This window comes from Xylocopilactobacillus apis, from assembly GCF_033095965.1.
Lineage (GTDB): Bacteria > Bacillota > Bacilli > Lactobacillales > Lactobacillaceae > Xylocopilactobacillus > Xylocopilactobacillus apis.
The window spans coordinates 850,001-947,500 of sequence record NZ_AP026801.1 but is presented as its reverse complement, the minus strand read 5'-3'; the positions used below and the strand labels follow the sequence as shown (position 1 = coordinate 947,500).

At 32.4% G+C, this 97,500-nt stretch carries 92 protein-coding genes, 6 tRNA genes, 2 rRNA genes and 2 pseudogenes (1 of these 102 running past the window's edge); 24 read left to right on the top strand and 78 right to left on the bottom strand.

The window, feature by feature from the left end; translation table 11 throughout:
• Positions 1-386 precede the first annotated feature (386 nt).
• Positions 387-806: a CvfD/Ygs/GSP13 family RNA-binding post-transcriptional regulator gene (locus R8749_RS04485; protein WP_317698257.1), complete on the bottom strand. Its 420-nt coding sequence runs from the start codon at positions 804-806 to the stop codon at positions 387-389.
• 261 nt (positions 807-1,067) lie between these two features.
• On the opposite strand from R8749_RS04485, the gene R8749_RS04480 reads away from it, so the two are divergent.
• On the top strand, positions 1,068-2,066 hold the full coding sequence (locus tag R8749_RS04480; protein ID WP_317698256.1) for an NAD(P)/FAD-dependent oxidoreductase: 999 nt from the start codon (positions 1,068-1,070) through the stop codon (positions 2,064-2,066).
• On the opposite strand, the gene R8749_RS10795 is transcribed toward R8749_RS04480, so the two are convergent.
• From R8749_RS10795 to R8749_RS04445, 8 genes are all read right to left on the bottom strand, one after another.
• Positions 2,025-2,672 (bottom strand): TIGR01906 family membrane protein, encoded by a 648-nt coding sequence (locus R8749_RS10795; protein WP_425613220.1) that lies wholly within the window; start codon positions 2,670-2,672, stop codon positions 2,025-2,027. The genes R8749_RS04480 and R8749_RS10795 overlap by 42 nt on opposite strands.
• A 25-nt stretch (positions 2,673-2,697) precedes the next feature.
• Positions 2,698-3,480, bottom strand: a complete 783-nt coding sequence (locus tag R8749_RS04475) for a TIGR01457 family HAD-type hydrolase (RefSeq protein WP_317698255.1) — start codon at positions 3,478-3,480, stop codon at positions 2,698-2,700.
• Positions 3,473-3,829: a YutD-like domain-containing protein gene (locus R8749_RS04470; RefSeq protein ID WP_317698254.1), complete on the bottom strand. Its 357-nt coding sequence runs from the start codon at positions 3,827-3,829 to the stop codon at positions 3,473-3,475. Before R8749_RS04470 ends, R8749_RS04475 begins: the two co-directional genes overlap by 8 nt.
• Before the next feature lie 40 nt (positions 3,830-3,869).
• Positions 3,870-4,193 (bottom strand): hypothetical protein, encoded by a 324-nt coding sequence (locus R8749_RS04465; protein ID WP_317698252.1) that lies wholly within the window; start codon positions 4,191-4,193, stop codon positions 3,870-3,872.
• A 7-nt stretch (positions 4,194-4,200) separates the two neighbouring features.
• A complete protein-coding gene (locus R8749_RS04460) occupies positions 4,201-4,734 on the bottom strand; it encodes a hypothetical protein (protein ID WP_317698251.1) in 534 nt (177 codons plus the stop codon).
• Positions 4,735-5,613, bottom strand: coding sequence for a UTP--glucose-1-phosphate uridylyltransferase GalU (gene galU, locus R8749_RS04455; RefSeq protein WP_317698250.1), 879 nt, complete (start codon positions 5,611-5,613; stop codon positions 4,735-4,737).
• Positions 5,610-6,101: a hypothetical protein gene (locus tag R8749_RS04450; RefSeq protein WP_317698249.1), complete on the bottom strand. Its 492-nt coding sequence runs from the start codon at positions 6,099-6,101 to the stop codon at positions 5,610-5,612. The genes galU and R8749_RS04450 overlap by 4 nt, the downstream gene beginning before the upstream one ends.
• Positions 6,102-6,209: 108 nt before the next feature.
• Positions 6,210-7,769 carry a hypothetical protein gene (locus R8749_RS04445; RefSeq protein ID WP_317698248.1) on the bottom strand — a complete coding sequence of 520 codons (1,560 nt, stop codon included), beginning with the start codon at positions 7,767-7,769 and terminating at the stop codon, positions 6,210-6,212.
• 92 nt (positions 7,770-7,861) lie between these two features.
• On the opposite strand from R8749_RS04445, the gene R8749_RS04440 reads away from it, so the two are divergent.
• On the top strand, positions 7,862-8,953 hold the full coding sequence (locus R8749_RS04440; protein WP_317698247.1) for a hypothetical protein: 1,092 nt from the start codon (positions 7,862-7,864) through the stop codon (positions 8,951-8,953).
• Here the strand turns inward: R8749_RS04440 and R8749_RS04435 are convergent.
• A complete protein-coding gene (locus R8749_RS04435) occupies positions 8,942-9,796 on the bottom strand; it encodes a YihY/virulence factor BrkB family protein (RefSeq protein WP_317698245.1) in 855 nt (284 codons plus the stop codon). The two genes, R8749_RS04440 and R8749_RS04435, sit on opposite strands and share 12 nt — an antisense overlap.
• Positions 9,797-9,803: 7 nt before the next feature.
• Positions 9,804-10,601 (bottom strand): type I methionyl aminopeptidase, encoded by a 798-nt coding sequence (gene map, locus R8749_RS04430; RefSeq protein ID WP_317698244.1) that lies wholly within the window; start codon positions 10,599-10,601, stop codon positions 9,804-9,806.
• Positions 10,602-10,772: 171 nt separating this feature from the next.
• Between map and R8749_RS04425 the strand changes: the two genes are divergently transcribed.
• Together R8749_RS04425 and R8749_RS04420 are read left to right on the top strand one after the other, a co-directional pair.
• Complete coding sequence (locus tag R8749_RS04425) at positions 10,773-11,225, top strand: flavodoxin (RefSeq protein WP_317698242.1); 453 nt, start codon at positions 10,773-10,775, stop codon at positions 11,223-11,225.
• Entirely contained in the window at positions 11,209-11,682 is a 474-nt protein-coding gene (locus R8749_RS04420; protein ID WP_317698241.1) for a GtrA family protein, read from the top strand. Before R8749_RS04425 ends, R8749_RS04420 begins: the two co-directional genes overlap by 17 nt.
• On the opposite strand, the gene wecB is transcribed toward R8749_RS04420, so the two are convergent.
• From wecB to parE, 4 genes and pseudogenes are all read right to left on the bottom strand, one after another.
• Entirely contained in the window at positions 11,654-12,799 is a 1,146-nt protein-coding gene (wecB, locus tag R8749_RS04415) for a non-hydrolyzing UDP-N-acetylglucosamine 2-epimerase (RefSeq protein ID WP_317698240.1), read from the bottom strand. The genes R8749_RS04420 and wecB overlap by 29 nt on opposite strands.
• Before the next feature lie 44 nt (positions 12,800-12,843).
• Positions 12,844-14,400, bottom strand: a complete 1,557-nt coding sequence (locus tag R8749_RS04410; protein WP_317698239.1) for a polysaccharide deacetylase family protein — start codon at positions 14,398-14,400, stop codon at positions 12,844-12,846.
• A 15-nt stretch (positions 14,401-14,415) separates the two neighbouring features.
• The gene (gene parC, locus R8749_RS04405) at positions 14,416-16,836 is read right to left on the bottom strand and encodes a DNA topoisomerase IV subunit A (RefSeq protein ID WP_317698238.1); all 2,421 of its coding nucleotides are present in this window, start codon (positions 16,834-16,836) and stop codon (positions 14,416-14,418) included.
• A 12-nt stretch (positions 16,837-16,848) separates the two neighbouring features.
• Positions 16,849-18,788, bottom strand: a pseudogene (parE, locus tag R8749_RS04400) (DNA topoisomerase IV subunit B).
• Between the two features lie 138 nt (positions 18,789-18,926).
• Between parE and plsY the strand changes: the two are divergent.
• On the top strand, positions 18,927-19,556 hold the full coding sequence (plsY, locus tag R8749_RS04395) for a glycerol-3-phosphate 1-O-acyltransferase PlsY (RefSeq protein WP_317698236.1): 630 nt from the start codon (positions 18,927-18,929) through the stop codon (positions 19,554-19,556).
• A gap of 3 nt (positions 19,557-19,559) precedes the next feature.
• On the opposite strand, the gene glnA is transcribed toward plsY, so the two are convergent.
• The 3 genes from glnA to miaA all read right to left on the bottom strand — a co-directional run bounded on the left by glnA (position 19,560) and on the right by miaA (position 22,240).
• A complete protein-coding gene (gene glnA, locus R8749_RS04390; RefSeq protein WP_317698234.1) occupies positions 19,560-20,900 on the bottom strand; it encodes a type I glutamate--ammonia ligase in 1,341 nt (446 codons plus the stop codon).
• 7 nt (positions 20,901-20,907) lie between these two features.
• On the bottom strand, positions 20,908-21,261 hold the full coding sequence (locus R8749_RS04385; RefSeq protein ID WP_317698233.1) for a MerR family transcriptional regulator: 354 nt from the start codon (positions 21,259-21,261) through the stop codon (positions 20,908-20,910).
• Positions 21,262-21,337: 76 nt separating this feature from the next.
• Positions 21,338-22,240 (bottom strand): tRNA (adenosine(37)-N6)-dimethylallyltransferase MiaA, encoded by a 903-nt coding sequence (gene miaA, locus R8749_RS04380; protein WP_317698232.1) that lies wholly within the window; start codon positions 22,238-22,240, stop codon positions 21,338-21,340.
• A gap of 82 nt (positions 22,241-22,322) precedes the next feature.
• Here miaA and R8749_RS04375 point away from each other — a divergent pair, with 82 nt between their 5' ends.
• Positions 22,323-22,502, top strand: a complete 180-nt coding sequence (locus tag R8749_RS04375) for a DUF3042 family protein (protein WP_317698231.1) — start codon at positions 22,323-22,325, stop codon at positions 22,500-22,502.
• Positions 22,503-22,591: 89 nt separating this feature from the next.
• Here the strand turns inward: R8749_RS04375 and R8749_RS04370 are convergent, their stop codons facing one another.
• The 15 genes and pseudogenes from R8749_RS04370 to rpsB form a co-directional block, all read right to left on the bottom strand.
• The gene (locus R8749_RS04370; protein WP_317698230.1) at positions 22,592-22,999 is read right to left on the bottom strand and encodes a GNAT family N-acetyltransferase; all 408 of its coding nucleotides are present in this window, start codon (positions 22,997-22,999) and stop codon (positions 22,592-22,594) included.
• Positions 23,000-23,318: 319 nt separating this feature from the next.
• Positions 23,319-24,419 carry an alanine dehydrogenase gene (ald, locus tag R8749_RS04365; RefSeq protein ID WP_317698229.1) on the bottom strand — a complete coding sequence of 367 codons (1,101 nt, stop codon included), beginning with the start codon at positions 24,417-24,419 and terminating at the stop codon, positions 23,319-23,321.
• 106 nt (positions 24,420-24,525) lie between these two features.
• Positions 24,526-24,933: a rhodanese-like domain-containing protein gene (locus R8749_RS04360; RefSeq protein ID WP_317698227.1), complete on the bottom strand. Its 408-nt coding sequence runs from the start codon at positions 24,931-24,933 to the stop codon at positions 24,526-24,528.
• 14 nt (positions 24,934-24,947) lie between these two features.
• Positions 24,948-25,913, bottom strand: a complete 966-nt coding sequence (locus R8749_RS04355; RefSeq protein ID WP_317698225.1) for an ROK family glucokinase — start codon at positions 25,911-25,913, stop codon at positions 24,948-24,950.
• A complete protein-coding gene (locus tag R8749_RS04350; RefSeq protein ID WP_317698224.1) occupies positions 25,906-26,124 on the bottom strand; it encodes a YqgQ family protein in 219 nt (72 codons plus the stop codon). Before R8749_RS04350 ends, R8749_RS04355 begins: the two co-directional genes overlap by 8 nt.
• The gene (locus tag R8749_RS04345) at positions 26,117-26,809 is read right to left on the bottom strand and encodes a rhomboid family intramembrane serine protease (RefSeq protein ID WP_317698223.1); all 693 of its coding nucleotides are present in this window, start codon (positions 26,807-26,809) and stop codon (positions 26,117-26,119) included. Before R8749_RS04345 ends, R8749_RS04350 begins: the two co-directional genes overlap by 8 nt.
• A 67-nt stretch (positions 26,810-26,876) precedes the next feature.
• Entirely contained in the window at positions 26,877-31,163 is a 4,287-nt protein-coding gene (locus tag R8749_RS04340) for a PolC-type DNA polymerase III (protein WP_317698222.1), read from the bottom strand.
• Between the two features lie 12 nt (positions 31,164-31,175).
• On the bottom strand, positions 31,176-32,885 hold the full coding sequence (locus R8749_RS04335) for a proline--tRNA ligase (protein WP_317698221.1): 1,710 nt from the start codon (positions 32,883-32,885) through the stop codon (positions 31,176-31,178).
• 9 nt (positions 32,886-32,894) lie between these two features.
• The gene (rseP, locus tag R8749_RS04330) at positions 32,895-34,166 is read right to left on the bottom strand and encodes an RIP metalloprotease RseP (RefSeq protein ID WP_317698220.1); all 1,272 of its coding nucleotides are present in this window, start codon (positions 34,164-34,166) and stop codon (positions 32,895-32,897) included.
• Positions 34,167-34,175: 9 nt separating this feature from the next.
• Positions 34,176-34,955 carry a phosphatidate cytidylyltransferase gene (locus tag R8749_RS04325; protein ID WP_317698219.1) on the bottom strand — a complete coding sequence of 260 codons (780 nt, stop codon included), beginning with the start codon at positions 34,953-34,955 and terminating at the stop codon, positions 34,176-34,178.
• 18 nt (positions 34,956-34,973) lie between these two features.
• Entirely contained in the window at positions 34,974-35,696 is a 723-nt protein-coding gene (uppS, locus tag R8749_RS04320) for an undecaprenyl pyrophosphate synthase (protein ID WP_317698218.1), read from the bottom strand.
• A 3-nt stretch (positions 35,697-35,699) separates the two neighbouring features.
• Positions 35,700-36,257 carry a ribosome recycling factor gene (gene frr, locus R8749_RS04315; RefSeq protein WP_317698217.1) on the bottom strand — a complete coding sequence of 186 codons (558 nt, stop codon included), beginning with the start codon at positions 36,255-36,257 and terminating at the stop codon, positions 35,700-35,702.
• The gene (gene pyrH / locus R8749_RS04310) at positions 36,257-36,982 is read right to left on the bottom strand and encodes a UMP kinase (protein WP_317698216.1); all 726 of its coding nucleotides are present in this window, start codon (positions 36,980-36,982) and stop codon (positions 36,257-36,259) included. The genes frr and pyrH overlap by 1 nt, the downstream gene beginning before the upstream one ends.
• Before the next feature lie 159 nt (positions 36,983-37,141).
• Positions 37,142-38,017 (bottom strand): translation elongation factor Ts, encoded by an 876-nt coding sequence (gene tsf / locus R8749_RS04305; protein WP_317698215.1) that lies wholly within the window; start codon positions 38,015-38,017, stop codon positions 37,142-37,144.
• A gap of 146 nt (positions 38,018-38,163) precedes the next feature.
• Positions 38,164-38,848, bottom strand: a pseudogene (gene rpsB / locus R8749_RS04300) (30S ribosomal protein S2); the annotation flags it as partial.
• Positions 38,849-39,051: 203 nt separating this feature from the next.
• Here rpsB and recU point away from each other — a divergent pair.
• Both recU and R8749_RS04290 read left to right on the top strand, forming a co-directional pair.
• The gene (gene recU, locus R8749_RS04295; RefSeq protein ID WP_317698213.1) at positions 39,052-39,648 is read left to right on the top strand and encodes a Holliday junction resolvase RecU; all 597 of its coding nucleotides are present in this window, start codon (positions 39,052-39,054) and stop codon (positions 39,646-39,648) included.
• A 1-nt stretch (position 39,649) separates the two neighbouring features.
• Entirely contained in the window at positions 39,650-41,917 is a 2,268-nt protein-coding gene (locus R8749_RS04290) for a transglycosylase domain-containing protein (protein ID WP_317698212.1), read from the top strand.
• Here the strand turns inward: R8749_RS04290 and nth are convergent.
• The 5 genes from nth to R8749_RS04265 all read right to left on the bottom strand — a co-directional run bounded on the left by nth (position 41,898) and on the right by R8749_RS04265 (position 50,792).
• Positions 41,898-42,557 carry an endonuclease III gene (gene nth, locus R8749_RS04285; RefSeq protein ID WP_317698211.1) on the bottom strand — a complete coding sequence of 220 codons (660 nt, stop codon included), beginning with the start codon at positions 42,555-42,557 and terminating at the stop codon, positions 41,898-41,900. The two genes, R8749_RS04290 and nth, sit on opposite strands and share 20 nt — an antisense overlap.
• Positions 42,554-43,177 (bottom strand): DnaD domain protein, encoded by a 624-nt coding sequence (locus R8749_RS04280; protein WP_317698210.1) that lies wholly within the window; start codon positions 43,175-43,177, stop codon positions 42,554-42,556. The genes nth and R8749_RS04280 overlap by 4 nt, the downstream gene beginning before the upstream one ends.
• A 150-nt stretch (positions 43,178-43,327) precedes the next feature.
• Complete coding sequence (locus tag R8749_RS04275; RefSeq protein ID WP_317698209.1) at positions 43,328-43,813, bottom strand: cell wall elongation regulator TseB-like domain-containing protein; 486 nt, start codon at positions 43,811-43,813, stop codon at positions 43,328-43,330.
• A gap of 38 nt (positions 43,814-43,851) precedes the next feature.
• Complete coding sequence (gene addA / locus R8749_RS04270; protein ID WP_317698208.1) at positions 43,852-47,469, bottom strand: helicase-exonuclease AddAB subunit AddA; 3,618 nt, start codon at positions 47,467-47,469, stop codon at positions 43,852-43,854.
• On the bottom strand, positions 47,466-50,792 hold the full coding sequence (locus R8749_RS04265) for a PD-(D/E)XK nuclease family protein (protein WP_317698207.1): 3,327 nt from the start codon (positions 50,790-50,792) through the stop codon (positions 47,466-47,468). Before R8749_RS04265 ends, addA begins: the two co-directional genes overlap by 4 nt.
• 95 nt (positions 50,793-50,887) lie before the next feature.
• Here R8749_RS04265 and mvk point away from each other — a divergent pair, with 95 nt between their 5' ends.
• From mvk to fni, 4 genes are read left to right on the top strand one after another with little or no spacing between them, the layout of a single operon-like run.
• Entirely contained in the window at positions 50,888-51,871 is a 984-nt protein-coding gene (gene mvk, locus R8749_RS04260; protein ID WP_317698511.1) for a mevalonate kinase, read from the top strand.
• 1 nt (position 51,872) lies between these two features.
• Positions 51,873-52,820: a diphosphomevalonate decarboxylase gene (gene mvaD / locus R8749_RS04255; RefSeq protein WP_317698206.1), complete on the top strand. Its 948-nt coding sequence runs from the start codon at positions 51,873-51,875 to the stop codon at positions 52,818-52,820.
• A complete protein-coding gene (locus R8749_RS04250; RefSeq protein WP_317698205.1) occupies positions 52,813-53,799 on the top strand; it encodes a mevalonate kinase family protein in 987 nt (328 codons plus the stop codon). The genes mvaD and R8749_RS04250 overlap by 8 nt, the downstream gene beginning before the upstream one ends.
• Complete coding sequence (gene fni, locus R8749_RS04245; RefSeq protein ID WP_317698204.1) at positions 53,796-54,824, top strand: type 2 isopentenyl-diphosphate Delta-isomerase; 1,029 nt, start codon at positions 53,796-53,798, stop codon at positions 54,822-54,824. Before R8749_RS04250 ends, fni begins: the two co-directional genes overlap by 4 nt.
• Here the strand turns inward: fni and R8749_RS04240 are convergent.
• The 7 genes from R8749_RS04240 to R8749_RS04210 all read right to left on the bottom strand — a co-directional run bounded on the left by R8749_RS04240 (position 54,790) and on the right by R8749_RS04210 (position 59,508).
• Entirely contained in the window at positions 54,790-56,118 is a 1,329-nt protein-coding gene (locus R8749_RS04240; protein WP_317698203.1) for an NOL1/NOP2/sun family putative RNA methylase, read from the bottom strand. The genes fni and R8749_RS04240 overlap by 35 nt on opposite strands.
• Positions 56,115-57,032, bottom strand: a complete 918-nt coding sequence (locus R8749_RS04235) for a hypothetical protein (RefSeq protein WP_317698202.1) — start codon at positions 57,030-57,032, stop codon at positions 56,115-56,117. The genes R8749_RS04240 and R8749_RS04235 overlap by 4 nt, the downstream gene beginning before the upstream one ends.
• 2 nt (positions 57,033-57,034) lie before the next feature.
• On the bottom strand, positions 57,035-57,784 hold the full coding sequence (locus R8749_RS04230) for a class I SAM-dependent methyltransferase (protein ID WP_317698201.1): 750 nt from the start codon (positions 57,782-57,784) through the stop codon (positions 57,035-57,037).
• Between the two features lie 61 nt (positions 57,785-57,845).
• Positions 57,846-58,199: a 50S ribosomal protein L20 gene (gene rplT / locus R8749_RS04225; protein ID WP_317698199.1), complete on the bottom strand. Its 354-nt coding sequence runs from the start codon at positions 58,197-58,199 to the stop codon at positions 57,846-57,848.
• Between the two features lie 18 nt (positions 58,200-58,217).
• The gene (rpmI, locus tag R8749_RS04220; RefSeq protein WP_317698197.1) at positions 58,218-58,418 is read right to left on the bottom strand and encodes a 50S ribosomal protein L35; all 201 of its coding nucleotides are present in this window, start codon (positions 58,416-58,418) and stop codon (positions 58,218-58,220) included.
• 11 nt (positions 58,419-58,429) lie between these two features.
• Complete coding sequence (gene infC / locus R8749_RS04215) at positions 58,430-58,942, bottom strand: translation initiation factor IF-3 (protein WP_317698510.1); 513 nt, start codon at positions 58,940-58,942, stop codon at positions 58,430-58,432.
• 179 nt (positions 58,943-59,121) lie between these two features.
• Entirely contained in the window at positions 59,122-59,508 is a 387-nt protein-coding gene (locus tag R8749_RS04210) for a hypothetical protein (protein WP_317698195.1), read from the bottom strand.
• A 100-nt stretch (positions 59,509-59,608) separates the two neighbouring features.
• Here R8749_RS04210 and R8749_RS04205 point away from each other — a divergent pair.
• The 5 genes from R8749_RS04205 to R8749_RS04190 all read left to right on the top strand — a co-directional run bounded on the left by R8749_RS04205 (position 59,609) and on the right by R8749_RS04190 (position 62,646).
• Positions 59,609-59,696: transfer RNA gene (locus R8749_RS04205), tRNA-Ser, on the top strand.
• A 427-nt stretch (positions 59,697-60,123) separates the two neighbouring features.
• On the top strand, positions 60,124-60,318 hold the full coding sequence (locus tag R8749_RS10790; RefSeq protein ID WP_425613211.1) for a PLD nuclease N-terminal domain-containing protein: 195 nt from the start codon (positions 60,124-60,126) through the stop codon (positions 60,316-60,318).
• Between the two features lie 2 nt (positions 60,319-60,320).
• Positions 60,321-61,214 carry an ABC transporter ATP-binding protein gene (locus tag R8749_RS04200; protein ID WP_317698192.1) on the top strand — a complete coding sequence of 298 codons (894 nt, stop codon included), beginning with the start codon at positions 60,321-60,323 and terminating at the stop codon, positions 61,212-61,214.
• Between the two features lie 3 nt (positions 61,215-61,217).
• A complete protein-coding gene (locus R8749_RS04195) occupies positions 61,218-61,991 on the top strand; it encodes an ABC transporter permease (protein ID WP_317698190.1) in 774 nt (257 codons plus the stop codon).
• 565 nt (positions 61,992-62,556) lie between these two features.
• Positions 62,557-62,646, top strand: coding sequence for a type I toxin-antitoxin system Fst family toxin (locus tag R8749_RS04190; RefSeq protein WP_317698189.1), 90 nt, complete (start codon positions 62,557-62,559; stop codon positions 62,644-62,646).
• A 252-nt stretch (positions 62,647-62,898) separates the two neighbouring features.
• Here the strand turns inward: R8749_RS04190 and R8749_RS04185 are convergent, their stop codons facing one another.
• From R8749_RS04185 to R8749_RS04150, 8 genes are all read right to left on the bottom strand, one after another.
• Complete coding sequence (locus R8749_RS04185; RefSeq protein WP_317698187.1) at positions 62,899-63,426, bottom strand: PadR family transcriptional regulator; 528 nt, start codon at positions 63,424-63,426, stop codon at positions 62,899-62,901.
• 138 nt (positions 63,427-63,564) lie between these two features.
• On the bottom strand, positions 63,565-65,118 hold the full coding sequence (locus R8749_RS04180; RefSeq protein WP_317698185.1) for an MFS transporter: 1,554 nt from the start codon (positions 65,116-65,118) through the stop codon (positions 63,565-63,567).
• A 397-nt stretch (positions 65,119-65,515) separates the two neighbouring features.
• On the bottom strand, positions 65,516-66,418 hold the full coding sequence (locus R8749_RS04175; protein ID WP_317698184.1) for an ATP-binding cassette domain-containing protein: 903 nt from the start codon (positions 66,416-66,418) through the stop codon (positions 65,516-65,518).
• A gap of 18 nt (positions 66,419-66,436) precedes the next feature.
• Positions 66,437-67,054, bottom strand: coding sequence for an ABC transporter transmembrane domain-containing protein (locus R8749_RS04170; protein ID WP_317698509.1), 618 nt, complete (start codon positions 67,052-67,054; stop codon positions 66,437-66,439).
• Positions 67,055-67,280: 226 nt separating this feature from the next.
• Positions 67,281-68,096 carry an SLAP domain-containing protein gene (locus tag R8749_RS04165; protein ID WP_317698183.1) on the bottom strand — a complete coding sequence of 272 codons (816 nt, stop codon included), beginning with the start codon at positions 68,094-68,096 and terminating at the stop codon, positions 67,281-67,283.
• A 76-nt stretch (positions 68,097-68,172) separates the two neighbouring features.
• Complete coding sequence (locus R8749_RS04160) at positions 68,173-68,946, bottom strand: ABC-2 family transporter protein (protein WP_317698181.1); 774 nt, start codon at positions 68,944-68,946, stop codon at positions 68,173-68,175.
• Positions 68,943-69,704 (bottom strand): ABC transporter permease, encoded by a 762-nt coding sequence (locus R8749_RS04155; protein ID WP_317698180.1) that lies wholly within the window; start codon positions 69,702-69,704, stop codon positions 68,943-68,945. The genes R8749_RS04160 and R8749_RS04155 overlap by 4 nt, the downstream gene beginning before the upstream one ends.
• Positions 69,701-70,630 (bottom strand): ABC transporter ATP-binding protein, encoded by a 930-nt coding sequence (locus R8749_RS04150; protein ID WP_317698179.1) that lies wholly within the window; start codon positions 70,628-70,630, stop codon positions 69,701-69,703. The genes R8749_RS04155 and R8749_RS04150 overlap by 4 nt, the downstream gene beginning before the upstream one ends.
• A gap of 311 nt (positions 70,631-70,941) precedes the next feature.
• Here R8749_RS04150 and R8749_RS04145 point away from each other — a divergent pair, with 311 nt between their 5' ends.
• Together R8749_RS04145 and R8749_RS04140 are read left to right on the top strand one after the other, a co-directional pair.
• On the top strand, positions 70,942-71,823 hold the full coding sequence (locus R8749_RS04145) for a helix-turn-helix domain-containing protein (protein ID WP_317698177.1): 882 nt from the start codon (positions 70,942-70,944) through the stop codon (positions 71,821-71,823).
• 135 nt (positions 71,824-71,958) lie between these two features.
• Positions 71,959-72,705, top strand: a complete 747-nt coding sequence (locus tag R8749_RS04140; RefSeq protein ID WP_317698175.1) for a hypothetical protein — start codon at positions 71,959-71,961, stop codon at positions 72,703-72,705.
• A 27-nt stretch (positions 72,706-72,732) separates the two neighbouring features.
• Here the strand turns inward: R8749_RS04140 and R8749_RS04135 are convergent, their stop codons facing one another.
• Positions 72,733-73,590 carry a fructosamine kinase family protein gene (locus R8749_RS04135; protein ID WP_317698173.1) on the bottom strand — a complete coding sequence of 286 codons (858 nt, stop codon included), beginning with the start codon at positions 73,588-73,590 and terminating at the stop codon, positions 72,733-72,735.
• Between the two features lie 97 nt (positions 73,591-73,687).
• Between R8749_RS04135 and dhaK the strand changes: the two genes are divergently transcribed.
• The 5 genes from dhaK (at position 73,688) to R8749_RS04110 (ending at position 77,788) form a co-directional block, all read left to right on the top strand.
• The gene (dhaK, locus tag R8749_RS04130) at positions 73,688-74,686 is read left to right on the top strand and encodes a dihydroxyacetone kinase subunit DhaK (RefSeq protein ID WP_317698172.1); all 999 of its coding nucleotides are present in this window, start codon (positions 73,688-73,690) and stop codon (positions 74,684-74,686) included.
• Between the two features lie 16 nt (positions 74,687-74,702).
• On the top strand, positions 74,703-75,284 hold the full coding sequence (gene dhaL / locus R8749_RS04125; protein WP_317698171.1) for a dihydroxyacetone kinase subunit DhaL: 582 nt from the start codon (positions 74,703-74,705) through the stop codon (positions 75,282-75,284).
• Positions 75,284-75,652, top strand: a complete 369-nt coding sequence (dhaM, locus tag R8749_RS04120; protein ID WP_317698170.1) for a dihydroxyacetone kinase phosphoryl donor subunit DhaM — start codon at positions 75,284-75,286, stop codon at positions 75,650-75,652. The genes dhaL and dhaM overlap by 1 nt, the downstream gene beginning before the upstream one ends.
• A gap of 15 nt (positions 75,653-75,667) precedes the next feature.
• Positions 75,668-76,363: an SIR2 family NAD-dependent protein deacylase gene (locus tag R8749_RS04115; protein WP_317698168.1), complete on the top strand. Its 696-nt coding sequence runs from the start codon at positions 75,668-75,670 to the stop codon at positions 76,361-76,363.
• A gap of 147 nt (positions 76,364-76,510) precedes the next feature.
• The gene (locus R8749_RS04110) at positions 76,511-77,788 is read left to right on the top strand and encodes a nucleobase:cation symporter-2 family protein (protein WP_317698167.1); all 1,278 of its coding nucleotides are present in this window, start codon (positions 76,511-76,513) and stop codon (positions 77,786-77,788) included.
• Positions 77,789-77,850: 62 nt separating this feature from the next.
• On the opposite strand, the gene R8749_RS04105 is transcribed toward R8749_RS04110, so the two are convergent.
• The 24 genes from R8749_RS04105 to R8749_RS03990 all read right to left on the bottom strand — a co-directional run.
• Positions 77,851-78,162, bottom strand: a complete 312-nt coding sequence (locus R8749_RS04105; protein ID WP_317698166.1) for a DUF960 domain-containing protein — start codon at positions 78,160-78,162, stop codon at positions 77,851-77,853.
• Positions 78,155-78,658 carry a YbaK/EbsC family protein gene (locus tag R8749_RS04100; protein WP_317698165.1) on the bottom strand — a complete coding sequence of 168 codons (504 nt, stop codon included), beginning with the start codon at positions 78,656-78,658 and terminating at the stop codon, positions 78,155-78,157. The genes R8749_RS04105 and R8749_RS04100 overlap by 8 nt, the downstream gene beginning before the upstream one ends.
• A complete protein-coding gene (locus R8749_RS04095; RefSeq protein WP_317698164.1) occupies positions 78,658-79,170 on the bottom strand; it encodes an adenine phosphoribosyltransferase in 513 nt (170 codons plus the stop codon). Before R8749_RS04095 ends, R8749_RS04100 begins: the two co-directional genes overlap by 1 nt.
• Positions 79,171-81,462, bottom strand: a complete 2,292-nt coding sequence (recJ, locus tag R8749_RS04090; RefSeq protein WP_317698163.1) for a single-stranded-DNA-specific exonuclease RecJ — start codon at positions 81,460-81,462, stop codon at positions 79,171-79,173.
• Positions 81,459-83,300: a translation elongation factor 4 gene (gene lepA, locus R8749_RS04085; RefSeq protein ID WP_317698162.1), complete on the bottom strand. Its 1,842-nt coding sequence runs from the start codon at positions 83,298-83,300 to the stop codon at positions 81,459-81,461. Before lepA ends, recJ begins: the two co-directional genes overlap by 4 nt.
• A gap of 113 nt (positions 83,301-83,413) precedes the next feature.
• Positions 83,414-84,577, bottom strand: coding sequence for a molecular chaperone DnaJ (gene dnaJ / locus R8749_RS04080; RefSeq protein WP_317698160.1), 1,164 nt, complete (start codon positions 84,575-84,577; stop codon positions 83,414-83,416).
• Positions 84,578-84,601: 24 nt separating this feature from the next.
• Positions 84,602-86,440 carry a molecular chaperone DnaK gene (gene dnaK / locus R8749_RS04075; RefSeq protein ID WP_317698158.1) on the bottom strand — a complete coding sequence of 613 codons (1,839 nt, stop codon included), beginning with the start codon at positions 86,438-86,440 and terminating at the stop codon, positions 84,602-84,604.
• Positions 86,441-86,459: 19 nt separating this feature from the next.
• Positions 86,460-87,053: a nucleotide exchange factor GrpE gene (gene grpE / locus R8749_RS04070; protein ID WP_317698157.1), complete on the bottom strand. Its 594-nt coding sequence runs from the start codon at positions 87,051-87,053 to the stop codon at positions 86,460-86,462.
• A gap of 17 nt (positions 87,054-87,070) precedes the next feature.
• Positions 87,071-88,111, bottom strand: coding sequence for a heat-inducible transcriptional repressor HrcA (gene hrcA / locus R8749_RS04065; RefSeq protein WP_317698156.1), 1,041 nt, complete (start codon positions 88,109-88,111; stop codon positions 87,071-87,073).
• 64 nt (positions 88,112-88,175) lie between these two features.
• Positions 88,176-89,339, bottom strand: coding sequence for a radical SAM family heme chaperone HemW (hemW, locus tag R8749_RS04060; RefSeq protein ID WP_317698155.1), 1,164 nt, complete (start codon positions 89,337-89,339; stop codon positions 88,176-88,178).
• The gene (locus tag R8749_RS04055) at positions 89,336-90,271 is read right to left on the bottom strand and encodes a bifunctional riboflavin kinase/FAD synthetase (RefSeq protein ID WP_317698154.1); all 936 of its coding nucleotides are present in this window, start codon (positions 90,269-90,271) and stop codon (positions 89,336-89,338) included. Before R8749_RS04055 ends, hemW begins: the two co-directional genes overlap by 4 nt.
• Positions 90,268-91,149, bottom strand: coding sequence for a tRNA pseudouridine(55) synthase TruB (gene truB / locus R8749_RS04050; protein ID WP_317698153.1), 882 nt, complete (start codon positions 91,147-91,149; stop codon positions 90,268-90,270). The genes R8749_RS04055 and truB overlap by 4 nt, the downstream gene beginning before the upstream one ends.
• Positions 91,146-91,505 (bottom strand): 30S ribosome-binding factor RbfA, encoded by a 360-nt coding sequence (rbfA, locus tag R8749_RS04045; RefSeq protein ID WP_317698152.1) that lies wholly within the window; start codon positions 91,503-91,505, stop codon positions 91,146-91,148. The genes truB and rbfA overlap by 4 nt, the downstream gene beginning before the upstream one ends.
• Positions 91,506-91,520: 15 nt before the next feature.
• A complete protein-coding gene (gene infB / locus R8749_RS04040) occupies positions 91,521-94,157 on the bottom strand; it encodes a translation initiation factor IF-2 (RefSeq protein ID WP_317698150.1) in 2,637 nt (878 codons plus the stop codon).
• Positions 94,158-94,201: 44 nt separating this feature from the next.
• Positions 94,202-94,495 (bottom strand): RNase P modulator RnpM, encoded by a 294-nt coding sequence (gene rnpM, locus R8749_RS04035; RefSeq protein WP_317698148.1) that lies wholly within the window; start codon positions 94,493-94,495, stop codon positions 94,202-94,204.
• Positions 94,496-94,517: 22 nt separating this feature from the next.
• A complete protein-coding gene (gene nusA / locus R8749_RS04030) occupies positions 94,518-95,588 on the bottom strand; it encodes a transcription termination factor NusA (RefSeq protein ID WP_317698146.1) in 1,071 nt (356 codons plus the stop codon).
• A 13-nt stretch (positions 95,589-95,601) separates the two neighbouring features.
• Positions 95,602-96,051, bottom strand: coding sequence for a ribosome maturation factor RimP (locus tag R8749_RS04025; protein WP_317698145.1), 450 nt, complete (start codon positions 96,049-96,051; stop codon positions 95,602-95,604).
• Positions 96,052-96,129: 78 nt separating this feature from the next.
• Positions 96,130-96,215: transfer RNA gene (locus tag R8749_RS04020), tRNA-Leu, on the bottom strand.
• Positions 96,216-96,225: 10 nt separating this feature from the next.
• Positions 96,226-96,297, bottom strand: a tRNA-Gly gene (locus R8749_RS04015).
• A gap of 3 nt (positions 96,298-96,300) precedes the next feature.
• Positions 96,301-96,373: transfer RNA gene (locus tag R8749_RS04010), tRNA-Thr, on the bottom strand.
• Positions 96,374-96,384: 11 nt separating this feature from the next.
• A tRNA-Leu gene (locus R8749_RS04005) sits at positions 96,385-96,467 on the bottom strand.
• Positions 96,468-96,501: 34 nt separating this feature from the next.
• Positions 96,502-96,574 (bottom strand) — tRNA-Val (locus tag R8749_RS04000).
• 4 nt (positions 96,575-96,578) lie between these two features.
• A 5S ribosomal RNA gene (rrf, locus tag R8749_RS03995) occupies positions 96,579-96,695 on the bottom strand.
• A gap of 56 nt (positions 96,696-96,751) precedes the next feature.
• A 23S ribosomal RNA gene (locus R8749_RS03990) occupies positions 96,752-97,500 on the bottom strand (it continues 2,153 nt past the right edge of the window).

The window sequence follows — 97,500 nt, the reverse complement described above, 5'->3', positions numbered from 1 at the left end:
CTTCTCTCTTTCCTTCCGGTTTTTAAGAATTTTCATCTCACTTATCTGAGCTTGACTTGTTCAGTTTCCAAAGAGCAAATGTCCCGCCGCTTTCAGTTTTCTACACCTTCGTTTCCTGTGCTTCTCGACCTCAGCGACAACTTTTATATATTACCGCGTTCAGCTCCCTCTGTCAACTACTTTTTTGCCCCTTTTCTTTCGCTTCCTTAATTTTGACCCTTTTTGCCAAAACTCTCTCCACTCTTTACTCTGGTTCCCTTTTTTCGTTCACTCTCGCACTTACTCCTGCTTCAGCCTCAGCGACGTACATCATTATATACCCTCTCCCGTAATCTTGTAAATAAAAATTTTATCTTTTTTAAAAAAATAAATTTAAAATATACCTATTATTTTTTGAAACTATGTTTCATTAGGGATTTGCCGTCTTCTATCCATCTTGGTAAACTTTTTTTTATTGTTGAAAATCCTATATTTAATCGATGATCGGTAAAAAAATGTTTTTTATTATCTAAAGTATTATTACTTCTTCTTTTTTTATTTAGCGAGGCAAAGTTTTTACTTTTTTGCTCTAATACTCTCAAAGATAATGAAATTTTTTGATTGTACTCATTAATATCAATGATCATAACCCGAACACGATCACCGATATTTGCTATTTTATGAAGATTTTTTACATAACCATTTTTTGATTCTGAAATATGAATTAAACCTTGTTTACCATAGTCCAAGTCGACAAAAATTCCATATTTTTGAATACCTGAAACGGTTCCATAAACAATATCGCCAACTTTTAATTTTCTATTCATTATCTAGACCTTACTTATTTAAATTATATAATTATTATAGCAACTATTATTAAGGAATTTTAAAACTGATTTTCAGGTTTAAGTCTTTTTAAATTTTCAAACATTTGTATATAGAATATTAAGTATAATGATAGTATTATTTTTAAAATTAAATTTGATCGTATTTTGATCCTATAAATTCAGTTACAATCTACGTTATATAATCCAAAAGAAAGGATACTAATTATCTCTATTAAGATAAATTAATCAGGTAACCCAAATATGAAAGATAGTAGTGAAAATATTTATGACATTGTTGTAATTGGGGGCGGACCAATTGGTATGTTTGCAGCATATTACGCAGGTCTTAGAACTCTAAAGGTACAATTAATTGAATCTTTAGGTGAGCTTGGAGGACAACTAGAGACTCTATATCCCGAAAAAGAAATGATTAACGTTCCTGGTTTCAGTCAGATTAAAGCAACAGATTTTATTAATCGGTTAGTAAAACAATTAAATGAGTTTCCTGTTAATCTACTATTAAATAACACTGTGGAAACCATCACAAATCATGATGGATTATTTGAAATTCAGACAGATAAGGTTACCTCATATGCAAAAACTATCATCATCGCTACTGGTATTGGGCCTTTTGAACCTAAGAAATTACCATTATCAGTAGATCAAGATATTGAAAAAAGATTTATTTCATACTACGTTAAAAACCCTAGAGCATATCAAGGACTTAATATTGCAATAACTGGTGGTGGCGATGGGGCAATTGATACTGCTTTAGAGTTAATGAATTATGCTAAACAAATTACGATTATCCATCGTCGAAATGCTTTTAGAGCTTTAGAATCCAATATGGTTAAAATAGAAAATTCTGAAGTTAAGCTTCTGACCCCATATACTATTTCAGGACTTGAAGAAAATCTAAAAAATAAAGATGGACGTTTAAAAATTTATTTAGATAAAGTCCGCGATTCAGAGGAAAGACTCAATATTAATGTTGATCGACTAATTGTTAGTTTCGGATTTAAAGCCAATAATCGCATTCAACAATCTTGGGGATTAAATTTAGAAAGAAACTTAATTGTTGTTAACTCAAAAATGGAGTCTAATCGAAAGGGAATTTTTGCAATTGGGGATGCTGCCATTTATCCCAATAAACAAAAAATCCTCGCCAATGGTTTTGGCGAGGTCCCAATTGCCGTTAATAGTGCAATTGAAGATTTTTCACTTACTAGCAACAGGAATATTCATGGAATTGTTCAATAACAATTCTTTTTTTATTTGTCTACTTATTAGGAGGTTTATCAAAAATAAAATCAACATTAATAAAACAAAAAAAATTATAAATTCAATTTGAAAAAACTCCTCTGGCAAAACATTAATGATTGGGTCTTTTGCAGGATCAAAAATCCAATTGGAATTTCGAAACAAAATATGGTGGAATTCTATAAAAAATTGATCAAAGTTTGTTATTAAAAAAATAAATACAAAAATAACTGGAAGGAAAGAAAAAAAACGAACTGATTTTTTTAAAGTTAACCATCTTTTTTTACTATACGCATTTTTAAAAACAAAAGCAGAAGTTACAAGACTAATAAAAAAAACAATGTTATTAACAATAAATAAATTCTTAACCTCAATAAAATGTTCTAATCCATTAGAAGATTGAACAAAGTTAGGAAAATACAGATTTTTAATAAACGGATTCAAAAGATAATTCAATAAAACCAGATAATTTTTTTGTAAGATCTTTTGAGAAAGACCACTAATATTTATCAAATTAAAAGGTTTAATTATGAGATTAAACACAAACGGCGAAATTAATAAAGCCAATAGAATTGAGCTTGTTAAGGCAAATAAAAAAATAATCAACCCTTTCCCATATGAATAAGCCTGATTAAACAAAATTCCATTCTCCTAAATTATTTAAAACATATGTCGGCTGTCGCTCAACGTTAGCTAATTCTCTTTTATCAGAAACACCTGTCAAAACTAATGCTGTATCTATATCTGAATTCAATCCACCTTTAATATCAGTATTATAATTATCCCCAAATAAAATTAGATTATCTTTTTTAATTCCTAATTCTTCGGCAATTAGATTAAGCATAATAACATTTGGTTTTCCGATAATTATTGGTTTAATATTAACCGCAAATTCAACAAGCTTAATTAATGCTCCTGCACTAGGAACTAGCCCCTTTTCATTAGGAATTACTCGATCGGGATTGGTGCCAATAAAAGCAGCTCCATTTTCAATCGCTAAAGTAGCAATTTCAAATTTACGATAGGTTACATCTTGATCAAGTCCAATAACAACATAATCAGGATTAACTTCATCGTAAACAAAACCACGACTATATAGTTCAGTCTTCAATCCATTTTCTCCAATAATATAGATATGAGGATTTTTTTTAATCTTATTTTTTTCAATATAATCAGCCGTAGCTTTGGCAGCTGTATATATAGAAGAAATTGGAACATCAATATTATGATATTTATTAAGCATCTCCAAAATTGCTGCTGGGGTTCTAGTTGTGTTGTTGGTTACTAATCGAAAGTTTATTTTCTCTTTAAGCAGCCTGTTAATAAAACCTGCAGCCTCCGGTATCTTATTTTTTCCTAAATATATTGTTCCATCTAGGTCAATAATATATCCTAAATATTTTTGTTCATTCATATTTGTCTAAATCCTTTATTTTTTTAAGTAAGAAGAATGGGCAATTAAATGAGCAAAACTCATTTAAAAAATCTTGACAGGTAGTAATAACTTTATATTTGTTCTTACCCTTGTCTTCATAAAAACCGGTTAGTCTTAATTGATCATAACTAAGATCTCCAAAAATATAATCGAACTTAGCAAATAATCTGGTATAACGGTGTTTTAACATTTCTGGATCTAAACAATTTTTATAATTATCAATCACTTTATACAAATATTTGCCAATTTTAATGTTTTTATCTCTAACTAACTTGATATTTTCTTCTTTATAGTCGTACTTATTATTTATGTCTTCACTTATATTCATAATTGTCATTTTTAGTTAATGTTTAATGATAACCAAATCATTATCTCATGTTAATTCCGTTTGATTCTAGAATTCTTTCATAAACTGGTTTTATTGAGGGATCAGTCTTATCCCATACTTCCCAATTATTTAAATCATAATCAGGAATTTCATATCGATCATTAATATATTTTTCATACAATTCAACATCTTTAGAATGGAAAACATTCAATTTTGCAATTCGAACAGCTTTGATTAAATTCTTACCCATTGCATATTCTGCAATTCCATTCAAAAAAATATTAGCAATCTCAAAATAACTTTCACCGTCTAGTAAAGTAATTTCTTCAATTAAATCAAAAATCTGATACCCTCGTTCTGTCATTTTTCTCCTAAATTAAATAATCATTTAGTAATTGGATAAACTTATCATGATCAATAAGTTTCCATTTACTGCCATCTAACTGGTCTAACTCATATGGTTCTAAAACGTAATCTGAAATCAAAACTACTTCTTCATCTTTAAGTATTTGAACTCGATCAAGTCTTTTCTTATGGTAACAAAAAATAAAAAATTTATTTCCATTATATTCATAAGAAATATCAAAAACAGAATTGTTTAATACCTTTATCTTATCGTATCCCATTTTACTACATAGGTGATAAACCAAATTCACAAACTGTAAATGATCCATATTTTTAATTTTAGTTTCAGATAAATTCAAATATTTAAAAAACTTACGGTAAATGACTCGAATAATTAAAAAAAAGCCAAGAAGTAAAGCAAGATAGAAAAAAAAATCCACAAATCTTTGCCAACTAACTGCCAAGAGATCGTGAATAAATAATCCATAAACTACTGTCAAAAAAATCAAAAATACGGCTAGTAAAACTACTTTTCTTTCTTTATTTTGAAAATTCAACATTTATTTTAATTTTTTACTCAATTCTTTTAAGTATTTTTTAAGATCATCTTTAACTTCTGGGTGATTCAAACCATACTCAATATTTGTCTTTAAAAATCCAAATTTATTTCCAACGTCATGACGTTCCCCACGAAATACATGAGCAAAAACCCTTTGTGTTTGATTCAAACTATCTATTGCATCTGTCAGTTGAATCTCTCCGCCCTTTCCCGGCTTAGTCTTTTCAAGATAATCAAATATTTCAGGAGTCAATAGATATCTTCCAATAATTGCAAAATCTGATGGAGCTTTATCAGCTTCTGGCTTTTCGACAAACCTTTTAACACTATAAAGATCTTTTTTAATTTCGCTAATTGGATCAATTACTCCATATTTTGAAACTTCTGAATGAGGCACTTGCATCACCGCAATCGTCGAGGCATGAGTTTCGTCATATGCATTAATCAACTGTTTTGTTAAAGGAATCCGATCATTCATTAAATCGTCACCGAGCATGACAACAAAAGGTTCATTAGCAATAAATGATTTAGCCAAAGAAACTGCATCTCCCAATCCATTTGGATAAGGCTGACGAACAAAAAACATGTTAACCCCGATTTCAGTAATTGATTGAACAAGTCTTAAGAGATCGTCTTTATGATCCTCTTTCAGCTTCATCTCCAACTCTGGAGCTGAATCAAAATGATCCTCAATTGATCTTTTTTGCTTCCCTTCAACAATTAAAATATCTTCAATCCCTGAAGCTTTTGCTTCCTCAACAATAAACTGAATTGTCGGTTTATCGACAATCGGCAGCATCTCCTTTGCTTGAGCCTTAGTTACAGGTAAAAAGCGAGTGGCTAAACCTGCAGCAGGAATTACAGCTTTCCTAACTTTCATTTGTTTTCTCCTTTTGTTTTTTGGGAATGATTTATAACATTAGCATAGCGATAATATCTTGTTAAATCTAGTCTTGTTTTTACGTTTTTACGTAAATCAACACTCTCTATGACGGCATGGGTTGAAACATAATCTTTAACTGTTAGAATTGCACCTTTTTGTTGAGAATAATATTTAAAGTTCAAAACATACGTTCCGCTACAACAAACTTTTACATGACTACCAGAAATAGAAATTACTTTCTGATCAATTAATCGCTGAATCTGATGGGTATTCAATTTTAATCCAACAGGTGATACGACCTCTTCGATTAGATCAATAGCGTGAAAAATTTCACCTAAGTATATTTCTTTATTTCTAACTTTAATTGAACTTCGATTAGCTTTACTTTTGTCCTTATCAAGATTTATTCTTAGAAAATTACTTTTAACATTTTTTACTAAGTCAAGATTATCGCCAAAAGGTATAAATTGAACTTCTGCACACATATCTTAAATACCTTTTCTTTAAAAATCTGTAACAATGAAATGTTACCACGATTATTTTTTAAAAGAAAACAAATATTAATAAAGATCAATTCATAAAACTAAAAAAAATCATGAATCAACTGTCATGTACTGACCATCAACCCATAAATCTGAGCCTAAATTAAACCAATATGTATTCCCTACAATTGCCTTCTTAAAAACTTTCCACTGAGTTTGATCATTGATTCGCCGACCAGAAAAAGTTTTTTTATTACCATAACCTCGCCACAAATTAATGCCATAACCTTTTATATATTTAACTGTTCCAATTGGCGTTCGTCCCGTATTTTGGCCTGACAGATAATCATTTAATATCCATTGATTTTGACCTAATTGACTCCAAATTTTTCCATTGTTATCAGTAAATTGTTTTATAATCGTCCAAGATGTTCCATGAAACACAAATGTATCTGTTGGCATCCCTCCAGGAGTCTGATAAATTCGAACCCCATAATTTGGCCGATAATTTACATACACTTTTCTCCCTGCATTTGAATAATCGTAACTACCCTGGCTATTAGTTTTTAAATTATAAAAACTAACACTGTAGGTATAATTATTAATTAAAGAATTATTTTTTGAAGATTTTAAATTCAAGTTTGAAAAAGAAATTTCATATTTTTGATCACTAGATAAGTTTAAGCCACGGGGAATAAAAGAATATACAGTGTTATAACCGCCGTACTGGCTCTCATAATAAATATCATTAGAATTTACAGTTATACTTTTACCATTATTCAAATTCTTAATAGTAATTTTAGGCTTATTGTTTTTATTAATAACTGAAGCTTGATTAAAACCAATGCTCCAGCAAACTGGTTTCAAAGGATTAGTACTATTCATTAATTCTAATGGAAAAAGATCCGTTGCTGGATAGGTCAGTGGTTCGACCAAATTCTTATCATAATTTCCATCGTATCCTCCACCCCAATAAAATACTTGATACCCTAAAGCATAGTAATCTTGTCCATTAGTAATCAAAGTGTTTTTATTTGCTGGATCTGTGTAAATTGTTCCGGTACCATAACTTTTCATTGATTGAGACAACATCCAATCACGATGACCAACACTATTAACATCATAATTGTTACTATCAATAACAAAGCCCATTATATCGTCCCAAACACTTTGCTTAGAATAATTAAAAAAATTAGTAGGAACGATATTTGCAATATTTCCCTCTCTAGTTGCATCAGAACCCTGTTTCCAAACTTCATTAGAAAGATAAGGTGGTTTAGTCAGTCCCTGTAAACCATGCTGAACATTAGAGCCGTCATTTTTGGGAACAGCTGCCATATCATAAGCACCAGTGATTGCTATACTATTGTCATTTTTATTTTGAACAATGGGTGCTAAGCCAAATAAAGATCGAACAAAATTATAAGTTTGATCATAACTTTTTAAATACTTATCAGAATTAATTCCCGTAAATGATGATGATGAAAAAGCTGGGACTTTAGAGTATACATTTTTATAGTAGTAATTTGTTTGATCTAAATTACGATACTCATTTTGAAAAGCACTAATTTTTGTTTTTTGTTCTTCGGTAAAAGCACCTACCAAGCTATAAGAACTAAAAAAAACAAAAACCCCTAAAAATAAACCAATAAACCTACGGCCTGCTTTCATAATTTGCCTCCTGATCATAATTATATAAAAATTCACATAACTTTTAAAGAATCATGAAATTAGATTAAGATATCTTTTGATAAAATTGTTTTATGCAGCGAAAAACAAATAAACAAAAATTAAGTTCTAAAGAATTAATCAACTTAATTGAAATATTAACAATAATTTTAATCTTAATTTTTATTTCTTTTTTTCTTGGACATCTTAGTGGAAACAAGCAAAAAGTAATAAAAAATATTGAGCCTAAAGGTTTACACTCATCAACTTTTTTTATGGGCAAAACTTATTCTGCTGTATATAAAAGTACCGACATCAATTCAAAAAGTTCTGACATAACACACAATATAACGATCTATTTTAAAAGTGACGGCACGATGATTGAAAAAGATGAACAAATAAATCCTAAACAATCAAATACAAATGATCTGCCTAATAAAATTACAGTCTATTCAGCAACTACTGAAATAAATAGTAATATTATTCAGAGCAAAACTAGTTCTCTAGTAGAATCTAAATACAATTCTCACAAAAAGTTAAAGGCTAAACTACCGTATGATGTTCGAGCCAGAGGACAAGCTTTTAACTATCCGCTTAAGGATACTGATCCAAAACAATTTCTCTTTTCAATTAATAACGATTCTCTTTTAGCAATTACTAACGATGGTCACATTGTCAAATTGGTCAAGTCAACTGAAAGACTCAACTCTTTAAAAGAATACGCACAAATCTTCGGAAAACAAAGGGACCGTAACGATCAGGCAAAAAGCGAAGAAAAAGATGATGCTGATAACAATAAAAATCAATTAGTTCAAACTCAAGAAAATAGTGATGGAGTATATTTTATATTTGGCTACTTTGAAAATGGTAAAGATAATCAATACACAGTAGATTTAAAAATTTCAAATCCAACCAATAAAACTCAGTATGTTACGCTAAATCAAGTAATTTTTCAAAGTACATCTAACAAGTATATTCCTAATTCTAACTATAAAGGACAGATCGAGATTCCTTCATTTAGCTCCAAGTACTTACCTGCTTTTTTCGATAATATTACATATAACGATATATTTGGTCAGTTTATGATTTATTATTCTACCGAAACTAATCCAATTATAAAACATGATTTTAGAGGCAAATTCCCATCCAATTTTAACGAAGGACAACTAGAAAATTCAGGTATTTGATTTTTTTAATTCAAGAATAGTACCGTTTATAATTCCTCCAATAATTATAATTTCTCCCAACGCGTTAAGCCAAAGTAAAAATACAATCACTGCACCTATAGTCCCATAGCTATCCCAATTTCGACCAAAATATTTTAAATAAATTCTAAACGCCTGTGAAAGAATGATCCAACCAGCTGAAGTAAAAATGGTTCCAGGCATTGCGTCACGAATTCTAATTTTTCTATATGGCATGAAAAAATAAAGAAAAAATAATACTGCAAAAAGCACAATTAAAACTACCGGCCATTTTAATGTATTGTATAAATCGATATATTCTTTAGCTATTTTAAAAATCGGCTCAATCATCTTAATGATCATCTCGCCAAAAATCATAGTAATTGCAATTAAAACCACAACAATAAATAAAAGAAATGTGTAAAAAATAGACACTATCCTTTTAATAATAAAGTTCTGGTTAACCTTTGTGTTGTACAGCTCATTGATTCCTTGATTTAAGATATTTAAAACTCGACTCATTGCCCACATAAAAACTAAGAATGAGCCGATCAGCAGAAAAGTATTTGAAGAATATTTTAATGATTCCGTAATTTCTTTTAAAAATTTAACCGTCGGACGCGGTATTACATAAACCAAATACTCATATAGGGAATTTAAATTAAAATTTAAAAATGAAAATAGATTTCCAATAAAAATTAAAAGCGGGAAAAAAGAGATCAATAAATAATAGGCAAATGCCTTAGAAAGAACCGCAACATTTGCCTTTTGAAATAACTCTGAAAATTTCTTGATAAATAATCTTGACCGATTAAAAAATCTATTTTCTTTTAATTTTAATATCATGTAATTATTACTTAATTAAATATGGTTCGTCTTCAGGATCTCCCTGGGAAGTAAGAATTTTAGGTCCATCTTTAGTAATTGCAATAGTGTGTTCAAACTGAGCTGAATAAGATCCATCTTGACTGACATAGTAGGTCCAATCATCGGCTTGAACTTCCTTAGATTTAATTTGCCATGTACCTGTATTGATCATTGGCTCAATCGTAATGGTCATTCCTTCTCTTAGCCTAATTCCTTGACCTGGTTCACCATAATGTGGAACCGCAGGCTCTTCATGAATAGAAGGTTGAATTCCATGACCAATTAAATCTCTCACATCTCCAAAATGGTGCTCTTTTTCTGTAAAACGTTGAATTACTGAACCAATGTCTCCAATCCGATTTCCAATCACAGATTTCTCAATTCCCATATAAAGAGATTTCTTCGTAACTTCTAATAATTCTTGATGCAAAGAAGAAATCTCCCCCACACCATAAGACCAGCAAGAATCACTTTGATAGCCTTCATATTCTACGCACATATCAACCTTAACAATATCACCATTTTTTAAAAAAAGATGCCGACGCGGAATTCCATGAGCCACTTCGTCATTAACACTAATACAAGTTGCGTATTTATAACCGTCAAATCCGATTTGAGACGGAATTGCTCCATGATCTTCAATATATTTCTTGGCAAACTCTTCAATTTCCCAGGTTGAAATTCCTGGTTTTATAATATTTCTAAGATGGCGATGAACTCCAGCTAAAATATGACCAGATTTTGCCATGCCTTCTATTTCACGCGGTGATTTAATTGTTATCAATGTTTCATCCTATCTAAATTTATTGTATTTTCTAATCTCCATTGTAATTGTTGTTTACTTTTTTACAAATTAGAAAAAATATTTTTAAAAGTTTTGCTATCAAATTTTATCCGTTATATTATGTTATGGTATGCTTTAAAAAATTGAAAAAATTAATTAAAGGAGTTCTAAATGACTAATGCATTAGTTGTATATGCTAGTATTACTGGCAATAACGAAGAAGTGGCAGAAATTGTTAATGAAGAATTAAAAAGACTAGATGTTAACTCTACACTCAAAGAAATTTCAATTACCAATGCCGATGAGTTTGAAGACGTCGATATTTGCGTTGTCTGTCCTTATACATACGGTGAGGGAGATTTACCTGAAGAAGGAATGGACTTTTATGAAGATTTACCAACTTTAGACCTTAAAGGAAAAGTGTTTGGCTGCGCTGGATCAGGTGATACCTACTACGAGGAATTTGCCACAGCAGTTGATGATTTTGCAGACCAATTTATCAAAGCTGGTGCAACTAAAGGCGCAGAAAATTTAAAAATCGACCTTGCTGTGGATGAAGATGATTTAAAAAATATTATCGAATTTACCAAGAGTCTAGTAGCTGCCGTTGAAAAAAATAAGTAATTCTAACTTTAAATTTAAAACCTTTATTGTCTATACCTTTTTCGGCTTTTTAGCATCAGTTGTTAATATTTTAATTTTCCAATTACTCTATCATAATTTAAGGCTGATCAATTTAGTTGCTAATTCTATTGCCTTTGTATTTGCTAATATTCTAAGTTATTATTTGAATCGTAAGTTTGTTTTTAAACTACCAAAAGGAAATCTTCATGAAATGTTTGTTGAGTTTTCCACTTTTATTTCTTCAAGAACTCTTACCTACTTTTTAGATATAACTTTTATGTTTATCTTTGCCACATTACTTAAAATGAATAATCCTATTCAAACTCTGATTTTAAAAGCCGTCGACCAAATAATTCTCGGATTAGTAAATTATTTCTTTTCTCGAGCAATTTTTGTTAGTAGTGAACAAAGAATTCAAAATCGAACAACTAGACAAAATCAATTGGACGATCCTTAAGAATTCCAAAGTGGTATTTTATAGCTTCACTAATCCGTACTGATGCATTGCCATCTCCGTACGGATTTTTTGCTTTCGCCATTTTTTGATACTCATCGCTATTAGAAATTAAAGAAGATAAATTTTCTTTGATAACTAATGGATTGGTTCCTACCAACTTAATTGCACCTGTTTGAACTGCTTCAGGTCTTTCAGTTGTATCTCTCAATACTAAAACTGGCTTATTTAAAGCAGGTGCTTCTTCTTGTACCCCACCAGAATCAGATAGGACTATAAAGCTCCTTTTTATCAAATTATGAAAATGAACTACATCAAGAGGATTAATTAATTTAACTTGTTTAGAACCGGCAAATACATCATTTGCAGCTTTTTGAACAGCAGGAGATCGATGAACTGGATACACTAATTCTAAATTATTATCAGTTTGAATTACATCAAGAATGGCTTTAAACATATCTTCCATTTTTTGTCCTTGATTCTCTCTTCGATGAGCAGTTAATAAAATGATCTTTTTTGAAAAATCAATTTCTTTAAATTCCGATGAATCAAAATTATCATTAACCGTATATTTTAAAGCATCAATACCAGTATTACCGGTGATAAAAATCTTTTTTTCATCTTTATTTTCTTTTAATAAATTTTCAAAATTCTTTTTAGTTGGGGCAAAATATAGATCCGTTAAATCATCAACCATCTCTCGATTCATTTCTTCGGGATAAGGAGAATATTTATTCCAAGTTCTTAAACCTGCTTCAACATGACCAATTGAAATTTGATTGTAAAAAGCGCTTATTGCAGCAGCAAAAGTTGTTGTTGTATCGCCATGAACCAATACTAGATCAGGCTTTTCATCAATAAAAATTTGATCTAATTCAGTGATCACTTTTGTCGTAATACTGGAAAGTGTTTGACTCTTTTTCATTATATCTAAATCATAATCAGGCTTTATATCAAAAGTCTGTAGAACTTGATCAAGCATTTCACGATGTTGGGCAGTAATAATATTTTTTGTAATAAAATTATCTGACTCTCTTTCAAGCTCCTTAATTAAAGGAGCCATTTTAATTCCTTCCGGTCTTGTACCGAAAACAGTCATAATTTTAATTTTTTTATCCATTTAATTCCTCTTATTCTTAGATTATTTATTACGACTAATATACATTATTTGCTGTTAAGACCATCGTTTAAAAGTTTATTGAACGAAGTATACGTCTGACCCGGAAAAACCGCAATTCGAGGAAGACTATATAAATTATCATTAGAAGTTGCTATATTTCCTCCCATTTTAAGCCCTAACCAGTAACCAGCTTCTTTTGTCTGATTAATTACACTAGAATTATAACTTCCGAGTGGATACGAAAGGGAAATTATTTGATTGCCAAAACTTTCATTAAGAATATTAAATGAGTTTTTAGCTTCATCAAACTGAAGCTGCGGAGTCATTTGATCGAGTGCTTTATGACTAACCGTATGTGACTGAATACTCATTCCCGCTTTTTGAAGCTCTTTTAATTGAGATGTTGTCAAATTCCAACTCTGATTAATAGCATTAGTAATTTGAAAACCAGTAACATTAATATGGGTTTCTTTAATCAAATTCAATACATTAGTATTCCAAGATTTATAACCATCATCCATAGTTACCCACACCAAATTATCAGCAGGCTTTCGCTTAAGAGTCAAAACGTAATATGCCTCTTCAGGATTTAAGAAATAATAGTTTCCTTGCTTAAGCCAAGTCATCTGTTCTTTAAATTCACCAAATGGAACTTCCCATTTATTATCGGGCTGATCATTTTGAAAATCATGGTACATTAAAATTGGAAACTTAACTTGATATTGAATTGGTCCCCAATTTCCTGCAATATCATATGCTGGACTAATCCAACTGTTTCTTGCGATTTGATACCATGTAAAACCGTCAATTACCTTTGTAGCTAAATAACTTTGAGCAGTTGACAGTGATGTTTTATTTTTTAATTTTTCATCTTGAGCATGATAGTAAATAGGAGATTGATGAATCAAACGAATCTTAGCATCAGTTAAATTTGGAATCGAATTACTTTCTTGATCAAGAGTAACCCACTGGTCATATCCGACTTGATACCAATAGACATCATTAACTTTTTTAACGGACAAAACTTTCCATTTAGAATTTGTTGATAGATCCTGATAAGTATATTGTCGATTATTGCCGAAGTTTTTAAAAATCATTACTGGATGAGACTTTACTGTTATCACTTTACGATCAAAATTATTAAACTGATCTGCAGTAGAAACCCACTGATGGTTGCCCAGCTGATACCAAATGTTATCTCCATCGTATGTAACAGATTTGACTTTCCAAGATGAATTCTTTGGTAAAATTCGTCCAGTTTTCAAAGTATCAGAACTATCTTCTGGATATAAATTACTATCTTTATTTAGTTTTATCACGCTTGGTAATTTTTCTGAAATCCATTGATCATTTCCTAAATTATACCAAGCGTGATTATTTTCTTCTTGAACATCAAATACCTTCCAAGAAGAATTCTTTTTTAGTTTCCGATGTAAATCTGTACCCCAAACACCATAACTCTTATAAATTTTTTTGTCTTCATTTAACTTAATTTTACCAACAGCTTCAACTTTATTAGCCGAAACAGATACGAAAACAAACACAAAAGATAGCATAATACCCATTTTTATATTTATTTTATTTAAAGATTTGATTTTCAATTTCTCTCACTTACACTAATCTTGAATTTTTTTATTAAATTTAATAACTAAACCGTACTCTTTTGAATTATAAACTGGTTTTCCAAGTGCCTGCCGATTACTCAAAGGATAATCTAATGGTTTCAATTCAAATTGATCACCATTTTCAGTTACAATTATAAAATTTTCATTTCTTTCACTAGTCAATAAACTAAAACCAGAGATATTCATTTTATGGCTTGAATTTTGTCTTAAAACTCGTACTCCTTTTTTAGCTCTAGTAGTCAAAGGAATATCTTCTATTTTAATGTTCTTATATTTTCCGTCAGCTTGTAATATACCTATGTATTTATCATTTTCATTTATTATTGAGACTCCTAGTACCAGATCATCATCTTGTAATGAAATTAGTTTAACCCCGGCAGAACGTCCCTTTTGTAAAGGAATTTCCGAAATATTAAATTTCAAGGCAAATCCATGTTGAGTAAGAGTTACTACTTCCTGGTATTCATTAATAATTTCAATTACATTTGTTATCCTGCTTTGATCTGTTTTAAAGTTTACAAATCGAATTGACCGATTTAAATAGCGGCTATGGGGACGTAATTCACTTAAAGAAACCTGTTTAACATATCCATCGTTAGTTGCAGCAACAACTCTTTTGTCTTTTTCACCACTAACTAAAGGTAAGACACAAAGAATTTTTTCAGTTGGCTCTAGTCCAGCCGATTGAGACAAATGAGTTCCTAAGTCTTTCCAACGTGCTTCTTCAATTTCAAAAACTTTGCGATAAATTAAATTGCCATGATCAGTAAAAATAAATATTTCGTCATGAGTATTTAAATCTTTTTCAAGTAAAAATTGATCTCCTTCTTTTAATTCTGCAACGCTTGATTGAGCACTTTTCAGAGATGCACGTTTCAAGTAACCATCTTTGGTCACACCGACATGAACTTCTTCATCCGGCACAGTAATAGTTTTTGCTACTTTTAAAGGAGTAATTTCATCTTCAATTGTTGTTAAACGAGGACTTCCAAATTCTTTACTGATTTGTTTAAAACCATCAATAATGACTTTACCTAAATACTGTGAATCAGAAAGAATTTTTTGATATTCTTCAATTTGTCCCTTTAATTCTTTTAACTCCTCTTCAAGTGTGACAATATCTGTATTAGTTAAACGATATAACTGCAAGTTAACGATTGCTTCACTCTGAGCTTGAGTAAAATCATATGAATCCATTAAGTTCTGAATCGCAGCAAGTCTATTTTCACTGCCGCGAATAGTTTTAATAACATCATCAAGAATCGAAATTGCTTTAATTAACCCATCAACAATATGAGTCCTTTTTTGTGCTTTATTAAGGAAAAATTTCGTTTGTTTTAAAATTACACTTCTTCGATGATTAAGGTAAGCATTTAAAATTTCTTTGAGACCTAGTAATTTTGGTTTGCCATCATCAATTGCAATAACATTGAAGTTATAAGAAACTTGAAGATCTGTATTTTTATATAAGAAATTTAAAATATCTTCAGGATTAACATTTTTCTTTAAATCAATTGAGATTGAAAGTCCAAACCGATCACTTTCATCTCTAATATCTCCGATTCCTTCTACTCTTTTTTCAGCTTTTAAATCTTCAATTCTTTTAATTAAGAGTGCCTTATTAACCTCATAAGGAATTTCGGTCACAATAATTTTTTTCTTACCCTTTTGATCATCAATATGAGTCTTACTGCGCACGATTACTCTACCACGACCCGTTTCATAAGCAGACACTAGGCCTTCTTTACCTTGAACAATTGCACCGGTTGGAAAATCAGGACCTTTGACATATTTCATCAATTGCTCAGTGTTAGCATTTGGATTCTTAATTAAGTAGATTAAAGCTTCAATAACTTCAGTCAGATTATGAGGTGGAATTTGAGTTGCATAACCGGCCGAGATTCCTGTTGCTCCGTTTACTAATAAATTAGGAAATGCTGCTGGCAAGACCACAGGCTCATAAATCGTGTCATCAAAGTTAAGCATCATATCAACGGTCTCATTGTTGATACCCTCTAAAAGATGATGAGAGATTTTACTTAAACGTGCCTCAGTGTAACGCATTGCGGCCGGCGGGTCACCGTCAATAGACCCATTATTTCCATGCATTTCAATCAACGGTGCTCTTAATTTCCAGTCCTGGCTCATTCTAACCATTGCTTCGTAAATTGAAGAATCACCATGAGGATGGAAGTTACCCATTATATTTCCGACAGATTTAGCTGATTTTCTAAAAGCCTTATCTGCAGTATTACCATCTTGATACATTGCATAAAGGATTCGACGCTGAACTGGTTTTAATCCGTCTCTAACATCCGGCAAAGCTCGCTCTTGAATAATGTATTTTGAATAACGTCCAAATCGATCGCTAATAACGTTTTCAAGTGGTAATTCTTTGATCCGATCTACCAAATTTATTTACTCCTATCTTGATACTTCTAAAATATTATCGTTTTCATCATGATCCGAAAAATCAACATTATTTTCAATCCATTTTCGTCTAGGGCTAACCTTATCTCCCATCAATGTTTCAACTTCTCGGCTGGCATATTCTAAATCTTCAATCTTAACTCTAAGTAATGTTCTTGTATCAGGATTCATAGTTGTTTCCCACAACTCGTCAGCATTCATTTCACCTAATCCCTTGAATCGCTGTAAAGCATACTTGGTTTTGATTTTTTTAGTTTTTCCTTCTAGTTCATCCTCTGTCCAGGCATACTCAATTTTAGGCTTTTTAATTCCAACTTGAATCTTATAAAGCGGCGGCATTGCAATATAAACCTTTCCAGCTTTTACTAGATCTAACATATAACGATAGAAAAAAGTTAGTAATAAAATCTGAATATGTGCTCCATCGGTATCCGCATCAGTCATTATAATAACTTTATCGTAATTGCTGTCTTTAACTTTAAAGTCCTTACCAGCTCCAGCGCCAATTGCATAAATAATTGTATTTATTTCTTGGTTTTTAAAAATTTCTTCAAGTGATGCTTTTTGAGTATTAAGGACTTTTCCACGTAAAGGTAAAATTGCTTGAAACTTTCGATTTCTGCCCTGTTTTGCTGAACCTCCAGCAGAATCTCCCTCTACCAGGAATAATTCATTGTGCTTAGAATCATGCTTTTGAGCTGGTGTTAATTTACCTGAAATAAGTCCATCATTTTTTTTACCTTTTTTACCTTTACGAACAGTGTCTCTTGCTTTTCGAGCAGCAATGCGGGCAGCTTGAGCTTCCTTAGCCTTAGTAAATATTTTCTGCCCAAAGTCCCCGCTTTCAAGAAGGTAATACTTGGTCTGCTCATAAATAATATTTTCAGTTATTCCTTTAACTGTTGGACTGCCAAGCTTTTCTTTTGTCTGTCCTTCAAACTGAAGCATTTCTTCTGGAACATGGACTGAAAGAACCCCGATCAAACCTTCACGTAAGTCACTGCCATCAATATTTTTTTCTTTATCTTTTAACAGATCACTGCTGCGGAAGTATTCATTAAAAGCTCTTGTTAAACCAGAACGCACGCCAACTTCATGAGTTCCGCCTTCTGGAGTCCGAACATTATTAACAAATGAGTGAAGTTCTTCTGAATAACCTGTATTAAAGGCTCCAGCAAATTCAACCTCTACACCCTGTTCTTTGCCTGAAAAATCAAAAATTTGACCAATTAGTTCTTTATCTTTACTTAAATCCTCAACAAAAGTTTTAATTCCCTCAGGAAAGAAAAATTCATCTTCTTTACCACTTCTCTTGTCTTTGAGAACAAATTTAACATTTTTTAAGAGATAAGCAGATTCTCTAACTCTTTCCTTAATAACGTCAAAGTTAAAATCCGTGTCGCTAAAAATTGTTTCGTCCGGCAAAAAATTAACTGTAGTCCCATTTGGTAATTTTGTTTTTCCTAATTTTTTTAATGTTCCAACTGGATGACCGCCATTTTCAAATTCTTCAATGAAATACTCGCCATCTCGATTGACCTTTACAGTCATTGACTTAGAAAGTGCATTAACCACACTGGAACCAACCCCGTGAAGTCCCCAGAAGTCTTATAAGATGCGTTATCAAACTTGCCTCCTGCATGAAGAACAGTAAAAATAACTTCAATTGTCGGTTTTCCAGATTTATGCATTCCGGTTGGAACTCCGCGGCCAAAATCTTGTACCGTTATTGAACCATTTTTTTCAATTGTTACATCGATTTCTTTTCCGTAACCAGCTAAAGCTTCATCAACCGCATTATCAATTATTTCATAAACTAAATGATGTAGACCATGGGTATCTGTTGAACCAATGTACATTCCTGGTCTTTTGCGAACTGCTTCAAGTCCTTCTAGAATTTTAATATTACTATCGTCATAATTATTTGTTGTCATTTTAATTCCATTTTCATTTAATTATTACTATTCGATTATCAAATATAACGCAAACTTACCCAATCCATCAATAAATTTCTTTTTTTAGCTGTTTTCAAGTTATAATTTATATAGATTTTACTTAAAAGGAAGATTACGATGAGCAAATCATTAATTTTTATTATTCTATGTCTTATTGCCTACTTAATAGGTTCGATCCCTTTTGGAGTTTTAGTCGGTAAAATATTTAAACATACTGACATTCGTAACTATGGCAGTCACAGCATTGGAACCACTAATGCTTATCGTGTACTCGGATTTAAATTAGGATCTCTTGTTTTAATTTTTGATATGTTAAAAGGTACTTTAGGTGCATCGTTACCAATATTTTTCGGTAATTATCCTCATTACTATATAATTATCTGCGGTTTTTTTGCCGTCTTAGGCCATACTTTTTCAATTTTTTTAAAATTCAAAGGCGGAAAGGCTGTGGCCACTGGCGCAGGAATATTACTGGCTTATGAACCATTGCTTTTTGTTTTAACCTGGATAGTTTTTTTAACCACAGTATTTATAACAAGTGCCGTATCAGTAGCAAGTATTCTTGGTTTTATTTTCGTAAACATTATGTCATTTTTTATATATAAGGATCCAATTCTTTCAACTATTGCGTTTATTCTCTTGATTATTGTAATTTATCGCCACCGTGAAAACATTAAACGCATAAAAAAAGGGCAAGAAAATCTTGTCCCCTTTGGCTTAATATATTGGAATAAAAACAAAAAATAACTTTTAGTATACTTCCAGATATTGTTCTTTTTCCCAATCAGAAATATTTTGTGAATAAGCAATCCATTCCAATTTCTTTAAGTTGACAAAACTCTTATAAATATGGTCACCTAAAGATTTTATCACAATATCATCCTTACCCAGCCAATCTAACGCTTCATAAAGATTTTGAGGGAGATCCTGAATTTGATGTTCTTTTCGTTCGTCTTTATTCATTCGATAAATATTTCGATCAATTGGTGCAACCGGATCTAGATCAGATTTTAATCCGTCTAAACCAGATGCCAAAATTGCACTAAATGCCATATATGGATTAGTCGTAGGATCAACGCTTCTTAGTTCTAATCGGGTAGAATTTCCACGATCTACTGGTACTCTCACCATCGGAGAACGATTTCTTCCGCTCCAAGCTATATAAACTGGTGCTTCAAAACCGGGAACTAAACGTTTATATGAATTAACAATCGGATTCGTAATCGCTGTAAAACTTGCAGCATGTTTTAATAGTCCTGCTAAAAATTTTTGACAAATATTTGAAAGCTGCAGATCACTTTTGGGATCATAAAAAGCATTCCCTTGATCATTAAATAATGACATATTAGTATGCATTCCAGATCCATTAACTCCCTGAACTGGCTTTGGCATAAAAGTTGCGTGGAGGTGATATTGCCGGGCAACAGTTCTAACAACTAGTTTAAACGTTTCAATATTATCAGCTGCCTCAACCGCATTTTCATATTTAAAATCAATTTCATGCTGTCCAGGCGACACTTCGTGATGTGCTGCTTCAACTTCAAAGCCCATTTTTTCCAAAACTAATACAATATCTCTACGGCAGTTTTCTCCCATATCAAGCGGAGCAAAATCAAAATAACTCCCTTTATCGTTTAAAATATTAGTCGGATGATCAACATCATCTAATTTAAAAAGGAAAAATTCAGGTTCAGAACCAATGTTAAAGGACGAAAATCCCATTTTTTGCATTTCTTGAATATTACGCTTCAAGTTTACTCTTGGATCTCCCAAAAAAGGAGTTTTATCTGGATTATGTACATCACAAATTAATCGAGCAACCTTGCCATGTTCTGTTCCCCAAGGAAAAATCAAAAATGTATCTAAATCGGGAAACAAATACATGTCTCCCTCCTCAATTCTCACAAATCCATCAATTGAAGATCCATCAAACATAATTTCATTTCTTAAAACTTTATCCAACTGAGATACCGGGACTTCCAAATTTTTTAAAATCCCATTAATATCAGTAAACATTAATCGAATAAAACTAACGTTTTCTTTTTTAACAATTTCTTTAATATCTTCTTTTGAATAATTTTTCCTTGTCATTTTCTCCTCAATCTAACGGATTATTACCAATTTCCAGATAACGCATCATTTCATTACGAAAGATATCACGCGCTTCCTCATCACTAACCGTTTTAAAAGTTGTGTTTTGATAACTAGAAGTTTTTTTCTGGCGATAAGCTTGAATATCTTTAATATTCTCACCACTATCTATCATTTCTTTAATGATTAATAACTCATCGATATCATTTAAAGAAAACATTCTCTGATTTCCCTCACTTCGATGATAGGAAATTAATTTTTTTTCTTCGTAATACCTAATTTGACGAGCAGTTAAATCTGTTAAGGCCATCACAATCTTTAAAGAAAGAATGGGCAAATCTCGTTTGATTTCTTTACTCATTACCATGACCTCCTGTATAAATTATCTTTATTTTAGCTCAGAAACAAGAACTTATGTTAGATTTTCTAACACGGAATTAATGACTAAACCAATTTAATAAATCAGATTCAATTTTGTTATAAACACTGGGATCCTCGATATCATACCAATTTACCTGCATTTTATTACGAAACCACGTTAATTGACGTTTAGCATAATTTCTGGTCTTTTGTTTAAGGAGAGTCACCGAATCGGATAATTCCAATTTATCTTCAAAAAAAGGAAAAAATTCTTTGTAACCAATTGCCGTCGACAACAAAGGATAACTAAATCTATTTTCGTAAACTTTTTCTGCTTCACTCAATAACCCTTGTTCCATCATCAAGTCCACCCTCTTCTCGATACGTTCATAAAGAATTGGTCGTTTGGTGTTCAGTCCGATTAAAAAGGGATCAAATTCTGTCTCATTAGAATCTTGTTCAACAATGGATTTTCCAGTAATTGTTTTTATTGCTAATGCTCTTAAAACTCTTCTTTTGTTCGCAATATCGACTTTATTAAAAGCCTGCTGATCATTTTTTTCTAAGAGAGCTGCTAATTCTGCTAAGTTATATTCTCCGTATTCACTTAGAAACTGTTGGTATTGTTTACCATCTAAAAAGCCCAAAGTATCATTACGTAAAAAAGAGTTGATATAAAATCCTGTCCCTCCCGCAATAATTGGGATTTGCTGCTTTTTTTCGATGATTTCATTTGCTTTTTCTTTAAAATCATAAGCTGAAAATTTTTTCTCTGGTTCAAGGATGTTCACTAAAAAATATGGAACTTTTATTTGCTCAAGATTTGGCTGAGCAGTTCCAATGTGAAAATGTTTATAAATCTGCATCGAATCACCAGAAATAATATATGTATTTAGTTTTTCTGCCAGACTTACTGCTAATTCTGTTTTTCCGGTAGCAGTTGGACCGACAATTACAATTACTTTTTTAATTTTTTTCATAAGTTGTATAATTGAGGTTGTAAATAATTTAGATTGAAGATAATATTCATTTAAACATTAACACAATTTAAGGAGACATTTAATGGCTAAAAAATTTTTAACAGGTTTTGTTACTGGCAGTGTTGCTGCAATTGGTGCAGTTGCTGCTTCTGCTTATGCTTTCAAAAAAACAGTGATTGAACCTACAGAAGAAAGAGCACAGCAAATCGAAGAAAACCGTCGTCGTGCTAATCGTAAAAGTCATCAAGCTCATATGGGATAGTTGTACTTTTACTAGGAATAGAAATGTTCTTTTTTATTTTAATTCAACAAAAAAACACGTGATCTCGTTTATCACGTGTTTTTTCTATATTAAAATTCTCGATAAAATGCTACTTCGTTTCCCTGATCACAAGAAGTAAAACCTAATTTTTCATAAAAGTTCCTAACCGTTGGTGCTTCTTCGGTTAACAAAACTTTTTGCCGCACAGACTTATACTTTATACAAACTCTCTTTAATAATTCTGAACCAATTCCTTGTCTTTGATATTTGGGATTAACTAAAAGATCCTGAATATAAATAATGCTAACTCCATCACCAACAACTCTAATCAAACCTAATAATTGTTCATGTTCAAATGCGCTAACTGTTACGAGTGATTTACTCACTGCTTTTTGTAATAGGTCATAATTATTACAATATGCAAACCATCCAACGCTTTTATATAGATTAATTAGCTGATCTTTTTCAAAACTGTTTAATGTTAAATATTTAATCATTATAATCTCCTTAATTTTAAATTATTGAAATTAAGGATTGAAACGTAATTTTTCCATTTTGTTCTCCCGAACTTTTAAATTAAATAAATGGTATATTATTCGATATAAATTATCAATATATCATTTAAACGTGGATAATATCCGACCTAAGACCGATGAACCTATTCGATTAATTTAAGATAATATTTAAGAACATTAAATAGTAAATTCTGTTTTAACTGTTCACATTTTCTCTCCTTATAAATAATTAATAGATTGTAATGAACAAAAACCACTTGATTCCCCCAAATCAAGTGGTTTTTTTATATTAATGAATTTATTACTCAAATTTGACGTATTTAAGATTCAAACTTCTCGCAACTGATTCTTCGGTTAAATTACCATTATAAGTGTTGATTCCATTTAAAATTATCGAATTTTCCTGAGAAGCTTTAGTGATGCCCTTATTTGCAATTTCAATTGCAAATGAAAGAGTCGCACTTGATAAAGCATCAGTTGCAACTCTAGGTACAGCTCCAGGAATATTTGCAACTGCATAATGAACGACCCCGTGAGTTATATAAATCGGATCATCATGTGTTGTTGCTTTCGTACTTGTCTCGAAAATTCCTCCCTGATCAATAGGAATATCAACAATCACGGAACCTTTTTCCATACTTGCAACCATTTCTTCGGTTACCAATTTAGGGGCAACTGCTCCCGGAATTAAAACAGCACCAATCACCAAATCAGCATTTTTAACAGCATTGGCAATATTATGAGAATTAGATATCAGGGTCTGAACCCTACCGTTAAATAAATCATCAATTTGAGCTAATTTTTGTGCATTAATATCTAGGATTGTAACATTTGCTCCCATTCCGATCGCTATTTTTGCTGCATTAAATCCGACTGTTCCTCCACCAATAATTACAACATTTCCTTTTTTAACTCCCGTAACTCCTGAAAGAATAATTCCTTTACCATGAGCTGGCTGTTCTAAATAATGGGCTCCAATTTGTACAGACATTCGACCAGCAATTTCACTCATCGGAAAAAGCAAAGGTAAAGAGCCGTTTTTATCTTGCATCGTTTCATATGCAACTCCTGTAACTTTCCTATTTAAAAGTTCTTCTACTAATTGTCGATTAGCTGCAAGATGCAGATATGTATAAATGATTTGACCTTCATAAAAATATTTATATTCACTTGGCAATGGTTCCTTTACTTTTATAATCATCTCAGACTGCCATACTTCATCGACAGTCCCAATTTTAGCTCCAACTGATGTATATTCTTCGTCAGGATATCCAGACATCAATCCCGCATGTTTCTCAACGATAACTTTATGACCAGCTTTAATCAAATCACTCACTCCGCTAGGAGTCATTCCAACTCGATGTTCTTCTACTTTTACTTCAGTAGGAATTCCAATAATCATATAGCTCACCTCTTTCCTTTAAAGCGCTTTCATGATTACGCCACTATCATAACACTTTTATTTTTTTTTAAAAGTCAATTAATTTTCAGTAAAATAAAAAAACACTTCAAAGTGTTTTTGATTTCTTCTTAACGTTTCCTTCCCATTTCGCGAAACCGCCCTTAAGCCAATAAACTTCTTTATAATCTTGCTTTTTAAGCTTGGCAGCAACTCTAATTGGAATTTGATCTGATCGTTCATACAATAATACTGGCAAATCTTTTCTAAGTGAACTCTGATATTGTTTAAACATTGCATACGGAATATTTCTTGCTCCCATAATGTGAGCAGTATCAAAATCTCCTTTACTTCTTAAATCAATAATCTGTCCAGTATGAATTTTCTTTTCAAATTCTTGTGGAGTTAATCCTCCCTTTACAATCATTCCTTTGACATAATAATAAAACCAATTGCCAAAAATCCATAATAATATTGCAATTAATACTGCATCAATAACTAAAAGCCAACTTGGCATTTAATTTATCCCTCCTATAATTCTTTCAAATTTTCTCTTACAAGAGAAGCAGCTCCTAAAATTCCAGCATCGTTACCCAGCTGAGCTAATCTAAGTGATGTACTTTTTTTAACATTTGGAAAAACAAAATTTGGAAAAAAATTATTAATATAATCTAATAAAAAGTTACCAGCAGCAGATACTCCGCCGCCTATTACAATATATTGCGGATTTAAAATATCAGCTACTTGTCCTAAGCCCCATGCTAAATAGTATGTAACATCTTCAACTGCTTCAATTGCTGCCTGATCTCCGCTTTTAGCAAGATCAAATACTATTTTTGCATCAAAATTATCTTCTTTGGAAGCTTTATAAAGTTCAGAATCCAGATGTTTCTTAGCAATTACTTTTCCAACTTTAGCAATGCCAGAAGCAGATGCAATAGTTTCTAAACATCCTCTGCTGCCACAGGTACAAGCATCTCCATCAGGTTTAACAACAATGTGTCCGATCTCGCCGCCAGATCCCGCGACTCCGCGAACCAACTTACCATTAGCTATAATTCCTCCACCGATTCCGGTCCCAATGGTCACAAAAACAACGTCATTTTCATTTTCTCCCGCTCCAACCCATCTTTCGCCAAGTGCAGCGACGTTTGCATCATTTTCAATAAAAAACGGTATTTTAAAGTTAGTTTCAAATTCTTCCTTAAGTAATTGCTCTTCGGTCCAATTTAAATTGTACGCACCAGTTACTGTGCCTTTATAAGGATCAACAGAACCTGGAGTACCCATTCCAATTCCAAGAATTTGATCACCTTGTTCTTTGTACTTTGGCAGCCTATTTTTAATGGAATTTATCATGTCAGGTAAAATATGACTACCATGATCTTCGATATTTGTTGGAATATTCCACTGTTCTTTTATATTTCCAGTATTATCTACCACGCCAAATTTAACCGTAGTACCGCCTAAATCGATTCCTAAATATAAATTATTCATTACCTTTTTCTTTCCTAACTTCCCCTTCAACAATAGTCATTGCTCTGACATATATTTTTTTATCAATTAATTTTGCTCGATAGAGTCGATTTAATTCTACTTCAGTAAGCTCTAGATCATCTAATCTGCTGCCAAGATGAATATAAATATTAAATTCTTTAAGCAAATCTAACACATTGTAATAATGTTTAATTTTATCAACATCAAACAACACTTTTACCCATTCCGTATGAATATAAAGCAACTGCTGTTAAAACAAAGAAAACTGCTGCCAAAATTCGCTGCCAGGTTTGGTAATTTTTAGCCTGGGGTGAGCCTAAAACGACTGATAAAAAATAGCCGCCGACAAATCCACCTAAATGAGCCAAAATACTAATTGTCCCGCCTGCTAAATTATCAATGATATCAATAACGATATTAATTACCGCCAAACTGACAATTTGACCAGATAAATACTGGTATTGATTACTATTAATCAGAGCTCTTCTCATTAATACAAAAACCCCAAAAAGTGCAAAAATTGATGAACTTGCACCTGCTGAAATTGTTTGGTTACTTTGAAAAGCAAAACTAACTAAATTTCCGTAAATTCCACCCAACAAGTAAACGGTAAGGAATCTCCAGCTTCCTAAAAAAGGTTCAATGTAAATTCCAAATACTAAAAGAGTCAACATATTGAATAAAATATGCTGAAATCCAATGTGGAGAAAAATTGGAACTATCAATCTCCACCACTGACCTAACTGAACATCTGCCCTAGTTAAACCACCCAAATTATAAAGGACTTCAATATGTGTACTTCCACCCATTACAATTTCGACGATATACATTATTAATGTAACAATTAATAACAACGCAGTAACTGGATACTGGCGTAAATAATATTTATATTTCAATCAATACCCCATTCTAGTAATAAAACTGACTTTAATTTTATCATTTTCTATACTTTGCTGCGAATAATTAGAAAAGCGTTAACTGATCATCATCAGGTAATTCACTGGTAACCCCATTTTCATCCAAATACTCCAAAATAGTATGAGAAACTTTACCTCGTTGAACTAAATCTTTTTTTGAGGTAAAAGGATGTTCACTCCGAGCTAAAACGATCTGCTTTGCTACATTAGCGCCTAAGCCTGGAATTGCAATAAATGGTGCTAACAGTGTATGATCATCTAAAATTTTAAAATTAAATGCATCAGATTCATAAAGATCAACGATTTTATAATTAATTCCTCGATATAAGCTTTCATTAGCAACTTCAATTGCACTTCGGCTACTTTTATCATTCATTGTTGCTTCACCGTTTTTAATTTTTTCATCTAATTCATCTAATTTACTTTTTACTGCTTCTTTCCCTTTACACATAATTCCAATATCGTAATCATTCGTTCGAATTGTAAAATATACATCGTAATAAAAAATCGGAAAATAAACTTTAAAATAAGCTATTCTTAAAGCCATTAAAACATAAGCTGCCGCGTGGGCCTTTGGAAACATGTATTTTATTTTCTTACAAGATTCCAAATACCAAGAGGGAACTGAAGTATTTTTCTTTAAAACTTCTTCATCATCAGGCTTTACTCCCCGACCTTTACGAACATCTTCCATCACTCTAAAAGCCGTACTCGATTCAACACCCCAATGGATAAGATCGAGCATAATATTATCACGACAACCGATAACTTTATCTAAAGATACATTTTGCTTAGTAATTAACTCTTCAGCGTTTCCCCGCCAAACGTCAGTTCCGTGAGATAATCCTGAAATCTGTAATAATTCTGAAAAGTTTTTTGGATGCGTTTCTTCAAGCATTCCACGGACAAAAGCTGTCCCAAATTCAGGGATTCCTAAAGTTCCTGTTTTTGATCCAATATCTTTAGAATTTACTCCTAATGCTTTTGGTGAAGAAAAAAGAGACAAAACATTTGGATCGTCAATCGGAATAGTTACAGGATCGATGCCAGATAAATCTTGGAGCATTCTTATTACTGTCGGGTCATCATGACCAAGACAATCAACTTTTAAAATGTTGTCATGGATCGAACTAAATTCAAAGTGAGTAGTTTTCCAAGCAGATTCTGCCTTATCAGCAGGATATTGAATAGGTGTAAAATCATAAATATCCATATCCTGAGGAACAATCAAAATTCCGGCCGGATGCTGACCAGTTGTTCTTTTAACTCCAGTAATTCCTTCTGCCATCCGGTCGATTTCAGTTTGTTTAAAAGATACATCTCTTTCTCTCTCAAAAGCTTTAACAAATCCAAAAGCAGTTTTTTCAGCAACCGTACCAATGGTTCCAGCCCGATATGCATGGTCTTCACCAAAAAGGACTTTAATGTAGTTATGCGCTACTGGTTGATAATCTCCTGAGAAATTTAAATCAATATCGGGAACTTTCTCTCCATTAAAGCCTAAAAATGTTGCAAAAGGGATATCTTGACCCTCTCTAACTAAAGGTGCTCCACATTGAGGACAATTTTCTTCGGGCAAATCAAAACCAGATGCATATTCTCCTTTTTCAAAAAACTTAGAATACTGACAATTGGGACACAAATAGTGTGGAGGTAATGGATTAACCTCTGTAATCCCTAGCATTGTTGCTGCAAAACTTGACCCTACTGATCCTCGTGATCCAACCAAATAACCATCTTTATTACTTTTTTTAACTAATTCTCTAGATATATAATAAATAACTGCAAAACCATTTCCAATTACACTGTCAAGCTCAGTGGTTAACCTATTTTCCACTAGCTTAGGAGGCTGATTGCCATAAAGTTCATGCATTCGATCAAAAGCAGCGTTGCGTAACTTTTCATCTACTCCTTCAATTTTAGGTGTATAAAGCTTATTTTTTAATGGCTCGACATCACTAATTTCATCAAAAATCTGGTTCGTATTTTGAATAACTATTTTTTTTGCAAGATCGTCATCTAAAAAAGAAAACTCATTTAACATTTCTTGGGTCGTTCTTAAATATTCGTCAGGTAAATGATAACTTTTTTTTGCGGTCATTGATTGAGATCCCAGCAAGACTTCTCTAAACTTATCGTCGTTAGGATCAAGATAATGAACGTCACCTGTAGCAACAACTGGTTTCTTTAATTCATTCCCGATTTTAATAATTTTTTCAATGACTAATTTTAATTCTTCTTCAGTTAGTCTTTGCTGCCTGACTAAATGTTCATAATTACCTAGTGGCTGTACTTCCAAATAATCATAAAATTTAGCTGCGGTTAAAGTATCTTCATAATCCTTCAAAGACGCTGAATCAAAAACTTCTCCTTGATCACAAGCGCTGCCGACCAGGATACCTTCTCGATACTTCTCTAATATAGAACGTGGCACTCTGGGAACTCTATAAAAATAATCAGTGTGGGATTTTGAAACAATTTTGAATAGATTTTTTAATCCGCTCTGATTTTTAGCCAATAAAACTGCATGACTAGGTCTAGTTTGGCGATAAGCTTTGCTTAATTCTAACCGTTGGTCTAAATCATCAAGAGTATTAAGATCATAAGTCTTTTTATAAGTATTCAACATTCTAAAGAAAATATCGTAAGTACCCTCGGCATCATCAATAGCACGATGATGATGGGTTAACGAAATTCCAACTCTTTTTGCCAAGGTTTCTAATCTGACGTTGGATAGTTCTGGATATAAAAACCTACCTAATCCCATCGTATCGATAACTGGTCGATCAACTTTACTTAAGCCTAACCGTTCAAAATTTTTATTAATAAAACCCCAGTCAAATTTAACATTATGTCCAACAAGTACCGATCCATCGATAAATTTATGAAAATCAGTAATAACCTCTTGGTTTAGTTTTCCACTCTTAATATTTTCATCGGTGATACTTGTCAATTCTTTCGTAAATTCTTTTAACGGCTTTCCAATATTAATAAATTCTTGAAATTCTCCGACTTTTCTGCCGTTTGAAAACTTAACAGCTCCTATTTCAATTATTTCACTATATTCAACGGAAAGACCTGTTGTTTCAATATCAAAAACCACAAAACTTACATCAGAAATAGATTCATTTGTCGTTTGATAGATAATGGGAGTATAGTCATCTATTAAATTAATTTCAGCGCCATAGATAACTTTTAAATCTGTATTCTGAGAGGAATGGTAAGCTTCTGGAAATGCTTGTAAATCTGCATGATCTGTTAAAGCAAAGCCTCTCTGTCCAAATTCCTGAACTCGATTTACAAATTTACTGACTGAAGTAATTGCATCCATTTGACTCATATTGGTGTGTAAGTGAAGTTCAACTCTTTTTTGTCCATCATAATCATCTTTTCGACCAGCAGGAGAAGAAATCTTATTCATGCTGTAAATAGTCATTGTCAAGTCATTGCTATATTGATCAGTTTGAATTTTACCTTTAACTCGAACCCAATTACCGACTTTAAAATCACTAAAATCACTAACTTCTTTTTCGTTAGCAAATTTCTTTAATAATAGAGAATCAGTCCCATCATAGATTTCATACGTTAAAATAAAATTTTTGTTTTTAATTGGACGGATGTCCTTTTTAAAAATTTCACCTTCAAGAACAGCTGAATTAAGAGGAACATCAATATCTTTAATTTGAATGGCTTTACCAGAAACTTTTTTATTTTCACGATGATCTGAAAAATTCCGATTGGAACTTTGAACTTCAGATAATTGTTTTTGTAATGACTTAAATGCTTGATCATTCTCAATCTTTTTTTGTTCTTGAAACTCTTCATCTTTTTGTTTTGCTGAATGTTCATCAATTAAAAAATCAATGTTCAATTTCGGAAATCCCATTTTTTGGTAAATTTCAGAGATAGAAGATTTTATTTCCTGATCCATCATTTTATAAATGAAATTTTGATTAAAGTAAATCTTTAATTCATGATCAGAGTAATCAATTTTTTGATTAAGTAAAATCTTACTATAGCGAGGCAAAAAATTAACAATGACTTCATAGTAATCTAGGTATAGAGAATCTAATGGCGTTGAATTCTCATATTCCATATTTAAATTTATATTATTACTGCCAGCAAGAATTTCTAATAAATTTCGAAGATCAATGTACTCATTTGGTTTTAAAAACTCTTCACCCATAATAAAAAAATCCCACAAATTTGAGATTCGATGAATCGACATCTTTTGTAACCAAAGACGATCCAGATCAAAACCCGCTTCACTGGTAGGATTTAATGATATTTTTGAAAATAACTCTGTTAAACTAATAACCTTTTTATTGCTCAACTTAAAAAGTCCCTATTTGCTGTAATAGTCGCGAACAAAATCTACTACCTCTGACACTTTTAGTTCTTCGACTTGACCCGTACGACGTTCTTTTATTTCAACTATTCCGTCTTGAGCCTTTTTACCAACAACTACTCTTAACGGAAATCCAATTAAATCAGATTCTGCAAATTTCACACCAGGACGAGCTTTACGATCATCTAATAAAACCGAATAACCAGCGCTCTCCAGCTCTTTTTCTAATTTTTCTGATAGTTTTACAATTTCATCATCTTTATTATTAATTTCAATAATATGAACATCAAAAGGAGTAACTGTCTTAGGCCAGATGATTCCATTTTGATCATTATTTTGTTCAACAATAGCAGAAAGTAACCGGCTTACCCCAATTCCGTAACTACCCATAATAATTGGCTTCTCATTGCCATCCTGGTCAAGGAATGTTGCTCCTAAACCTTCAGAGTAAAAGGTGCCTAATTTAAAAATATGTCCTATCTCAATACTTTGTTCAATTTTGTACGGCTGATTTGATTTAGGATCAAGATCGCCCTCATTAATTTGAATTAAATCAAACTGTTCATCTGCAACAAAATCACGATCACAATTAACATTTTGATAATGAAATCCGTCGGTATTTGCACCTACATAAAAATTATGAAGATAATTAACAGTAAGATCCATCACTATTTTAATTTTACCTTTAACATCGACTGGACCAACACTACCAATTGAAACTCCCAATATATCTTTCACTTCCTCAGGAGTTGCTAAACGGATACTTTTTGCACTTAATCCATTTTGAAGTTTATTTTCATTAATTTCGTGATCTCCAGGCGCAACGACAAGAACTGGTTGGTCGTCAGAAAAATAGACAATACTTTTAACGATTTTATAAGCTGGTACTTTAAAGAAATTAGCTACATCTGAAACAGTTTTCACATCTGGGGTTGCGACTTTTTCCATTTCTTTGCGATCTTCTTTTTGTTCTTCAATTTGAAATGGAGGAATTCCAACAGCAACTTCAATATTTGCCCCGACACCATTTTCACCAACATATGCAACATCGTCTTCACCAATCGCAGCAACGGCTTGAAATTCTGTAGATTCCCTTCCGCCCATTGCTCCATTATCCGCTACTACACTAATGTAATTCAAACCAGTTCGGTCAAAAATTTTTCTAAAAGCACTATCAAATTGATCATACGAATAATCAAGATCACTATCAGTTGCCCCAAAAGAATAACCATCAAGCATGATAAATTCTTTATTTCTTAACAAGCCAAAACGTGGTCTTAATTCGTCACGAAACTTTGTCTGAATTTGATAAAGCGTTTTGGGGAAATCTTTATAAGAATTCCAAATTCCTCTAATCAAATCTGCAAATGATTCTTCATGAGTTGGTCCTAAAATTAAATCTCTCTTTGCACGATCTTGTAATTTAAATAATTCAGGGCCGTAATTTTCGTATCGACCGGATTTTTGCCACAAAGATGCCGGTAAAATAACGGGCATTAACATCTCCGGGCAAGAAATTTTGTCCATTTCCTCTTCAATAATTTTTTCAATTCGTTGAAGGCTTCGGTAAGCCAATGGAAGATACATAAAAACTCCACCAATTTCTTGTCTTATAAAACCACCACGAATCAATAATTGATGACTGATTGCCTCAGCATCGTTTGGTATTTCTTTTGTTGTTGGAATAAAATATAAACTTTGTTTCACAATTTTCCCTCAAAATAATTTCATAATATCATGAACAGTTACTACAATAATTAACATTAGCAAGAAAGCCGCCCCAATTAATGTAACTACAACTTCATGTTCTTGCTTAATTGGCTTTCTTCTAATAGCTTCAATTAAATTTAATAAAATTTTACCACCATCAAGTCCCGGTATTGGTAAAAGATTAGCAATTGCCAAACTAATTGATAGAGATGCGCATAAAGCCACTAGAACACCTACGCCGCTATTAGCAGCTTGGGATGAAATACTATAAATTCCGACCGGTCCCGCTATTTTATCAAGTGAAAAACCACCAGTAAAAAAAGAACCTAAAGTCTGTAGTATTGCAACTGAATTAGCATAAGTTTCAGTAAAACCGTATAAAATCTGCGATTGAAAACTCTTACGGTACCAAACTGATATTCCAATATAATATCTTCCAGTACCATCTGTTTTACTATATTTTGGTTTAATAATAAAAGTCTTGTAATGACTAGATCTTTTAACTTTTACTTTAACCGGTCTCCCTTTTTGGTCTTTGTCTAATTCTTTTTTTATTTCTTTATAGTCATGAGTTTGTACATCATCGACTGAAACAATTGAATCACCACTTTTTATTCCTGCCTTTGCAGCAGGCATATTCCGATCATAAATGGTAATCTTGTTTGTGTTAAGGTCTTGAACCCCACCCATCATAAAAGCCGAAATTGAGAAAGCTACAATAGCTAAAATTATATTATTAAAAGGACCTGCAAAATTCGTTATCAGCTTTTTCCACCAGACGGCAGAATTATATTGAACATCTTTTGGTGCAATTCTAACTTCAGTTCCATCATTTTCAACAATATATGCATCATGATCCACGTTAAAAGTCTTAGTTACAAGGTCGTCAGCTTCATTATCAAATACATCGCCTTCAATAAATAAATCACTGCTTAGGTCACTTTTTCGAACAGTAAGGGGCAGACCATCTATATTTTGATCTGATCTCGTATCAATTTGGATTATTGAACCTTGATCATTTAATGTAACGTAAACTGTTTGTCCGGCTTCTAACTCAGATTCTTCAACGCCAGCAAGTCTGACATAACCACCTAAAGGTAAAATCCTAATTGTAAAAGTGGTACCATTTTGAGCATGGTGCTGGAATATCTTTGGACCCATTCCAATTGCAAACTCTCTTACTAAAATTCCCATCTTTTTAGCAAAAAAGTAGTGTCCAAACTCATGGAAAACAACAAGAATTGTAAAAAGAATTAAAAAAACAATAATTCCCTTCATTAAACCTCCTTAAAAGAACCCTAACAAATGAAGACACGGAAAAACAAAGAGAAAACTATCAAATCGATCTAAAATTCCTCCATGACCTGGTAAAATCTTGCCAGAATCTTTTACATTATAATGTCTTTTAATCGCAGACTCCGCTAAGTCTCCAATTTGTCCAAAAATTGATAGAACAATTGTTGCTATAATTAAAATTAATAAATTTCTATGAAGAGGCACAAAAATATTATAAATTATTACAACTACTACAGCAGCTAAAGTTCCGCCAATTGACCCTTCCCAGGTTTTATGGGGACTAATTACTGGATCTAATTTATGCTTTCCAAATTTTCGGCCAAAAAAATAAGCAAAAATATCCGTTGACCACACTAGAAGTAGTGCATAAAACAGATAAGAAAGTCCTTTATCACGAGCCAAAGTTAAATAGAAAAAACCATGACCTACGTAAAAAGTTGTAATTGCAATTATTCCAGCGTCCTCAATGTTAAAAGTTCGATAGAAGAAAACGATTGAAACTAACAAAATTAAAATAAAAGCATAAAACATCGCATCTTTATTGAGCCACAAACCCTTAAAAAATGAATTAGGTAAAGTAAGGGCTGCTCCCATCAACATAGATAAAATTGCGATTGGATGTAAAACCATCATTTTCTTCATTATGAAGATCTCTGACACTCCAATAAAAGCCAAAACTGCACTGGCTATTTCAATCCAAATTCCGCCCAAAAGAAGAATGGGAATAAAAATAGCAAGGGCAATTATTGCAGTAATTATTCTTGTTCTCAAAATTTTAATCTTTCTTTTTTACAAAGCGCCATAACGACGATTTCTATTTTCAAAATTCTCAATAGCTTTTAATAATTCTTCCTCTGAAAAATCAGGCCAAAAAGTATCAGTAAAATACAATTCCGCATAAGCAAGCTGCCAAAGCAAAAAATTAGAAATTCTTTGTTCCCCTGAAGTCCGAATTAAAAGATCAACATCATCAAGATTCCCTAATTTAGTCAATAAATGCTTAGAAAAAACTGATTCATCGATTTCCTCCGGAGTAATAAAACCATTTTTAACATCCAAAGCAATTTCTCTTGCTGCATTTACAATTTCAGCCTTCCCGCCATAATTAAAAGCAAAATTTAAAATGAGTCCGGTATTATTTTTTGTTTTTTCTTCTGCTTCACGTACCGCTTTTAAAGTATCAGTAGGAATTTGATCAATGAAACCAGTGATTTTAACAACAACATTTTGATCAATTAGTTCAGGAACAAACTTATTAAAAAAAACAACCGGAAGCTTCATTAAAAAACTAACCTCATCACGAGGTCGGTTCCAATTTTCAGTAGAAAACGAATAAAGCGTAAGAACCTTAATTCCCAATTTGTTTGCAGCAATTGCGATTCGTCTAACGTTTTCCATTCCCTCGCGATGACCAGCAATTCGGGGTAAATGTCTTCTTTGAGCCCATCTACCATTTCCATCCATAATAATTGCTACATGTTTTGGTACTTGGGGAGTAATTTCTTTCGTCATTAATTAAATCTTAGAAATTTCTTTTTCTTTATTTGATGAAATATCATCGATAATTTTAATGAATTCATCATGTATTTTTTGAACATCTTTTTCTTTTTTATGCATGATATCTTCACTAATTTCACCGTCTTTTTCACTTTTCTTGAGAGTATCCATTGCATCACGGCGAGCATTTCTAATTGCAATTTTCGCTTCTTCAGCAGTTTTTTTAACTTCTTTAACAATATCTTTACGTGATTCACCTGTTAATTGTGGAACCACAAGTCTAATCACATTTCCATCAATCGTCGGATTAATTCCAAGATCAGACATATTAATAGCCGTTTCAATTGATTTTAATGCGGTCTTGTCAAAAGGTGTAATCTGAATCAAACGTGCTTCAGGAATTGATACAGACGCTATTTGTTGAAGTGGAGTTGGTGCCCCGTAGTAATCAACCATAATATCATTAACCAGACTAGCATTTGCTCTTCCTGCTCTGATCTTGCCTAATTCAACCTTAAGATTATCGGATGATTTTTGCATCTGTTTTTTTAATTTACTAATTACTTCATCTGCCATTATCTATCTCCTTCAATAATTGTTCCAATATTTTCTCCTTTAACCAGTCGATTAATATTTTCTGGATCATTAAGATCAAAAACAATTAATGGAATGTTATTTTCCAGTGCTAATGAGCTAGCTGTCTTATCCATAACATTGAGTCCTTTTTGAATAATATCCATATGAGTTAATTGTTCATACTTAATTGCTTCTGGATTTATTCTAGGATCGTCTGAATAAACTCCGTCAACTCCATTTTTTCCCATTAAAATTACGTCAGCATTAATTTCTAATGCTCTTAAAGCAGCAGTAGTATCAGTAGAGAAATAAGGATTACCGGTCCCTCCAGCAAATATAACCACTCGCCCTTTTTCTAAATGTCTAATTGCCTTTCTTCTAACATACTGTTCAGCAACTTGTCTCATTTCAATTGAAGTTTGGACACGTGTGGCAACATTAACTTTTTCCAATGCATCCTGTAGTGCCAAAGCATTCATGATGGTCCCTAACATTCCAATGTAATCAGCCTGGGGTCTTTCCATTCCCAGTTGTTCCCCGGCTTCGCCACGCCAAAGATTGCCTCCACCGACAACAATAGCAATCTCAACTCCAGTTTTATGAACATCTGCAATATTTTTGGCAACACTAGAAATAACTATTGGATTGATTCCTTTACCAGTTTCTCCGCCAAGCGCTTCGCCGCTTATTTTTATTAAAACTCGTTGATATTTGACTTTACTCAAGATTTACTCCTCAAAATATTATCACTGAATAATATATCACAGATGTCCGATCACTCCCTATTTCGAACCCATATTAATTAAAAATTTTATTTTGGCTAAAAAAAAGCCTGTAAAAAGCTAGAAAAATTCTAGTTGTTACAGACTTTCCCATAAGAAAAATTATTGGATTTGATCCATAACTTCTTTTACAAAGTCATCATTCTTTTTCTCAATTCCTTCGCCCACTTCATAACGAACAAAGTTCTTAATTTTACTATTCTTCGAGCTTACGTATTCAGAAACTTTCATTGAAGAATCTTTTACAAATTCTTGATCATCCAAAGTAATCTCTGCTAATTTTTTATTAACTCGTCCTTGAACAATTTTTTCAATAATGTTCTCAGGTTTACCTTCATTTCGGGTTTCAGTGGTTGCAATATCAGTTTCATTGTCAACTATTTCCTTTGGAATTTGATCCCTTGAAACATATAATGGATGAATTGCTGCAACGTGCATTGCAACATCCTTTGCTACAGATTCGTCGCTGCCTTCCAAAGTGACCAAAACTGCAATTTGACCCCCATTATGGAGATAAGTGCCAAATACTTCACTATCGCTTTTTTCAATTACAACAAAACGACGAAGAGTGATTTTTTCACCGATAACTGCAGTAGCATTTGTAATCTCATCATTAACTGTACTTCCATTTAATGGTAAAGATAATGCTTCTTCAAGGCTTTTTGGCTTTTTATCAGCAATAACTTTAACAACATCAGAAACCAACGTTTTAAATTTGTCATTAGAAGCAACAAAATCAGTTTCAGCATTGATTTCTACGACGGCACCAGTGTTTTCTTCAACCAAAACACTTGCTAAACCTTCCGCAGCAATTCGGCCGCTTTTCTTAGCAGCTTTAACAACACCTTTTTCTCTTAATTCTTTAATTGCAGCTTCAATATCACCTTCTGTAGCAACTAAAGCCTTTTTCGCATCCATCATACCGGCACCAGTCTTATCACGTAATTCTTTGACTTGTGCAGCTGTAATATTTGCCATCAAAATCTCCTTTCAAAAATGTTATTTGCTATTATCGCCTTCAACAACATCAACGATTTCTTCCATATCTTTTTTATCGTCAACATTATCAGACTTTTCTTCGATTTCTTCTATCACAACTTCTGATTTTTGATCATCAGAATGTTCTTCACCTTCTCGGCCTTCAATTATTGCATCAGCCATTTTAGAAGTTACCAGACGAATTGCTCTAATCGCATCATCATTCGATGGAATAATAACGTCAACTACATCAGGATTTGCATTAGTATCTACCATCCCAACAATTGGAATGTTTAATTTGTTTGCTTCTTGAACTGCGATATGTTCTTTGTGAGTATCAACAATATAAATAATGTCGGGTAAACGACTCATATCTTTAATTCCGCCCAAGAACTTCTCTAACTTATCATGCTGCTTTTGAAGCTTAACAACTTCTTTTTTAGGCAACCGTTCAAAAGTTCCATCTTCAGACATTTTTTCAAGATCTTTTAATCTTTTAATTCTTTTCTGAATTGTATCCCAATTAGTTAAGAGTCCACCTAACCAACGATGATTGATATAATATACACCAGCTCTTTTTGCTTCTTCTTCAATTGCATCAGAAGCCTGTTTCTTGGTACCAACAAAAAGAAATTGAGCACCACTAGCGGCTGCATCCCGCACAAAATTGTATGCATCATTGACCATCTTTACGGTCTTCTGTAAATCAATAATATAAATATCATTTCTTGAAGTAAAAATATACGGTTTCATCTTAGGATCCCATTTTCTAGTCTGATGTCCGAAATGAACACCTGCTTCAAGAAGTTGTTTCATTGTAATTTCTGCCATTTTTTCCTCCGGTTTTTTCAAACAACTGTTTTTAACTCTGTCAATTAACTGACAAGCAGCACCGATGACAAATAAACAATTGCGGCATTTTTGGCATAAAGCCACATGCAATAATACCTGATTTTAAATGGTTTTTCAAGCAATTATTACAATTATCAAAGTAAATGATTCTTTTTATCTTTATTTTTGATAAAATATGACTAATGATTAAGTATCCGACCGGTCAAGGTAATAAAAATAAAATAGAAAATCAAGAAGCAACTAATTTTGGGCGTCGTGGGATGTCCCTTGAAAAAATGATTAATTTAAGTAATAAACACTATTTAAAGTATGGAGTTGCTGTTGTTCATAAAAAACCTACCCCCGTTCAAATTGTTAAGGTAGACTATCCAAATCGTAGTCACGCAAGGATAACTGAGGCCTATTTTCGTCAACCTTCTACGACTGATTACAATGGAGTATATAAAGGATATTACCTTGACTTTGAGGCAAAAGAAACAACGAGGGCGACATATTTGCCGCTTGACAATTTTCACGAACACCAGATTAGACATATGGAAGATTGTATTAAACAAAAGGGAATCTGTTTTGTAATAGTGTCTTTTGTAAAATTAAACCGTTTTTTTATGTTACCTGCTGAATTAGTTATTAAATACTGGAATATGAAAACAAAAAATGGTCGTAAATCAATTCCACTTGAAATTTTTATTGAAAAAGGATTCGAATTTAAACCAACTAATTTACCATTAGTTCCGTATATAGATTTTGTCAATAAATTTATTAACCAGGAGATAAGTTAAAATGCCTGAACATTATCACCGACCATTTAAATCAAAAAAAGAAAATATCATCAAAAAAATTATTATCTGGCTCTTTTTAGCATTTATTGTGATATGTGCAATTGGAGCTTCACTATTTGCTTTTTACGCAGTTGGGTCTCCTAAACTAACTAGATCTAAACTCGAAAGTGTTAAATCTAGTGTAGTTTATGATAGTTTAGGAAAACAGATTTATACCGCAGGAGTCGAAGATCGCACTTATGTTCCAATCTCAAAAGTTTCTAAAACATACATTAATGCGTTAGTAAGTGTTGAAGACCGCCATTTTTATCAAAATACTTTAGGAATTGATCCAATGAGAATTGTTGTAGCAGGTTTTAAAAATGTTACTGGCAGCGGGAGTTCAGGTGCTTCAACGTTAACTCAGCAACTTATAAAACTTTCATTCTTTTCTACAAATGCTAAAGATCGTACAATTAGAAGAAAAGCCCAAGAAGCTTGGTTAGCTATGCAATTAGAACAAAATTATACTAAAGAGCAAATTTTAGAATTTTATGTTAATAAAGTTTATTTTGGAAACAGTATATATGGAGTAGAAACTGCATCGAAATATTATTTTGGAAAATCAAACACCAATTTATCAATTGATCAAGCCGCTGCTTTAGCTGGATTATCTAATTTACCAACCCTTCAAGAACCTTATCTTCATCCCCAATCATTCATAGACAGAAGAAATGTTGTTTTAAAAGCAATGCTTAATAACAAGAAAATTTCATCTGAACAATATCAAAATGCTCTTAAATCTGACACTCTCAAAACAGTTGTATCAAAATCAATAAACGATAAAAATAGAGGAATTGATATGGCTATCGATCCTTACGTTAAAGAAACAATTTCTGAGGTTAAAAAATTAGGTTACGATCCATTTGCTGATGGGCTCAAAATTTACACTAACATGCGCAACGATATCCAAAATAAAATTTACGACTTAGTTAATAATGATGAATCCATTGACTTTCCTGATAATAATCTGCAAGTTGGTTTAACAATCATAGACCCAAACAACGGGCAAGTAGTTGCTCAAATTGGGGGAAGAAAAGAACAAAAAATTCAATTCGGTTTGAATCGAGCAGTTCAAACTACTAGAAGTGTTGGTTCAACAATTAAACCAATTCTCGATTATGCACCAGCTATTGAGTACTTAAAATACTCTACTTACCAACAAATGATCGATGAACCATATAACTATCCTGGTACTAATACATCTATACATAACTGGGATGAGCAGTATATGGGATCAATTTCTCTTAGAGTTGCTCTTGCATCTTCTAGAAATGTTCCCGCTGTAAAAACTCTCAAAGCTGTTGGGATTAAGCAAGCTAGTGATTTTGTGAAAAATCTTGGCTTAAACATTCCTTCAAAAGATCAAGTCTATTCTGAAGCAATTGGTGGATCATTTTCTTCACTTCAAATGGCTGGGGCATATGCAGCATTAGCCAACAATGGGGTTTACCATCAACCAACTTACGTTTCCAAAATTGTTTTCCCTGATGGAACTGTAAGAAATTATGGTGGAAAAGAAAACAAGGCAATGTTTCCGGCAACAGCTTATATGATTACGGATGTCCTAAAAGATTCTTTTAAGTACGGTAATGGTGAATACGGAGCTACTCCCAACATTTATGATGCTGCCAAAACTGGATCTACAAATTATGATTCATCAGAAATAAATAAAAATCCTGCCCTTGGTGGAACTGGAATTGCAAAAGACAACTGGTTTAATGGGTATTCAAAGGATTATAGCATCTCTATTTGGACTGGATATGATAATCCACTTAAAAAAGGACTCAACTATAACGAACAAGCAATTGCAGGCATTATCTACAAAAAAATAATGAATTATCTGTATCAGAATAAAAACTCTGAAGATTGGAAAAAGCCAAATAACGTTGAAAAAGTAAGAGTTCTTAAAGGTATTTATCCACCCGTTGCGGTTGCCTTCGGAGGAGTTCCAGAACTGTTTCTAAGCGGAACTGAACCTAAAACTGGTTCAGATGTGATTAACGAGGAAGAAAATCAAACCAATAACGGTTCAGAAAACGCCTCTAGTTCTTCCTCAAGTGAAAATAACAGTTCTCAATCTTCTAGCACATCCAGTTCAAAAACAACTAATTCAGACTCATCAAGTCAAATTAATAATTCCAGCGAAAGTTCAAATGAGAATTCAGATAATTCGACTTCAAACACTCAAAGCCAATCAAGTAGTAGTTCTAGTGTTGAGAATCATTAATTTTTAAACGCTCTTTACCAAATTTACAATAAGGCAGAATTTTACATTCAGTACATTTTGGAGATCTGGAGGTGCAAAAATAACGTCCAAAAAGAATTAATCGATGGTGCGTTACAACCCACTCTGATTTAGGTGTCATCTTCATTAATTGTTTTTGAACTTCTGCGACATTTGCTTTAGGACTAACAACGTTCCACCGCTTAGCTAAACGTTCAACATGTGTATCAACTGCTAAAGCAGGTATTTTAAAATAGTCCCCCATTACCACATTAGCCGTTTTTTCTCCAACTCCAGGTAATTTTAACAATTCTTCTTTTTTACTGGGTATTTCATCATGATATTGTTCGTGAACAATTTGAGCAAGCTTAATAATATTTTTACTTTTATTATGAAATAATCCAATAGAACTAATTAACTTTTCAACTTCAATGATTGAGGCAGACCCTAACATTTCAGGATTTGAAAAACGTTTAAAAAGTGCAGGAGTTACTTTATTAACCTGTTTATCTGTGGTTTGAGCACTTAAAACAACAGCAATAATAAGTTCAAAGCCATTATGATAATTCAATTCCGTCTTCGCATCTGGGTATAATTCTTTTAAAATCGATAAAATATTTAAAAATTTTTCTTTTGAAATCATAATAAATCACTATTTAGTTTTGACCGTTCATAATCTTTAACGGTTTTTATATTTTTCTTCTGCCATGTAATTAATATCCGGTCGATGTATTTAAAGTTATAAACCTGCGCTAATACTGCTTCTCTAAGTGCTATTTCCACTAACTCTGGACGAAAATGATCAACTGTAAGCCAGCCAGATACTTTTTCAATCTCGATTGGTGAAAGCGGACGTCCAAATTCAACTTCAAATTTTTTGATTAGTTGCTCCAATTCTTCTGGCTCATCAGTCGCTGAATCTTTAACATTTTCATTTTCTGTTACTTCTAATTGATAAACGTGATTTAAATCATAATAAGACGATGACTTACCATCAATATCACGAGTTTCTATTGATAAAATGCGTTTTCGCTCAAGACTATTAATTAAATTGAAGACTTCACTCTCAGATACTTGTAAATTTTTACTTAACATGTTCATATTTGGAAATAAATTATTTTGATTAGTATAGCTAACCAAATTTAAATAAAGGATTAACTCTTTATCAGTCAAGCCAAATTCATGATAATGTTGGATTAAATAATTATTGACTGATGAAAAGCCACTGATTAAAAATTGAAGGGAACCTTTTAATTTGCTCATTATAAATTAAACTTTCTTAATGTATATATTTATGTAAAATCAGATTTATTTTTGATCAGTTAAATACACTTTAGTAGACGGATTGATCATTTTATTGTAAAACGTCTACTAATACTTCTTAAATATTTAAATGATTAACTAATTCCATGCCTAAACTTTTAGCACTTTTTGAACAATTTTTCCGTTTTTAAAATTTAACGTATAGTAATTTAAGTTATTTGTTTGGTCAAAGTAAGCTATTTCCCAAACAACTTTATGATCATAAAATCCTAATCTCGTATTTTTAATTTCCTTTAATTTTGAGGCGTCTCTCATTACAATTCGTTTTGCTTCTGATTCAGAAATTCCCTTATTTTGGTCAACAATTATTAGATTTCCGTTTGATGTATTCAAAATTGCATACTGATTTTTATTTTCTTTATTTTTTCCGAGCGCAGAAAAATAAGAAGAATCATGATTATACCAGTAATATTTGCTAAAACTATGTAAATCCGTTTTCTTTTGAATTACTTTAATCGCATCATTTTTTACCCGCAAAAAAGAATTATTGGCTAATATGTATGTTCCAAAAGCAATTACCAAAATTAAGATAATAACTCCTATAATGATTGGGAAGCGTCTAGATCTTTTTCTCATTTGTATTCACCTAAAGTTTTATCAATTCTAGCATACAACTATATTATCTCAATAATGCTCCCTGTCTCTAGAGCAACGATATTTTTTTTAACCGGTTTTTTATACATTGAAAATAAAACATCACTATAAACTTTTAATTGTCCTCTGTACCGCTCAGTTAAAATTTCAGATAGATTCTTTTTGCTGTTTCTTGGTAAATGGTCAGTTTTATAATCTATAAGAATGATTTCCGATTTTAAATTTAAAAATCCATCAATAATTCCATGGATCAAAACTGAATCATTTAAATCAAATTCTGTAGATCCATAAAGATCACACGGACTTGCAATAGCTTGAAAAGATTTTTCTCGTTCAAAGTTATCACTATTAGCAATAATTAATTTTCCTAAATCAGTTTTAAAAAAATTAATTATTTGATCAAGCTGCATTTTGTCTGCAGCTTGTTGTCTAATTAAATTTTGCTGAACTAAAATTATAATTTCTTCTTGCAAGTATGATAAATCAGGAATCTTTGAAATCGATATTTCCCGTAAAAGCAAATGCATGGCACTTCCAATTTCAGATGCCTTAACTTTTTTTTCTCCTTTAAATTCTGGAATTTCAAAATCAGACTTAATAGCCGGAATTTTAGCTCCAGGCAGTTCAGCCATTTTTAAAACATCATCATCCGGCTCTTGAAAAAGTGTCTTTAATTCAGAAACCGATTGATAAGCTGATTTACTAATCGAGCCTAAAAATGGATATTTCCAAGCAAACTTCTTATTAATTGCATCTTCAATTTTATCATCACTATTTGAAATCAAATCGTCTAAGTTAACTTTTTGAGAGACCTCTGAAATTTTATTAAATTCAATATCTTCAATGCTCGTTATTTTTAAATTAACAGAACTATCGGTCAGTTTAGAAAAAGCCGTATAATTTTTTTGATCCAAAGGTATTACTTGACCTTGTAACGATAACTTGAACATTTTTAAAAAAGAATTTGCTTTTTCTCGCTCTTCAGATTCAATAATTAGACTTTGACGGTCATAATTTTGAGCTAAATCGTCGAAAAATTTATTATCTGATCCGACAATAATTAATTTTTCTTTTGCGCGAGTCATAGCAACGTACAAAATTCGCATTTCTTCAGAGATTAACTTATTTTTTTCTTTCTGCTTAACAAATTCAATTTGCGGTAAATAATAAGAAATATTTTGTTCGTCAATATATCTTAGGCCGATTCCTTCTTTTTCATTGAGAACGTAGCTGCCAGAAAAATCACTTAAATTAAATTGGCGATTAACCCGATACAAAAAAACAACTGGAAATTCTAATCCCTTGGATGCGTGCATTGTAATTAATTGAACTGATTCCTTATTGTCTTTGGCTTGATCAGGAATACTAGGTCTAAAACTCGATTTTTCTACTTGATCTAAATATCTTACAAACTCACTTAAACTAGTAATTGAATTATCTTGAAATGATTTTACTTGGTTGAGAAACGTTCTTAGATTGTGAAGTCTAAAACTACCCCCAACCATTAAAGAAACATAATCAACAAAATGAGAATCATGATACAAAAATTCTATAAGTTCAGTTAATTCATTATTATTAGCAAATTCACGAGATTTTTCAATCAGATTTACTAACCGCTGTAAATTTTCGCTGATCTTATCATTTCTTTGTTCAATATAATGATTTACTGCCTGCCAAAATGATCCATCAAGCTTTTGTGATCTAATTACAGCTAAGTCGTTATCACTTAAGTCACCAAACGGGGATTTAAGAATTGCTGTCAAAGGAATATCTTGATCAGGATTATCAATAATTTTCAAAAAAGAAGTAATAATTTTTATCTCGGAATTTAGATAAAAATCTTCATTTTGACCACTGGTAATATTAATCCCAGCTGCCTCAAAAGTATTCATTATTACCCGATTTTCTGCTTTAGTTCTGGTCAATATAGCAATGTCTCCTAGAGTAATATCACGGAGTTTTTTTGTATTAGAATCATATATTTTATGATGATCTTTAAGCATTTTCTGAATTCGTTCAGCAACTATTCGTGCCATCTGCTCGGCTTGCGAAATGTCATCAGAAGAATTTTGATCAATTAGTAATTCTACCTGATCATCAATTTCAGCCGGATAATATTTTGCTCCAAACTTTAAATGAGAATTTTCATCATAATCTAGTTCCCCGACCTCTTGATCCATTAATTGTTCAAAGAAGAAATTAACCGTTGAATCAATATTCTCAACTGAACGATAGTTCTCAGCAATTACTATTACTTCTTGATCTAATGACTTCTCACTTTGAAATTCTTGATATTTTTGTAAAAAAAGCTGCGGATTAGCGTGACGAAAACCATAAATTGACTGCTTGATGTCACCAACCATAAACAAATTATGCTGATTCCCACTCAACATCGTTAATATTGAATCTTGTAAATCATTAATATCCTGATATTCATCAACCAAAATTTCTTTAAAGTGATTCTGGTAGTCAATGCGTGCAGTTTCACTATTTTGTAAAATTTGAGCCGCAAATCTTTCTAAATCAGAAAATTCATAAGAATTCTCTCTTCTCTTAACAAGTTCAACCTTTTTGAGGTAAGAACGAGTAAAATCAGCAAGTAACTTGATTCGATCTGCTGTTAACTTCGACAAATCCGTAATTTCTGCTTCCGAATATTGAAATAGCTTCGCTAGTCCATTTTTAGGATCAACCAATGATTTTTTTAACCCATCACGAAGTTTTTGAACTATTTTCTTAGCTTCCATCACTCCTTCATCAGAACTTCGAACTACTTTAGCTCGGGCAAAACTAAAATCAAAAAGCTGACTTTTTAATTCTTCATAATCAAGTTCAGACAAACGATCAATTACTTGAGAAAAATAAGAAATTCCATTCTCTGCTTCTGTAAAATAAAATTCTAATTCTGGATAACTAGAAGAAATATCTAAAATCTGTTTAAACTTTCTAATAAATGTTTTAATTCTTTTTTTAACAAAAGGTTTTAACTCTTTTTGATAAAACGTGCCGCTGGAAAAAGACCCATCAAATGTATATAGATGATCGATTGAATTTAACCATTGATCTTGATCTGCCAAAGAAGAAGAATATGCTTCCAGATCATGAACTAAATCTTGGAATTGCTGAATCGTCTTACCATCAGTAAAATTCTTAACAAGATTGAAAAAGTCTTCTCCTTTTTGTTCCAAAAACTCGCCAAAAGTATCATCAAATGGTTCTGCCTTTAATTTTTCAACTTCACTTTGATCAGTTAAAATTCTAAATCCGGGATCAATTCCAACAACATTAAAGTGAGCTCGAATAACCTTTTGACAGAAAGAATCAATTGTTTCAATATCAGCGTTTGATAAGTTGATAATCTGGCTTCGCAAAAATTCTTCATCAGAAAAACTTAAGTTTGTTTTTGATAATTCATTTGTCAACGCTACCCGTAATCGATCACGCATTTCATTAGCAGCTGCCCGAGTAAAAGTAACAATTAACATTGAATCAAGCGACATTCCGTTTAAGATGCTTGTAATAATCCTTTGAATTAAAACCGTCGTTTTTCCAGAACCAGCCGAAGCATAAACTAAAATGTCTTTTCCGTGGAGATTAATTGCCCGTTCTTGTGCTTTTGTAAATTGAACTTTACTCATTTGGCATCACCTCTCATTTGACGTAGTAAATCATCCGGGCTTTGAGATCTCCAAATCCGAAAATCTTTATTGATTTCAGGATCAAATAATAGAATTGCTTGATAAGCGTTACTGCGATACTTTTGAATATCTTCAAAAGTCTTAAAAAGAATCTTTTGTCTAAACTTCCCAGAATAAATCATTTCACCTAGCGTTTTAAATCTCTTCTCATTGAAATCAAAAATCGTGTTAAATTCATCTTCTGTATAAGCATTTTGATTCTTTTTAGTTTTAGGTGTGGGAAAAAGATCTTTCCAGTTTAAATCATTCGCTGCTAAATCATCTGAAATGATCTTTAAATAATTCTCATCATTTAAAAACGGGCCATTATACTTATAATTTTTGATCCAACTCTGATCAAAACTCGTTTTAATACTTTCATGTTCAATCGTAGGATCTTGAATTTGATAAAAGAAACTGCCTCCCACTTTTTGAAATGGTTCTTTAAAATAATAATTTTTTAAAATTTGCAAATAGGTAATTAGTTGAAGATTTAACCCGGAATAAAAATCATTAAGATCAAATTTGCGATTAGAAGATTTATAGTCAATGACGTTAAAAAATTGTTCGCCATTTTTTTCAAACAAATCTAGTCGATCAATCTTGCCGTTTATTTTTAAAAGTTGATTTTGACCTAACGTATAAATCGGCTGAATATCATCACCAGACATTCCAAAAGACTTTTCTGTAAAAAGCGGAATACTTCTTAATCCCTGCATTTTTATTGAACGCAAAGTTGACATCACCGTCTGTCTAAGAATTCCGATATTAAACTTATTAATTGGATCATTAAGTAAAAAGTCTAAATGCTGATTGTTAAGAACTTCTTTGTAAACATCATTTGTAATATTTTCCAGATCATGATCACTTAATTCATTTAGATTCTTGTTTTCTTTTTTTATGATTTTAAAAAAGTGATCTAAAACTTCGTGAAAAACTAAACCGCTCACTAGCGGATTTACTTCTGAAATCTGTCGCTCTCTAATTTTTAAAACATATTTAACAAAAAATTCGTAAGGGTTGCGAAAATAAGTTTCCATATTAGTTATTGATAAAAGCAAACTATTTTCAAAAATCTTTTCAATTACTGTCGGTTCGATAATATGGTTATCGCTTATTTCTAGAGCTTGTAAAACTTTTCTAAAATCTTCGCCTTGATTTTGTTTAAACCACATAAATAGTGATGTCCAATTTGCATCAATAGAGTTACGGTCACTTAAAGACTGGTTGATAATTTGAACAAGGTCAGTTAATGAGGTTGAAGGATTGATTAATCTCTCGTTAAAATCGAAATTCTCAGGCCGATCATCAAAATCTTGAATGGGAATTTGAAATTTTTCATGAATATCTCTGATATAACTTGATGGTAAAAGCGGAAATTCTTGATCTTGAGAAGCATAGCTCAAATAAAGTTCTGTTTTTGGCAGACTCATTGATAAATAATCCATTTTACGTTCTGTTTCATTTTGAAAATTGACGATGTAATGCAGAAGAAAATTATTATTAGTTTGTTTGGCAATATCTTCAAATTCTTCACTTGATAAAAGATATTCATTTCGATCATGAACAAAAGGTAAGTTGCCGTCTACCGAATTAATAATCCACACATATTTATAATCCGGTAGATTTACCTTATTGATATCTGAGATCTGAACAGCATCGATGACTGCTGGAACCATAGCATAAGTTTTGGTCTTAAAACCATTTAATAAAACAATCGAAAAATCGTTTAAGGAAATTTCTCGATCTCCAAAAATAACGGTTATTTCATCAAGCAATTTAGTAAAGGTATTGATTTCTTGCTCAATTTGATCCCCTTCAAGCTGCTGGCCTGCTTCGTAAAAATCATTTTTTGTTTGATTAAATTTATCAAAAATGCCTTCTTCACTAAGAAAATCATAAAGAATATTTGCATATTCATTAGCACTTTTACTCCGTTTTAAACTGCTAATCAAAGGAACTAACAGATCGCAAACCAATCTTTTGGCTAATAAAAAGTGCTCGAGTTTTGACTCATCTCTAGGAAAAGAACGTTTTAATTTCTCATTATCTAAATCTAGAAAAAGAAAATCATAACCAGAGATCCCTAACTTTAATGCAAAATTTTCTGCATCTATTAAAACCTCAGTTGGTACATCAAACATTTGAGTCTTTAAGAGATCAAAAATATCATCAATACTAATTCGACGGTTAACTAAATCCAATAACTTTTTTAATATAAAAGTGATCGTTGCGTTTTTCATTGAATTGGTAAATTCACCAAAGTATGGAATTTGATATTCGCTAAATATTTCTTTAAAAATAACTTCGTAATTATTAATCTGACTGCCTAAAATTAAAATGTCGTTATAACGCACGGACTCGTTTCGAACCAAATGTACAATTTTAAGTGCCAGATTTTTAACTTCAGAATATCTATCTAAACATCGATAAATTTTAATTTTTGGCTGTTCCTCAGTAACCTTAAGTTTAGAATCAAAAATAGCTGCCAGCTGATTATTCTCATTATTGCTGCAATCAATTTGTTCAGACTTGATATTTAATAAATTTAAATTTTCTAATGTCGGATCATATTTTAAAACCGCATCATGGTAGTTTACATAATAGACATTTTTGGCTTTTTCGATTAAAAGCATCAAAAGATCAGTCTCAACTTTTGTAAATTGAAGATAATTAAAAAATATAAAATTGGTCTGACTTAAATCCTTTGTGGCTAAATACTGCGATAGATAAACAAAATCACATTGTTCATTCCTAAAAGGCTGATCGATCGCTTTTTCGTAGTTTTGATAAATTAAAGATAAATCAGAATTTTTGTCTAAATCTAAATTCTCTCCCTCTAACTCCAACAAATCTTTGTAAGATATACCTTCTTTTTCAAATATTTCGATCTGTTCCCGTAATAGGTCAATAAATCCAGTATCACTAGTAAAATTCCGATAAACTTTTAATTCATCGTTATGATCTAGTAAAATCGAAGTTAAAATCATATCTTTCATACTTGTTGTTAACTCTGGCAGTTGAAAGTAGGAGGAATCATTGAGGAAATACCAAACCAAACGGTTGAAAGAATATATTTTTAAGTTCGGCAAACTAAAAAAACTAGATTGAGAATCACTTGTTTTCTGTTTTAAAAGGTTCAAAATGTTAATTTCGGTTTTGAATTTTAAATTATTTGGTACAATCAAAAATGTATCTTCTTTTGCAGGAAGTGATAAGATCTTATCAGCGATGATATCTAAAAAATCGGATTTTGCATTACCTTGTAAAATTTTTAAAGCCAATATATTTTCCTTATTTATTAATTTTTTTTTTATTTTTAACCTTTTTTAAAAATTAAAATGGCAAAGTTTTAGAATATACATATCTAATCTAACAAATAAATCGGGGGGATCCGAAAATAAAAACTTTAACCAAAACGCCTGCAAGCTCTGTTGCATCCGGTAAATTAATTCTTAATGGCGAACATGCAGTTGTATTTAATCGACCTGCGCTTGCAATTCCAATTAATACTCTACAAACTAAAGTTTATATCTCTAATAATTTCCAAAAAGGAATTTACCTTAAAAGTAAATTTTTCTTTGGAAATTTAGAGAACTGCAAAAATATCCTGCCATCATTATACGCATTAATTAAAGACTTTTTAATCTATATTGAAGAGACAGGTTCGAACTTTCAAGTTAACATTGAAAGTTCGATTCCAGAAGCAAGCGGTCTTGGTTCAAGTGCTGCAGTAGCATGGAGTTTAGCTAAAGCGTTGGATAATTACTTCCAAACTAATTTATCATTTATTGAACTTTATCATCTAGCTAATGTTTCGGAAAAAATTGTTCATACTAACCCCAGCGGTCTTGATTTAATAACTTCCGGCAGTGATACACCGATCATTTTTCAAAAAAATAAAAAACCAGTTAAATTTCAGATTAACAGAAACCTAGAGGGATATTTAGTCATTGCAACTACTCCGAAAAATGGCATTACCAAAAATGCTGTTAAAAAGGTTTCTGAAAACGCCAAAATGCACCCCGCACTGTATACTGAATATTTTAATTCTATTGAAGGAATTACTTATCGTGCAATTGATCATTTACAAAATGGAAATCTTGAAAAATTTGGCCTAGATTTATCTGAAAATCAACAAATTCTTTCAAAAATGCAGCTTAGTACTGCCAAAATTGATGATTTGATCAAATTAGCCCACAAAAATGGAAGTCTGGGAGCAAAAATTACTGGTAGTGGTTTAGGCGGTAGTATTTTTGCTTTAATGAAAGATTATGAATCAGCTGTAAAATTAGAACGGATTTTCTGTCAAGAAAAGGCTAATTTTACCCATATCATTTCTTTAAACGAGTATTGTAATTGAAATGGCAAAATCAACTGCTCATCCAAATATTGCTCTGATTAAATATTGGGGCAAAGAAGATCCAACTCTTAATTTACCCGCCTCACCCAGCCTTTCTCTAACCTTAAGCGGCCTTAAAACATCTACCTCAGTTAGGCTTGATCCAAAACTGAAGCAGGATGTTTTTATTTTGAATGGGAAAAAAATTGAGAGCCCTAAGATTTCTACTTTTATGAATAAAGTTAGAGAGCTTGCTGAATGTCAAACATTTTCAGTAATTGAAACTCGTAACAATTTTCCAACTTCAGCCGGTCATGCATCATCTGCCAGCGGGTTTGCTGCCTTAAGTGTCGCATGCAGTCAAGAATATAAATTAAACTTAAATCATGACCAACTTTCTCGTTTAGCTAGAATTGGTTCAGGATCTGCAACTCGTTCAATAGACGAAGGTTTAGTTGCATGGCAGTGTGGGACTGACAAAACATCATTTGGAACTTCAATTGTGAGTTCAGATCAAATCCCCCTAGTCGTTCTTTCATTTACCAATGATAAAAGTCCCAAAAAAATTTCAAGTACTAAGGCAATGGAAATTGTAAAAAAAACGTCTCCTTATTATGACTCGTGGATTAAACGGTCAACAGCTGACTTTAGAGATGCTTTAGAACTCGTTAAAAATAGTGATTGGCAGAATTTATTAGCTCTAGGAGAAGCTAATTCACTAGGGATGCACGCAGCAACCATTGCTGCTAAACCTTCTATTATTTATTTTTCACCTGATTCCCTTAAATTAATGGATCAAGTGAGGAAAATTAGAGCGGAAAAAAAATTACCGATTTATTTTTCGCTAGATGCGGGACCAAATGTTAAAGTTTTTACTCTTAAAGATAAATTGGCAGCCGTAGAAAAAGAATTCAAAGATTGGGATTACACTTTAAGTTTCCCAGGAGAAGGGGCTAAGTTAATTGATTAAAATTAAAGTACCGGGAAAACTTTTTATTTCGGGTGAGTATGCCGCTGTTTCTCCTCTCTACCATTCTTTAATTGTCCCGGTAAATCGTTATTTATCAGTCCAAATTAAATTTTTTCAAAATGAATTTTCAATAATTAAAAGCGGTCAAAAAGAACTTAAAGTTAATTTTATTAAATTACAAACTGAATTAGAAGTAAGTGATTATTGGCTCCCCATTTTTAAGTCTCTTAAGACGGTTCGTTCTTTCTTGCTTGATAAAAAAATAAATTTAAACAATTTTTCTTTAATTATCGAAAGTGATCTTGAAGATCTTACCTATGGAAAAATCGGTCTTGGATCTTCTGGAGCAATCACCGTCGCAACAATTAAAGCGATCCTTGCTTTATATAAAGTAGAAATTAACGCAACAGAGACTTATCATTTAGCTTTAAAGGCACAGATTGATCAATTTCAAGAAAGTTCGTTTGGTGATATAGCGATTGCTTCTTTTCAAAAACCCATTTATTATCAAAAGCCTAAAAATTTAGATTCTCCACTAAAAATACAAACTTTTTCTTGGCCGAGTAATCTCAAATTATTTATTGGGTTCACCGGCGAGCCTTATAAAACTTCAATGGGAGTAAACAAATTTAATAACCTGCCTGCCAAAGTAAAAACTGATTTCAGTCAAAAAGTAGATGAGTTAACAAATCTTTTATATCGCAATTTAATTAATGACCAGCCAGGGGTTACAAATGTCTTTCAAAATATTGCAAATTTGTATTGGAATTTTGACCTTCGATACAATCTTGGTATATTTTCCCCTCCTTTAAAAAAACTAGTATTATCTGCTAATAAATTAAAAATACCAGCCAAACAATCTGGAGCAGGTGGCGGTGACTGCGGGATTGCAATTGCTTGTGAACAAAAAAAAGAGTCCCTTTATAACAATTGGGAGCATGAAAATATTATTCCATTAAACTTGGAGGTGGTTAATTGAGTGACGCACTACAAAGAAAGAATGAACATTTAAGTCTTTTCGAAAAATACTATGACCCAAATCAAAAAAACGACTTTGATGAAATTCGCCTAGTTCCCACCCTGATACCAGAATTAAATTTATCAGAGGTGGATCCAACAATTGATATTTTAGGTTCTCACTTTTTACATTCCTTTTTTATTAATGCAATGACTGGTGGATCTTCTAGAGCCAAAGAAATCAATTCTCAACTAGCGACCATTGCTAATAAATATCATTTAGCAATGGCAGTTGGTTCCCAAAAAATTGGCATCATCGATCAAAACACAAAAGATAGTTTTTCTGTAGTTAGAGAAAAAAATCCCGATGGTTTTATTATTGCTAATCTAAGCGCAAATCAAAAAATTGAGCATGTTAAAGAAGCGATTAAAATGATTGATGCAAACGCAATCCAGTTGCATCTGAACTCAATTCAAGAATTAGTTAATTCTGAGGGTGATCGAGATTTTCATTTACTTAACAACATCGAAAATATTGTAAATTCAATTGAACAGCCTGTAATTATTAAATCCGTCGGATTCGGGATTAATCCTAATGATGTAAAACGGTTATCAGACATTGGAGTAAAAGTTTTCGATGTCTCAGGAACTGGCGGGACTAATTTTATTAAAATTGAAAATCAGCAAAATAAAACTCACCATCTTGATTATCTTGAAGAGTTAGGACTTAGTACCGTTGAATCATTACTTGCTGCCAAAAAATATGCGGTAAATTTAATTGGAAGCGGCGGAGTTCGAAACCCGCTTGATATTATCAAAGCTCATGTTTTAGGTGCTAAATTAGTTGGAATCAGCGGCACATTTTTACATCCATTAATTAAAAGAGATCCTGATAGTTTAGAGACGATGATCACTGAATGGATTGAAATGATTCCAAAAATCATGTTAATGATTGGGACCAAAAATCTTGAAGAATTGAAACAAGCTCCTTACATTCCCTCTTCAAAAATCGCTAATTCCGTAAATTTTTTGGATAAAAATTTTTAATTCGATTTTGAACTAAATGCCCAAATCCAAACACATAACCTTGATAAGATAAAGCAACCCATTGTTTTGTTGGAGAAACTTCTTCAATTTTTAATTCTTCACCGTGGCGATAAGCGCGAAATTGATCACCATCCAACTCAATAATTTTCTTAAAGTTTGAATGCGGCTGGGCCAAAAATATATCTTGATGCGGAACAAACCGATTCTTTTTTAAATCCCCGATTTTAACTCCTTTTTTAACTAAATGGAGATCTTTGACTAAATCATAAAAAGTTAAGTCTAAAGAGTAATAAGCATCATTAAGATTAAAAACATCTGAAATTGGATTAACAAATGTAGAATTCATAAATTCTGTAAAAATCGGTGAAATTTTTGATTGCAATTTAAAATTAGACTTTTTTGGACTTTTGATTTGACCCATTTTTTGAAACTTAGCAATAAATTGACCTTCTCCTTTGTAACGATGGGGATATAGCCGTAAGCACTTCTTTAATTCAGGATCACCATTGCCAAAATCTGGCACCCCTGCTTCTCCTCCAGTTGGAAAATCAAATTCTAATAATTTAAGATCACGATTACTTTCAAGAATACTTGAGACGACCCCTTCATCCTCTTCGGGAGAAAAAGTACACGTTGAATAAACCAAGATTCCTTCAGGCGCTAACATCTTAATAGCGCTTGAAAGGATCTTTTTTTGAAGACGGGCACAAGAAGAAGGATATTCACTACTCCAGTATTTAATAGCTTCTGGATCTTTTCGAAACATCCCTTCTCCCGAGCAAGGAGCGTCAACTAAAATTTTAGAAAAAGTTTCAGGGAATTTTTTTGACAAATTTTCAGGAGTCTCATTACTTACTGCAACATTTGAGTAGCCCATCCGGCCAATATTTTCAGCTAAAACTTTAGAACGCTTTAAATCAATATCATTTGCCAACAAATAACCCTCTCCATTTAATTGAGAGGCAAGATACGTCGATTTTCCTCCGGGTGCTGCACAAAGGTCTAGAACTAAATCATTTTCTTTAGGAGCTAAAACCTTAGCAACATACATGGCACTAGGTTCTTGACTATAAAGAGCTCCTGCCAAAAATTCAATGCTATTGCCTGAAATTTTCCCATAATAAGAATTAGGAATTTCCTCAATCGGCTGATATGATGAAAAATCTGTTAAATTTCTTTTATTTTCAACTCGAAAAGCGCTAATACTTTGCTTTTTAAAAGAATTTACAAACTCATCAGCTGATGAGCCTAATAGTTTCTGATATTTTTTGATAAATTCAATTGGTAATTTCATATTGTTAATATTTTATAATTTGCTAAATAGTGTCCTAACCAAATTTCGATCAAAGTTGAGATATAAACGACAAAACTTATGATATAACCATTAATTATGTACTGCATTTTTAACCCGATAAATAAAGCAATGCTTACAAAAATTAAATCAATAACTGCAATCCATAAATCAATGTGTTTTCTCGAACTTTTAGAATAGGTTTCAAATTGAATGGCAATGACTATAATCATAATTGTCATCACTAAGAGATCAGAAAATATAAAGATCCAGCTATGCTTCAGCCAGCCACTACCAATGATTGGAATTTCACTAGATAAAAATTTCTTTTCTTTTGAAGAATGAAAAATCTTTCTAAATTTATTAGAATGCTCAATAATTTTTGGTCCATCCCCAACTACTGTTAGTTGCTTCAACTTAACATTTTGCGGCAAATTATGACTATTAACACTAATAAAAACTTTAGAGTTAAGCTGTTTTGTTTCTCTAAATCCAGTAAATCCAATAATTGAAATATATTTTTTCCCAAGAATATAATAATTTTGAAGCTGATTTAAATAAACATTCTTTTTAACATCTTTTCCAACAATTGCCAAGGGCACATCCGCAATAAAATCTTCATTAGAAAATTTTCTGCCTTCATTTAGAGGTAAATTTAATGTGATTCCTTTATCATAAATGTAAACAATATCACTTGATGTAATAAATTGAAGCTGAAATTGATCATCATCTTGTGTTGAATGTTCAATTTTGGCTAACGCACTCCTCAGTGATTCACTGCTCTTAGTGGGGAAAACAAGAGCATTTGGAGATAATCCATTATTATTAATTGCCCGTTTATCGTTTTGACTAAAAATCAAAATAAGGCAATATGCCAAAGCTCCAATTACTAAAAAGTTTATAAATTTTTTCCACATTTTTATTCAACCATATAGATCCGATCATGATATAAATCAAAATCGGGAAATTCTTTGTTCAACCTTAACATTTTTTTTAGATTAATAAAACGAACTTCAGACCAAAATTTAGTTGAATTTGTTTTTCCATTATGCTCCCCTATTACAATAAAGCTGATTTTTCTTTTATTTTGCCGAATTAAATTTAAAACTTTCAAATCGAGATCACTGTTATCAGGACTCCAAGCTAATACTATGGTCGAATATTTTTCTAGATTTTTAGATAAATAATCAATCGCATCAACTTGCTTTATCGGAAAAAAATTACTTTCATTCAGTGTCTCTGTCTTATACTCTCCGTTGTCGACAGCTGTAATATCAAGCCCTTTTTTACTCAATTGAGAAGATAAAAATCCATTTCCAGCCGCTATTTCAAGAACTGGTGAATTTAGGTATGAAACTAAATCATCTATTAAATGATCGTTTAAAATACAGTATAGACCTAGATTTTCTCGAACAACATTGCGAAAATCCATCAAAAGGTGATCTAGTGCAGAAATTTTTTCCTCTAAGTCAGGACTCTTTAAATTTAATGTTATTAAATCTAAAACTTCATCTTCAGATAGCGGTAAAAAAGGTAACGGATTTCTTGGATAATTGGAATGAGTTAATTCCTCAACTGCTAAATTCATAGCAGCGATTTTTTCTTTAATTGATAATGAAAAAATTAAATCTAAGTCTTTAAATCTTGCAAAATAATCTTCAAAAGTCATGGTCAATTATCTCATAATAGTTTTATTAGTCTAAAAAAAAAGCACCTTACGGTGCTAATTTTTAAAGTTGAGCTTTTGCTTTTTCAACTAAATCAGAAAATCCTTCAGGATCACTAATTGCAATCTCACTTAACATTTTTCGGTTTAAATCAATTGAAGCTAATTTTAACCCGTGCATCAAACGGCTGTATGAAATATCATTCATTCTAGCAGCTGCATTAATACGAGCAATCCATAATTTTCTGAAATCACGCTTTACTTGGCGACGATCACGAAATGCGTATCTATACGACACAAAGAGCTGAGAATGTGCTGCTTTGAATTGAATATGTTTAGCTCCACGATAACCTTTGGCGAGCTTTAAAATCTTTTTTCTTCTTTTACGTGCGGATGGGCCGCCTTTTACTCTTGCCATTATTTATTTCTCCTAAATTTACTTCATATTTGTTAGCATTTGGCCAATACGTTTCATATCTGAATGACTTACCATTGCTGATTTTGATAATTGTCGTCTTTGCTTCTTAGTTTTTCCATGAAAGCGGTGAGAAGTGTAAGCGTGTGAACGTTTCAATCCGCCGCTGGCTGTTCTTTTAAATCTTTTTACAGAAGCACGATGCGTTTTAAATTTTGGCATTATAACCCTTTCTACTTGCTGTTTTTTTCAACTTTAGGAGCTAACATTAAAAACATACTGCGACCATCCATTTTAGGTCTGGATTCCACTGTTGCAATATCTTCAGTTTGCTCGATAAATTTTTCTAAAACCTCTCGGCCAATTTCGCTATGCGTAATCGCCCGACCTTTAAATCTAATACTAGCTTTAACTTTCTCACCTTTAGTAAGAAATTTGCGAGCATTATTCAACTTAGTGTTGAAATCGTTTTGATCAATCGTTGGACTTAAACGTATTTCTTTTACGCTGACTACTTTTTGATTCTTCTTTGAGTCTTTGTTCTTTTTCTCCAAATCAAAACGGTACTTACCATAATCCATAATTTTAGCAACCGGTGGTTTACTGTTTGGTGCTACCAAAACTACATCTAAGTCTCTCTGATGCGCTAATTCAAGCGCTTCTTCTTTTGATCTGACCCCGAGTTGCTCACCGGTATCAGAGATCAATCTCACTTCATGAGACTTAATCCCCTCATTTACGATCATATTTTTAACTATTGCGTTCACCTCAATTTTTAAACAAAATTACAAAAAAAATAACAGGACCCCCTACAATCCTGCCGCAAATATCTCACGAAAGATACCCAGAGGATTAACATAGGCGAGAACTTAGTTCTACTTAATAAACATTTATTAATATTACTCTTTATTTTAAAAAATTCAAGTCACCTTGTGTTGGCGTGATTGACAATCTTTTGCCTTCTCTTGGTTAAAGAACGATAAAATAAAAAGATCCCAATCCAAAGAAATACTAAACCAACGTAAAAAAATTCTGGCAAAATTGCTAAGACCAAAAATCCAGCAATTCCAGCTAAACAACCGCCTAAAACCCAACCGTCATCTAGATTGAATAAATATGAAACAATATTAACAATTAACCCTAACCAAGGTAAAAAAAAGACTGTATTTCCAACTTCTTTATACGATTCAATAAAATGAGCATAATTTAATTGGGATCTATTTCCGAAAAGCAAAATTAAGACCTCAACAAAGACAGCAAAAATATAGACTACATTAAAAATAAAAGGAAAATCTTTAGTAAAATTCTTCATTACTTCTCCTAAGATCTTTTTTGGTCATTTTGAATTTTAACATACTATTAATTATTATTGCCCAAATATCAAAAAAATGCTAATATTTAACACTGGACACGGAGAGTTGGCAGAGTGGTAATGCACCGGACTCGAAATCCGGCGAACCGGCTTATACCGGCGCGCAGGTTCAAATCCTGTACTCTCCTTTATTTAACTAATATTAACTCCTAAAAACGCCGATTTAACGGGATTATCTAATATTAATTAATGTTTTGAATTAAAATTACTGATACAAATCGTGCACAAAACGTATACATTTGGGTTTAATTTTTGTACATCCTTTTTAGGATCCTAAAAAAGATTTATTACCCAAGATAGCATTCGGGAATCCCAATTTAGTGGGATTTTTTTTATTAGTTTAGTTATCACGCGTTACCTATTTATCTTCAAAAAAGCGTTCAAAATGAGACGTGAATCACTCCCATTGTTAAATAGCGCCACATATCATTTTTAAGATAAAAACTATTTAGAAAAAATTCAAAATAGTTATTGCTTTTTAAAATTTTGAAGTTTAAACTCTATTTAGAAAATTTTCTAAATAGCTTCACAAAATTCAAAATAGAGGATAAAAATATGCATTTAGACCTTGAAGCTTTAAAAACACTTTTACCGCTTATCATTATTCAAATAATTTTGATCGTTGTCGCGACGATTGACCTTTTCAAAAATCACAAAAAACCGATAGAACTTTTATGGCTGCCCGTAATCATTTTTGGAACCCTCCTTGGATCAATCGCTTATTTTATTTTTGGCAGACAGAGGCTTTAACAATGGATCCATTATTAGATATAAAAAACTTGAGTAAAAATTTTAAATCTCAAAATGCTGTCAAAAATTTATCTTTACAAATTTTCCCTCACGACTGCATTGGATTAATTGGACCAAATGGTTCAGGGAAAACCACCTTCTTAAAAATGATCACGGGAATTTTAAAACCCTCGGAAGGTCAAATTTATTTTGAAGGTCAGAAGATTGTTCAAAATAGAAATTTAATCGGTTATCTTCCTCAGGATCCTAAATTTTTCGAATGGATGACGGCGCGCGAATTTTTAGAATTTAACTGTCAAATTTTCGAAATAGATTCCAGCCTTATAAATCAATCACTAGAAGGAGTCGGATTACTTGAATCTGGAGATCGAAAAATTAATGAATTTTCTGGTGGAATGCGTCAAAGACTGGGTATTGCTCAGGCAACAATTCATCATCCAAAATTTTTAATTTTAGATGAACCTGTATCTGCACTCGATCCCTCAGGACGACACGAAGTTTTAAAAATCATGCAAAATTTAAAAAAAGAAACAACTATTATTTTTTCTACTCATATTTTGGCGGATGCGCAAGAAATTTGTAACCGTTTTTTGATTATGAAAAAAGCTCAAATTCGAGACGATTTCTACTTGAAACAAATGCAATCCGATGATTCTCTAAATATAAAATTATTTAAACCAAATGATCAATGGATTTCTCACGTTAAGCAAATATCTGCAATAAAAAATGTGATTCTAAAATCACCAACTGAAATTCAAATTAATGCCCAATCTTCAGATTATGGATGGAAAAATCAAGTTCTTCAAATCCTCGTTGATTACAATTTAAATTTTTCAACAATTAAAACTGGGCAATTCTCACTTGATGATTATTTCACACAACTGATGGAGGACTAATTTATGAAAAAATTATTAGTACTTTTAAAAAAAGAATTCCAAGAATCAGTTAAAGAATTTAAAATATTTTGGATTCCTTTGGTTTTTATCGTTACCGCCATCATGCAGCCAATATCCATGCACCTACTCCCAAAACTCGTGAGCAAAAACCGTGGTCTGATCTTGGATCCAAAATTTGCATCTCCTTCGGGCAATTCAGTTTTAGCTGGAATTTTTAATCAGTTAAACGAAATTGGAATTATCGTAATTGCCATTACCCTAATGAGTTCAATTATCAGTGAAAAAAACAGTGGCGTTTTTGACCTGCTATTTTCTAAGCCGATTAACTCATTAGAATATCTCTTAAGCAAATACCTTTTTTACTATGTTCTTTTTGTCTTAAGCGCAATCGTTGGGATGTTAGCTGGTTGGTATTATACTAATATTTACTATTCTGCTGTTAACTCAAGTTTATTTGTCAGGGCTACGCTGTTCTACCTGTTGTGGTATTTATTCGTCATTACCATTGGAATTACCGCAAGCGCTATATTTAATAGCCAAATTGTAGCAGCATTGATTACTTTTATGATTCCAACCATTTTATTAGTGTTAAATAATTTGGATTGGAAAATCATCAGAATTATTAATCCTGCCGTCCTGAGCAGCAACGCTAGTTCCGTCATGAACAAAATGAATTTAACAGCCGACTGGCGTTTAAACATCATTGGATCAATTGGAATAATTATCTTACTTATTATGATAACTTTGATCGATTTTAAAAAAATTCATGATGTTTAAAACCTTGTTTAATTAGAGCAATAATCTATTTTCAAATCAAGTTCAAACATGTTAGCTGCTTAAAATTTAATTTGATCTTTATCGTTAAATCAAATTAATCTGTCATATTTAAAAAGCGGACAACTTTGTCAAAAGTATAAAATTAAAATGGGATAAACTTTGAGTAATCTTCCATAAATTTCCGATCACGTTTTCCAGACTCATCTACTAGCAAATTAATTTATCGAGTTTTGAGGTTGCTTTTTATATTTTGGCAATGCCAAAGTGTTTGTTCAATCGTGTTTCGTAAAATCGTCGCAACAAATAATCCATTGGAAAGATCCTCAACTCCACTGCTTAAAAACGGCATCCAAAAAAAGATTAAATCCAAAATTATTAGTTGAAGTTAGTGATTCCAACTTAAATAGAATGAATGCAGAATTGTTAAGAAAATTGATACAAAGTGAAAAAGAACATTAATCCTTAGTAGCTTTTCCTCTCCTTTACTTTAAAAGGAAAGATCTCATTTTTATGTTTTGCCTTGCTGATCTAACGCAGTAAAATTCTGTAACAGATCGGGGGTGTAATGTTGCTGAGATATTTTATTGCCCCGCTGACGGTGGGGATTCTTCTCGCAGCTTTTAATTATTGGTTAAATAATCGCAAGAAGAAATAAGGCAGCTTAACCACACCCGCTTATGAAGTGAAAAAAAGACCTTAGCTACTCGTAATAGCTAGGGTCTTGGTGTATGTTGCTGAGATATTTTCGTATATATTCTAACACGATAGATAATTTAATCAACCGAATACTTTTATTTTTGTCTACTTATCCGTAGCCATTCTGGAACCTAAAAACAGATAACAAAAACTGTCCGATACATAAACATTGAAGAGTTTATAGGACGATCATTTTCGTTTCATTATACATTTAATCACCGTCCATTTTATTTTTTAAGTGTTCTTCAATGACTTTTATTACTGCTTTATAATATTCAATTCCATATTTTGCAGAAAATCTCTGATCATCTGACATTCCATTAGCATCCCAATTTGATAGATTATCTTTTAAATCAGATAGATCGGCTTTTTTTCTATGTAGTTCTTCCTTTAGAAATTCAATGGCTTTACCGGGTTCTAAAAATTCACCAAAATAAAGTTTCATCAAAAAATCTGACTTTATAATATCTGGCTCAGTTTTCTTATTTACAGATTGTTTAAATTCTTCTTTACCCGATTCAGTAATAAAAAAGACGTTTTTACTAGGTTTATCCTCTTGTTCAATTCTATCTTTATATATTAGTCCATCTTTTTCAAGATTCTTTAGCGTTGGATAGATCATTCCAAATCCACCATCATAAAAGTGCCGCAATTGACTATGTAAAATGTCATTTATTTGATATCCAGTAAGTCCTCCTTTACTATTTAGTAATCCGAGAATAATATCTTTGCCTTTCATGATGACTTCCTTTTTTATAAACTGTTAATAGAATTTTACACTCATTTGTATCTATGTTCTGCTTTTATATTAACAAATTCTATATCGCATTTATATCAAAGAAAATGATATTTTTGGCAACATTTTTTAATATTAGATTTACACTCTTCTCTTCCAGAATAGAAATGTTAAAACTAATGTGACTATCAAATATGGTATTGCGACCTTATATAACGACTTGAAAGCATTAACTATATTATTAAGGGCAGTATCTTTAATATCCTTAATAACCCTATTTATACCTTGATCGATCTTGGCGTTACCCGTATGCTTTTTTGCCGTATTTGATGTTTTCTGTTCTCTAATACCTTCGATCGATTTTTTAATCAATGTGGATTTTGCTTGTTTAGGAATATTTAGTCCAGATACCTGTTCTGAAACATAATTTTCAGATTTGACTTGGGCGCTTTTTAAATTTGTATATAAACCTGTTACAAAAATCGCAACCGCTAAGACGATCCCGATTTGGCGTAACACTCCCGTTACACTTTGCGATGCAGAAAGTAACTCACCAGTAAAATCAGATGCGCCAATGACGGTAATTGGCCCTGTAATCAATCCATATCCAGCACCGATAAGTGCACCATATATACAAGAATATAATTGGTTATTTAACCCATTGTTAGCATATCCAATATAACCAATCACCATTAATAAAAAACCAAATGAAAGCAAAATTTTGGGACCAGTTTTTTTTAAAGCAAAACCTGAGATTGGTGACATAATAAAAATAAATAGAGTAACCGGAACGATCATAAATGATGCATGCAGTGCATCAAAATGTTTAACGTTAGTATAGTAGGTTGGCAAAAGCACGGTAATCCCAACTAAAAACAAATTACTCAAAACCACTACAACAGATGAACCAATAAAGTTTTTATCCTTGAATAGTTCCAAGGGAATCATCGGTTTTTTTGACCTAATCTCAACGACTAAGAAAGAAACAAAAAAGACTAATGAAAAAAATATAAACAATAAAGATGTTAGCGAGGTCCAACCCCAGGTTCTTCCCTGAGTTAAAACTGTCGTTAAACTTAAAAGAAATAGGATGCTAAAAGCTGATCCAAAAATATCAAAGTTAATAACTTCTTCATTTACTTCTTTGAAATCAAGTAATTTCAAACCAATAATCAAAACAAAAATTACAATTGGCAAGTTGATAAAAAAGATCCAACGCCAAGTTAAATACTGAGTAATAATTCCACCAATCACCGGTCCCAGTGCAGCAGCAAGTCCTTGCGTTACACCTAATACAGCAATGACTCCCGTTCTTTTATCTTTATCAACTAAATTAATCCCAAGTGTCATTGAAAGTGGAAAGACCAGAGCAGCACCAATACTTTGAATTGCACGACCAAAAACTAAAATGCATAAACCGTTCGATAAGCCGGAAATTAAAGAGCCAATCCCAAAAATAATGAATCCTAGCATTATGATTTTATTCATTCCATATCTTTCGGCTACTCTAGTCAGCGGTATGGTCAACGAGGCAAATAAAATCGTATAAATATTTAATGCCCACGATAAATTATTAAGAGCTGTGGAAAATGTTTCTCCAATCTCTGGCAAAGCAACATTCATTACAGTTGTATCAAGCATGCAAATGAAAATTCCACATACAAAAATAACAAGTTTTAAGTTTCGTCTACACATTAGTAAATCACCTTTTACCTTTTATTTAATATTATTTATATTAATATTATTAATATAAACATCAATAACGATGTTAGAATTTTTTAAGTTGTTTTTAAACGTTAATTTACATTACAAATCGTTAACCAAACTTCGATTCTAAACAAAAAAGCTAATAAAGAACGATCGTCTAAATTAGCTTTTTCAATATTTGTTGTATGTATTAGCCTTTAATTTTTGGAATTTTTAAGTTTTTCGAGATCTTCCTTGTCAATAAAAAAGGTGACTTCACCGGTATCAAGATTTACTTTAGCCTTTACCTCGATATTTTTGTTAAGGACAAACTAATCCAAAACATTTTAAAAAATCAATTTTTCCAATTATGTTAGACTTTTGCTAGGTTAATGATAACTTTATTTCAATGAATATTAGACTCTTCAAGATTGATAATTTCATGAGGGACATCTTTTAATTCATCGTCTCTATGTGAAATAAAGATAATTGCATATTTGTTGTACTTATTGATAACATTTAAGAATTTACGAGCGGATTCAATATCAATTTGAGATAATCCCTCATCAATTAACGTCAATTTATCTTGAGAGACTAGCGCACGTGCTAAACCAATCCGCTGCTTTTCACCGCCAGAAAAATGAGCAGGATCTCCTTTAGGAATTTCTAATTCATTAATAAGATTATCAATTGAATTTCTTTTTACATCTCTACCCAGTGAAATATTGCCTTCAACGCTATCATCGAATATATAACCATCTTGGGGAACCATTTGTACCAGATTCGATCGATCAAGATAAGTCATGTTTTCAGTTGAGGTATTATTATAATAAATTTTGCCTTCAGTCGGCGTTAACTCACCTGTAATGACTTTAAATAAAGTAGTTTTACCGATCCCAGATTTTCCAAAAACTTGAATAAAATCACCCTTTTTAACTGTAAAATTTAAATGTCTAAAAACATAATCATTGGAGACTTGATATTTAAAACCCACGTCTTCAAATTTTAAATCATGAAAAGACTGCCTAATCTCAGTATCTTGGTTATTGTTTGTAACTGATTTAGACGAAATCTCAGCTATTTTTTGACTAATTGGAATTGTGGAATTAACTGCGACCAAAAAGCGGCTTACAATTCCCAAAGAATCAAATATTTTTGCACTTAGTTCTAATACGGCAACAATACTGCCGATTGAAATTTTACCTGCAAATACTAATAAACCCGTTGCACCTATCAAAATTAACTGGCTCACAATATTTAGAAATGCTGTCACCATTCCAACTTGTCCTTGTATTTTTGCATTTTTCACACTGGCTTCTTTTAATGATTATGATCCTCTATCAATCAAAGCGCAAAAATATGAGTATGCAGATAATGCAGCAAGATTTTGATGACCTTTAATTGCTTCGGAAACCCGATTCATTAATTGAGAATTACCTGAGGAAATCAACTTCCCGCCTTTTTTTGTATATTTAGAAAGAGTTCTTGGAACAAACAAAAGCAGCGCCGATAATAAAATTGATAAAACAAATAATCTCCAATCATAAAATAATAAAGCAAGTAGTGAAAATGAGGCATTGCCAACAAATCTCATCATCCGATAAACGCTTTGAAATCCATTGTTTTCAAGAAAAGTAACATTACTCTGAAGCAACGCTTGATATTCAGAATCTGGCCGAGAATTATAATTTTCCGGCGTCATATTCTCCAATCCTTTTGCAACTTCTAAACGAATTGTCCTGGACATACTTTGAATTGTCTGTTCTTGAACAACACCAGTAAAATATCCAACTACAAGCGAAACGATCCACAAAAGCATCACGATTCCAATTGTTTTAACGAAATCAGATACTTGCTTGTTTACCAAATTTGTCGTAGCAGTTCCCAACATTGTTGCAGCGTAAACTTGTAAAAGAGAAGAGAAAGATACATAAAAAAAATAAATATATTTGCTTTACAAAATATTTTCATAACTGCCATGGTTGGGGATCCTTTCTACGTATAAAAATATACATAAAATAAATTTATGTTTGATCTTTTCAGTATAGGTCAATTTTACGAGAAAACAATGCACACGATTTTTTATTTAGGATTTTAAAGCTAACTTTAGCTAAGATAAAAAAGGATAATAGTTGCTTTTAAAGCTCTGTTATCCTTTTTTGCTTAATTATTTATTTGTATTGCCATCTGAGAGTAACACGGTTTTTACTAAGATATGGAGCAGGAACCCACTGATTGTTTCCGACTTTGTAGTAATCGTTTTGATAACCAAATACTTTCCACCTAGTACCATGTTGTAAATACTTATTTGTCGGATTATTTTTATCAGGCGTTTGATAAACTCGAACTCCATAACCGGGAATATATTCGATTTGTACCCAGCCGTATAAAGTTACAAAGATAGGATTGTTAGATATAAACCTTGCTTCAATCCAACTTTTACCTTTATAATAATTTTCCCAACCAGAGTCTAAGTCATTTGTTCTATCAAATTGATACCAAGTTTTACCATTAACAACAGCTTTTTGAGTGATATGAATTGCTGTACCATGTTCTAATCCACCTACGTTGTTAGAATAATTCACTCCCCTTGGAAAATTATAAATATTGACCGAATATCCAGGATAGTTGACATAACCTATCGTATTCATTTTATTACAAGGATAAATTGCATACTCTGAAGGAATCCATTGATTTTTACCTATGTTATAGAACTTGTTTTGAATCCCAAAAACTTTCCAGTTACTGCCATCTGGCAGTAATTTTTTTGTCGGATTTGAAGTACTGGGCGTACTATAAACCCTAATGCTATATTTAGGTACAAAGTTAATCATCAAAGATCCGCTTCGCGGCTCCATTGTTGATTTTTCGTAAATAAATGCTGAACTAGTTTCAGCCTGCACCTCATTAACGGATGAAATCCAAACAACAAACGATGCTAACGCTACAATCACAATTCTAATTAAACGTGCTCCTTTATTTTTCATTGTTAATTACCTCCTAACAACTATCATTTTCCGATCTAACAAAATCTAACATCTATCGCCTCCTTTCATAACTTATTTAATTTGCTGAAGAATAGCGTTTAACTCCAAGAGTCCATAATTTTCGTGATAAAACATACATTAATAAATTGTAAATAAGCAGATAAATTAACAGATAATAGTTATGCTTACCTTTAAAAATAATAACCGGCATGTTTGTCACCAATAAAACTGGAAAAATATAGGTAAAAATCGTTTGAATGATTTGAGGAAATATTGATAGAGGTCGACTCAGCAGATTAATTGTATTTTCCACGATCCCGCCTAAAGCTGTAAAACCTTCAAACCAAAAGGAAAAAGTAACTGCTATTTGATTCATTAAAAAAACAAAACAGGTTCCCAAAAATATAGTTAACAAATAAAGTAGTATTTCAACCCAATTAAAGCGTTTACTAATAATGATTGAAACTGACATAACACCCGAAATAACTAAATTGAAACAACTAGGAATATCTAAATGCGAGAGCGCTGAATACCAGTAACTGGAAACCGGTCTTAAAAACAGATAGTCTAAATTACCTTCCAAAATATCTTCACTAAGATTTTCGTGACCAACGATAAAGAAAATATTATAAATATAAGTAATAGTTGTAATTGAAGAAATCAATAATAGATAATCTGATCTCGTCCAACCATTAAGATTACTTTCAACCGAAAAATAAATCATTCCAACTATAATTTCGATTGAAAAAAATAATGCGGCTAAAATGAAAGTCAAAATACTAGTAGTTTTATAAACTAGAAATTCTTGAAAACTTAATTTCCAAGCAGATTTTAATATTTTTAAATTCATACGCCAACGCCTTCATATTTCTTAATACCTTTATTTAACAGCAATTTATACAACCCTAGAAAAACTATTATCCATATAATATTGGCTAAAAAATAAGTAAAAATACTATATGTATTTTGTCCTGTAATCATCCTGGCTGGGACATCAGCTATTAGAGAAAAAGGATTAAATTCTAAAACCTTAACAATTCTTGTTCCAAAAAATGACAGCGGAAAATAAAGGCCGCCTAAAACTAAATAACAAGCATTTACCCCTGAACGCAAAGGCCACATATTTATTAACCAAAAGCCTAAAGTTCCAAGAACCATCATTAAGGTAAAAAACATTATAAAACTCACGATAATGTAACTTCCTAAAAGCAGACCTTCTTTAAAATCAAATGTAAATACTGACAAAATTAAAATTACAACTAAATAAAGAAACTGAGATCCAAGATAAGATGCAAAGTTCTCTCCATAAATTGAGATTGGTCGATAAAGTAATGTGTTTAAACTCCCATCTCTGATTCTATTGGCTAATTTAAAAATTGGAGTCGTACTAAAAAGAATAGATAGCAGGTTGGTAATAATTAAATACTTCACCATATCAGATAAAAGAAATCCATTAATTGATTGGTGCCCTGAAGCATGATAAATTCCCATCCACATCCAGATACTTACCAACATTTGTAAAATCTTTGTAACTAAAAGAGTAATTTCATTACTTTTATAAGTAACTCTAGCTAATAGACTATTTGTAGCAATAACGAGATACTTCATTTATTCTGTTCCTTTTTAGCAAATAGATTCATAACAAAATCTTCAAGAGAGATACCTTGGCGGGTAACTGAAAGAATTTTTTCTATTCCCAACTCTTCGATTTTTTTTGAAACATCTTTTGCATCGATTACAATCTCTTTCTGTTTTTCACCATCCGAGTATTTTATTAAAAAATGTTGGAATTCTTCGGGGTTTATTGGCAAATCATTTGTAGAGCCATCGTAAACGAGACTCCCCTTCATAATTATTAATAAACGATCAGTTAACTCTTCAATATCTTTTAAATAGTGAGAAGTGATTATAATTGTCGTATGATGTTCACGATTCTCTTTTTTCAAAAATTTATAAATCGAACTTTGGGTTACAATGTCTAACCCAAGTGTCGGTTCGTCAAGAAATAAATATTTTGGAGAATGAATTAAAGAACACATCAATTCACAACGAACTCTTTGCCCTAAAGATAACTTTCTAACAGGGATCCTTAATATTTTTTCAACATCTAACATCCGGGTTAATTCTTGTAACCGCGATTGATATCTATCAGTCGGAATAGAATAAATTTTTGAAAGCATATTTAGAGTATCAATTGCTGGTAAATCCCAAGAAAGCTGCGATTTTTGTCCAAACAAGACCCCGATTTCTTTCAAAAATTGATTATTTTGGTTACTAGGAATTGTACTGTTTACTAGGATCGTCCCTTGTGTTGGATGCAAAATTCCTGTGAGAAGTTTTGTTAAAGTTGTTTTTCCTGCACCGTTAGGTCCGATTAATCCAACCATTTCTCCATCACGAATTTTTAGATTTATTTTTTCTAAAGCGTTTATTTTCTTTATGTCGCGCTTAAATAAATCTTTTAAAGTTCCTTTAATACCAGGATTTTTGATAAAAGTGGTATATTCAAACGACAAATCCTCTATTTTGATCATTATCTTAAATTTCCATTTAATACTTTTTTGATTCGTTCTTTGTAAACTTTACTCAATCACTTATATGTCATCATTAATAAATATTTTAGCCAAACTATATTCAAAATAATTAATAAAATAAATCATTATATTATGTAATATAATGATTTCTATAATAATAGTCAATTTTGTTGTAGATAATAAACGTAACTATAGCAATTTCTAATTCATAAAATTATAAATAATCTATGAATGCAGTTCAGAGTTGTTCATGATTTTTAATTAAAATAATGATATTATTTATAAAAAACATGGAACTTTGGAGACACAATATGCTTATTGGATTTAAAATTACTTTACAAAGAAAAATACTAAATATGTCTCAAGCTGAGCTGGCTGACGGAATTTGTACTCAATCTACACTATCAAAAATGGAACAAAAAAATATTGCCCCTATGACTGATACCCTAGTTAAAATTTGTCTAAGACTGGGGTTAACAGTCAATGATGTTTTAACTGAGTTTGATAACAGTAAATATCAAGAACAGCTTAATATTCTAGATCGAATTCAAATGCTCTTTACCCAACTTAAATTCGACGAAGCTAATAAATTGTTTAATACCCTTGATGAAAAAAATATAGTTAAAAAATTAAGCAGCCGATATCGATATGTTAAAGGTAATATCGATTTAATCATAAAATCCAACACAAGTGATGCTATTTTTAACTTTGGTATTGCTTTGCAGGAGGCAAATAACAACAAAGACGATATTCTAGCTGCTAATACCGGTATTGCTACCGCATATGCAATTAAAGGTGATGTAGAAAAAGCTAAATATTATTTTGACCAGGTTCTGTCTTATGCTGATAACATAACGATTAACAAATCGAACATCACGGATTATTTAAAAGCACTTAATAATGCCGCTAAGTTTTATTCAGATAACCACGATTATGGTAAAAGTAATGAAATTAGTGATCATATAATAAAAACAACGAAAAAAATGATAGCATTGCCTTACGTTGATCAGAGTTATTATCGTATTGCATATAATCTTTTTCATAAAGACCAGAAAAAATATGAGAAAGAAATCAATGACAACATGGAAAAAGCTTCTATTTTTGCAGAAGTATCTGGAAATGACGAATTATTAAGTTATATTAATGATTTTAAAAGAAATAAGAAATTTGTGAAAAACGAAAAAATTGAATAAATTTCAGATCTGTATGATTTGACTTCTAATTTACTCTTATTTGAATCTTGATAAAAAACATAGCAGGACTATACAAATCACTGATATTAGGTAAAATTAAATACGTTGCTTAAAAGAATTCAAAATGGAGTAAAAATGAAAATCAAAAAAATATTTTTAACAATTACAACGATATTACTACTAACAGTTTTTGTCGGATGCGAAAACAAAACTGGTGGAAGTTCTTCTGACTCAGTAAAAACTCTTCGCATGGCAGAGTCAATAAACTCTTCTACTGAAAGAATTTGGTATGTTTGTTACACGGATCAAAATAAAAACATCACTCCCAAAACTGAAGTTGGCGGCGTTATTGTCACCAAAGATGCCAAAATAACTGCTTATGTTACAGCTGCAAGCCATAAAACAATGAAAGATTTTAATTCAAAGAAAAGCAATGAGGATGTTATTGCCTACGCTAAAAAGTTATCTAAAAAAGGTGAAATTGGTACTGCCAAGAAGAAATCTGTAATTAAAAAAGACAGCAAAGTTAATCTTTATATGGATATAACAGGCAAGAAAGTTGCTGGTGAAGGAATCGATGGAATCACCGCTCCAGGATATTTCATGACGCGTGTTGTTTCAAATACTAAAGTCGGAGATTACAACTATGGTGGTTTAAAGGATCCTGTTATTAATGGAGGAACCGAACAACTTTCTTATTACGTGGTAACTCGTCTTGATAACAAAAATCAAAAATTTGCTTTTGATAAAGTTAACGAGAAAAATACGAAAAAAGTATACATGAAGAGTTATCCAAAAAATAGTAAATCTAGTTCTTCAAGCAGCAAATCAAACCCAGCTGTTTCTAAAAGCGAAAAAAGCAGTTCTAAGTCAAATAAATAATACTTTTATAAAATAGCGAAAGCTATTTTATTTTTTTGCCAAAATTTTCTGCATTACAGTATTTACACTACTTGCATAAATTGAGCCGAATTTATTGAGGTGAACCATCAAATAATATAAGCGATAGAAATTGATCCTTAAATTAAATCCTTCATCCAATGGGTAACTTTCTTGATACGATTCATAGAAATCTTTAGAAAAGCCTCCAAAAACTGTAGTAATACCAACATCAAATTCTCGATCACCGTAAAAACATGCAGGATCAATTAATGCAGGACTTCCATCTTCTAAAAACATATAATTCCCGCCCCATAAATCTCCATGTAGTAGAGATGGTTTCGACTTATGTTGTTTTAAAGATTCATTAATGATCTCCCTTGCTTTTCTATATTGATCAAAATCATTTTTGGCCCAAAGGTTTTTGGATCCAATCATTTCTGATAAAGGATCAAGTCTTCGATCAATAAAAATTTCACTCCAAGTATCAGTCCAACTATTATCAAAAGCCATTTCGCTGCCTTGATACTTCACATTAAACCCGTACCTGTTGTTGGGACTGTTGTAGTGATGTAATTGAGCAACTATTTTTCCTAAATCACTTTGTTTGCCAAAACCTTTTTTCAGATAATTTAATAACAAATAACTATCACCCATAATTTGACCATGTGCAATAACTCTTGGGGCTTGAATACCAATTTGTTCAAATAAACTCAATCCGGCAATTTCTCCTTCATAAAAATTAATATTCGATTGAGGTTGAACTAATAAGAAATAATCACAATTGGATGTTATAACACGATAAGCTTGATTTACATCCCCTCCAGTAACTGGAATACACCGTTTAATATCAGAAATTGGTAATTCATATAACCATCTTTCGTTCATTTTTACGTCCTTTCACTAATATTAGTCTATATCAATGCTTCGATTAAAGTATTATCATAATCATATAAGGAATTTTTTAAAAAGAAAGGATTCTAAAATGAAAAAAATAATTAATAATCCTCATGATGTAGTACCTGAAATGATTGATGGAATGGTACGCTCATATCCTCAAATTGTTAATCTTATCAATAATACTTACGCTGTTGTTCGATCCGATCAAGAATCAATGAAAGGAAAAGTTGGAGTCATTAGCGGCGGTGGATCTGGACACGAACCAACGCACGCAGGTTTTGTCGGAAAAGGGATGCTTAGTGCTGCGGTTGCTGGTCAAGTATTTACCTCACCTACTCCTGATCAGATCTATGAAGCAATCAAAGCTGTAGATCAAGGCAATGGGGTTTTTATGATCGTAAAAAACTATTCTGGTGATGTAATGAATTTTGATATGGCCAAAGATTTAGCTGATGCAGATGGAATAAAAGTAAAGTCAATTGTTGTCGATGACGATATTGCAGTTGAAAATAGCCTCTATACCCAAGGACGGCGGGGCGTCGCGGGAACTCTTTTTATGCACAAATGTATCGGGGCCGCTGCTGATCAAGGAGCTAGTTTAGACGAACTTGAATCTTTAGCAAAAGAAATATTACCCCACATTAATACGATTGCAGTTGCTCTTTCTGCAGCAACAGTACCTGAAGTTGGCAAACCAGGATTTACTTTAGCCGAAGATGAGATTGAATTTGGCGTTGGAATCCATAGTGAACCAGGTTATAAAAAAGAAAAAATGATGTCCTCTAAAGAACTTGTGAGTGAACTGATTGGAAAATTGGACAATTCTCTTCATTTAGAGTCTAATAAACAATATGCAATGCTTGTGAATGGTATGGGAGCTACTCCTTTGATGGAACAATTTATCTTTACCAAAGATACACTAGATAAACTTGGTGAAAAAAACATTACGCCTGCATTCATGAAAGTTGGAAATTTAATGACCTCTATTGATATGGCAGGAATTTCATTAACACTTTTTGAACTTGCAGATAAAAAATGGCTTGATTATTTGAACTATCCTGTCAAAACAATTGCCTGGAGTTAGAAAGGAATTATTATAAATGATTAACGTAACTAAAGCTCAAGAATGGCTTAAAATTTTTGCTCAAAAAATTGATGAGAACGCTGATAAATTGAGTCAGCTCGACGAACCAATTGGCGATGCTGATCATGGAAATAATATGAACCGTGGTATGCAGGCAGTTGTTGAATCTTTTGATAAAGAAAATGATCCTGATCTCAGTACCGTTTTTCGTGATACAGCAATGGCGTTGATTAGTAAAGTTGGCGGAGCATCCGGCCCACTTTATGGAACCGCTTTTTTAGAAATGTCTAAAAAAGCCAAAGAAACCAGCGATTTAGGAGAATTACTTCAAACTGCTCTTGAAGGTATCGAAAAAAGAGGGAATTCTAAACCAGGTCAAAAAACATTGATCGATGTTTGGGATCCTGTTGTTAAAGCGGTTAAAAATAATTCGTTAGACGAAAAAACAATCGATGCAGCAGTAGAAAGCACTAAATCCATGTTAGCAACAATTGGACGAGCATCTTATCTTGGTGATCGATCAATCGGACACATCGACCCAGGTGCTGCAAGTTCAGGTGTTTTATTTAAATCAATGATTGAAGCGGGGATCAAATAATGAGTTTAGGCATTTTAATAGTTTCACATGTTTCTGATATTGCAAAAGGTTTAAATACCTTGGTTAAACAAGTGGCTCAAGATGTTCCAATCACGTTTGCTGGCGGAACTGACGATAATGGAGTCGGAACTAGTTTAAATAAAATTCAACAAGCTTTATCTGATAATTCAGCTGACGAAATTCTTGCATTTTATGACCTTGGCAGCGCAAAAATGAATCTTGAAATGGCAATCGAAATGTCTGATAAAAAAATTCATTTGTATGATGTTGCACTAATTGAAGGAACTTATACAGCTGCTTCTTTATTGCAAGCTAATGTTGATTTAAATACGATTGAATCTCAACTCCAACCTTTAAAAATAAAGTAATTTGGAGGAATTTGAATGCTTAGTAAGCATGAATTTGAAAATTTAATTCAAAATCAACCAACTGTTTTTATTCTTGGAGCAGGTCTTTCTACAGCTTCCGGAATTAGTGATTTTAAAAGCCTCCAAAATAATTTTGATACTACAGAACTTCTTAGCACTGAAGCGTATGAAAATAATTATTGGAAGCAGCATGATTTTATGGCCAAAAATTTAATGGTCGAAAGCCACCCCAATCCTGCTCACGTTTGGTTAGCGAAGCTAAGTCAACAGTCAAATATTAAACTAATTAGTCAAAATATCGACTTGCTGCTGGAAAAAGCCGGAGTTAATCCAGACCACTTATTAAAAATTCATGGGACTTTAGATCATTTTTCTGATCGTAATCATCAACCAGTTCAACTGACCGAAGAAGAATACAAAAAAATGACTCCTGAAACAGGAGATCATAATAAAGTACGTCCTGACATTGTCTTTTATGGTGAACAAGTTAAAAATTTTTCAAAAGCAATTAGTTGGGTTGATCAAGCAATAATTGTTGTGGTAATCGGTACCAGATTAAATGTATTCCCTGTTAGTGAACTAGCTCTCTCAGGGTCTAATATGGAGAAACTGATTATAATAAATACTGATCATTTAGCAATAAATGGTTCTGACAAAGTAACAGTTGATCAAATTAATGAGCCAATTGTTACTTGGCTTAATAATGAGTGAAAGAGGTTCATTTCCAAGAACTTCTTTTTTTATCTGAAAAATAAAATTTTTTCTGAAAATAATGATTATTTTCATTAATTTTTTCTTTAAAATTCCAAAACCTAATAGTATCCTTGTAGTATACAAGATTATAAGGAGGATTATTTTTTGGAAAAGCAGCAATCTGTTTTAAAAACTTCAGTTTTGGGTTTACAGCATTTGTTAGCGATGTATTCAGGTGATATCCTGGTTCCTTTACTTATTGGGGGGGCACTAGGATTTAATGCTGCACAAATGACATATCTAGTTTCTGCTGACATATTTATGTGTGGCATTGCGACATTACTTCAAATTAAACGAACTCCGCTAACTGGAATCGGTTTACCAGTAGTTTTAGGATGTGCGGTTGAATACGTTGCTCCTTTACAACAAATTGGAAAAACATTAGGTCCCGGCTACATGTATGGGGGAATTATTGCAGCCGGGATTTTTATTTTCCTAATTTCGGGCGTTTTTGCTAAATTAAGAAAATTTTTTCCCCCTCTTGTAACTGGATCTTTAATCACCTTAGTGGGTTTTACGCTGATTCCCGTTGCTTTTCAAAACATTGGCGGCGGTGACGGCACATCCAAAAACTTTGGGGCTCCAATCAACTTACTTTTAGGACTAATTACCGCTTTAGTTATAATCTGCATTAATATTTGGGGACGAGGTTTTATTCAACAAATATCAGTCTTACTTGGTATTTTAGTTGGAAGCATTGTTGCTGCTTGTTTAGGTCAAATTGGGTTTGAATCGGTAAGTTCAGCTCATTGGTTTCAAATTCCAAGACTATTTTATTTTTCTATTCCAAAATTTGAATGGTCTTCCATCGCCACAATGATCCTCGCAGCATTTACCTGTATGATTGAATCAACCGGAGTTTATTTTGCACTGAGCGAAGTCGTGGGTCAAAAATTAAATGAACGTGATCTAGCTGATGGCTATCGTTCTGAAGGATTAGCAGCTATCCTTGGAGGACTTTTTAATACGTTCCCTTACTCTACTTTTTCACAAAATGTGGGTATTGTTCAATTATCAGGAATTAAAACACTCAAACCGGTCTATTATTCTTCTTTCTTTTTAATTATTTTAGGAATGATTCCAAAAGTTGGTGCTATTGCAAACTTAATTCCTACCTCTGTTTTAGGTGGTGCAATGTTAGTAATGTTCGGGATGGTTGGTGCCCAAGGAATAAAAATGTTAAGTGCCGTTGAAATGACAACTAAGAACTTACTAGTAATTGCCATTTCAGTTGGATTAGGATTAGGTGTTACCACTCAGCCTCAATTATTCCATTTTTTACCAGCTTCAATTCAGACGATATTAAGTAATGGGATGGTAATTGGAAGTATTACTGCAGTAATAATGAACTTGTTATTAAACGGCAGTAGTTCAAAAGACTAAACAAAAAAGCCTTAGCATCGATTTGAAATATCGGTTTCTAAGGCTTTTTTGTTTACAATTTTTTATGTTTGAGCTTCAGTTGGCAGTAAAATCGTCTGACTGTTACCATCATCATATGCCAAAATTAACTCAGGATAGTTTGATCTAAATGGCGTATTCAAATCAAAAGTAACTGATATCGGGGAATTTTCTTGTGAATAAACAATTGAAAGTAAACCTTTGTTATTCACCAAGTTAAAATTAATAACTTTAGCAAGACTAAAGAGTCCTTGTAAATTTTGGTCAATTATAATCCAAAAAGTATCAATTATTTCACCAGGTAAGTGTGAAATAACTCCATATGTTGCAAATCTGCCTCGATGCGAATCAAACATTTGAAACTCCTTCTACTATATCAACAATAATGCCTGAAGTTATTTTTATTAGATCTTGGACATTAATTTTAATCATTTTTCCAATCTCCCCCGCTGATACAATAATATCATCAAACATCTTAATTTTTTGATCGTAATAAATCTTAAAATGTTTATTATTGTAAATCCCAATCGGGGTATTTTCACCATGTAAATAACCAGAAGTTTTTACTAAGTCTTTTAAAGGTACTATTCCCACTTTTTTATTTCCAGTTACGTTACTCATTTTTTTATAATCAATCCGATCGTTAATTGGAATCACACCAACAATAGGACCGGTTGCTTTCCCCGTTAAAACTATCGTTTTAAAAACTAAAGGAGAAATTTCTTGATCATCTTTATCATCAATCACATAAACATCACCTTCTAAATGTGTTGAATATGATATCGATTGATAGTTAATTTTTTCTTTATCTAAAAATTTTTCAATTAAAGTTTTCTTTTGTTTCTTTGCCATTAATATGTAACGAGTGATTGAATTTTAAGATCTCTAATCTGATCTCGTCCTTTTAAGTCACTTAATTCAACAATAAAGGATGCTCCCACGACTTCTCCACCAAGTCTTTTCACTAAATTTCTAGTATCTTCAATTGTCCCGCCGGTTGCCAAAAGATCATCAACCAAAAGAACTTTTTGTCCTTTTTTAACTGAATTTTTTTCCATCTCTAGAATATTTTCTCCATACTCTAAAGAATAAGATTCTTTTACTACTTCACCTGGTAATTTTCCTTCTCTGCGAGCTGGTTGAAAACCAATTCCCATTTCATTTGCCAAAGCCGCTCCGATGATAAAACCCCTCGCTTCTGGGCCAACTATTAAATCTGCATTAACACTTTTAGCAAAAACAGCAATTTCTTTAATTGCCGACTTAAACGCCTGTCCATCGGCTAATAATGGGGAAACGTCACGAAATAAAATCCCCTTGATCGGAAAATCCGGTGTTGATGTAATAAATTTTGAATAGTCCAATTAAATATCTCCAATTTCTTTATAATAAGACAAAATCTTGTCTTTAAGTTCATCAATGGGACAAAGCATAAATTCCCTTTGAAATTCATACTTTTGTCGATATAATTGGTAAACTGAAGAACCTTCCAATGATTGAAACTCAGCTTTTTCATTGATAAGCAAAAAGTCATTTTTAATGTTAACAAACTTCAAATCAAAAAACACATTTAGAACTACTTTTGTTTTTTCCAAACTTAATCCTAAATCAATCAATCCATTTTTTAAAGGAATCTTTTTTTGCTGGAAAATAAATTTGTAGCTTTTTTTAAAATCCTCAGTGGTAGGAAACCCTCCCACTGCTAAATTAATAGAATCTAACAAAACAAAATCTATTTTTTCAAGCTGCTGATTATTCTTAAAAAAATCAACTAATTCTAACTTGCTGTTTGGCTGATCAAACAAAACAATATTTTGTAGAGAGTTAAGATCATCGTTTGCTAAAAAAATATCATTTTTTATTTGAGGATAATTTTTTTTAAAATTGTCAGCTCGATTTGAAGAGAAAAATATTAACGGCCATGATTTCTTTTTTAATTCATAGCTTTTAATTTTATGTAATCTTTCATCAAAGATCATTGGCTTATTAACTTTAAAATCCAATAAAACCAGCTGTATTTGGGACAAATTATTCCATTCATTTAATGATAAATGAAATGCAATTTTTTCCACATTATTGCTTAAAAAATAAGAATCTGCAAACCCCATCTGAAATCCAATAACATTAATTTTCTTTTTATTTTGGGTTATAGACAATCTTAAATGGTCACCATTTTCACCAATTCGATGAATATCACCAACAGAAAAATTATCCATCGAAAAAATCGGCTCTTCGTTACCTGGACCAAACGGACGAAGATTTTCAAGTTCATGATATAAATCTTCGTTAAAATCAGAGATCTGAGCATTAACGTCGATTAATAATTTCGACTTTTTTTGATCCTTTGGTATTTCTGACTTATTGATTTCTTCTTTAAACTGATCAAAATGATCAAGCTTCAGGCTTAATCCTGCAGCTCCTTCATGTCCACCAAAACTTTCTAAAATTTTTTGAGAAGGTTTAATCAAATCATAAATATTAATAGTTCCACACGTACGAGCTGAACCTTTAGCAATTTGATTTTCTTCGTCGATATGAAAAACGATTGCTGGACGATTCATCTTTTCAGCTAATTTTGCTGCAATAATTCCGATAATTCCTTCCGGCCAGTTAGTAGATGAAGCAACAATTACCTGATCTTTACAAGATTTTACTTGATCAAAAGCTTCTAGAGACATTTTTTGAGTTAGCTCTTTTCGCTCCTTGTTTAAAGATTCTAGTTTTGCTGCTTCAGAATTTGCATTATCTTCATCAAAAGTTGTAAGTAAGTCGACCACAAAATCTGCTTTATCTAAACGTCCTGCGGAGTTTATTCTCGGAGCAATCTGAAATCCAATCGTTTGATCATTAATCTTAGAAGTTTCAATTTTGGAACTTTTTAAAATATTATCAATACCCAATCTTTCACGGGTTTTAATAATTTCAATACCGCGAAGAACAAAGTATCGATTTTCAGGAGTTAATTTAACAACGTCGGCAACGGTCCCAATTGCGACTAAATCTAATAGATCTTCCTGTTCATCTCCCAAAAGAGCACAAGCTAACTTATAAGCAACTCCAACTCCTGCTAAATGTTTATTTGGATAATCTGAATCAGAAGACGCCGGATGAATTAAACAATCAATGTTAGGAGAGACCACAGCTGGAATTTCGTGATGATCACAAACGATTACGTCAATTCCATTATTTCTTGTCCATTCAAATGCATCGGTTCCAGTGACGCCATTATCAATCGTAATTAATAATTTAATATCTTTATCAATTACTTTTGTATAAGTATCAATATTCGGCCCATATCCATCTTGAAAGCGATCTGGAATATAGTAACTAACATCTGCTCCAATATTAATCAACGTTTCATACAGCAAGGAGGTGCTGGTAACACCATCTGCATCGTAATCCCCATAAATTAATACTTTTTCTCCGCTTTCTACAGCTTGATTAATTCTGTCACATGCCCGATCCATATCTTTCATTAAAAAAGGATCATAAGGAGTAAAGTCCTTTAACATGATCTGAGTTTGATAGTCTTCAAGAGAACTAATGCCTCTTTGATAAAGAATTTGAGCAAATATCGAAGAAACTTTTAACTCCCGTTTTAAATTATCTACTACTTGTTGATCATTAGGGGGCCTATCAATCCAGTTATATTTCATTTATTATCTTCTTGATCCATTCCAAATATTGTCATAAATGCTTCCTGCGGAACTTCAACACTACCAATTGCCTTCATTCGTTTCTTACCAGCTTTTTGTTTTTCTAAAAGTTTTCTTTTTCTAGTAATATCTCCTCCATAGCATTTTGCTAAGACATTCTTTCGGTAAGATTTTACCGTTGATCGAGCTACAATTTTATTTCCAATAGCTGCCTGAACAGCAATTTCAAATTGTTGACGAGGTATCACGGTTTTTAGTTTATCAACAATTTCTTTACCACGAATGTTTGATACATCGCGATGAACAATGCTGCTTAGGGCATCAACTGCTTCACCGTTTAATAAAACGTCCATTTTAACCAAATCAGACTCACGATAACCAGAAACTTCATAATCAAGAGAAGCATATCCCTTCGTTCGACTTTTTAATTCATCAAAATAATTGTAAATAATTTCAGATAGTGGCATTTTATATTTTAATTCAACTCGGTTATTATCTAGATATTCCATTGTCTGGTATTCCCCACGCTTACTTTGAGTAATTTCCATTACTGGACCAATAAATTCACTTGGAACCATAATAGTTGCATCAACAAATGGCTCTTCAAATTTTTTAACCTTACTTAAATCTTCAATTTGTGATGGATTATCAACTTGAAGTTCTTCACCATCAGTCATAAAAACATGATAGTGAACCGAAGGAGCAGTCATAATAATATCAAGATCAAACTCTCTTTCAAGTCGTTCCTGAACCACATTCATATGCAAAAGGCCAAGAAAGCCACAACGAAATCCAAACCCTAATGCTTGAGAAGTTTCTGGCTCGAATGTTAAAGCAGCATCATTTAATTTTAATTTTTCTAAACTTTCTCTTAAATTAGGAAACTTTGCATTATCAATCGGATAAATTCCAGCATAAACCATTGGATTGCTTTCACGATATCCTTTTAAAGCGTTAGATGCCGGATTGTCAGTGAGAGTAATGGTATCACCCACTCTAATTTCTGAAATATCGCGAATGCCTGCAACTACGAAACCAACATCTCCTGTCATCAATTCATTTCGTTTGACTTCTGCTGGTCTATTAACTCCCAATTCTAATATTTCATATTGCATTTTAGAATTCATTAAAGTTATCTGGTCGCCAACTTTTAAAATTCCACTTTTTACCCGAACTAAAAGAACAACACCTTTGTAAGAGTCATAATATGAATCAAAAATTAAAGCTCTCACTGGATCATCAATTAGATTTTCTGGTGGTTTAACATCTGTTACAATTCGTTCTAGTAGATCGTCAATCCCTTTTCCAGTTTTCGCACTAACAAGAACAGCATTGCTAGCATCAATGCCAACAATGTCTTCGATTTCTTGTTTCGTGCCCTCTACATTAGCTGAAGGAAGATCAATTTTATTAATCACAGGTAAAATATCTAAATCATTTTCTGCTGCCAAATAAACATTTGAAACAGTTTGAGCTTGTACACCTTGTGAAGCATCGACAATTAACAAAGCCCCTTCACAGGCTGCTAAACTGCGAGAAACTTCATAAGCAAAATCGACATGTCCTGGAGTATCAATCAAATGAAAAACGTAGGTTTCACCGTTTTTAGCTTTATATTCCAGTTCGATTGCATTTAACTTAATTGTAATTCCTCTTTCACGCTCGATATCCATATCATCAAGAATTTGATTTTGCATTTCGCGTTCAGAAATAGTATTTGTTAATTGTAAAATTCGATCGGCAATCGTTGATTTTCCATGATCGATATGGGCAATGATCGAAAAATTACGGATATGTTCCAATCTATTTTCAAGTTGTGCTTTTGATAAATCAGACATTGAAGATCCTTTCAGTACAAATTACTTCAATAATAACATTATTAATGGTTTCTATTATGGCTTTTTATAAAAAGAAAAAGACAGTCTTAACAAACTGCCTTTACGTGAACATGCTATAAATCAAAGCGTTCTTTAACTCTACTAAAGAACGAATTATCATCATCAGGCTTGTCTTCACCCATTAATTCAACGTAGTTTAAAAGTGCTTTACGTTGCTTCTCGTTCAGTTTACGAGGAATTTTGATTTTAACAGTAACATATTGGTTGCCGACGCCATTTGAATTCAAATGTGGAACTCCCTTACCTTTAATCTTCATAACGGTGTTGGGCTGTGTTCCAGAAGGAATGGTCATTTCGCCAGGACCATAAACAGTATCTACTGTTATCTTATCACCTAAAACTGCTTGCGCATAATTAATCGTCTCTTCACTATATAAATCATAGTTTTCTCTCTTATACTTCTTCGAAGGAGAAACATTAATATCAACGTATAAGTCACCGTATTCACCATTTAATGCTCCCGCATTTCCAGCTCCTTCTTTAACAAGCTGTTGTCCATTATCAATTCCCTTTGGAATATGAACAGAAATCGTATTCTTTTGGCGAGTCAAACCTCTACCACTACAAGTAGAACATTTCTCTTTAATTATTTGACCGACTCCATGACATACAGGACAAACCCGACGAGCCTGTTGAACTCCGAAAAGGCTTTGAACTTGCTGAACTACATATCCGTTACCATGACAATTTGAACATTCTTCAGGTTTAGTACCTGGTTTTGCACCATTTCCATGACAAGTTGGACAACGGTCCATTCGTTCATAAGTGATTTCTTCGTCTTTACCAAAAATTGCATCTTCAAACTTTATTTTAAGTCGATATTCTAAATCACTGCCTTTTTTCTTTTGAGGTCCACTAGAACGTTGAGATGAAGAACTTCCTCCAAAAAATGAATTTAAAATATCTTCAAAATCATCAAAGTTTCCACTTGAATACTGAGTTCCACCTCCGAAATTACTAAAGCCGCTAAAACCTTGACCAAATCCTCCAGCACCATTTGGATCTGCTGAACCAAATTGATCATACTGTGCTTTCTTATTGGGATCTGATAAAACTTCGTAAGCTTCATTAATTTCCTTGAACTTTTCTTCAGCCCCAGGTTCATGATTAATATCAGGATGGTATTTTTTGGTTAATTCTCGATATGCTTTTTTAATATCATTTTCTGAAGCGTCTTTACTAACGCCCAGAATTTCATAGTAATCTTTTTGGGCCACTAAATTAACGCCTCAATTCGTCTATTATTTCTTTTCCTTAAAATCAGCATCAACAGTATCTTCACCTTTCTGGTTGTCGTCGTTAGTTGAACCAGAATCAGCTCCGCTGTTATTTGCTTGTTGTTCTTGCTGTGCTTTTTGATACATTTCTACAGTCATCTTTTGTAATGCTTCAGAAAGTGCATCCTTCTTAGCTTTCATCTCGTCAAGGTTGTTATCCTTTTGAGCTTTATCTAACTCTTCTTTTAATTTCTTAGCATTATCAAGATCACTATCGCTCACTTTACCTTTTAGTTCATCAAATGTTTTATCAGAAGTAGCAATTAATTGATCAACTTCATTACGTAAATCAGCTTCTTCTTTTCGTTTATTGTCAGTTTCTTCGTTTTCTTGAGCTTCTTTGACCATTCGATTGATATCATCATCAGAAAGACCTGATGATGATTTAATTGTAATTTTCTGCTCTTTATTCGTACCTAAATCTTTAGCCGAAACGTTAACAATTCCGTTTTTATCAATATCAAATTTTACTTCAATTTGAGGAACCCCTCTTGGTGCTGGTGGAATATCAGTCAGCTGGAAGTTCCCAAGGGTTTTATTATCTGCAGCCATTGGTCTTTCACCTTGTAAAACATGAATATCAACACCAGACTGGTTATCAGCAGCAGTTGAGAAAATTTGAGATTTACTAGTAGGAATTGTCGTGTTCCGTGGAATTAACTTAGTAAATACTCCACCCATCGTTTCAATTCCAAGAGACAATGGAGTAACATCTAGTAATACAACATCTTTTACATCACCCGAAATTACACCACCTTGAATGGCTGCACCGAGCGCAACAGCTTCATCCGGGTTAATTGAATGATCTGGATCTTTTCCAGTCCACTCTTTAACCGCTTCTTGAACAGCTGGAATTCTAGTAGATCCACCATTAAGAATAACTTTATCAATATCCCCTTTGGTTAGATCAGCATCTTTTAACGCATTTTCCATTGGAATCATGGTCTTCTCAACTAAATCTTTTGTCAAGTCATTAAATTTAGCTCTTGTTAAAGTCATTTCCAAATGAAGTGGTCCATTATCATTTGCCGAAATAAATGGTAATGAAATTGAACTTGTATTGGTACTTGAAAGTTCCATTTTAGCCTTTTCAGCAGAGTCCTTTAGACGCTGCATAGCCATTTTATCCTTTGAAAGATCAATTCCATTAGACTTTTTGAACTCATCAACCATCCAATCCATTACTCTCTTATCAAAGTCATCACCACCAAGGTGCGTGTCACCGTTAGTTGAAAGTACTTGGAAAACACCATCACCTAATTCAAGGATTGAAACATCAAAGGTCCCACCGCCAAGGTCATAAACCATTACTTTTTCGTTGTTTTTACCCTTATCAAGACCATATGCTAATGCTGAAGCAGTTGGTTCATTAATAATTCTTTCAACCTCAAGGCCTGCAATTTTACCAGCATCTTTAGTTGCCTGTCTTTGAGCATCATTAAAATAAGCTGGAACAGTGATAACCGCCTTAGTTACAGGTTCACCTAAATAATCATCTGCAAATTTTTTGATATATTGTAAAATCATTGCCGAAATTTCTTGAGGTGTGTATTCTTTGCCATCAACATTAACCTTATAGCCTGCTTCTCCCATGTGACTCTTGATTGAAATCACCGTATTTGGATTAGTTAATTCCTGGCGTTTTGCTACTTCACCAACTTGAATTTCTCCGTCCTTAAAAGCAACAACTGATGGAGTTGTCCGATTACCCTCTGGATTAGTAATAATTTTTGGCTCATTTCCTTCAAGAACCGCAACTGCTGAATTCGTAGTACCTAAGTCTATACCTATAATTTTTGCCATGTTTTTTACCCTCTTTAAATTATTTAGTAACAATAACCATTGCTGGTCTAATTACACGATCTTTCAATTTATAACCAGACTGTAAAATCTGTTTAACCATATTTTTCTCTTCATCTTTTTGAGCTTCAACAACAGAAACTGCTTGATGAATATTAGGATCAAACTTTACACCTGCTTCTGAAATCTCAGTTATCTGATTATTCTTCAGAGCTTCATTCAACTGACCAAGAACCATTTCAATTCCCTTTTTTAATTGTTCTGAAGACTTACCATCAGTTTTTGTTTCTAATGCCCGTTTTAAGTTATCAAGTCCTGGCAAGATTTCCTTAGCCAAATCCTGACCACTGTACATCAATAGTTGAGCTCGTTCTTTTTTAAAATGATTATTCATATTTGCAATCTCAGCTTCTGAACGAAGAAACTGATCTTGTAATTGATCATTTTTTTCTTTTAATTCTTTAATTTGTTGATTAAGTTTTTCAATTTCTTCTACTTGTGAACTTGCTTTAGACTTTTTTTTATTGATGTTTTCCTCTTTATTTTCCACGTTAGAAGAATTTTCTTTATTGTTTTTATCGGGATTTTTATTCTTTAAATCATCAGCATCTTTCACAGTTATTATTAAACTCCTTAATCCATTTCTTCAATTTCATTTATTCGTTCTTGTAATTCTTTGCGAAAAGTATCAACAATCGACAACATCTTACTGTAAGGCATCATTTGCGGTCCTAAAACTGCAAGCATTCCACTTTGAAGATATTTAGTTGCAAACGGAGCGCTAATTAAAATAAAATCATCAACATCACTATCGATTAATCTCGGTATGAATTGAATCCTCGTATTCTTACCATCAGATAATCCAACTTTTTTTATCAATTCAATAAAATCATCACTATTGGAATTAACGAAAGTAATTATTTCCTTAACCGTATCTGGAGATTCATCATGAACATAATTTAATAAATTATATTCTCCTTCGATGTAATAATGATCCCTCGCTAAGTCATCAATAATTTGATCAACTTCTTTTTTTACAAAATCATCTACTGATTGATATTTTCCTTCAGAATCAAAATCATCTAAATAAGCTCTCGCTCCATTAATTGACTTCCCAACTAAATCTTTTTCTAGCAATTCTCCTAATAACTTACAACTATCAGGAGAAATTGTATCTACTGTCACAATTCTTTCCGATACTCGACCAAAATTATCCGTTGCAAGCAGCATAACTTTATTATTCTGTAAGGGAATTATTCTAAAATCTTCAATTTTCGATGATGTAGATTCAGGACTAAAAGAAACTGACATATAATCCGTCATCTTGGACAATAGTTCTGTCGACTCTTTTATCACCTCATCAATTTGACGGCTCTCAGCTTGCTGCATAAAATTCTTAATTTTATACCGTAATTCTTTTGAAACGTCTACGGGTCTTAAAATGTTGTCGAAATAGTAGTGAAATCCTGTTAATGAAGGAATCCGACCAGACGAAAGATGTGTCTTTTCAATCAAACCCATTCCCTCAAGTTCTGCCATTTCATTCCTAATCGTTGCAGATGATACATCTAATCCAGAAGCACTCTGGAGATATTTTGAACCAACCGCATGACCAGTCATTGCATAATTGACAATAATCTCTTTGAGAATGATTTTTTGTCGATTAGTTAACATTAAATCACTCCTTTTAGCACTCTTTCTCTCTAAGTGCTAACGATTATATACTACACTCACAGTTTTATGATGTCAAGCTATTCGAAGCTGTTTTATCTATTAAAAATGTCGAAAAAACGTCGTTTGCAAAATACCTTCCCTCATCACTCAAAAAGATTTTGTTATCTTCTTTGATAATAAGCCCCTCTTGAAGAAATTTACTAATTTGGTTTTGATAAAGGTTCAATAAATCAACATTGAATTTTTTAGAGGACGCTGTAAGATCAATACCTCGATTAAGTCTTAACCCCAAAAACATTTCTTCTTCAATTCGTTCTTTTAAACTTAACTGATGAGAACGGAGAACTGGCATTTCATTTTGTTTAAGATCATCAATGTAAGCTGAAATAACCTGCTTGTTTTGAATCCTACGCCGTCCTAAATATGCATGAGCTCCAGCACCAAACCCAAAATAGTCTTCATTATTCCAATATAATTCGTTGTGTAAAGATTCAAACCCTTCTTTAGAAAAGTTACTAATTTCATATTGATGCCAGCCATTTGTATTAAGAACTTCCAAGGCATACTTATACATTTGGCGATCCTGATCTGGATTGGGCAGACGTAGTCGATGTTCCATCAGTAAATTATGAAAAATCGTATGCTGTTCAAGAATTAACGAATAAATTGAAAGGTGTTCAACTCCCAAACTTAATGCTTGCGATACATTTTCTGTAAATTCATTAAAAGTTTGACCAGGTAAACGAAACATCAAGTCTAAACTAATATTTTTAAAACCAACTTTTCTAGCATTGTTAACTGCTTGAAAAATTGACTCTCGATCATGTGTTCGACCGATTCGTTTTAAGGTTTCATTATTAAAACTTTGAGCTCCAATACTAATCCTTCGAACACCATGTTCATACATAATCTTTAACTTTTCTAAATCCTGTAAATCATTTGGATTAGTTTCCATCGAAAACTCTTTTAAGTGATCAAAAGAAATATTTTCATTTAATCCTTTTAAAAGAAGCTCTAATTGTTGGCATGATAAAGCGCTAGGTGTCCCACCTCCAATATAAATTGTTTCGCAATTTTCTTTCGGTTTTATAAAAAGGCCTTTTTTTACTTCTTTTATTAAACATTTTAAATAATCATCAACTGGCTGACCTTGCTTTAAAACTTTTGGAAAGTCACAGTAATAACAAATATGATCACAAAATGGAATATGAATATAAACTCCCGTCATTTTGTTTGAATGTATCTCCTAACATTTAGCTCGTCATTTTTAATTTCTTGAATTAATTCCTTTTCAGATTCAAACTTTTTCTGAGGTCGTTCAAAATAAACCCATTCAATATTTAGTTCTTTTCCGTAAATATTATGGTTAAAGTCTAAAATATAAGTTTCAATGTATTTTCTGTTTCCATTGTAAGTCGGCTTATTACCAACAGACGTAATTCCCCAAAATTCATTTTCATCTAATTGAACTTTAGTAAAGTAAACTCCATCTTTTGGAATTAAATAATCATCGTCATTTTCTACATTAGCTGTTGGAAAACCAAGTGTTCGGCCAATTTGTTCACCCGTTACTACCTTACCTTTTGTTATATAAGAACGGCCTAATAATTTTTTTGCTGATTGAAAATTACCTTTTAAAATTTCGCTTCTAATTTTTGAAGAAGAAACTTTAGTCCCATTCAACTGAGTAAACGGAACTTTTTCAACTGAAAAATCTCCTCTTGCATAATTCGGCAATAAATCCATATTGGCAATATCTTTTTTCCCATACGTAAAATCAAGTCCAGCAATGAATTTTGTCACATGCGCTGCCTTAATATATTTATCAACAAAAATCTGTGGCTCCATTTTTTGAATTTGCGAATTAAATTCAATTTCTATAACCATATCAACACCTAATTGATCAAATATTTCATATTTATCATTTTGCGTTGTTAAAACTGGATAAGGAGTGGGAACTTCAGTATAAAATTGCTTGGGATAAGGCCAAAAAGTCATAACTATCAAAGGCAGACTGAGATTATCAGCAATATTCCTACTCTTTTTTATGAGCTCTTGATGTCCGAGATGTACACCATCAAAAAAACCCGCCGTCATTATATTATTCGGTAAATTTAATTCTTTAATTTCATCGTTTTTTTTAATCTGTATGATTTTCATTTGATATTTTCCAAAAACATTGTCTTAGCCTGAAAAAAACTACCTTTTTTTTCATAAATGGCAACAACTCTATCTGAATATTTTAAAACAAGTAAATCTTCTTTTACAGGTATTTTTATTTTTGCACCGTTTCGAACGCGTAAAAATTGAGAATCTGTTAAATCAAACTTTGGTAAATCAAATAAAATTTCTTCTAAGGACTTAACAACATTTAGATTAGCTTTTATTTGATCTAATTTAACCGTTTGATCCAGATTAAACCCTCCGCCGGAAGTTCTTACCAATTTTTTCATAACCGCAGGATATCCAAGCTTTTGGCCAATTTGAGTACAAAGAGTTCTAATATAGGTACCTTTAGAACAAACCACCTCAAATTTAAATTCACAAGTAAAATCATGATGATACTTAACAGATGAAGTTCGATTTATACTTAAAATGTGAAATGAACGTGCTGGTTTTTTTATAAAAATATTTTCTCTAGCATATTCATACAAATGTTTTCCGTGATAACGAACTGCAGAGAAAAAGGGAGGAACCTGTTCGTTCTCCCCCTTAAATGTTTCTAAAATATCATCAATTGTTAAATCGGAAATTCGATCTTTAACTTTAATTTTTGCAATTTCTTTTCCATCTAAATCTTCAGTTTCAGTTGCTCGTCCGATAAGAATTGTACAAGAATAAGACTTATGTTTTTCCATCAAAAAGGGAACTAATTTAGTAGCATCTCCTAAACAAATCGGTAAAACTCCTGTTACCATTGGATCCAAAGTTCCAGTATGCCCGACCTTTTTTTGGTGAAAAATCTTTTTGATTTGATTAACATAGAAAAAACTCGTTTTCCCTGCTTCTTTATACACAGGAATTATTCCATTAATCATAAATTTTGTTCGCTTTCATCATCTAACTGATTAATAATTTTGTTTATTTTATCGGCATAATCAAAAGATTCATCATGCATAAATTCGATCTGAGGGATTTGTCTAATTGACATCTTTTTTCCCAACAAATATCTAATTCTTTTTTTTGCTTGGTTTAAACCTTTTTGTGTTTTCTCAGCAGTACTGGCTAAATGTCCTAAAAAACTATAGTAAATTTTTGCATTTTTTAAATCGTTAGAAAGATCAACTCCGGTAATTGTTACACCATCTAATCTGGGATCATTTAGATCTTGGATAATTATTTCTCCAACACTTTTTAAAATTTCATTTTCAAGTCGATCAACTCGATATTTCATGGTATTAACACCCCGCTACTCAGCTGATACCTCTTCCATAATGAAAGCTTCAATTTGATCTTCAACTTTAATATCATTATAATTTTCAATCATTAATCCACATTCATTACCAGCTTTTACTTCTTTTACATCATCTTTATAGTGTTTAAGAGAAGACAGTTTTCCTTCATAGATCACTACGCCGTTTCTGATCAAACGAACACCACTATCTTTTTGAATAAAGCCCTGATCAACAAATGATCCAGCAATTGTTCCCAACTTAGAAACTTTGAATATTTCACGCACAGTTAGATTTCCGGTAACTTTTTCTTGATAAACCGGCTCAAGCATTCCCTTCATTGCTGATTCAATTTCTTCAATTGCGTTATAAATAACATTATGAAGTCTAATATCAACACTTTCTGAGTCAGCTTCTTGTTGAGCTTGTGAAGTTGGACGAACATTAAAACCAATAATAATCGCATTCCCTGCAGCAGCTAAACTAACATCACTTTCATTGATTGCTCCTACAGCTGAATGAATTACGTTAACTCTAACACCTTTTACTTCAATTTTTTCAAGACTTTGTCTAAGTGCTTCAACTGTCCCTTGAACATCAGCTTTAATAATTACAGCAACTTCTTTGAGCTCACCTTCACTCATCGAATCAAAAAGGTTATCAATCGTTACATGATGGGCTTTTTGACGATCATTTAATTCAGCTCTTTTAGCTCGCTCTTCCCCTACTTGACGACTTGTTTTTTCATCATCAAATACAACAAACTTATCTGCTGAATCAGGAACTGTATTCAAACCAGTAATTTCAACTGGTGTTGAAGGGGTTGCCGATTTAACCCTACGTCCACGATCATTTGTCATACTTCTTACTCGTCCAAAAGTATTACCAACAACTAATGGATCACCAACATGTAAAGTTCCTTGCTGGACAAGTAATGTGGCAACAGGACCTCGTCCTTTATCAAGTTTAGCCTCAATTACTGTTCCAACTGCTTTACGGTTAGGATCTGCTTGTAATTCAAGAATATCGGCTTGTAAATTGATCATTTCAAGGACTTCATCGACATTTTGACCGGTTTTTGCCGAAATATTTACAAATATAGTATTTCCGCCCCAATCTTCAGGAATTAGCTCATATTCGCTTAACTGTTCCATCACATGATTTGGATTTGCACCTGGTTTATCAATTTTATTTACTGCAACTATTACTGGTACCTTTGCAGCTTTTGCATGATTTATTGCTTCAATAGTTTGAGGCATCACACCATCATCAGCTGCAACGACTAAGACGATTAAGTCAGTAACATCAGCTCCACGAGCTCTCATTTCAGTAAAGGCTTCATGCCCCGGCGTATCCAAAAACGTTATTAAACGTCCATTAATATCTACTTGATATGCCCCAATATGTTGAGTAATACCTCCAGCTTCCCCTTCAGTAACATGAGTATGCCTTAATCTATCAAGAAGAGTTGTTTTACCATGATCTACGTGACCCATAATTGTAACAACAGGTGGCCTCTTCTTTAAATTCTTTTTATCATCATCTGAAAGCTCAAAATATTTATCTAAATCTCCAATATCTTCAGGTACAATTTTTTGAGCATCAACTCCATAATCAGTAGCCAAAATTTCGATCGTATCATCGTCTAATGACTGGTTTTGATTTGTCATAACCCCCAGCATAAATAGTTTCTTAACTATTTCTGTTGGCTCGCGATGCAAAATTTTACCTAGATCTTGAGCATTCATACCTTCTGTATATTGTAAAATATCTGGCAATGGCCTTTCTTTCCTAACTGTAACAGCAACCTTTGTTTTAGTTTTAATTTTTTGTTTATGATTTTTATGTCCGGCACGCTTATTAAAAGTCGGTTCAGACTGCGTATTTTTCTTTTTATTGGAACTTTTCTTCCAAAATTCTCCTGCCTGATTTTCTTTCTTTAAATCGGGCTTTGTAAATTCTTTATGAGAATTATTTACTGGCTGTCTATACTTGGAAGAATTAACATTTTCTCTGTCATTCGAACGATCTGTGTTCGACAATTTTATTTTTGTTTTATTGTTTGTGTTATCAACTATTTTTTTTGCAGCTTCATGAATATTTTTTTGCTTAACCGCTCTTTTTTTGTCTAACTCTTTTTGAGGATTGGAACTATTTTCAAACGTTTTCTCATATAATTCTTTATTTTGACGTCTCTTTATTGAATCAGCTTGCGCTTTAGCATCAAAAGTCTTATGTGTTTTATTAAAACTATTATTTTTATTATCGCTAGTATGATTATTCTTAAAATTTTTCTTTAAATTATTATCCCTATTTTTTTTATTGTTTTGAGGAGATGTATTAGGTTTACGGATCGATTTAACACTAATTTTGATCTTAGCTTTACTATCCTGTGATCCTTTATTTTTATTTTGAGCTTGATGATTTTTATTCAACTCATCATTAGGTGTTTTATTAACAGCCTTTTTATTAGAAACAGATTTTGAATCGTTTGCTTTTTTTACAAAATTCTGTTTAATTTTATTCGATTCAGTCTCTGTTACAACTGACATATGGCTTTTTACGTCCATACCCAAGGATTTAGCCTTATCTACTAACTCTTTAGATGGGATATTTAACTCTTTTGCTAATTCATAAATTCTTATTTTGACCAAAATTTTTACCTCCTACAACCCTTTTAACTACACTTATTTTTTACTCATTTTTTACTCCTGAATAATTCATTACGTGCAATTCTATGTTCAATATATTCATATAATTCTTTATAAAATTGATCATTTACTTTAATTCCAAAAGCTTGATCAAATACTTTCTTTTTCTTTGCAACTTCAATATTATTTAGATCAAGAGAAATGTAAGCACCACGTCCTGCTGCTTTCCCTGTTGGGTCGATTTTAATCTCGTAATCCTTATTTCGAACAATTCTTATTAATTCTTTTTTAGGAAACATCCTTCTAGTAATAAGATCCATTCTCAATGATTCTTTTCTCATTTTATCAAAATTTACCTATGTTTTATTCTTCTGAATCACTATTGTCATCATCTGTAAATTCCACTTCTGATTCTGGCTTAATATCAATCTTATAATTAGTTAATTTAGCAGCAAGCCTAGCATTTTGTCCTCTTTTACCAATCGCTAAAGAAAGCTGATCATCAGGTACAATCACCAAACAATTTTTTTCATCCTCTTCAGAAAATTGGACTGCAATAACATCAGCTGGTTTTAAGGCATTAGCGATAAAATCGATTGGATCCTTCTCCCATTCGATAATATCCATATTTTCACCATTTAACTCATCGACTATATTTTGAACTCTTTGTCCTCTTTGACCAACTGTGGTACCAACTGCTGGAACATTTTCATCATTTGAACGCACTGCTATTTTACTCCGATCTCCTGGTTCTCTGGCGATTGATACAATTTCAATTGTTCCATTATATATTTCTGGAACTTCTTGTTCAAACAACCTCTTAACTAATTCAGGACTAGTTCGAGAAAGTAAAATTCGTGGCCCTTTCGTAGTATTTTCAACATTTGTAACATAGACTTTTAAACGCTTATTAGCTTCATAAGATTCATTAGGGATTTGATCTGATTTTCCGATCACACCTTCAATTTTACCTAAGTTAACGTAAACAAACTTATTATCAACTCGCTGCACAAATCCTTGCATTACTTCATGTTGATAATCTGCATACTCTTGGAAGACTGCACTTCTTTCTTCTTCACGTATTTTTTGAAATATTACTTGCTTCGCACTTTGAGCAGCTAGTCGTCCAAAATTCTTAGGAGTTACTTCAAAATTAACTTTATCTCCGACTTCATAACCTTTGTTAATATTTTGAGCATCTTCAATTGAAACTTCTAACTGATTATCAAAAACTTGATCTACCACTTCTTTAATTTGATAAACATGAACTTCTCCAGTTTGTTCATCAAATTCTACATCAACATTTTGATTCTGCCCGTAGTGCTTTTTATAAGCTGCTCGTAATGCTTGAACCAAAGCATCAATAATAACTTCTTTTTTAACACCTTTATCTTCTTCTAATAATTTAAGTGCTTGTAAAACTTCCTGTGACAATTTTTTCCTCTTTTCACATAATTAAAATATAATTAATTTTTGAAATATATTCACGCGGAATCTTTAGATTTTCCGGATCATTATTTTGAATTTCTACATAATCCTGATTAAAAGAGATCAGCTCTCCAATATGGATTTTATGACCACTAAACTTACGATAGCAACTTATTTTTATATTCTCTCCTATTGCTTTAAATAATTCATGATCATTTCTAATGTTTCGCTCTATACCGGCGGATGAAACATCTAAATTATAATTATCTGGAAATTCACTCTCATAATTATCAAGCTTTTCAGATAACAATTCACTAACTTCCACAAGCTCATTCAACCCAATAAAATGATTACTTTGAAGTAAAACTCTTAAAGTAGGATTAGATCCTTCATTAAGAAAAGAAATCTCATATATTTCCAATTCACTATTTAAACTAGATAATATTGGTTCTAATAAATCTTTAGTCAACTTTTGAATATTACTAATAATATTTTCTCCATAAACAAAAAGTGAGCAAAAATGCTCACTCCTTCTTCTAACTATAAGTGCCGAGGACCGGAATCGAACCGGTACGGTAATCACTTACCGCAGGATTTTAAGTCCTGTGCGTCTACCTATTCCGCCACCCCGGCAAAAGCATAAAGCGGAAGACGGGATTCGAACCCGCGACCCCCACCATGGCAAGGTGATGTTCTACCACTGAACTACTTCCGCAAATGCCGACTAGAGGATTCGAACCTCCGACCCCCTGATTACAAATCAGATGCTCTGCCAGCTGAGCTAAGTCGGCTAAGGGAAAAGTGCGGGTGAAGGGACTCGAACCCCCACGTTGAAACAACACAAGAACCTAAATCTTGCGCGTCTGCCAGTTCCGCCACACCCGCATATGGAACTAATAAGAGTCAATAACGACTCAAGTGGAGATTACAGGGCTTGAACCTGTGACCCTCTGCTTGTAAGGCAGACGCTCTCCCAACTGAGCTAAACCTCCAATTGTGTGGCAGCTTCCTACCCTCGCAGGCACTTACGCACCAACTACTCTCGGCGTTAAGAAGCTTAACTTCTGTGTTCGATATGGTTACAGGTGTTCCCTTCTTGCTGTCACCACCACACTCATGTCTTCTCAGACACTCAAAACTAAATATCTACTACCATCAATGCTCTCGTCTCGGTTAAGACCTCGACTTATTAGTACTGGTCCGCTTCATACGTCACCGTACTTCCACTCCCAGCCTATCTACCTCTTCTTCTTAGAGGAGTCTTACTACCTTGCGGTATGGGAAATCTCATCTTGAGGTTAGTTTCTCACTTAGATGCTTTCAGCGATTATCTATTCCATACTTAGCTACCCAGCGATGCCTTTGGCAAGACAACTGGTTCACCAGCGGTATGTTCATCCCGGTCCTCTCGTACTAAGGACAAATCCTCTCAAATTTCCTGCGCCCGCGACGGATAGGGACCGAACTGTCTCACGACGTTCTGAACCCAGCTCGCGTACCGCTTTAATGGGCGAACAGCCCAACCCTTGGGACCAACTCCAGCCCCAGGATGCGATGAGCCGACATCGAGGTGCCAAACCTCCCCGTCGATGTGAACTCTTGGGGAGATAAGCCTGTTATCCCCAGGGTAGCTTTTGTCCGTTGAGCGATGGCCCTTCCATGCGGTACCACCGGATCACTAAGCCCGAGTTTCCTCCCTGCTCGACTTGTCTGTCTCACAGTCAAGCTCCCTTTTGCCTTTGCACTCTACGAATGATTTCCAACCATTCTGAGGGAACCTTTGGGCGCCTCCGTTACTCTTTAGGAGGCGACCGCCCCAGTCAAACTGCCTGCCAGACACTGTCCCTCTATCTCTCGTAGTAGGTTAGAACACTCATCTAATCAGGGTAGTATCCCACCAGCGTCTCTTCTCAAACTG

Excerpts from the sequence above, each read along its gene's own strand:
- R8749_RS04485 (WP_317698257.1), bottom strand. The coding sequence starts at position 806 with ATGAATAGAAAATTAAAAGTTGGCGATATTGTTTATGGAACCGTTTCA.
- R8749_RS04480 (WP_317698256.1), top strand. The coding sequence starts at position 1,068 with ATGAAAGATAGTAGTGAAAATATTTATGACATTGTTGTAATTGGGGGC.
- R8749_RS04475 (WP_317698255.1), bottom strand. The coding sequence starts at position 3,480 with ATGAATGAACAAAAATATTTAGGATATATTATTGACCTAGATGGAACA.
- R8749_RS04470 (WP_317698254.1), bottom strand. The coding sequence starts at position 3,829 with ATGAATATAAGTGAAGACATAAATAATAAGTACGACTATAAAGAAGAA.
- R8749_RS04465 (WP_317698252.1), bottom strand. The coding sequence starts at position 4,193 with ATGACAGAACGAGGGTATCAGATTTTTGATTTAATTGAAGAAATTACT.
- R8749_RS04460 (WP_317698251.1), bottom strand. The coding sequence starts at position 4,734 with ATGTTGAATTTTCAAAATAAAGAAAGAAAAGTAGTTTTACTAGCCGTA.
- galU (WP_317698250.1), bottom strand. The coding sequence starts at position 5,613 with ATGAAAGTTAGGAAAGCTGTAATTCCTGCTGCAGGTTTAGCCACTCGC.
- R8749_RS04450 (WP_317698249.1), bottom strand. The coding sequence starts at position 6,101 with ATGTGTGCAGAAGTTCAATTTATACCTTTTGGCGATAATCTTGACTTA.
- R8749_RS04445 (WP_317698248.1), bottom strand. The coding sequence starts at position 7,769 with ATGAAAGCAGGCCGTAGGTTTATTGGTTTATTTTTAGGGGTTTTTGTT.
- R8749_RS04440 (WP_317698247.1), top strand. The coding sequence starts at position 7,862 with ATGCAGCGAAAAACAAATAAACAAAAATTAAGTTCTAAAGAATTAATC.
- R8749_RS04435 (WP_317698245.1), bottom strand. The coding sequence starts at position 9,796 with ATGATATTAAAATTAAAAGAAAATAGATTTTTTAATCGGTCAAGATTA.
- R8749_RS04425 (WP_317698242.1), top strand. The coding sequence starts at position 10,773 with ATGACTAATGCATTAGTTGTATATGCTAGTATTACTGGCAATAACGAA.
- wecB (WP_317698240.1), bottom strand. The coding sequence starts at position 12,799 with ATGGATAAAAAAATTAAAATTATGACTGTTTTCGGTACAAGACCGGAA.
- plsY (WP_317698236.1), top strand. The coding sequence starts at position 18,927 with ATGAGCAAATCATTAATTTTTATTATTCTATGTCTTATTGCCTACTTA.
- glnA (WP_317698234.1), bottom strand. The coding sequence starts at position 20,900 with ATGACAAGGAAAAATTATTCAAAAGAAGATATTAAAGAAATTGTTAAA.
- R8749_RS04385 (WP_317698233.1), bottom strand. The coding sequence starts at position 21,261 with ATGAGTAAAGAAATCAAACGAGATTTGCCCATTCTTTCTTTAAAGATT.
- miaA (WP_317698232.1), bottom strand. The coding sequence starts at position 22,240 with ATGAAAAAAATTAAAAAAGTAATTGTAATTGTCGGTCCAACTGCTACC.
- R8749_RS04375 (WP_317698231.1), top strand. The coding sequence starts at position 22,323 with ATGGCTAAAAAATTTTTAACAGGTTTTGTTACTGGCAGTGTTGCTGCA.
- R8749_RS04370 (WP_317698230.1), bottom strand. The coding sequence starts at position 22,999 with ATGATTAAATATTTAACATTAAACAGTTTTGAAAAAGATCAGCTAATT.
- ald (WP_317698229.1), bottom strand. The coding sequence starts at position 24,419 with ATGATTATTGGAATTCCTACTGAAGTAAAAGTAGAAGAACATCGAGTT.
- R8749_RS04360 (WP_317698227.1), bottom strand. The coding sequence starts at position 24,933 with ATGCCAAGTTGGCTTTTAGTTATTGATGCAGTATTAATTGCAATATTA.
- R8749_RS04355 (WP_317698225.1), bottom strand. The coding sequence starts at position 25,913 with ATGAATAATTTATATTTAGGAATCGATTTAGGCGGTACTACGGTTAAA.
- rseP (WP_317698220.1), bottom strand. The coding sequence starts at position 34,166 with ATGAAGGGAATTATTGTTTTTTTAATTCTTTTTACAATTCTTGTTGTT.
- uppS (WP_317698218.1), bottom strand. The coding sequence starts at position 35,696 with ATGACGAAAGAAATTACTCCCCAAGTACCAAAACATGTAGCAATTATT.
- frr (WP_317698217.1), bottom strand. The coding sequence starts at position 36,257 with ATGGCAGATGAAGTAATTAGTAAATTAAAAAAACAGATGCAAAAATCA.
- tsf (WP_317698215.1), bottom strand. The coding sequence starts at position 38,017 with ATGGCAAATATTACAGCTGCACAAGTCAAAGAATTACGTGATAAGACT.
- recU (WP_317698213.1), top strand. The coding sequence starts at position 39,052 with ATGATTAAGTATCCGACCGGTCAAGGTAATAAAAATAAAATAGAAAAT.
- R8749_RS04290 (WP_317698212.1), top strand. The coding sequence starts at position 39,650 with ATGCCTGAACATTATCACCGACCATTTAAATCAAAAAAAGAAAATATC.
- nth (WP_317698211.1), bottom strand. The coding sequence starts at position 42,557 with ATGATTTCAAAAGAAAAATTTTTAAATATTTTATCGATTTTAAAAGAA.
- R8749_RS04280 (WP_317698210.1), bottom strand. The coding sequence starts at position 43,177 with ATGAGCAAATTAAAAGGTTCCCTTCAATTTTTAATCAGTGGCTTTTCA.
- R8749_RS04275 (WP_317698209.1), bottom strand. The coding sequence starts at position 43,813 with ATGAGAAAAAGATCTAGACGCTTCCCAATCATTATAGGAGTTATTATC.
- addA (WP_317698208.1), bottom strand. The coding sequence starts at position 47,469 with ATGAGTAAAGTTCAATTTACAAAAGCACAAGAACGGGCAATTAATCTC.
- mvaD (WP_317698206.1), top strand. The coding sequence starts at position 51,873 with ATGGCAAAATCAACTGCTCATCCAAATATTGCTCTGATTAAATATTGG.
- R8749_RS04240 (WP_317698203.1), bottom strand. The coding sequence starts at position 56,118 with ATGAAATTACCAATTGAATTTATCAAAAAATATCAGAAACTATTAGGC.
- R8749_RS04235 (WP_317698202.1), bottom strand. The coding sequence starts at position 57,032 with ATGTGGAAAAAATTTATAAACTTTTTAGTAATTGGAGCTTTGGCATAT.
- R8749_RS04230 (WP_317698201.1), bottom strand. The coding sequence starts at position 57,784 with ATGACTTTTGAAGATTATTTTGCAAGATTTAAAGACTTAGATTTAATT.
- rplT (WP_317698199.1), bottom strand. The coding sequence starts at position 58,199 with ATGGCAAGAGTAAAAGGCGGCCCATCCGCACGTAAAAGAAGAAAAAAG.
- rpmI (WP_317698197.1), bottom strand. The coding sequence starts at position 58,418 with ATGCCAAAATTTAAAACGCATCGTGCTTCTGTAAAAAGATTTAAAAGA.
- infC (WP_317698510.1), bottom strand. The coding sequence starts at position 58,942 with ATGATCGTAAATGAGGGGATTAAGTCTCATGAAGTGAGATTGATCTCT.
- R8749_RS04210 (WP_317698195.1), bottom strand. The coding sequence starts at position 59,508 with ATGAAGAATTTTACTAAAGATTTTCCTTTTATTTTTAATGTAGTCTAT.
- R8749_RS10790 (WP_425613211.1), top strand. The coding sequence starts at position 60,124 with ATGCATTTAGACCTTGAAGCTTTAAAAACACTTTTACCGCTTATCATT.
- R8749_RS04200 (WP_317698192.1), top strand. The coding sequence starts at position 60,321 with ATGGATCCATTATTAGATATAAAAAACTTGAGTAAAAATTTTAAATCT.
- R8749_RS04195 (WP_317698190.1), top strand. The coding sequence starts at position 61,218 with ATGAAAAAATTATTAGTACTTTTAAAAAAAGAATTCCAAGAATCAGTT.
- R8749_RS04190 (WP_317698189.1), top strand. The coding sequence starts at position 62,557 with ATGTTGCTGAGATATTTTATTGCCCCGCTGACGGTGGGGATTCTTCTC.
- R8749_RS04185 (WP_317698187.1), bottom strand. The coding sequence starts at position 63,426 with ATGAAAGGCAAAGATATTATTCTCGGATTACTAAATAGTAAAGGAGGA.
- R8749_RS04180 (WP_317698185.1), bottom strand. The coding sequence starts at position 65,118 with ATGTGTAGACGAAACTTAAAACTTGTTATTTTTGTATGTGGAATTTTC.
- R8749_RS04165 (WP_317698183.1), bottom strand. The coding sequence starts at position 68,096 with ATGAAAAATAAAGGAGCACGTTTAATTAGAATTGTGATTGTAGCGTTA.
- R8749_RS04160 (WP_317698181.1), bottom strand. The coding sequence starts at position 68,946 with ATGAATTTAAAAATATTAAAATCTGCTTGGAAATTAAGTTTTCAAGAA.
- R8749_RS04155 (WP_317698180.1), bottom strand. The coding sequence starts at position 69,704 with ATGAAGTATCTCGTTATTGCTACAAATAGTCTATTAGCTAGAGTTACT.
- R8749_RS04150 (WP_317698179.1), bottom strand. The coding sequence starts at position 70,630 with ATGATCAAAATAGAGGATTTGTCGTTTGAATATACCACTTTTATCAAA.
- R8749_RS04145 (WP_317698177.1), top strand. The coding sequence starts at position 70,942 with ATGCTTATTGGATTTAAAATTACTTTACAAAGAAAAATACTAAATATG.
- R8749_RS04140 (WP_317698175.1), top strand. The coding sequence starts at position 71,959 with ATGAAAATCAAAAAAATATTTTTAACAATTACAACGATATTACTACTA.
- R8749_RS04135 (WP_317698173.1), bottom strand. The coding sequence starts at position 73,590 with ATGAACGAAAGATGGTTATATGAATTACCAATTTCTGATATTAAACGG.
- dhaK (WP_317698172.1), top strand. The coding sequence starts at position 73,688 with ATGAAAAAAATAATTAATAATCCTCATGATGTAGTACCTGAAATGATT.
- dhaL (WP_317698171.1), top strand. The coding sequence starts at position 74,703 with ATGATTAACGTAACTAAAGCTCAAGAATGGCTTAAAATTTTTGCTCAA.
- dhaM (WP_317698170.1), top strand. The coding sequence starts at position 75,284 with ATGAGTTTAGGCATTTTAATAGTTTCACATGTTTCTGATATTGCAAAA.
- R8749_RS04115 (WP_317698168.1), top strand. The coding sequence starts at position 75,668 with ATGCTTAGTAAGCATGAATTTGAAAATTTAATTCAAAATCAACCAACT.
- R8749_RS04105 (WP_317698166.1), bottom strand. The coding sequence starts at position 78,162 with ATGTTTGATTCGCATCGAGGCAGATTTGCAACATATGGAGTTATTTCA.
- R8749_RS04100 (WP_317698165.1), bottom strand. The coding sequence starts at position 78,658 with ATGGCAAAGAAACAAAAGAAAACTTTAATTGAAAAATTTTTAGATAAA.
- recJ (WP_317698163.1), bottom strand. The coding sequence starts at position 81,462 with ATGAAATATAACTGGATTGATAGGCCCCCTAATGATCAACAAGTAGTA.
- lepA (WP_317698162.1), bottom strand. The coding sequence starts at position 83,300 with ATGTCTGATTTATCAAAAGCACAACTTGAAAATAGATTGGAACATATC.
- dnaK (WP_317698158.1), bottom strand. The coding sequence starts at position 86,440 with ATGGCAAAAATTATAGGTATAGACTTAGGTACTACGAATTCAGCAGTT.
- hrcA (WP_317698156.1), bottom strand. The coding sequence starts at position 88,111 with ATGTTAACTAATCGACAAAAAATCATTCTCAAAGAGATTATTGTCAAT.
- hemW (WP_317698155.1), bottom strand. The coding sequence starts at position 89,339 with ATGACGGGAGTTTATATTCATATTCCATTTTGTGATCATATTTGTTAT.
- R8749_RS04055 (WP_317698154.1), bottom strand. The coding sequence starts at position 90,271 with ATGAAAATCATACAGATTAAAAAAAACGATGAAATTAAAGAATTAAAT.
- truB (WP_317698153.1), bottom strand. The coding sequence starts at position 91,149 with ATGATTAATGGAATAATTCCTGTGTATAAAGAAGCAGGGAAAACGAGT.
- rbfA (WP_317698152.1), bottom strand. The coding sequence starts at position 91,505 with ATGAAATATCGAGTTGATCGACTTGAAAATGAAATTTTAAAAAGTGTT.
- rnpM (WP_317698148.1), bottom strand. The coding sequence starts at position 94,495 with ATGAGAAAAGAATCATTGAGAATGGATCTTATTACTAGAAGGATGTTT.